The sequence below is a fragment of the Streptosporangium sp. NPDC004379 genome, from assembly GCF_042873875.1.
Lineage (GTDB): Bacteria > Actinomycetota > Actinomycetes > Streptosporangiales > Streptosporangiaceae > Streptosporangium.
In genome coordinates this window covers 610,633-692,509 of record NZ_JBIAMC010000002.1, presented here as the reverse complement: position 1 = coordinate 692,509, position 81,877 = coordinate 610,633, and the positions used below count along the sequence as shown (strand labels likewise).

63 protein-coding genes, 1 rRNA gene, 1 pseudogene and 1 riboswitch (1 of these 66 cut by a window edge) are annotated in these 81,877 nt (G+C 72.6%); of the genes and pseudogenes, 40 read left to right on the top strand and 25 right to left on the bottom strand.

What is annotated here, in order from left to right:
- Positions 1-150: 150 nt before the first annotated feature.
- Positions 151-267, top strand: a 5S ribosomal RNA gene (gene rrf, locus ACFYSC_RS07240).
- Between the two features lie 376 nt (positions 268-643).
- Here the strand turns inward: rrf and ACFYSC_RS07235 are convergent.
- Positions 644-1,432, bottom strand: a complete 789-nt coding sequence (locus ACFYSC_RS07235; protein ID WP_389957914.1) for a PhzF family phenazine biosynthesis protein — start codon at positions 1,430-1,432, stop codon at positions 644-646.
- Between the two features lie 191 nt (positions 1,433-1,623).
- On the opposite strand from ACFYSC_RS07235, the gene ACFYSC_RS07230 reads away from it, so the two are divergent.
- Positions 1,624-2,016 carry a cell division protein SepF gene (locus ACFYSC_RS07230; RefSeq protein WP_362947485.1) on the top strand — a complete coding sequence of 131 codons (393 nt, stop codon included), beginning with the start codon at positions 1,624-1,626 and terminating at the stop codon, positions 2,014-2,016.
- A 141-nt stretch (positions 2,017-2,157) separates the two neighbouring features.
- Here the strand turns inward: ACFYSC_RS07230 and ACFYSC_RS07225 are convergent, their stop codons facing one another.
- The 4 genes from ACFYSC_RS07225 to ACFYSC_RS07210 all read right to left on the bottom strand — a co-directional run bounded on the left by ACFYSC_RS07225 (position 2,158) and on the right by ACFYSC_RS07210 (position 7,628).
- Positions 2,158-3,486, bottom strand: a complete 1,329-nt coding sequence (locus ACFYSC_RS07225; RefSeq protein ID WP_389957911.1) for a hypothetical protein — start codon at positions 3,484-3,486, stop codon at positions 2,158-2,160.
- Positions 3,487-3,631: 145 nt separating this feature from the next.
- Complete coding sequence (gene argS / locus ACFYSC_RS07220; protein ID WP_389957909.1) at positions 3,632-5,380, bottom strand: arginine--tRNA ligase; 1,749 nt, start codon at positions 5,378-5,380, stop codon at positions 3,632-3,634.
- 217 nt (positions 5,381-5,597) lie between these two features.
- The gene (gene plsX / locus ACFYSC_RS07215; protein ID WP_389957907.1) at positions 5,598-6,707 is read right to left on the bottom strand and encodes a phosphate acyltransferase PlsX; all 1,110 of its coding nucleotides are present in this window, start codon (positions 6,705-6,707) and stop codon (positions 5,598-5,600) included.
- 306 nt (positions 6,708-7,013) lie between these two features.
- Positions 7,014-7,628, bottom strand: a complete 615-nt coding sequence (locus ACFYSC_RS07210) for a DUF1707 domain-containing protein (protein ID WP_389957905.1) — start codon at positions 7,626-7,628, stop codon at positions 7,014-7,016.
- A gap of 527 nt (positions 7,629-8,155) precedes the next feature.
- Between ACFYSC_RS07210 and ACFYSC_RS07205 the strand changes: the two genes are divergently transcribed.
- Positions 8,156-8,503 (top strand): hypothetical protein, encoded by a 348-nt coding sequence (locus tag ACFYSC_RS07205; RefSeq protein WP_389957902.1) that lies wholly within the window; start codon positions 8,156-8,158, stop codon positions 8,501-8,503.
- Between the two features lie 365 nt (positions 8,504-8,868).
- Here ACFYSC_RS07205 and ACFYSC_RS07200 read toward each other — a convergent pair whose 3' ends face one another.
- The 4 genes from ACFYSC_RS07200 to ACFYSC_RS07185 form a co-directional block, all read right to left on the bottom strand.
- Positions 8,869-9,072 (bottom strand): hypothetical protein, encoded by a 204-nt coding sequence (locus ACFYSC_RS07200; RefSeq protein ID WP_362931262.1) that lies wholly within the window; start codon positions 9,070-9,072, stop codon positions 8,869-8,871.
- Between the two features lie 192 nt (positions 9,073-9,264).
- Complete coding sequence (locus tag ACFYSC_RS07195; RefSeq protein ID WP_362931264.1) at positions 9,265-9,786, bottom strand: YbhB/YbcL family Raf kinase inhibitor-like protein; 522 nt, start codon at positions 9,784-9,786, stop codon at positions 9,265-9,267.
- Between the two features lie 51 nt (positions 9,787-9,837).
- Positions 9,838-10,689 carry an ABC transporter ATP-binding protein gene (locus tag ACFYSC_RS07190; RefSeq protein WP_362931266.1) on the bottom strand — a complete coding sequence of 284 codons (852 nt, stop codon included), beginning with the start codon at positions 10,687-10,689 and terminating at the stop codon, positions 9,838-9,840.
- A complete protein-coding gene (locus tag ACFYSC_RS07185) occupies positions 10,682-11,617 on the bottom strand; it encodes an ABC transporter permease (RefSeq protein ID WP_362931268.1) in 936 nt (311 codons plus the stop codon). The genes ACFYSC_RS07190 and ACFYSC_RS07185 overlap by 8 nt, the downstream gene beginning before the upstream one ends.
- Positions 11,618-12,125: 508 nt before the next feature.
- Here ACFYSC_RS07185 and ACFYSC_RS07180 point away from each other — a divergent pair.
- The 5 genes from ACFYSC_RS07180 to ACFYSC_RS07160 all read left to right on the top strand — a co-directional run bounded on the left by ACFYSC_RS07180 (position 12,126) and on the right by ACFYSC_RS07160 (position 17,810).
- Positions 12,126-13,760, top strand: coding sequence for an ABC transporter substrate-binding protein (locus ACFYSC_RS07180; RefSeq protein WP_389957896.1), 1,635 nt, complete (start codon positions 12,126-12,128; stop codon positions 13,758-13,760).
- A 133-nt stretch (positions 13,761-13,893) separates the two neighbouring features.
- Positions 13,894-14,832, top strand: a complete 939-nt coding sequence (locus ACFYSC_RS07175; protein WP_389957893.1) for an ABC transporter permease — start codon at positions 13,894-13,896, stop codon at positions 14,830-14,832.
- Positions 14,825-15,763 (top strand): ABC transporter permease, encoded by a 939-nt coding sequence (locus tag ACFYSC_RS07170; protein ID WP_389957891.1) that lies wholly within the window; start codon positions 14,825-14,827, stop codon positions 15,761-15,763. The genes ACFYSC_RS07175 and ACFYSC_RS07170 overlap by 8 nt, the downstream gene beginning before the upstream one ends.
- Before the next feature lie 12 nt (positions 15,764-15,775).
- Positions 15,776-16,813, top strand: a complete 1,038-nt coding sequence (locus tag ACFYSC_RS07165; protein WP_389957889.1) for an ABC transporter ATP-binding protein — start codon at positions 15,776-15,778, stop codon at positions 16,811-16,813.
- Positions 16,797-17,810: an ABC transporter ATP-binding protein gene (locus ACFYSC_RS07160; RefSeq protein WP_389957887.1), complete on the top strand. Its 1,014-nt coding sequence runs from the start codon at positions 16,797-16,799 to the stop codon at positions 17,808-17,810. The genes ACFYSC_RS07165 and ACFYSC_RS07160 overlap by 17 nt, the downstream gene beginning before the upstream one ends.
- 217 nt (positions 17,811-18,027) lie before the next feature.
- Here the strand turns inward: ACFYSC_RS07160 and ACFYSC_RS07155 are convergent, their stop codons facing one another.
- On the bottom strand, positions 18,028-18,477 hold the full coding sequence (locus ACFYSC_RS07155) for a hypothetical protein (protein WP_389957884.1): 450 nt from the start codon (positions 18,475-18,477) through the stop codon (positions 18,028-18,030).
- A gap of 369 nt (positions 18,478-18,846) precedes the next feature.
- Entirely contained in the window at positions 18,847-19,650 is an 804-nt protein-coding gene (locus ACFYSC_RS07150; protein ID WP_389957882.1) for an S-adenosyl-l-methionine hydroxide adenosyltransferase family protein, read from the bottom strand.
- A 115-nt stretch (positions 19,651-19,765) separates the two neighbouring features.
- On the opposite strand from ACFYSC_RS07150, the pseudogene ACFYSC_RS07145 reads away from it, so the two are divergent.
- Positions 19,766-20,062: pseudogene (locus ACFYSC_RS07145) on the top strand (DUF3263 domain-containing protein); the annotation flags it as partial.
- A gap of 259 nt (positions 20,063-20,321) precedes the next feature.
- Positions 20,322-21,113, top strand: coding sequence for a trehalose-phosphatase (gene otsB, locus ACFYSC_RS07140; protein WP_389957879.1), 792 nt, complete (start codon positions 20,322-20,324; stop codon positions 21,111-21,113).
- A 142-nt stretch (positions 21,114-21,255) separates the two neighbouring features.
- Here the strand turns inward: otsB and ACFYSC_RS07135 are convergent, their stop codons facing one another.
- On the bottom strand, positions 21,256-22,683 hold the full coding sequence (locus ACFYSC_RS07135) for a trehalose-6-phosphate synthase (RefSeq protein ID WP_389957876.1): 1,428 nt from the start codon (positions 22,681-22,683) through the stop codon (positions 21,256-21,258).
- A 231-nt stretch (positions 22,684-22,914) separates the two neighbouring features.
- Here ACFYSC_RS07135 and ACFYSC_RS07130 point away from each other — a divergent pair, with 231 nt between their 5' ends.
- The 7 genes from ACFYSC_RS07130 to groL all read left to right on the top strand — a co-directional run bounded on the left by ACFYSC_RS07130 (position 22,915) and on the right by groL (position 32,082).
- Positions 22,915-23,472, top strand: coding sequence for an RNA polymerase sigma factor (locus ACFYSC_RS07130; RefSeq protein WP_362931289.1), 558 nt, complete (start codon positions 22,915-22,917; stop codon positions 23,470-23,472).
- 288 nt (positions 23,473-23,760) lie between these two features.
- Positions 23,761-25,863 (top strand): trypsin-like serine protease, encoded by a 2,103-nt coding sequence (locus ACFYSC_RS07125; RefSeq protein WP_389957873.1) that lies wholly within the window; start codon positions 23,761-23,763, stop codon positions 25,861-25,863.
- A 23-nt stretch (positions 25,864-25,886) separates the two neighbouring features.
- Positions 25,887-27,587: an alpha-lytic protease prodomain-containing protein gene (locus ACFYSC_RS07120; RefSeq protein WP_389957870.1), complete on the top strand. Its 1,701-nt coding sequence runs from the start codon at positions 25,887-25,889 to the stop codon at positions 27,585-27,587.
- 129 nt (positions 27,588-27,716) lie between these two features.
- Positions 27,717-27,856: riboswitch (SAM riboswitch) on the top strand.
- A gap of 14 nt (positions 27,857-27,870) precedes the next feature.
- Positions 27,871-29,163 carry a threonine synthase gene (gene thrC, locus ACFYSC_RS07115; RefSeq protein ID WP_389957868.1) on the top strand — a complete coding sequence of 431 codons (1,293 nt, stop codon included), beginning with the start codon at positions 27,871-27,873 and terminating at the stop codon, positions 29,161-29,163.
- Positions 29,164-29,186: 23 nt separating this feature from the next.
- Positions 29,187-29,462, top strand: a complete 276-nt coding sequence (locus tag ACFYSC_RS07110) for a MoaD/ThiS family protein (RefSeq protein ID WP_362931297.1) — start codon at positions 29,187-29,189, stop codon at positions 29,460-29,462.
- 334 nt (positions 29,463-29,796) lie between these two features.
- The gene (locus ACFYSC_RS07105) at positions 29,797-29,997 is read left to right on the top strand and encodes a cold-shock protein (RefSeq protein WP_012895270.1); all 201 of its coding nucleotides are present in this window, start codon (positions 29,797-29,799) and stop codon (positions 29,995-29,997) included.
- A 459-nt stretch (positions 29,998-30,456) separates the two neighbouring features.
- Entirely contained in the window at positions 30,457-32,082 is a 1,626-nt protein-coding gene (groL, locus tag ACFYSC_RS07100; RefSeq protein WP_362931299.1) for a chaperonin GroEL, read from the top strand.
- A 166-nt stretch (positions 32,083-32,248) separates the two neighbouring features.
- Here groL and ACFYSC_RS07095 read toward each other — a convergent pair whose 3' ends face one another.
- The 6 genes from ACFYSC_RS07095 to ACFYSC_RS07070 form a co-directional block, all read right to left on the bottom strand.
- Positions 32,249-34,354 (bottom strand): HelD family protein, encoded by a 2,106-nt coding sequence (locus tag ACFYSC_RS07095; protein ID WP_389957864.1) that lies wholly within the window; start codon positions 34,352-34,354, stop codon positions 32,249-32,251.
- A gap of 436 nt (positions 34,355-34,790) precedes the next feature.
- A complete protein-coding gene (locus ACFYSC_RS07090) occupies positions 34,791-36,479 on the bottom strand; it encodes a DNA repair helicase XPB (protein WP_389957862.1) in 1,689 nt (562 codons plus the stop codon).
- Between the two features lie 330 nt (positions 36,480-36,809).
- Entirely contained in the window at positions 36,810-37,418 is a 609-nt protein-coding gene (locus ACFYSC_RS07085) for an MgtC/SapB family protein (protein WP_389957860.1), read from the bottom strand.
- Between the two features lie 91 nt (positions 37,419-37,509).
- Complete coding sequence (locus tag ACFYSC_RS07080) at positions 37,510-39,978, bottom strand: helicase-associated domain-containing protein (protein ID WP_389957857.1); 2,469 nt, start codon at positions 39,976-39,978, stop codon at positions 37,510-37,512.
- 191 nt (positions 39,979-40,169) lie between these two features.
- The gene (locus tag ACFYSC_RS07075; RefSeq protein ID WP_389957854.1) at positions 40,170-40,391 is read right to left on the bottom strand and encodes a DUF397 domain-containing protein; all 222 of its coding nucleotides are present in this window, start codon (positions 40,389-40,391) and stop codon (positions 40,170-40,172) included.
- Positions 40,388-41,227 carry a helix-turn-helix domain-containing protein gene (locus ACFYSC_RS07070; protein ID WP_389957961.1) on the bottom strand — a complete coding sequence of 280 codons (840 nt, stop codon included), beginning with the start codon at positions 41,225-41,227 and terminating at the stop codon, positions 40,388-40,390. Before ACFYSC_RS07070 ends, ACFYSC_RS07075 begins: the two co-directional genes overlap by 4 nt.
- A 1,018-nt stretch (positions 41,228-42,245) precedes the next feature.
- Between ACFYSC_RS07070 and ACFYSC_RS07065 the strand changes: the two genes are divergently transcribed.
- From ACFYSC_RS07065 to ACFYSC_RS07055, 3 genes are all read left to right on the top strand, one after another.
- Complete coding sequence (locus tag ACFYSC_RS07065) at positions 42,246-42,782, top strand: ATP-binding protein (RefSeq protein WP_389957851.1); 537 nt, start codon at positions 42,246-42,248, stop codon at positions 42,780-42,782.
- 202 nt (positions 42,783-42,984) lie between these two features.
- On the top strand, positions 42,985-43,602 hold the full coding sequence (locus tag ACFYSC_RS07060) for an HAD family hydrolase (protein WP_362931316.1): 618 nt from the start codon (positions 42,985-42,987) through the stop codon (positions 43,600-43,602).
- Between the two features lie 89 nt (positions 43,603-43,691).
- Positions 43,692-44,090 (top strand): cold-shock protein, encoded by a 399-nt coding sequence (locus ACFYSC_RS07055; RefSeq protein ID WP_389957848.1) that lies wholly within the window; start codon positions 43,692-43,694, stop codon positions 44,088-44,090.
- A gap of 116 nt (positions 44,091-44,206) precedes the next feature.
- Here the strand turns inward: ACFYSC_RS07055 and ACFYSC_RS07050 are convergent, their stop codons facing one another.
- Complete coding sequence (locus tag ACFYSC_RS07050; RefSeq protein WP_389957846.1) at positions 44,207-46,009, bottom strand: MFS transporter; 1,803 nt, start codon at positions 46,007-46,009, stop codon at positions 44,207-44,209.
- Between the two features lie 288 nt (positions 46,010-46,297).
- Between ACFYSC_RS07050 and ACFYSC_RS07045 the strand changes: the two genes are divergently transcribed.
- Together ACFYSC_RS07045 and ACFYSC_RS07040 are read left to right on the top strand one after the other, a co-directional pair.
- Positions 46,298-47,125, top strand: a complete 828-nt coding sequence (locus ACFYSC_RS07045; RefSeq protein WP_389957844.1) for a DUF3027 domain-containing protein — start codon at positions 46,298-46,300, stop codon at positions 47,123-47,125.
- A gap of 123 nt (positions 47,126-47,248) precedes the next feature.
- Complete coding sequence (locus ACFYSC_RS07040; protein ID WP_389957841.1) at positions 47,249-50,362, top strand: sacsin N-terminal ATP-binding-like domain-containing protein; 3,114 nt, start codon at positions 47,249-47,251, stop codon at positions 50,360-50,362.
- A gap of 165 nt (positions 50,363-50,527) precedes the next feature.
- Here the strand turns inward: ACFYSC_RS07040 and ACFYSC_RS07035 are convergent, their stop codons facing one another.
- Complete coding sequence (locus ACFYSC_RS07035; protein WP_389957839.1) at positions 50,528-50,830, bottom strand: DUF2530 domain-containing protein; 303 nt, start codon at positions 50,828-50,830, stop codon at positions 50,528-50,530.
- 129 nt (positions 50,831-50,959) lie between these two features.
- Here ACFYSC_RS07035 and ACFYSC_RS07030 point away from each other — a divergent pair, with 129 nt between their 5' ends.
- On the top strand, positions 50,960-52,423 hold the full coding sequence (locus tag ACFYSC_RS07030; protein WP_362931326.1) for an NCS2 family permease: 1,464 nt from the start codon (positions 50,960-50,962) through the stop codon (positions 52,421-52,423).
- Between the two features lie 126 nt (positions 52,424-52,549).
- On the opposite strand, the gene ACFYSC_RS07025 is transcribed toward ACFYSC_RS07030, so the two are convergent.
- Both ACFYSC_RS07025 and ACFYSC_RS07020 read right to left on the bottom strand, forming a co-directional pair.
- Complete coding sequence (locus tag ACFYSC_RS07025; protein WP_389957837.1) at positions 52,550-54,055, bottom strand: ATP-binding protein; 1,506 nt, start codon at positions 54,053-54,055, stop codon at positions 52,550-52,552.
- Between the two features lie 182 nt (positions 54,056-54,237).
- Positions 54,238-55,542 (bottom strand): alpha/beta hydrolase family protein, encoded by a 1,305-nt coding sequence (locus ACFYSC_RS07020; RefSeq protein ID WP_389957835.1) that lies wholly within the window; start codon positions 55,540-55,542, stop codon positions 54,238-54,240.
- Positions 55,543-55,781: 239 nt separating this feature from the next.
- Here ACFYSC_RS07020 and ACFYSC_RS07015 point away from each other — a divergent pair, with 239 nt between their 5' ends.
- From ACFYSC_RS07015 to thpR, 5 genes are all read left to right on the top strand, one after another.
- On the top strand, positions 55,782-57,104 hold the full coding sequence (locus tag ACFYSC_RS07015) for a sensor histidine kinase (RefSeq protein ID WP_389957832.1): 1,323 nt from the start codon (positions 55,782-55,784) through the stop codon (positions 57,102-57,104).
- A complete protein-coding gene (locus tag ACFYSC_RS07010) occupies positions 57,101-57,805 on the top strand; it encodes a response regulator (RefSeq protein ID WP_389957831.1) in 705 nt (234 codons plus the stop codon). Before ACFYSC_RS07015 ends, ACFYSC_RS07010 begins: the two co-directional genes overlap by 4 nt.
- Positions 57,806-58,099: 294 nt before the next feature.
- The gene (locus tag ACFYSC_RS07005) at positions 58,100-58,552 is read left to right on the top strand and encodes a MarR family winged helix-turn-helix transcriptional regulator (protein WP_389957830.1); all 453 of its coding nucleotides are present in this window, start codon (positions 58,100-58,102) and stop codon (positions 58,550-58,552) included.
- Positions 58,553-58,836: 284 nt separating this feature from the next.
- Positions 58,837-60,081 carry an MFS transporter gene (locus tag ACFYSC_RS07000; RefSeq protein ID WP_389957958.1) on the top strand — a complete coding sequence of 415 codons (1,245 nt, stop codon included), beginning with the start codon at positions 58,837-58,839 and terminating at the stop codon, positions 60,079-60,081.
- On the top strand, positions 60,038-60,610 hold the full coding sequence (thpR, locus tag ACFYSC_RS06995; RefSeq protein ID WP_389957828.1) for an RNA 2',3'-cyclic phosphodiesterase: 573 nt from the start codon (positions 60,038-60,040) through the stop codon (positions 60,608-60,610). The genes ACFYSC_RS07000 and thpR overlap by 44 nt, the downstream gene beginning before the upstream one ends.
- Before the next feature lie 295 nt (positions 60,611-60,905).
- On the opposite strand, the gene ACFYSC_RS06990 is transcribed toward thpR, so the two are convergent.
- Positions 60,906-61,874, bottom strand: a complete 969-nt coding sequence (locus tag ACFYSC_RS06990) for an aldo/keto reductase (protein WP_389957825.1) — start codon at positions 61,872-61,874, stop codon at positions 60,906-60,908.
- 61 nt (positions 61,875-61,935) lie between these two features.
- Positions 61,936-63,405: an ATP-binding protein gene (locus tag ACFYSC_RS06985; protein ID WP_389957822.1), complete on the bottom strand. Its 1,470-nt coding sequence runs from the start codon at positions 63,403-63,405 to the stop codon at positions 61,936-61,938.
- A gap of 187 nt (positions 63,406-63,592) precedes the next feature.
- Between ACFYSC_RS06985 and ACFYSC_RS06980 the strand changes: the two genes are divergently transcribed.
- The 6 genes from ACFYSC_RS06980 to ACFYSC_RS06955 all read left to right on the top strand — a co-directional run bounded on the left by ACFYSC_RS06980 (position 63,593) and on the right by ACFYSC_RS06955 (position 72,996).
- The gene (locus ACFYSC_RS06980) at positions 63,593-64,900 is read left to right on the top strand and encodes an MATE family efflux transporter (RefSeq protein ID WP_389957819.1); all 1,308 of its coding nucleotides are present in this window, start codon (positions 63,593-63,595) and stop codon (positions 64,898-64,900) included.
- A 73-nt stretch (positions 64,901-64,973) separates the two neighbouring features.
- Positions 64,974-66,200, top strand: coding sequence for a hypothetical protein (locus ACFYSC_RS06975; protein WP_389957816.1), 1,227 nt, complete (start codon positions 64,974-64,976; stop codon positions 66,198-66,200).
- A 189-nt stretch (positions 66,201-66,389) separates the two neighbouring features.
- On the top strand, positions 66,390-69,335 hold the full coding sequence (locus ACFYSC_RS06970; RefSeq protein WP_389957814.1) for an SCO7613 C-terminal domain-containing membrane protein: 2,946 nt from the start codon (positions 66,390-66,392) through the stop codon (positions 69,333-69,335).
- Positions 69,336-69,575: 240 nt separating this feature from the next.
- On the top strand, positions 69,576-70,811 hold the full coding sequence (lhgO, locus tag ACFYSC_RS06965) for an L-2-hydroxyglutarate oxidase (RefSeq protein WP_389957811.1): 1,236 nt from the start codon (positions 69,576-69,578) through the stop codon (positions 70,809-70,811).
- A gap of 35 nt (positions 70,812-70,846) precedes the next feature.
- Positions 70,847-71,554: a response regulator transcription factor gene (locus ACFYSC_RS06960; protein ID WP_389957808.1), complete on the top strand. Its 708-nt coding sequence runs from the start codon at positions 70,847-70,849 to the stop codon at positions 71,552-71,554.
- Entirely contained in the window at positions 71,551-72,996 is a 1,446-nt protein-coding gene (locus ACFYSC_RS06955; RefSeq protein WP_389957805.1) for a sensor histidine kinase, read from the top strand. The genes ACFYSC_RS06960 and ACFYSC_RS06955 overlap by 4 nt, the downstream gene beginning before the upstream one ends.
- 135 nt (positions 72,997-73,131) lie before the next feature.
- Here ACFYSC_RS06955 and ACFYSC_RS06950 read toward each other — a convergent pair whose 3' ends face one another.
- Positions 73,132-74,874 (bottom strand): efflux RND transporter periplasmic adaptor subunit, encoded by a 1,743-nt coding sequence (locus tag ACFYSC_RS06950; RefSeq protein ID WP_389957802.1) that lies wholly within the window; start codon positions 74,872-74,874, stop codon positions 73,132-73,134.
- A gap of 150 nt (positions 74,875-75,024) precedes the next feature.
- Between ACFYSC_RS06950 and ACFYSC_RS06945 the strand changes: the two genes are divergently transcribed.
- From ACFYSC_RS06945 to ACFYSC_RS06920, 6 genes are all read left to right on the top strand, one after another.
- Positions 75,025-76,266, top strand: a complete 1,242-nt coding sequence (locus ACFYSC_RS06945) for an efflux RND transporter periplasmic adaptor subunit (RefSeq protein WP_389957799.1) — start codon at positions 75,025-75,027, stop codon at positions 76,264-76,266.
- Positions 76,263-77,000 (top strand): ABC transporter ATP-binding protein, encoded by a 738-nt coding sequence (locus tag ACFYSC_RS06940; protein WP_389957796.1) that lies wholly within the window; start codon positions 76,263-76,265, stop codon positions 76,998-77,000. Before ACFYSC_RS06945 ends, ACFYSC_RS06940 begins: the two co-directional genes overlap by 4 nt.
- Complete coding sequence (locus ACFYSC_RS06935; RefSeq protein ID WP_389957793.1) at positions 76,997-78,247, top strand: ABC transporter permease; 1,251 nt, start codon at positions 76,997-76,999, stop codon at positions 78,245-78,247. Before ACFYSC_RS06940 ends, ACFYSC_RS06935 begins: the two co-directional genes overlap by 4 nt.
- A 46-nt stretch (positions 78,248-78,293) precedes the next feature.
- Positions 78,294-78,971 carry a hypothetical protein gene (locus ACFYSC_RS06930; RefSeq protein WP_389957791.1) on the top strand — a complete coding sequence of 226 codons (678 nt, stop codon included), beginning with the start codon at positions 78,294-78,296 and terminating at the stop codon, positions 78,969-78,971.
- Positions 78,972-79,155: 184 nt separating this feature from the next.
- On the top strand, positions 79,156-79,860 hold the full coding sequence (locus ACFYSC_RS06925) for a response regulator transcription factor (RefSeq protein WP_389957788.1): 705 nt from the start codon (positions 79,156-79,158) through the stop codon (positions 79,858-79,860).
- Positions 79,861-80,170: 310 nt separating this feature from the next.
- Positions 80,171-81,877, top strand: partial view of an ABC transporter gene (locus ACFYSC_RS06920; RefSeq protein ID WP_389957785.1) — the 5' portion only. The gene runs 141 nt beyond the window's last position; only the first 1,707 of its 1,848 coding nucleotides appear in the window; its start codon is at positions 80,171-80,173; its stop codon lies beyond the right edge, outside the window.

Here is an 81,877-nt window from a genome sequence, read left to right as displayed (position 1 = left end):
CTCTGTATCCTTCGCCGGGTCCGGAGCAGCGCGTGGTCTTGTTGGGTTGTGCTCGCGTCCACTGTGTGATTCTGAGGCAGCAGGCACCGCTTGCATCCCCAGGCTCGTGAGGGTTTGGGTTGGTGCGCGTGTTTGTGTGTTTCATAGTGTTACGGCGGTTATGGCGAAGGGGAAACACCCGGTTACATTCCGAACCCGGAAGTTAAGCTCTTCAGCGCCGATGGTACTGCACCGGGGACGGTGTGGGAGAGTAGGTCGCCGCCGGACAATCTTTCATGGGAAGGGCTGTTCTCTGACTTCGTCAGAGAACAGCCCTTTCTGTATTTCTCGACTCTTTTTCTTGCATTCCATATGCGCTTTTTCGCCCTTCGGGCGAAGCGCGTTTTCCGTGCATGTGGTTCTTCGTCACTTTTAATCGTGATTCCCGGACTTCGAGTGTCCGTGTGCGGCGCACATTCGGATGGGTTCGGTACGAGCCGTGGGGGCCATTACTCCATCCGGGTGGGGGCGGCATGGCCGGGAGTCCAAGCCGGCGCCTCGGAGCCTTCGGGAAGTGCCGCGACCTCAGTCGACACACCGGGACATCCGGGAAGCATCCGAGGCCTCAAGCGCTGAAGGGATCCCGGGTGACGCGCTCGGGCTCTCAGACGTGGAGTTCGCCCGAGAGGACGGTCACCGCCCGGCCGGACAGTTCGACGCGGTCCCCGCATACGGTCGTGCGCATCACCCCACCCCTCTCGGAGAGCTGCTCCCCGACGAGGGTCGCCGGGCCCAGCTTGGCCGTCCAGTACGGCGCCAGGGCGCAGTGGGCCGAGCCGGTGACCGGATCCTCGGGGACGCCGACCCTGGGGGCGAAGAACCGCGAGACGTAGTCGACGCCGGGACGAGCCGCCGGGGCGGTCACGATGACCCCTCGTGCGTCGACGGCCGCCAGCGCGGGGAAGTCGGGGGAGGCGGCGCGTACGGCGTCCTCGGACTCCACCTCCACGAGGTAGTCCCAGACGTTCCGGCCGACCCACAGGGGATTCACCCCCAGCGCCTCCGTCAGCCCTTCCGGCGGGTCGGCCTCCTCCAGGGGCTTGGCGGGGAAGTCCATGGTGATCAGACCGGTTTCGTCCCTGGTCACGGCGAGGATTCCGCTCTTCGTGGCGAACTTCAGGGTTTCCGGCGCTGTTCCGGTGGAATACAGGACATGCGCCGTCGCCAAGGTCGCGTGTCCGCACAGGGCCACCTCGGTCGTCGGGGTGAACCAGCGGAGCGAGTACGGCTCGCCGGCCTCTCCTCCGAGGAGGAAGGCGGTCTCGGAGTGCCGCATCTCCGCGGCGAGGGCCTGCATCCAGGCGTCCGGTGCCGGATTGTCGAGTAGGCAGACCCCTGCCGGGTTACCCTTGAAAAGCTGGTCGGTAAATGAATCGACCGTGTAGATGCGCATGTCCATAATGCTAGTCGTGAGGCAATATCCGCCCAGAAGTGGGTATGTGGGTCGGGTGGACCAGTGCGCTAGCCGTACAAAGTGGGAATAAGCCCTGGGCGTGTCGCGCGGCGAACTCCAATTCGTCGGTTACCGTCCAAGGTGGAGGGACAAGCCGGCTGCGGCGTGGTCCTGTAGGAAAGGACGAGCCGATGGGGGCAGTGCGCAAGGTGGCGACATACCTTGGCCTGGGCGATGTTGAGGACTACGACGAGTCCTACGAGTACGTGGACGACGTCGAAGGCGAGGGCGAGGACTGGCAGTCCGCGTCGGAGCGCGCGGCGAGGCGCTGGCGCTCGACGAGCGAGCCCTCACAGATCGTGATGCTGACGCCGCGCAAGTACAACGACGCGCCGCTCATCGGGCGGCATTTCCGTGACGGCCAGACGGTCATCATGGACGTCAACTGCATGAGCACCGCCGAGGCCACCCGGATGGTCGACTTCGCGGCGGGCCTGGCCTACGGCTGCGAGGGCCGCATCGAGCGCATCGCCGAGAAGGTCTTCCTGCTGGCGCCCGCCGACGTGGAGATCACCACCGGCTGATCCGGTCTTTGGAACGTGCCCGGAGGCGTCACGCCGCCTCCGGGCACGTTCGTGTCCCGCGGCGTGCGCAACCCGGCGGCCGAGTACGGCGAGGGGCCGCCTGGCCGACCGCAGTAGGCGAAAAGATCCACAAAACAGAACCTAGCGGGCGCGTGGTCCCCTGCGGAGCAGGCGGATCAGTTCGGCGAGGTCCGCCGCCGCGTCATGGACGCGCTTCTCGTTCTCCCGGGCGTACTCGTGCAGCGCCCATACGGCGCCTTCCGCCAGCTCCCTCAGCTCGGAGAGCTGCGCGGTGACGTACTCGGCGTCGGCCCGCTCGCGCCTGCGCCGGTGCCAGAGCCCATAGCCTCCCGCCGCGAACAGGGCCAGCGCCAGGCCCGCGAGGGGGAGCGTCGCCGAGGTGGCGAACGCCGCCGCCAGTACGGCGACGCCGAAGACGAGGAGCGCGTAACCCATCCAGGGGCGGCCGCGGTTCGGCACACCCTCGACGGAGATCCGCTCCTCGGCCGCGGCCAGCGACTCGGGGTCCGGGCCCTCCGGCCGGAGGACCACGTGGTGTCCCAGGATCGGCATGGTGACCGATTCCGGCGGCTCGGCCTGGGTGGCCGTGACGAGGGTCTCCGCGGCGGACCGCACGATGGGCGCGGCCACGTGCAGGGCGATGCCCGCGAGGTGCAGGTCGGAGCCGGGCCGCAGGTCGGTGAGGAGGTGGTCGGTGAGCCGGCCGGGCGGTGTCTCGGGTTCGGCGGAGCCGATGAGGTGGCGTAGGGCGCCGAGGAGCTCTTTCTCGGCCTCCGTGGGCCTCGTCTCGGGGACGGCCGGTGTGCGGCCGGAGCCGTTCTGCCGGGCGGAGGTGATCTCGGTGCACCGGCCACGGAGGCGGGCGAGCTGGGCGGCGGCCTGCACCGGTTCGGCCAGCTCTGGAAGCTCGGCGAGCTGGGGGAAGTCGACCAGCGAGGGCGGTACCACCATCGCGGGCTCGTGCGGGGTCAGCGCGCTCAGCCAGCGTTCGGGCTCGGCGTGCGCGGGGATGGCCACCGCGTCGAGTCTGCGGAGCACGAAGATCTTGCCGGCGGGGCCGTACGCGCCGCGGGCGGCTGCGAGCCAGAGCGCGCGCTGGCCGTGGGTGACCGGCCGGTCCAGCGACAGTTCACCGAAGGCGATGCCGAGCCAGGAGGCGTGGATCTGCTCGCCCTGCCCGGCGACGGCCAGGGCGAGGCAGAGGAAGAGCGCGGTCTGTCGGCCGTCGAGCTGGGCGGCGCGGCCGAGAGGTTCGAGGGCGTCCTCGCCCCGCAGGATCATGTCGAGAGCCTGGACGGCGGGCCCCAGCCAGTGCTCGGGCGCGTCCGCGGTCTCCGGTGGCATCGGGAGGCCGGCGCCGTCACCGGCGGTCAGGCCCGAAAGGAGCGCCTCGGCGTAGCGGTGCGGCTCCGTTCCGATGCGGGGGCTCGCGGTCAGGTCCGTGCTCAAGGCAGAGAACTCCCCGAAATCGTGACCGACTGACCGCGCCAGCGTAGTGCGATCCGGTCATCCCCGTCGGGAGGCGCGCCGAATCCAACTTTGCCGGATGATCGCCTCGATTTGCTGAATCAAGGCGATCATTCGGTCGATGATCTCACATGCGCTCGGGCACCGGGATGCCGAGCAGGCCCAGGCCGGTCTCCAGGACGCGCAGGGTCAGCGCGAGCAGGGCCAGGCGCGAGGCGCGGGTGGCAGGCTCGACGCCCTCCTTGAGTACGGGGCAGTGCTCGTAGAACGTGGTGAGGGCGCTCGCGGTCTCGAAGAGGTAGGCGGCGAGCTTGTGCGGGACCGACCCCTCGGCCATCTCCAGCACGGCCGGGCCGAACCCGAGGAGCTGGAGGGCGAGGGCTCGCTCGGCCGGGTGGCCGAGGACGATCGGGCCGGTCGCCTCCGCCGGATCGACCTCGCCCCTGCGGAAGATGGAGCGGATCCGGGCGGTGGCGTACTGCAGGTAGGGGCCGGTGTTGCCGGTAAGGGCGAGCATGCGGTCGAAGTCGAAGACGTACTCGCTGTCGTGGCTGACCGACAGGTCCGCGTACTTGACCGCGCCCATGCCGACGGCGCGCGCGATCTCCGCGCGGGTCGCCTCGTCGTAGTCGCGTTCGGCGATCACCGCGGCGGCCCTGGTCTCGGCCTCGGTGAGCAGGTCGAGCAGCTTGATGGACTCGCCGCTGCGGGTCTTGAACATCTTGCCGTCGCTGCCCAGCACGCTGCCGATCTGGACGTGCTCGGCGTCGACGTGGTCGGGCAGCCAGCCGGCCATCCGGGCGGAGGCGAACAGCATCGACATGTGCAGGGCCTGGGTCGCGCCGATCACATAGAGGATGCGGTCGACCTTGAGGTCCTGGACGCGGTAGCGGATCGTCGCCATGTCGGTGGTGGCGTAGCCGTACCCGCCGTCGCTCTTGCGGATCATGAACGGGAGAGGCTGGCCCTCGCGGCCGGTGAAGCCGGGCGGGAAGACGCAGAGCGCGCCGTCGCTGATCACGGCGATGCCGCGTTCCTGCAGCTCGTCGCAGACCTGGGCGAGCATGGGGTTGTACATGCTCTCGCCGGCGATGTCGGCGTCGGTCAGCGTCACGCCGAGCTGGGTGTAGACCTTGTTGAAGTAGCGGACCGTGGCGTCCATGAAGATGCGCCACAGGCGCATGGTCTCCGGCTCCTCGGCCTGGAGGGTGACCACGCGGGCGCGGGCGCGCCGGTTGAACTCGGGGTCGCCGTCGAACTTCGCGCGGGCGGTCTGGTAGTAGGCGTTGCCCTCTCCGGCCTCCAGCTGCGCCACGGCGGCGTCCTCGCCGATGTCGAGGAGGTGCTCGATGAGCATGCCGAACGGGGTGCCCCAGTCGCCCAGGTGGTTCTGCCGGACGACCCGGTTGCCGAGGTGCTCGTGGACGCGGACGAGCGCGTCGCCGACGATGGTGGTGCGCAGGTGGCCGACGTGCATCTCCTTGGCCGCGTTGGGCGCGGAGTAGTCGACCACGACGGTCTGCGGCGACGCGGTCTCGGGGACGCCGGCCCGCGGGTCGGCCAGCAGGCCGGTGACCTGACCGGTGATCCAGTCGTCGGAGAGGGTGATGTTCAGGAAGCCGGGGCCGCTGACCTCGACGGTGCCGGGGAAGGGCTCGCCCTCCCCGCTCGCGCCGGAGAGGCGGTCGGCGATCTCCTGGGCGACCTCGCGCGGGGCCCGTCGCAGTCGCTTGCTCAGGCTCATCGCGACGTTCGCCTGGTAGTCGGCGAACTGCGAAGGACGGATCAGCGGGTCTGCGGTGGCGTACTCAGCGCCGAAGGCGGCGGCCAGCGCCTGCTGGACGCGCTCGGTGAGCACGAGCTGCGGGTCGGTCATACATCAAGGGTATCGGTTGGCCTGCGTTGAACCCGCTATATATCGACCGATGACATGATCTTGAAAACGGTGGCGGGCAGGGGTGCGAGAGGGCCGCGCGGCCTCGTTCCGGGGTCGCGCCGGACGCGGGCCCTGCCCGTGCGGGGTCTCGCCGGGCGTGGCGGTCCTGCCCGTACGACGGTCTCACCGACGTGGCCGTCCCGCCCATGCGGCGGTCTCATTCCGGGGGGCCGTCGCCGGGGTCCGGCGGAGGCGGCGGCGGGGTCGCGGCCGGGGAGGCCGGCGGGGACGATCGTCCCCAGAGGCGGTGCGACCGGGAGTGGGCCAGGCGTTCTCCCACCCGCGCCACCACGCCCCGCCGGGCCAGCTCGGCCGCCAGGACGCACGCGGCGCTGACGCCGCCGGCCCGGGAAGCCCCGTGTGCGATGACCACGGTGCCGTTCAGGCCGAGCAGTACGGCCCCGCCGTGGACCTCCGGGTCGAGCCGCCGGTGAAGCTCCCTGAGGCGTCTGCGCTGCAGCAGGCCACCCAGCCGGGCCGCGTGGCTCTCCCGCAGTGTGGCCCCCAGCTCCGAGAAGGCGTAACGGACGCTGCCCTCCATGGTCTTGAGAGCCACGTTGCCGGTGAAGCCGTCGGCGACGATGACGTCGACGGCTCCGGTGAGCAGGTCGTGTCCCTCGATGTTGCCGGCGAAGTTGAGGCCCGGCACGGCGGACAGCAGTTCGTGGGCCCGCCGGACGAGCTTGTTGCCCTTCTCCGGCTCGCTGCCGATGGTGAGCAGGCCGATCGTGGGGTCGGGGATGTCGAGGCATGCCTGCGCGTAGGCGGCTCCGAGATGAGCGAACTGCACCAGCATCTCGGGTTTGACCTCGGCGTTCGCCCCGGCGTCCAGCAGGATGGTGGGGACGGGCCTGGTCGGCAGGGCGACCGCGATGGCCGGACGGAGCACTCCGGGCTGGCTGCGGAGCCGTAGCTTGCCGGTGGCGACCACCCCGGCGGTGGATCCGGCGGAGACCACGGCGCAGGCGTCGCCCCGCCGTACGAGGTGGCAGGCGACGGCGATGCTGGAGCGCGGGCGGCGAAGGCTCGCCAGGGCGCCCTCGTCCATGGCGAGGGCCTCCTCGGCCCGCACGATGGGGATCTCGGTGAGCGCGTCGTGCCGGGCGAGCGCCTCGTGGAGAGGGCGGGGCGCGCCCACGAGGAGGACGGGCACCCCGTGTTCCCGTACGGCCCGCACGGCTCCCGCGACGATCTCGTCGGGAGCGTGGTCGCCGCCCATGGCGTCCAGGGCGATGGGCGGGACGCCGGAGGCGTCGGTGTCAGGCAAGCGGTCACCTCGTGCGGGAAAGTGGATGTCCGCATCGTAGGCGGGGTGGCCGCGGGCTCGGTCTCCCGGGGGGCCGGAGCCCCCGGATGCGGTCCTTTCCACCCGGTGCCCGAAAGCGTCCAGGGCCCGAAAGCGTCCGAGGCTCGAAAGCGTCCGGAGTTCGAAAGCGTCCGGGGAAGCGGCCGGGGTTCGAAAGCCTCCCGGGACGCAGATGCCTCCCGGGGACGCAGAGGTTCGGGGCTCGAAAGCGTTCCGGGGTCCGGAGGAAGGCTCCCGGGGGCGGGAGGGCTTCGGGAGGGGCGGGTCTCAGTGCCTGGAGGGAAGGTTCCAGTCGGTCGTCTCCCGCGAGACGATGATCTTCCCGAAGGTGACGTTGCCGACGACCCTGATGACGGGTCCGTCCTCGGCGCCGACGCCGCCGGAGATGCTGCGCTTGGAGAACAGCGCGCCGACCTCGTCGATGACGTGGGAGTTCTCGGGGACCCTGACGATCATCTTGCTGAAGCGGCAGTCGACCTCAAGGGTGATCTCCCGGCCGGGGAGGACGGCGTCGGACAGGTCGACGATCAGGGCGCCGAAGGTGGCGTTCAGCGCCGTGTGGCGCCCGGCGATCCAGCGCCCGCCGCGGATCACCTTGCTGAAGACCGCGCCGACCTCCTGCCGGACGGGAGCGGCGCCGGTGCCGGCCGAGGTGATGTCGGGCAGGTCGCGGGTGATCGGGACGAGTTCGCCCACGGTCACGGCGTTGTAGGTCGCCTCCAGGCGGTCGGCGTGTTCGACGCTGGTGAGCCTGCCGGAGGCGAGGGCTTCGCTCAGCACGCTCGCCACATGGTCGCGGTCGGCGTCGGAGGCGCGCAGCGCGGGGTCGGACCCGTGCGGGACGAGACCGGCCACGCGGGTGGCGGGGTCGAGGGAGGTCATACGCCGATTGTATGCGGACAAGATATATCGCGATAGGTGAATCCGGTGTTTTCCGGAGGAGGACGTCAAGTCGTACGGAGCGTAGGGAACGGCGAGCCGCGTGGGGGCGCGGTCCGGAGCCGGGACGCCGGGGAAGGGGCCGTGCGGTCCGGAGCGGGAGAGGTGCCGGGGGAGGGGCCGTGCTGTCCGGAGCCGGAAGGACGCCGGGGAAGGCGGGCCGCATCCGGTTCGGGGTTCCGGTGCGCCGTCCGGCGGGAGTGAAGGTCGTGGCGTGGAGGCCCCGTATCCGCCGTGGCCGGTCAAGTGTGCACCCGGGGACGGGACGGCACGGGCCAGGAGGGTAATCAGCTGGCCAAAGGCCGATCTCGCGCCGTCCGGCCTGGGATACAAATGCCGAGCGGTTCCCGGCCGGCGCGTTCTCCGCGCACCCTTCACCTCGCGCCCGCCGGCGACACAGGGTCCGAAAGCCCGCTTCCCGAAAAGAGTCCGGGAGTCAAGCGGGCCGAAGAGAAGCTGGGAAGGCAACCATGAAGAAGGTCATCAAGACGGCCGTGGCCGTCGCGGCGTTCGGTATCGCGGCGACGGTGTGCGCCCCCGCCCAGGCGGCGACCAACAGCGGTATCGGCGGGAACGACAACCTGCTGGGCATCCTCGGTCTGCAGCTCGACAACCTCAACCTGCTCGGCCAGCCGATCGGGTCGCTCGGTCTCAACGGCGGCACCGAGACGGGCATGCCGTCCATGGGCATGCCGATGGGCGGAATGCCCATGGGCGGAATGCCGATGGGTGGCATGCCCATGGGCGGCATCCCGATGGGCGCGCAGATGGGCGGGATGCCGATGGGCGGCATGCCGCTGGTGGTCATGGGCCGCTGACGGCGGCCAGGTGGCGCTCCCGCGAACGGGCGGGGCGCCACCGGACGGACCGGGTCTCCGCCCCGCGGATCGCTTCGCGGGACGGGGTCCGGGACGGGGCTCGGAGCGGCCCCCGGCCCCCGGCACCCGCCGGGGGCCGGGGGCCGGGGGCCGTGACGAGGAGAGGGGGCGGCCGATGTGCATCGGCCGCCCCCTCTCCGTCGTGCCGCGCGCCGTGACCGGCCGCCGAAGTCCGGCCACGTGCGCCCTCCCGGTGGGCGTGAGGCGCCCCGGGGCGCCGCCCTTCCCGGTGCCGGGGACCTCGCGCTGGTCTCCCGGGTGCTTCGGGCCCGCGGATCGCCCGGGTGTGCGCGGACCCGCTCCGCTCAGGCCCCCGGCGCCCGTACGGCGGTGCGGCGGGCGATCTGGGCCTGGAGCCGCGCCATCTGCCAGTGCAGCTCGATGAGCTGCTCGGTCAGCTGGAGGCGGGGAATCTCGGATGGGTCCTCGACGGCCAGGTGGTCGATCGCGGTCGACAGCTCTCGCAACGCGCTCCCCCACTCCATGACGGCTTCCAATGATCGAACCAACGTTCGAATCATAGCGGACCACTGATCCTCGTGTCAGCGGATCGGGACGGGCGCGCCGGAGACGCGGCGGCCCGCCCGGCGCGCCGGACGCGGCGGGGCCGGGGAACCCGGTGCGCCGGGACGCGTCCGGGTGGGCGGCCGTCCTGCGGGCGCCGGTCCGCCCGGGGCAGGACCGGGGCGGCGGCGCGGTGGTCAGCTCTCGTAGACCGGCGCGATGTAGCCGCGGGCCAGGGTGTGGGCGGTGATGTTGAACCCGACCACGGCCGGCGGGGTGTCGGGGCCCAGGTCGAGCTTGTCCACGTCGAGGGCGTGCACCGCGAGGACGTAGCGGTGCGGCCAGCCGGGCGGCGGGGCGGCGCCGCCGTAGGCGTTGGCGCTGTAGTCGTTGCGGCCGTGGGTGCCGAATCCGCCGTCGGCGCTCCCGGCGCCCCTCGGAAGCTCCGTCACGTCGGCGGGGATGTCGAACAGCAGCCAGTGCCAGAACCCGCTGCCGGTGGGGGCGTCGGGGTCGTAGCAGGTGACGGCGTAGCTCAGCGTGCCCTCGGGGGCGCCGGACCAGCGCAGGTGCGGGGAGAGGTTCTCTCCGGTGAAGCCCCAGTCGTCGAACACATGGGTCCGGGACATGGTCTCGCCGTCGCGGACGTCGTCGCTCTCGACGGTCAGCGCGGGGACCTGGGGCAGGAAGTCGTAGGGGATCGGTGGCCGCGAGGACACAGGTTCACCTCCGGTGGGACGGTCTTTCTGACCTCCCCATCCTGCCCGGGGTCAGGCGTTGTAGGCGGCGAGGACCGCCTTCGGGTCGCCGTCCATCTTGATCTTTCCCTTGTGCAGCCAGATGACCCTGTTGCAGGTCTCCTCGATCACATCGAGGTTGTGGGCGACGAGGAAGACCGTGCCGGCCTCGTCGCGCATCTTCTTGATGCGCTCCTGGCTCTTGCGCTTGAAGTCGCGGTCGCCGGTGGCCAGGGCCTCGTCGATGAGCAGCACGTCGTGGGACTTGGCCGAGGCGATGGCGAAACGCAGGCGGGCGCCCATGCCCGAGGAGTAGGTGGACATGGGGAACTGCACGAACTCCCCGATGCCGGAGAAGTCGACGATGTCGTCGTACTTCTCCTTGACCTGCGCGGGGTTCATCCCCATGGCGTAGCAGCCGAGCACGATGTTGCGCTCGCCGGTGAGCTCGCGCATCAGCGCGGCGTTGACGCCGAGCAGGGACGGCTGGCCGTCGGTGTAGACGGCGCCGGAGTGCGGCGGCAGCAGGCCGGCGATGGCGCGCAGCAGCGTGGACTTGCCGGAGCCGTTGCGGCCGACGATGCCGATGGCGTCGCCGTGGTGGGCCACGAAGGACACGCCGCGTACGGCGTGCACCTCCTTCATCTGGGGCCGTCCCTGGCGCTTGACGAGGCGCATGAGGGCGTTGGCGGCGTTGCCCTTCTCGTTGTCGGTGGCCGCGCCGTACACGCGGTAGATGATGTGCAGATCGTCCACGATGACCGTGGGGACGGGCTCCTCGCCCTTGCCCGCGGGTTCGGGGTCAGGGTGCACCCTGACGTCCGTGCTGGGGACGCCGGGCTCCTCGGCCTTCACGTGCGACAGCTCCTCGGTCAACTCAGCCACGGCCGTACTTCTCCTCGGCTCGCCAGAAGTACCAGAAGCCACCGATCAGGGCGAACACTCCCCAGAATACGCAGACCTGCCAGATGTAGGGGCGAAGCTCGTGCGTTTGCATGAGCAGGTCGCGCATGAGCTCCATGTAGGCGGCGGCCGGGTTGAAGTACATGACGTCGGCGACCCACTGGGGCAGGTGCGCGGCGTTCACGACCCGGTCCTGGATGGAGAAGAACACCCCGGAGGCGTACAGCCAGGTGCGCATGATGAAGGGCAGCAGCTGGTTCAGGTCGCGGGCCGAGGCGCCGACGCGGGCCAGGACCAGGCTCGCGCCGATGTTGAACATGGTCTGCAGCGCCAGGGCGACCGGGACGAGGAGCCAGAGCCACGTGGGCATCTCGCCGAGGACGAACATCAGCGCGACCAGCACGCCCATGGAGATCAGGAGCTGCTGGAACTCCTGGATGGTGTAGGCGAGCGGGAGCGCGGCGCGGGGGAAGTGCAGGGCGCGGATCAGCGACAGGTTGCCGGAGATCGCCTTGGCGCCGCTGCTCACCGAGCGCTGGGTGTAGGTGAAGACGAACATCCCGGTGATGAGGAACGCCGGGTAGTTCACGATGCCGCCCTTGGCCCCGAGGATGAGGCCGAACATCACGTAGTAGATCGCGGCGTTGAGCAGCGGCGTGAGGACCTGCCACAGCTGGCCCAGGGCTGAGTTGCTGTACTTCGAGACGTTCCGCGCGGTGGCGTACGTCATGACGAAGTGCCGTCGTTCCCACAACTGGCGCAGGTAGACGGGCAGACTGGGGCGTGCGATGGCACGCCGAAGTCCGTAACGCTCGGCGAGCTTGGCCAGCGGCTCCTGCCCCGTGGCGGAGGTGCCGTTCTTCGGGCCGCCCGCCTGGGCGTCCGCGATCGCGGATTCCGGCTGGCTCATGGCAAGGACTCTATTGGATGCGAGTGGTTGAAGTGCCTGCGGCGGGGGTCCCGCCGCACACATTGGACGGGATCTCCGGGAAAGAGGTTCCACGGCGATTCGTGTGGTTTGCCGATGGACCCCGGGTCCCCCTCGCCCCGCCCAACGTTAGCCCAGCTCAAGGTCAGCAGAGGGGCAACGGGTGCGAGCACTGCCGGTGCGCCGGTATTTTAGCCTGGTCGTTCACGTACCACATGTGCCTCTATGTCGGGTTAATACCTCGATGGGAGGTTGTGGGGACGGTGCTGGCAGACTTATGGCGTTGAACCGGCATAAGCGTGACCCAACTGCAACATCACAGGGGCGACCCGGTGTGGAGCGGTACGGGATAGTCGCGTCTGACTGGTGGGGCGTCAGCACGTTGCCCAGGGTGACGGGGATCCGAGGACCACAAGATCCTCTTCCGTTGTGCCCCGGTCTTCGGCAGTTAATCGGCGACGTCCGCCTGTAAAGGGAGGAAAAACCTACAATGCGCGTTACTAACGGCGCACGGATCATCGCTGGCACCGCGCTGCTCGCGCTCGGGCTCGCCGCGTGCGGCAGCCAGTCCTCCACCGGCGGGGGATCGGCCGCCGGCGGCGACCAGCCCGTGCGCATGGAGCTGGGTGAGCCGCAGAAGCTCTTCTACCCCGGCGACACCACCGAGTCCGAGGGCTCGGAGGTCCTGGCCGCGATCTTCGCCCCGCTCGTCGACTACGACGACAACAAGCAGGTCGTCAACGACGTCGCCGAGTCGATCGAGTCCACCGACAACAAGGTCTGGACGATCAAGCTCAAGCCGGGCTACACCTGGCACAACGGTGAGCCGCTGATCGCCCAGAACTACGTGGACGCCTGGAACTACGCGGCGAACCAGGACAACGCGCAGGGCGCCAACGGCTTCTTCAGCCGCGTCGAGGGCTGGGCCGACCTGAACCCGGGCGAGGGCAAGACCGTCTCCGCCAAGGGGATGAAGGGCCTCAAGGCCGTCGACGAGAGCACCTTCAAGGTGACGCTCTCCAAGCCGTTCTCGCAGTTCAAGACGATGCTCGGCTACACCGCGTTCTACCCGCTGCCCAAGGCGGCCTTCGGCTCCGACGGCAAGATCACCGACGCGTACGCCAAGCAGCCGATCGGCCAGGGCTACTTCAAGCTCGACAAGCCCTACAACAAGGGCACCGACCAGACGATCGACCTCACCCGCTACGACAAGTTCCCGGGTGAGAAGCCGAAGTTCGACAAGCTCCAGTTCAAGCTCTACACGAGCCCGGAGACCGCGTTCAACGACCTGGTCGCCGGAAACCTGGACGTCCACGACTCGCTGCCCCCGTCGGCCATCTCCCGGGCCAAGACCGAGCTGGGCGAGCGCTACATCGACACCGCCGACGCCGGCGTCGGCTACATCGGCTTCCCGCTGCAGTACAACAAGATCTACTCGAACATCAAGGTGCGCGAGGCCATCTCCATGGCCATCGACCGCAAGACGATCGCCGAGACCGTCTTCTCCGGCACCCGCGCCCCCGCCGACGACTTCATCAACCCGCTGCTGGAGGGCTACCGCCAGGGCGCCTGCGCGGCCTGCACCTACGACCCGGCCAAGGCCAAGGAGCAGTACGCGGCCGCGGGCGGTCCGAAGACGCTGGAGCTGGGCTACAACACCGACGGCCCGCACAAGGAGTGGATCGAGGCTGTCGCCAACAGCCTCCGCGCCAACCTCGGCGTGCAGGTCACGGTCAAGCCGTTCGAGAAGTTCGCCTCGATCCTCGACGACCTGGACAAGAAGAGCTACACCGGCATGTTCCGCATGGGCTGGGCGATCGACTACCCGTCCGCGGAGAACTACCTGACCCCGGTCTTCTCCACCGTCGCGATCAAGACCGGCTCCAACTACGCCGGCTGGTCCAACAAGCAGTTCGACGAGCTGCTGGCCAAGGGCGACGCCGCCGCGACCCAGGAGGAGGGCCTGAAGTACTACCAGCAGGCCGACGACATCCTGATCAAGGATCTGCCGTACATCCCGGTGTACTTCTACCGGACCAACGCGGCCTTCTCCCAGCACGTCAAGGGCGTCAAGACCAACCTCCTCAACCAGGTCGTCTGGACCGAGGTCGAGAAGGTCGCCTGACCGACGCCCCACGGGCCGGGCGCCGCGCCCGGCCGCACGAACCGCCTCACGGCCGCGGACCCTCCTCTTCCGGCACCGACCACCCCCGGGTGCCGGCCGGGGAGGGCCGCGGCGGGGCACAAGGGAGGCTTGAATGGGCCGCTACATCCTCAGGCGCCTGATCCAGGCGATACCCGTCCTGCTGGGCGCCACCCTGCTCATCTACGCCATCGTCTTCGCGCTGCCCGGCGACCCCATCGCGGCGCTGGCGGGCGAGAAGCGGATGGACCCCAACATCGTCGCCATCCTGCGCGAGCAGTACCACCTGAACGACCCGTTCATCGTGCAGTACTGGTACTACCTCACGGGACTGTTCAGCGGCGACTTCGGCAAGACCTTCGCCGGCGTGCCGGTGACGGACCTCATGGCCGGGAAGTTCCAGGTGACCATCAACCTGGCGGTGACCGCGCTGGTCCTGGAGGCGGTCATCGGCATCGGCCTCGGCCTGCTCGCGGCGCTGCGCCGCGGCCGGCCCGCCGACTCGGCGATCCTCGCCGCGACGCTGGTGCTGATCTCCGTCCCCACGCTGGTCACCGGCTTCGTCCTGCAGCTGCTGCTGGGCGTGAAGCTCAAGACGGCCGGGATCGACCTGTTCCCCATCGCGGGCGTGACGGAGGGCTGGCGCAGCTATCTGCTGCCCGGCTTCGTGCTCGCCGGGGTGTCGATCGCCTACCTCACCCGGCTCACCAGGACCAGCCTGGCCGAGACACTGCGCGCCGACTACATCCGCACCGCGGTGGCCAAGGGTCTGCCCCGCCGCCGGGTCGTCGGCCGGCACGCGCTGCGCAACGCCCTGATCCCGCTGATCACCTTCCTCGGCGCCGACCTCGGCACGCTGATGGGCGGCGCGGTGATCACCGAGACGATCTTCAATCTGCCCGGCATCGGCCAGCAGCTGTTCAGCTCCGTCTACCTGCGCGAGCAGTCCGTGGTCGTCGGGATCGTGACCGTGCTGGTGCTGGTCTACATCCTGGCCAACCTGGTCGTCGACCTGCTGTACGCCGTGCTCGACCCGAGGATCCGCTATGAGTGACACGATCGCGCCGGACACCCGGCGCCGCAAGCACGGAGGCGGGACCGCCAGGCACGGCGGGGCCGCCAAGCCGCCCAAGGCGGCGAGCCTGTGGAGCGACGCCTGGCACGACCTGCGCCGCCGCCCCCTCTTCATCGGCTCGGCCGTCCTCATCGCGGTCATCCTGCTCATCGCGGCGTTCCCCGGGCTCTTCACCTCGGTGAACCCGTTCGACGCCGCCAGCTGCGACCTCGGCAAGGCGCGGCAGCCGATGAGCGGCGCCCACTTCTTCGGCACCGACAACCTCGGTTGCGACGTCTACGCGCGCACCCTCTACGGCGCCCGCAACTCGGTCGTGGTCGGTCTGAGCACCACGGTCGTCACCGCGGTCGTCGGCGGCCTGCTCGGTCTGTTCGCCGGGTTCAAGGGCGGCGCGGTGGACACCCTGTTCTCCCGGATCACCGAGATCTTCTTCGCGATCCCGTCGATCCTCGGCGCGCTGCTCATCCTCGCGGTCTTCCGTACCGGCAACGTCTGGACCGTCATGCTGGCGCTGGCCGTGCTGACGTGGCCGATGACGTTCCGCATCATGCGGGCCGCGGTGATCACCGCCAAGAGCCAGGACTACGTCGTCGCCGCGCGGGCGCTCGGCGCCTCGGCCCCCCGGATCATGTTCCGGCACATCCTGCCGAACGCCGTCGCGCCGGTGATCGTGGTCTCCACGATCAACCTGGGCACGTTCATCGCGGCCGAGGCGGGCCTGTCGTTCCTCGGCGTCGGCCTCCGCTCCCCGGACATCTCCTGGGGTCTGATGATCTCCGACGCCCGGGAGCGGTTCCTGGAGGCTCCGGCTCCGCTGCTGTTCCCGGCGCTGTTCCTGAGCCTGACCGTGCTGGCCTTCATCATGCTGGGCGACGCCGTGCGCGACGCCCTCGACCCGAAGCTGCGGTAAGGGGGACCCGCTGTGAAGAAGACCTCGACGCCGGTGCTGCCGGCGCGGACGGCCCCGGGTGACGAACCGCTGCTCGCCGTCGACGACCTGCACGTGGAGTTCGCCACCCGCCACGGCGTCGTCAAGGCGGTCAACGGGGTCAGCTACTCGCTGAGCCCCGGCGAGACCCTCGCCGTGCTCGGCGAGTCCGGCTCCGGCAAGTCGGTGACCGCGCAGGCCGTCATGGGCATCCTCGACATGCCGCCGGCCCGCATCCCCCGCGGTGAGATCCGCTTCCGCGGCACCGACCTGCTGCGGCTGCCGGAGGACCAGAGGGCGCAGGTCCGCGGCCAGCGCATCTCGATGATCTTCCAGGACGCGCTCTCCGCGCTGAATCCGGTGTTCACCGTGGGCTGGCAGATCAGCGAGATGTTCCGGGTCCACCGCGGCATGTCCCGCCGCGACGCCACGAAGAAGGCGATCGAGCTGATGGACCGGGTCCGCATCCCCGCGGCCCGGCAGCGGGTGAACGACTACCCGCACCAGTTCTCCGGCGGCATGCGCCAGCGCATCATGATCGCGATGTCGATCGCGCTCGACCCGGAGGTGCTGATCGCCGACGAGCCCACCACGGCGCTCGACGTGACGGTGCAGGCCCAGATCATGGAGCTGCTCGCCGAACTCCAGCGCGAGAGCAACATGGGCCTGATCCTCATCACCCACGACCTCGGCGTCGTGGCGGACGTGGCCGACAAGATCGCGGTCATGTACGGCGGGCGGATCGTGGAGAACGCCCTGGTGCACGACATCTACCGCGCGCCCGCCCACCCGTACACCAAGGGCCTGCTGGACTCCATCCCCAGGGTGGACCTCAAGGGCCAGGAGCTGTACGCCATCAAGGGCATGCCGCCGAACCTGCTGGACATGCCGCGGGGCTGCGCCTTCCACCCCCGGTGCCCCTACCGTCAGGACGACTGCGTCACCGACGCGCCACCGCTGTACGAGATCGGGCCGACCCGGGGCAGCGCGTGCCACTACTGGAGGGAGGTCCTCGATGACAGCCGAAGGTGAGCCGATCCTGGAGGTCCGCGACCTGGTCAAGCACTTCCCGCTGCACCAGGGCGTCCTGCTGAGGAAGCAGGTCGGCGCGATCAAGGCCGTCGACGGGGTCTCCTTCGACCTGCGCCGCGGCGAGACGCTCGGCATCGTCGGCGAGTCCGGCTGTGGCAAGTCCACGCTGGCCAAGGTGCTGATGGCGCTGGAGCGGCCGACCTCCGGCTCGGTGAGGATCAACGGCCGGGAGATCGCGAACGCGAAGGGGGCCGAGCTCAAGAGGGTCCGCCGCAACATCCAGATGGTGATGCAGGACCCGTACACCTCGCTGAACCCCCGGATGACCGTGGGCGACATCATCGGCGAGCCGTACGAGATCCACTCCGAGGTCGCGCCCAAGGGCGACCGCCGCCGCAAGGTGCAGGAGCTGCTGGAGGTCGTGGGGCTCAACCCCGAGCACGTCAACCGCTACCCGCACCAGTTCTCCGGCGGGCAGCGCCAGCGCATCGGCATCGCCCGCGGCCTGGCGCTCCAGCCGGAGATCATCGTCTGCGACGAGCCGGTGTCCGCGCTCGACGTGTCGATCCAGGCACAGGTCGTCAACCTGCTGGAGCGGCTGCAGCGGGACTTCGGCCTCGCCTACGTCTTCATCGCCCACGACCTGTCGGTGGTCCGCCACATCTCCGACCGGGTCGGCGTGATGTACCTGGGCAAGATGGTAGAGATCGGCACCGACGTGGAGATCTACGACCGGCCCGCGCACCCGTACACCCAGGCGCTGCTGTCGGCGGTGCCGGTGCCCGACCCCGACGGGCGGGAACGGCGCGAGCGGATCGTGCTGCAGGGCGACCCGCCGTCCCCGGCCAGCCCGCCGTCGGGCTGCCGGTTCCGCACCCGGTGCTGGAAGGCGCAGGACATCTGCGCCCAGCAGGAGCCGCTGCTGCAGATCAGGCCCGGTACCGGGCACGCCAGCGCCTGCCACTTCGCCGAGACCCACGACGTGGTGCACGTGTAGGGGTTCTCTCCGGCCGCACGGCCCGTACGGCCCGTACGGCGGGCCGTCGCGTGACGCGCCGGCCGTACGGTCCGGCGGTCGTGTACGGCCCCATGCCGGAAAACGGCCGAGGGCGGTGCCCCGCACGGTGACGTGCGGGGCACCGCCCCTTTCCGGTACTCGGAGAAGCCGGCCGGCGCCCGCCGCAGTGCGCGGGACCGGCCGGCGGCACCGCTCCTTAGAGGATGCCGATGCCCAGGTTGCCGACGCCGACGAGGCCGCCGATGCCCGTGCCGTTGCCCACGACGCCGGTGCCGGGGCTGAGGGTGTTGATGTTGTTGCCGCCGCCGAGGAAGCCGCCGCCACCGGGGACGAGCCCGCCGCCCCAGCCGGCGCCGCCCCAGCCGCCGCCGGCCCAGCCGCCGCCCCAGCAGCTGCCGCCGACGCCCCAGCCGCCGCCGAAGCAGCTGCCGCCGCCGATGACGCCGCCGCCGAAGCAGTTGGCGCCGCTGGCGATGGCGACCGGGGTCGAGGTGACGACCTGGCCGTAGGTGACGGTGCTGGTCGGGATGAAGGCGCTGCCCCCGCAGCAGTTGGCCGTCTTGGCCGTGGACGCCGAGGCGGCGACGGCCGGGGCGAGGACGGCGAGGCCGACACACGCCGAGGTGACGAGAAGACGACGAATCATTTGTGTTCCCCCCGAAAGGAAATCGCGCCAGTGATTGGCCTTGGAACTCCGCGTATGCGCGTGACCACGCGAAGTAGCGAGAGTGAGACTATCCAGCGGCGCGTCTACGGGCGGTGCCGAGAAGGTCAGGCGGCGGCAATGATCGCAGCACCATAGGCGGGCAGACAGTGAGATAAAGCCCGCCTGGCACCGCGCGGCCGCGACCGCCGCGACCCCCGCGCCCGGGGCCCCCGGCGGCCGGAACCGGAGACGGCCCCGGACCGCGGAGGCGGCGCGGATCAGGGGTGAACCGACACGGCCCCGGGCCGCGGGGGCGGCGCGGATCAGGGGTGAACCGACACGGCCCCGGGCCGCGGGGTGCGGCGCGGGTCAGGTGTGGACCGACAGGCGCACGTGGGCGCCGGGGGGCAGGCCGAGTCGCTGCGAGGCGTCGCCCGCGTGGACCGCCAGCGACAGCAGCCCCGCCGAGTCGGTGAAGGCGACCAGCTCGCCCGGCGCGACGGCGGCGAACGTCTCACGGAACGGCACGGTGACGTGCCGCCTGCCCAGCCAGACCACCAGCGTGCTCCCGGGACGCGCGCCCAGCGTGGCCAGGTCGCCCCCGGTGACCGAGAGCTGGGTGTTGCCGTGGCCGTCCACCGACAGCACCTCGCCCTCCACCGCGCCCTCGTGCAGTCGCGAGGTCGGCGCGGGCAGCGAGACCAGCCGGTCGAGCGGGATCGGCGGCCCCACCTCGGACGGCCTGTGCCCGACCGTCAGGAACGCCGCGACGGGCGCGAAGACGTCGCGGCCGTGGAAGGTCGGTGAGACGGGCCGGTGGAAGAACTCCTCGTTGGTGAGCTCGTAGGCCGCCCGCGCGCCGCCGTTCGCCTGGACCGCCCACGACAGCACCCCGTTGTCCGGCCCCAGGAACACGTGGTCGCCCGCCTCGACCGCCACGGCGCGCCGGGCCCCGCCCCCGGGATCCACCACGGCGATGTGGACGGCGGGCGGCATGTGGGGGACCGTCTGCGCCAGGATCGCCGCCGCACGCCGTACGTCCCCCGTCGGGACCTGGTGGCACACGTCGATGATCCGCGCCTCCGGCGATATGCCGACGATCACGCCGTGGCAGGAGGCGACGTAGCCGTCCTGCAGGCCGTAGTCCGTGAGAATGGTGATGACTGAGGTCACACCTGGTGACTGTACGTCGGGGCCTTCGCCGTGAACAGGCAGAAATTCCGGACTATCCTGACTTCCGGGCGCGCACTCGGCGTGGTCGCCGGGTGCCCGACCGAGGAGGAGGGCGATGGACGGCGCACCGGTCCCCGGCGACGGCGAAGGCGCCGGACGCGAGCCGGACGCCCGTGGACTCACCGGGCGGGAGCGGGAGCTGCTGGCCTTCGAGCGCCGGTGGTGGCGCCGTCCCGGCGCGAAGGAGCAGGCCATCCGGCAGACCTTCGGCGTCTCGGCCACCCGTTACTACCAGCTGCTCGGCGAGCTGGTCGACCGGCCGGAGGCGCTGGCCCAGGACCCGATGCTCGTCAAGCGTCTGCGCCGGCTCCGTGAGACGCGCCGTCGTGACCGGGACGTCCGCCGCTCCGGCCCGTCGGCCCCGCCCGGCACCTCCTCTCCGTCCGACGCCCCACGCGACGCTCCGCCCGGCGAGCCCGGTGATAGCCCCCATTTCGGATAAATCATCAAATGGAGGGGTACGGCACAGCGAGCGGGCACCCCGGCGGACGCCGGTGAGCCGGGAGACGACGGCGAGCCGGTGATCCGCACGAGACGCGGTGATCCACATGAGACGCGGTGAGACACGGTGATCCGGCGAGACGGCCGGGCCGACGACGGAGCGAGCGAGCATGACCACTGACCTCCCTGACGGACTGCGCGCGATCACGGCCGACCCCGCCGGGGCGGTGATCGGGGTCGACTTCGACGGCACGCTCGCCCCGATCGTGCCCGACCCCGCCGACGCCAGGATCCACCCGGACGGCGTCGCCGTACTGACCAGGCTCGGCCGTCTGGTCGGCGCCGTGGCGATCGTCACCGGGCGCCCGGCGGCCACCGCCGTGGAGTACGGCTCCCTGGCCGGGATACCCGGGGTCGTCGTGCTCGGCCACTACGGCCTCGAACGCTGGGAGGCGGGAACGGTCACCTCGCCGCCGCCGCACCCCGGCCTGGACCGGGCGCGGGCGGGCCTGCCCCGGCTGGTCGAGCCGTTCGACGGGGTCGTGGTCGAGGACAAGGAGCGGGCGCTGGCCGTGCACACCCGGCGGGCCCACGACCCCCAGGGCGTTCTCGCCGCGCTGCGCGACCCGGTCGCCGAGCTGGCCGTCGAGACCGGGCTGGCGGTGGAGCCCGGCAAGTTCGTGCTGGAGCTGCGGCCGCCGGGAATGGACAAGGGGATGGCGCTCGGCGCGTTCCTGCGCGAGCGCGGCGCGCGCTCGGTGCTGTTCGCCGGCGACGACCTCGGCGACATCGCGGCGTTCGAGGCCGTACGGACGTCGGGCCTGCCCGGCGTGACGGTGTTCAGCGGGTCGGCCGAGCTGGAGGTGGAGGCCGACATCGTGGTGGACGGGCCCGACGGGGTGATGAAGCTGTTCGCCTCGATCGCCGACACGATCGAATCCGGGGACGCGGACCGGGCCTGAACCGGGCACGGGCGGGCCCGCGGCGCGGCGCCGGTCGAGGGACGGCGGAGGTCGAGGGACGGCGGAGGTCGAGGGACGGCGGAGCGGCGGAGCACGGCGCGCCGGCCGCGGCGGGCAGGTCGCCAGGCGCGGGGCCCGGCGGTCAGCCCAGGGAAGCGAGCTGGTCGGTGAACCAGCGGCGCGGGGGCAGCGCCGTGGCCGCCGCCGTCAGCCGCGCGCCCCTGCGGACGCGGTCGGCCTCCGGCATGACCAGGCTCCGGTGGATGGCGGTCGCCGTGGCCGACACGTCGAAGGGGTTGACCAGCAGCGCGTTCTCGCCCAGCTCGGAGGCGGCGCCCGCCTCACGCGACAGGATCAGCGCGCTGCCCGGCGACAGCAGCGGCCCCTCCTTGGCCACCAGGTTCATGCCGTCGCGGATCGGGTTGACCAGCATCACGTCGGCCAGCCGGTAGGCGGCCAGCGAACGCGGGTAGTCGTCGTTGACGTTGAGGATCAGCGGGCTCCAGTCCTCGGTGGCGTACTCGTCCTCGATCTCCTGGGCGCAGCGCTGCACCGCGGCGGTGTACTCGCGGTACTCGGGCAGGTCGTGGCGGGAGGGGTAGGCGAACGCCAGGTGCACCACCCTGCCGTGCCACTCCGGATGATCCGCCAGGAACTCCCGGTAGGCCGACAGGCCCCGCACGATGTTCTTGGACAGCTCCGTCCGGTCGATCCGCACGATCAGCTTGCGGTCGCCCACCTGGTCGCGGAGGGCCGCCATGTGCGACTCGACGTCGGGCTCCGAGGCCCGCGCCCACAGCGCCTCGCCGTCCACCCCCAGCGGGTGCACGCCGATCCGGGTGGTCCGGCCGCCGTGGGTGACGGTGCGGTGCACGCGGTCCACCCGGGCGTCGAGCACCGCCTCGCAGCAGTCCATGAAGGCCCCGGCCCACCGGCTGGTGAGGAAACCGGCCCGGTCGGCGCCGAGGATGCCTTCGAGCAGCTCGACCCGAAGGTCGTCGGGGAGCAGGGAGAAGTACTCCGGCGGGGCCCAGGGGGTGTGCGAGAAGTGCGCCACCCGCAGGTCGGGCCGCTCGCCGCGCAGCATGGCCGGGACCAGGGACAGGTGGTAGTCCTGGACCATCACCCGCGCCTCGTGCGGCGCCTCCTCGCCCAGCGCCGTCGCGAACGCCTCGTTGTACGCCTGGTAGGACTCCCAGTCGCGGCGGAACCTCGCGTCGAACTGCGGCCGGTTGGGCGTGTCGTAGAGCAGGTGGTGGACGAACCACAGTGTGGAGTTCGCCACCGTGTTGTAGGCGCGGTGGAAGGTCGCCGGGGGGATGTCGAGCATCCGCACCGCCCCGGTGTCGAAACCCGTGTGGTCGAGCCGGCCGCCGGGCGCCAGCCGTACGGCGCCGCGGTCGCCGTCGGACAGCGCGGCGCAGATCCACAGCAGGTCGATGTCCCGCGACACCTCCGACAGGCCCGACACCAGGCCCCCTCCGCCCCGGCGCATGGTGAGGGAGCCGTCGTCGGCGAGGGTGAAGGAGACGGGGCCGCGGTTGGAGGCCAGCAGGATGGGGCCGCTCATCGGGATCCCTTCGGCTGAGGGACGCGCTTGCCTGGACTGAAAAGGTTAGCCGGACCTGGGGCAGAATGCCCTGGTCTTCCACCTGTACGGGTTACCGGGGGGATCGCTCCCGCCTCATCCGCCGGGGCGCCGGAGGCCGCCGGATGAGGGTGAACGGTCAAGGCGACGCCAAGGGAAGGGCGGCCGGAGCTTAGGATGGATCGACCGTGACCGCCGATCAGGAGCTTCGTGATGGCGCTGGACGAGACGACCGAGGAACTGGCCCGGCTGGCCGCCCGAGGTGATCACCGCGCGCTCGGCGAGCTGCTGAAACGGATCGAGCCCGACATCCTCCGGCACTGCGGACGGATCCTCCCCTACCGGCAGGACGCCGAGGAGGCGTGCCAGGACACCCTGCTGGCGGTGGCGCGGAACATCGGCCGGTTCGAGGGACGCGCCCGGTTCAGCACGTGGCTGCACATCATCACCGCCAACTGCGCCCGCACCACCTACCGCTCGCTGAAGCGGCGCTCGGCCGAGCAGAGCTCCGACGAACTGCCGATGCAGCGGCCCGACGTCGCCCGGGTGAGTGTGATCGCCGGCTCACGGCTCGACCTGCTGGACGCGATGGAGGCGCTGGAGGCGGAGAAGCCCGACCTCGCCCAGGCGCTGGTGCTGCGCGACATCTGTCAGCTCGACTACAGCGAGGTGGCCGAGCAGCTCGGCATCCCGCTCGGCACCGCCAAATCGCGCATCCACCAGGCGCGCAAGTACGTCCAGGGAGCCCTGGGCGACGCCTACGGCTTCTGAGGCCCCGCTCCGGGACACACCCGCCGCCCGGTCACCCGAAACCCGGCGGCCCCGGGAACGCTCCCGCGCTCACGTCTCGCCCGGCTTCTGAGGCGTCGTTCCGCGGATGCGACCGCGTGCCGTCCGGCTTCCGGGTCTCCGCTCGGAGGCGTCCCCGCGTGTCGTCCGGCTTTCCCGGCCTTTCGCCTGATGGGCGGATTAGAGTGGTGCCGCCCGTACCCGGTGATCGGCCGTGGTGCGCGCCGGTCTCCCCTCGCGCCGTGTCCGTCAGCGCCAGGGGAGAGATCCATGCTTCGCAGACGTCCAGTCGCCGTGGGGTGCGTCCTCGCGGCCGTCGCCCTCGTCGTGACGACCCCCGTGGCTCCGGCGTTCTCCGCGGCCCAGGATGTCGGTAAGGCGCAGGAACTCCGGAACCCCCTGAGCTCCGGGGGCGCTTCGAGCGCCCGGAGCGTCCGGAAACCGCCGCACGGCATGATCGAGGCGCTCCAGCGCGACCTCGGCCTCACGGCACAGGAGGCCCAGGCCCGGCTGGACAACGAGATCCGGTACGCGCCGATCGAGGCCCGGCTCCGCCGGGAGCTCGGGGCGGGTTTCGGCGGCTCCTGGCTGGAGGGGAGGGTCGCGCAGGTGCTGATCGTGGCCACCACCGACCTCGCCGCGGCTCCCCTGATCACCACCGCGGGCGCCCAGCCCAAGATCGTCGCCCGGTCGCTGGCCCGGCTCACCGCGGTCAAGGACGAGCTCGACAAGGATCTGGCCGCCGCGGGAGAGGCGGGCGGTTTCGCCAGGTACGTCGATGTCCGCACCAACCAGGTGGTCATCCGTACGACCGTGCCGGAGCAGACCCGCAACCTCGTCGGGCTCACCGGCGTGAGCCAGGAGGCGGTGCGGGTGGAGGCCTCGGCCAGGCGGTTCCGGCCCCTGTACGACCTCCGGGGCGGCGACGCCTACCGCATCGACAGCGCGTGGCGCTGCTCGGTCGGCTTCTCCGCCACGAAGGGCGCCCAGAACGGCTTCGTCAGCGCGGGACACTGCGGCGACGCGGGCAGCGTCACCACCGGGTACAACAACGTCGCCCAGGGCGTCTTCGAGTGCTCCAGCTTCCCCGGCGACGACCACTCCTGGATCACGGTGAACACGAACTGGCGGCCCACCCCGGACGTGGTCAGCACCGGCGGCACGATCGGCGTCACCGGCTCCCGGGAGGCGATCGAGGGCGCGTCGGTCTGCCGGTCCGGCTCGACGACCGGCTGGCACTGCGGCACCGTACGGCAGCGCGACGTCACCGTCGTCTACGACGAGACCCAGACGGTCTCGCAGCTCACCCTCACCGACGCCTGCGCCGAGCCGGGCGACTCCGGTGGGCCGTTCGTCTCCGTCGACCAGGCCCAGGGGGTCCTGTCGGGCGGCAACGGCAACTGCACCGCGGGAGGCGAGACGGTCTTCCAGCCGGTCACCGAGATCCTCTCCGCCTACGGCGTGAGCCTGGTGGTCGACGAGCCCGTCCCGCCGGAGACCGGCTGCGCCTGCCCCTGCTACCCGCGGCGGGTGGCCGGGACGCTCAGCGTGGGCGGTCTCGCCTACCAGCCGAGCGGAAGCTACTACCGGACCACGGCCTACAGGCTGCACACCGGCTGCCTGGAGGGCCCGGCGGGCAGCGACTTCGACCTCTACCTGCAGAGGTGGAACGGCCGGAGCTGGGTCGTCGTGGCGAGCGACACCGGTCCGGCCGCCGACAAGTCGATCTCCTATCTCGGCGCGGCCGGCCGCTACCGCTACCGGGTGAACGCCCGCACCGGTTCCGGCCCCTACACGCTGGGCTACACGAACACCGCCCCGCTTCCGCCGGCGGTCCCGGTGACGCCGGGAACCCCGGACACCCCGGGCGCCCCGGCTCCCGGAACCCCGGCTCCGGGCGTCACGGCAGCTCCGGAGACCCCGACCGCTTCGGGAACCCCGAGCGCCCCGGAGACCGCTGAGGCCGTACGCGGCTGTCACGGAGGCGCCGCGCCGTCCACGCGGTCCGGCGGGGAGCCGGCGGCCGGCGGGCTCGCCCAGCCGGAACCGGAGTGCGCCTGCCCGTGCTACCGGACCACGACCCCGGGGACGCTCGCCCTGGGCCGCTCCGCCTACCTGCCGAGCGGCGGCTACTACCGGACGACGGCGACCGAGGTCCATCTGGCGTGCCTGGACGGCCCCGACGGCAGCGACTTCGACCTCTACCTGCAGAGGTGGAACGGCCGGAGCTGGGTCACCGTGGCGAGTGAGACCGGTCCGAACCCCGACGAGACGCTCCGCTACCAGGGACCGGCCGGCCGCTACCGCTACCGGGTGACCGCCGCGAGCGGCTCCGGCGGCTACACGCTGGGCTACCAGCACGACCTGCCCTGAAGGACGGACCCCCGGGAGGTCGTATGTTCCACGGTCGCGCCGTAGCCGCCGGATGTGCCCTCTTCTCCGCCGCCGTGCTCGCCGCCGTCACGCCCTCGGCGGTCCGGGCGGAGCCCGAGCCCCTGGCCGCCGTCCGGGACGCCCCGGTCGTACGGTTCCCGGCGGCGCGGCCCGAGCGCGGAGCCCTCGCGGGTCTCCCCGCGGCGCGGCCCGGCCGCGGAGCCCGCGTGCGCCCCGCCGCGGTCCGGTCTCGGCACGACTCCACGGAGCGCGGAGGGCGGGCGCGGCAGGCCGGGCGGGCGGGCCTGCCGTACAACGCGCCGCCGCCGGGCATGCTCCAGGCCCTCCAGCGCGACCTCGGCCTCAGCGCCGAGCAGGCCCAGGCCCGGCTGCTCAACGAGATCCGCCTGGCTCCGGTCGAGGCGAGACTGCGGGTGGCGCTCGGCGACCGCTTCGGCGGCTCGTGGTTCCAGGGAACCGTCGCGCAGAACCTCGTGGTGGCCACCACCGACCCCGACGACATCCCCAAAATCGTCGCCCAGGGCGCTCATGCCGAGGTCGTCGAGCACTCGCTGGTCGAACTCGGCGCGGTCAAGGACAAGCTCGACGCCGCGCTGCCCGCCCGCCCGACGGGCGGGGGGAGCGTGCGCTACGTCGACGTGCGGAACAACAAGGTCGTCGTGCTGTCCGAGGAGCCGGTGCAGACCGAGGCCGTCATCAGGGACATCGGCGTGGACGGCAGGACGATCGTGGTGGTGCCGTCCACCGAGCGTCCCCGGCCGCTCTACGACCTGGTGGGGGGCAGCCCCTTCTACGTCGGGGTCTCTCTGCGCTGCACGGTCGGCTTCTCCGTGCTCCACGGCGGCGCGGGCGGCTTCGTCAGCGCCGGCCACTGCGGCAAGGTGGGAGAGAAGACCAACGGCTACAACCGGGTGCCCCAGGGCGTCTTCCGGGGGTCGGTGTTCCCGTCGAGCGACTTCTCCTGGATCCAGGTCAACGACGACTGGACGCCCAAGCCTACGGTGGGCAACGCCGACGGCGGCGTCCTGCCCATCGCCGGGGACCGGCCGGCCATCGAGGGGGCGTCGGTGTGCCGGTCCGGCTCCACCTCCGACTGGTACTGCGGTCTCATCCTGCAGCGCGACGTCAGCGTCTCCTATCCGCAGGGGAACGTCTTCGGGCTGACCCGCACCAGCGTCTGCGCCGACCGGGGCGACTCCGGCGGCCCGTTCGTCTCGGTGGACCAGGCCCAGGGGGTGCTCTCCGGCGGCTCCGGCTCCTGTTTCCCGGGCTCCGGGTTCAGCTACTTCCAGCCGGTCGCAAAGATCCTCTCGACGTACGGCCTGACCCTGCTGACCGTCGACGGCACCCTGCGGCCGACCACGGGCACCTGCACCGGCTACCCCGACTCCGCCCAGAGCGTCCTTCCGGCGGGGCAGGCCGCCTACCGGCCCGTGAACCCCCGGAACCGGGCGAGGAGCGGCTACTACCGGTCGAGGACCGCCGGGACCCACTACGGCTGCGTGAACTCCAACGACGGCACCGACGTCGACCTGTACCTGGAGAAGTGGGCGGCCGGCTCCGGCTGGCGGACCGTCGCCTCCTCGGTCAGCCCGTACCCCTTCGAGACGATCACCTATGAGGGCACGCCCGGCTACTACCGCTACCGGGTGGTCGCCGTGGCGGGCGGCGGGCCCTTCCTCCTGGGGTACCGTCACCCGTGACGGGCCTTTTCACCGTCCGTCGTCCGGGGAATGACACGCGTCGTCTCGCACAGTGAGACATCTGGTCAGAACGCCCGGCGGCCGGGGTAAAGTGCGAGAGACCCGTTCATCGGGTCCACAACTTCATATTGCTCATCCAGAGGGGTGGAGGGACCGGCCCTGCGAAGCCCCGGCAACCCTCCCGGTTCAAACTCGCGACATGGCGGGGTCGGCCGGGACAGGTGCCAATTCCGGTCCGTGGCCAGGGTGGTCGCGGACGAAGATGAGGGAAAGGCCTCGCTTCATGGCGCTCGCAGAAACACGGATCCCCACCTCCGCCCCCGTCTCCGCCGGCACCGCGCCCGACGGCCGCTTCGGCCCCGCCGTGGCCCTCTCCTGCCGGGAGTGCGGCACCCGCTACGACCTCGGCCCGAGCTTCGCCTGTATCGAGTGTTTCGGCCCCCTGGAGATCGCCTACGACTTCGGGCGCGTCACGCGCGAGCAGATCGCCGCCGGTCCGGCGAACATCTGGCGCTACCGCGCGCTGCTGCCCGTCCCGGAGAACGTCGCCGCCCGGCCCAACACGGAGCCCGGCTGGACCAGGCTGGTCGACGCGGGCAACCTCGCCCGCGAGCTGGGCCTGCGCTCGCTGCACGTGAAGGACGACTCGGGCAACCCGACGCACTCGTTCAAGGACCGCGTGGTGGCCATCGCCGTCGAGGCGGCCCGCAACTTCGGCTTCCACACCCTGTCGTGCTCCTCCACCGGCAACCTCGCCGGCGCGGTGACCTCGGCCGCCGCCCGCGCCGGGTTGGACGCCTGCGTGTTCATCCCCGCCGACCTGGAGCAGGCCAAGATCGTCATGGCCTCGGTGTACGGCGGGAAGCTCGTCGGCATCGAGGGCACCTACGACGACGTCAACCGGTTCTGCTCGGAGCTCATCGGCGACGAGCTGGGTGAGCGGTGGGGCTTCGTCAACGTCAACCTGCGCCCGTACTACGCCGAGGGCTCCAAGACCCTGGCGTACGAGATCGCCGAGCAGCTCGGCTGGCGACTCCCCGACCAGATCGTCGTCCCGGTGGCGTCCGGCTCCCAGCTCACGAAGATCGACAAGGGGTTCAAGGAGCTGATCGCGCTCGGGCTCGTCGAGGAGAAGCCCTACCGGATCTTCGCCGCGCAGGCCGAGGGCTGCTCGCCGGTCTCGGCCGCCTACAAGGCGGGTCACGATGTGATCCGCCCGGTACGGCCGGACACGATCGCCAAGTCGCTGGCCATCGGCAACCCGGCCGACGGCCCCTACGTGCTGGACATCGCCCGGCGCACCGGCGGCGCGGTGGAGGACGTCACGGACGCCGAGATCGTCGCCGCGATCAGGCTGCTGGCCAGGACCGAGGGCATCTTCGCCGAGACCGCGGGCGGCGTCACGGTCGGCGTGCTGCGCAAGCTGGCCGCCGAGGGGCGGCTCGACCCCGACGCCGAGACCGTGGTGCTCAACACCGGTGACGGCCTGAAGACCCTCGACGCGGTGGCGGGCGAGGCCCGTCCCACCGCGGTCATCCGCCCCTCGCTTGACGAATTCCGCTCGGTCATCGCCTGAAATCACCGGAAAGGTGCTTAATAATGAGTGTCTCTGTACGGATTCCGACAATTCTCCGGACGTACACCGGTGGTGCGGCCGAGGTGAACGCCGAGGGTGAGACCCTCCGCGAGGTGCTGCGGAAACTCGACGCCGACTTCCCCGGGATCGGCGCCCGGATTCTCGACGACTCCGGCAAGATTCGCAGGTTCGTCAACGTCTATGTCGGCGATGAGGACGTCCGCTTCGCCGACAACCTGGACACCGCGACGCCGTCCGGCGTCCAGATCTCCATCATCCCGGCGGTCGCCGGGGGCTGACCCCGTCGTCCCCGCGCTCCGGGCCGCCGTCCCGTACGGCGCCCGCCGACGCCCGCTCCGGCCTGGCCGGGGCGGGTGTCGCGCTTTCGGGAGGATGTCCATATCGGCGCTTGTTGAAATAATGCAATATTTGATCAGCGGGCCCGATGGCAAAACTATGTTCTCGTGCTGCATTCGTACGTAAAGCGGCAGTTTGCTGGTTGACTCTGTTGCCCTACGGCGTACCACAGGTATGGTCGAGAACGATCGACGCAGGCGATGTGTCCGCCTCGGAGATTGAGGACGTCGCGAGAGGAATGGGCGATGTCCTCAAGTCCAGTAAGAGGAGTCGGAAGTGGCGCAAGGCACCGTCAAATGGTTCAACGCGGACAAGGGCTACGGCTTCATCGCGGTAGACGGTGGTAAGGATGTGTTCGTCCATTACTCCGCGATCATGATGGACGGCTATCGCGCACTCGAACAGGGCCAGCGGGTCGAGTTCGAGATCACCCAGGGGCAGAAAGGCCCGCAGGCGGAGTCCGTGAGGGCCGTCTGAGGCAGCCGTCCCCCCGGACGCGCAAAAGGGGCGCGCCGGACGGACCCCCGTGGCAGCGCAGTCCACGCGGGCCCTCGGCGCGCCGGCCCGGTCCACCGTGTCCCCTCGGAGGGCCGGGCCCTCGCCGTACCGGGGTCTCTCCGTGCCGGAGGCCCGAATCCGCCGGGACACGGCGGCCGGGATCCGGTCGCGCGGGGCGGTGGCCGGGGGCGAGACCGTGCGGGGCGTCCGCCGTAACGGGTCGTCGCGGGAGGCCGTCACCTCCCGGGCAGGTCAACGCGACGTCGCTTGCACTCGACAGGGTAGAGTGCTAAATAGTTTGTTGGCACTCACCGAGGGCGAGTGCCAACCCTGGATCGGGACGATGGGATCCGCCGAACGGAGTCGCGGATCCGAATGCCGTCGCGGGCGTCGGCTCGATCCGGTGCAAGCCACCCTGTGTTCGGGAGGTCTAGCCGTATGGCAGCCAAGATGATCGCGTTTGACGAGGACGCCCGGCGCGGTCTCGAGCGTGGTATGAACCAGCTCGCGGACGCCGTCAAGGTGACCCTGGGCCCGAAGGGCCGCAACGTCGTCCTGGAGAAGAAGTGGGGCGCCCCCACGATCACCAACGACGGTGTGTCCATCGCCAAGGAGATCGAGCTCGAGGACCCGTGGGAGAAGATCGGGGCCGAGCTCGTCAAGGAAGTCGCCAAGAAGACCGACGACGTCGCCGGTGACGGCACCACCACCGCCACCGTCCTCGCGCAGGCCCTGGTTCGCGAGGGTCTCCGCAACGTGGCCGCCGGCGCCAACCCGATGGGCCTGAAGAAGGGCATCGAGGCCTCCGTCGAGCGTGTCTCCGAGGAACTGCTCAAGCTCGCCAAGGACGTGGAGACGAAGGCGCAGATCGCCTCCACGGCCTCCATCTCCGCGGGCGACCCGCAGATCGGCGAGATGATCGCCGAGGCGATGGACAAGGTCGGCAAGGAAGGCGTCATCACCGTCGAGGAGAGCAACACCTTCGGCCTGGAGCTTGAGCTCACCGAGGGCATGCGCTTCGACAAGGGCTACATCTCGCCCTACTTCGTCACCGACCCGGAGCGTATGGAGGCCGTCCTCGACGACCCGTACATCCTCGTCGTCAACTCGAAGATCTCCGCGAACAAGGACCTCCTTCCCGTCCTCGACAAGGTCGTGCAGTCCGGCAAGCCGCTGCTGCTGATCTCCGAGGACGTCGAGGCCGAGGCCCTGGCGACCCTGGTCGTCAACAAGATCCGCGGTCTGTTCCGCTCGGTGGCCGTCAAGGCCCCCGGCTTCGGCGACCGCCGCAAGGCCATGCTGGGCGACATCGCCATCCTGACCGGCGCCCAGGTCATCAGCGAGGACATCGGCCTCAAGCTGGAGTCCACCACGCTCGACCAGCTCGGCCGGGCCCGCCAGGTCATCGTCACCAAGGACGAGACCACCATCGTCGACGGCGCCGGCGACGCCGAGCAGATCGCCGGCCGGGTCAACCAGATCCGCGCCGAGATCGAGAACACCGACTCCGACTACGACCGCGAGAAGCTCCAGGAGCGTCTCGCCAAGCTGGCCGGCGGCGTGGCCGTCATCAAGGCCGGCGCGGCGACCGAGGTCGAGCTCAAGGAGCGCAAGCACCGCATCGAGGACGCCGTCCGCAACGCGAAGGCGGCCGTCGAGGAGGGCATCGTCCCCGGCGGTGGCGTGGCGCTGCTGCAGGCGGGCGCCAAGGCGTTCGACAAGCTGGAGCTGACCGGCGACGAGGCCACCGGTGCCGCGATCGTCCGCAAGGCCCTGGAGGAGCCGCTGAAGCAGATCGCCGTCAACGCCGGCCTCGAGGGCGGCGTCGTGGTGGAGAAGGTGCGCAACCTCACCCCGGGTGAGGGCCTGAACGCCGCCACCGGCGAGTACGTCAACATGTTCGAGGCGGGCATCCTCGACCCGGCCAAGGTGACGCGTTCCGCGCTGCAGAACGCGGCGTCCATCGCGGCGCTGTTCCTCACCACCGAGGCCGTCATCGCCGAGAAGCCGGAGAAGACCCCGGCCGCTCCCGCGATGCCGGGCGGCGGCGACATGGACTTCTAGTCCATCGCCCCACGCGAACGAGAAAGGCGGCCCCGGATCCCCGGGGCCGCCTTTCCGCTTCTCTGCTTTCCCGCGACCCTTCCGCGCGCCTTCCGCGCGCCTTTCGCGGGCCGTGTCACGGCCGGGCCGACGCCGTACGCCACCCGGTCGCGGAGGGCGGGCGGCGTCAGCGCAGCCGGGCGGGCAGGTCGCGGGCGTGCAGGACGGTCAGAGAGGTGACCGCGCGGGTGAGGACCACGTAGAGACGGGCCAGGCCGCGCGGCTCGGCGTCCACGATGTCGGCCGGCTCGGTCACGATCACGTGGTCGTACTCCAGGCCCTTGGCCAGGGACGCCGGCACCACCAGCAGGCGGTGCTCCTCGACGGAGTCGGGGCCCAGCACCCGGTGGTCCAGGCCGGCCAGTGACGCCGACGCGGCCGCGACCGAGGCGTCCGGGACGATCACGCCGATCGACCCCTCCCGCGCCAGGACCTCCCGCACCGCCTCCGGCAGGGACGCGGCGAGGTCGGGCACCCGCCGTACCGTCAGGGAGCCCGCGCCGGGCCGCAGCGAACGGGGCGCGGCCAGGCCGGGGGCGACGTCGGGCAGCAGCCGGGCGGCGTAGTCGAGGACCTCGCGCGGCACGCGGAAACCGAGGGTCAGCTCGGTGACGGCGCCGCTCTCGAAGCCCAGGTGCGTGAGGACCTCCGTCCACGAGCGGGCCGACCAGGGGGTGGTGCCCTGCGCCAGGTCGCCGAGTACGGTGGCCGACCCGGTACGGCACCGCCGCCCGAGCGCCCGCAGCTGCATCGCCGACAGGTCCTGGGCCTCGTCCACCACCAGGTGCCCCAGGACGGGCGTCCGCTCGATCAGGTCGGCCAGCTCGTCCATCAGCGCGCCGTCGGCCGCCGACCACTTCGCCGACCGGTACGACTTGGCCGGCTTGGCCCACAGCAGCAGGGCCTGCTCGTCGGCGGTGAGATCGTCCTTCGCGGCGGCGGCCAGGAAATCGGGGTCGCTGAACAGCCGGTGGAGCACCTGCTGCGGGGTCAGCTTGGGCCACACGGCGTCCACGAGCTGCTTGACCGGCTTGGAGCGGGCCACGGCGTCCTGCACCCGGTCGTCGGGGGACTCGCCGCGCTGCTCCATCCGGACCAGCACCGTGTGGGCCAGCCGCTGGGCGAGGGCCGCGCGGCCGGGGCCGTAGCGGGTGGTGCCGCGCAGCGAGGCGACGATCTCGCGGACCTCGTGGTCGGCGACCCGGTAGCGGTTGACGCCCTTGGTGAACAGCAGTCCCTCGGCCGGCTTGACGACGTGCGCCCACAGGGCGCGGCGCAGCACCGGCGCCATCCGTGCGTCGCCCTTGATCGTCCCGACGGCCGGGTCCTCCGGTGCGGCGTACTCGCCGAGGATCCCCGCGACGGTGGTCTGGTCGACCTTGACCTCGCCCAGCGCGGGCAGCACCGAGGAGATGTAGGCGAGGAAGGCGCGGTTGGGCCCGACGATCATCACGCCGGACCTGGCGAGCTTCTCCCGGTGGGTGAACAGCAGGTACGCGGCACGGTGCAGGCCGACGGCGGTCTTCCCGGTGCCCGGCGCCCCCTGGACGCACACCGTGCCGCCCAGGTCGGACCGGACGATCTCGTCCTGGTCGGGCTGGATGGTCGCGACGATGTCGCGCATCGGGCCGGAGCGGGGACGCTCGATCTCCTCGGTGAGGATCCTGCTCTCCATGAGCGTGCCGCCCCCGGTGAGCGGCTCGTCCTCGTAGGCGGTCAGGTCACCGCCGTGGTAGCCGAACCGGCGGCGCAGTTCCACGCCCATCGGGTCGGCCGGAGTGGCCTGGTAGAACGCCCGCGAGACCGGAGCCCGCCAGTCGATCACCAGGGGACGGCTGCGCTCGTCGTGGACGTGCCGGCGCCCCACGTAGACGGTGCCGGGGAGGTCGTCGCCGCCGGTGCGGTCGAGGCGGCCGAAGAACAGGGGGGTGCCCGAGTGGTCGGCCAGCGCCGCGACGCGCTGGTCCAGCAGCGCCTGGAGGACCTGCTGGGAGACCCAGTCGCCGGCGGCGTCGGAGGACAGGGACTGGGCGTGCTCGCGCATCGCGCGCAGCGCCGCCCGGGAGACGGCCAGGTGGCGGCGCTCGGCGTCGAGGACCGTCGCGGCGTCCGCGCCGTCGGCGCCGGCTCCGGGGCCGGACTCGTCGGGGTGGCCGGATCGGCCGGATCGGCCGGATCGGCCGGGGTCGTCGGGGCCGTCGGCTATGTCGGGGGCCAACTGGTGCGCGGGCATACGGAAACGCCTCCCATGCGGTCAACGGAGGTGGTCAGGCAGCGAACCGAACAGCTTAGCCCCGGGTTCCGGACGTCTCAAAGCGATTAACGCGCGACTGGGACCCGGCGCGGTGGGTATCGCGACGGTCGTGCCGATCGTCGGAGCCGGAATCCCAGCCTCCGTACGGACCGGCGGGACGGAGGACCGCATGGGGGGTGTCCAGAGGAACGTTCCAATTCCCTCGGTAATCCCTTTTGCACCCTCCGTCACACTACTCGAAAATCGCAAAAAAGGGGAGCAAATCTGGTGACTCCCGCAGATCATGGGGGTATGTCGCCAATGGCCACCGGCGGCCTTGTCGAGGGGGTGGTGTGGTTGCCGAAGACTCGCGGTATCTCGTGGACCTGACCGGTCGATGGACCGGTACATGTGAGGGCGTGCTCGCCTGGCGGTGTCACTCGCCGGCGAGCACGTCGTCAGCGTCGATGATCTGGTAGGCGTATCCCTGCTCGGCCAGGAACCGCTGACGGTGGGCGGCGAAGTCCTGGTCGACGGTGTCCCGGCTGACCACCGAGTAGAAGCGGGCGCCGCCCCCGTCCGACTTGGGACGCAGCACCCGGCCCAGCCGCTGGGCCTCCTCCTGGCGCGAGCCGAAGGTGCCCGACACCTGGATGGCCACCGCGGCCTCCGGGAGGTCGATGGAGAAGTTCGCGACCTTCGACACCACCAGGACCTGGATCTCCCGGTCGCGGAACGCCTGGAAGAGCCGCTCCCGCTCCTTGACCTTCGTCTCACCCTTGATCACCGGGGCGCCCAGGTGCTCGCCCAGCTCGTCGAGCTGGTCGATGTACTGGCCGATGACCAGCACCTGCTCATCCGGATGCCGCCGGACCAGCGCCTCGGAGACCCGCAGCTTCGCCGGCGTGGTCGCGCAGAACCGGTAGCGCTCCTCGGCCTCGGCCATCGCGTACGCGAGCCGCTCCGACTCGCTCAGCGTCACCCGCACCTCGACGCAGTCGGCCGGGGCGATCCATCCCTGGTTCTCCATCTCCTTCCACGGCGCGTCGTAGCGCTTGGGACCGATCAGGGAGAACACGTCGCCCTCCCGGCCGTCCTCCCGCACGAGCGTCGCGGTCAGGCCGACCCGCCGCCGGGCCTGCAGGTCGGCGGTCATCCGGAAGATCGGCGCGGGCAGCAGGTGCACCTCGTCGTAGACGATCAGACCCCAGTCGCGGGCGTCGAACAGCTCCAGGTGGCGGTAGACGCCCTGCCTGCGGGTGGTCATCACCTGGTAGGTGGCGATGGTGACCGGCCGGATCTCCTTCTTCGTGCCGGTGTACTCGCCGATCTCGTCCTCGGTCAGCGAGGTCCGCCGGATCAGCTCCTGCTTCCACTGGTGCGCCGAGACCGTGTTCGTCACCAGGATCAGCGTCGTCGCCTGGGCCTGCGCCATCGCCGCCGCACCCACGATCGTCTTGCCCGCGCCGCAGGGGAGCACCACCACGCCCGACCCGCCGTGCCAGAACGCCTCGGCGGCCTCACGCTGGTAGCCGCGCAGGGTCCAGCCGTCCTCGGCCAGGCTGATCGGGTGACGCTCTCCGTCGACGTACCCGGCGAGGTCCTCGGCCGGCCAGCCCAGCTTGAGGAGATGCTGCTTGATGTTGCCGCGTTCGCTGGGGTGGACCGCCACGACGTCGTCGCCCAGCCGCTCGCCCAGCAGTGGCTGGATCTTCCGGGAGCGCAGTACCTCCTCCAGCACGGCGCGGTCGGTGCTGGTCAGCACCAGCCCGTGGACCGGGTGCTTCTCCAGGCGCAGCCTGCCGTAGCGCGACATGGTCTCGGCCACGTCCACCAGCAGCGCGTGCGGGACGGGGTAGCGGCTGTAGCCGATCAGCGCGTCGATCACCTGCTCGGCGTCGTGCCCGGCGGCCCGCGCGTTCCACAGCGCCAGCGGGGTCACCCGGTAGGTGTGCACGTGCTCGGGGGCGCGTTCGAGCTCGGCGAACGGCGCGATCGCCTTGCGGCACTCGTCGGCCCGCTCGTGCTCGACCTCCAGCAGCAGGGTTTTGTCCGATTGCACGATGAGTGGTCCGTCGGTCAAGGCTTCTCCCTCGTTGCGCGGCCGGCGAACCCATGCTCGCATCGGCGGAAGGGCGGCCGGCGTGTTCCGGGCCCGCGTCGTGGATCCGCCGCGGATCCGTCATGAATCCGCCGCGGCGGGTGTCCGTGTGGCCGGCCCGGATGGCGGTGTCGTCCCGCTCTCCGTGTGCGGCTCCCCGATGTTCAACGGATACGGGCACCCGATAAGTCCCCGACCGGAGCCCGAGTCCCCGACCCGAGCCCTGACCCGAGCCGTGACCCGCGCCCCCGACCCGACCCGAGCCCCCGACCGGGGCCGGCGGCCCGAGCGGAGCCTGAGCCCTGAGCGGGGCCTGGATCCCGAGCGGGGCCTGGGTGCTGACGGGGCCGACGGTCAGTCGAAGGCGCCGTTCATCCCGGCGATGATCACTCCGCCGACGCCCAGGATGAGGAGGCCGACGTTGATGCCGATGCTGATCCAGGTCCACTTGAGGAGGTTCCTGGCGGACTGCGGCTCACGCTCGACCTTGCTCAGCGCGATGCCGGACAGGATGGCTCCGGCGATGCCGCCCAGGCTGACGTAGCAGCTCAGGGCGAGGATGATGCTGATCACCAGCGCGACGATCGCGTGGGTCCGCACGCCGTCGTTGCCGCCCTGCGGCGCGGGGCCGTAGCCGTAACCGCCGTAGCCGCCGTGGCCGTACCCTGGGGCGGACTGCCCGTATGAGGAGGGGTCGCCGTACCCCTGGCCGCCGTACCCCTGCTCGCCGTACCCCTGGCCGTACGGCTGGCCCGGCGGGGGGTACTGGCCGCCGTACCCCTGGCCGCCCGGCGGCGTGCCGTATCCGGGGGCCTGGCCGTAGTCGTGGGACTGACCGTGTCCGGGGGCCTGGCCGTGGTCGCCGGACGGGCCGTATCCGGGGGTCTGGCCGGGACCGGAGCCGTACGGGCTCTTCCAGTCGTCCGGGTTGTGGTTGGGGCCTTCGGGGTGACCGCTGCTCACTGTGGATCTCTCACTTCGGTTGGGCAGACCAGTTTCAACAGATATCACGATATGAGGCCGGGTTCCCGGCCACAGCGGAACGGCGCGCGCGTCATTCGACGCCCGCGATGCCGGTGATGCGGTGCAGGGCGAAGCGGTGCACCGCCGCCCGGGTCTCGTCGTAGGCGGTGAGGTAACCACCCTCCATCCGGGCGGGCTCCAGGATCCGGCTCGTGGCGTTTCCCTGGGAGTCGAGATAACCGATCCAGACCTGGGAGCCCTGCCGGATGGCCTCACGCAGCGCGTCGACGGTGGCGGTCGAGGGGGAGCGGGGCGGCCGGCCCTCCGGCGGGCTCACCGGGGCGCGGCGCGAGCGGTGGGCCGCGTCCCCGGCCCGCACGGCCCGGACCGCCGCCGCGACCACGTCGGCCTCCAGACCGGTGAACGTGACCGGCGGGCGGACGGAGGGCTGGCCCTCGGTCCGCCGGACGTCGAGCCGGGTGATGATGACGTCGCCCTCCAGCGACTCGGCCGCCGGGGCGTACCCCATCGCGCGCAGCGCGTCGAGGAGCGTCTGCCGGGACGCCTTGGAGGCGATCACCGTGGGGGCCAGGCGGCGCAGCCGCAGCGGCAGCGAGCGCCGGTCGGCCATCACCTCGTCCAGCAGCGAGGGGTCGTCGCAGCGGACGTAGGCGCTCGCCGTGCCGACGCGCATCCGGCCGTGGCGGCGGGCCACGTCGGTGACGAGGTAGGTCAGCGGCTGCGGCACCGGCGTGGTCGAGTGGCGCTCCAGCATGGCGAGGATCTCGTCGGCGCCCTGACCGGCGTCCAGCGCCCGCCGGAGCGACCCCTCGCCGAACCGGTAGACGGTCGCGCCGCCGGTGGACTCCACGTCGGCGGCCAGCGCCAGCCACCGCCTCAGCTCGCCGGTGAGCGGGCCGGGGGCGACGGCGGTCAGGTCGGCCTGCAGGAGCACGTGGTCGAGCGGCTCGGGCAGCAGCGGGAGCAGCAGCTCGCCCGCGGTGCCCGTACGGACGCCACCGGGCTCGCCGGACCCGCGGGGATCGTCGGAGCCGCCGGGCTCCGCGGGATCCCGGTGGTCGAGGACGCCGGGGAGCAGCGCCCGGCCGTGGCCGGCGAGCACGCCGAGACCGGTGACCCCGAGCTGCTCGGCCTCGCGGAGGGTGAACTCCACCAGCCGGTCGCGCCGCTCGCCGCGGCGACGGGGCTGCTCCCAGGTCAGGCGCTCACGCACCGACGCGAGCGTCGGCGCCACCCCGGGACCAGCGACGGCCAGCACGCCCAGCGTGGTGGTGCGGACCTCGGAGGCCACGGAGGTGCGCAGGTCGGGATGGAGGGCGTTGAGCAGCCGGTCACGCTCGTCGCGGTCGCCGATCATGCCCGGCACCCGGTCCATGGTCAGCCACATCGTGGCCAGCGCCACCCAGCGGTCCTCGGTGCCCTTCACCCGCCAGGCGTCGTAGGCGGGGGTGGGCAGCCACTCGCCGTCGACCGAGCCGCTCGCGGCCACCAGCCCGGCGGCGTGCGTCACCTCGATGACCAGGCCCGCCGCCCACTCGGGCAGGTCGAGCAGGGCCGCGCACCGCTTCAGGTCGCGTACGGCGAGGCCGCCCCCGCGCAGCACGCCCGGCGGGTCCGCGCTCCAGTGCTCGCACAGCTCCTCCACCGAGCGGGTGAACGCGAACGCCTGCCCCGCCGCCGTCCGGTCGGCGAGCCCGGGATCGCGCGCGGGACCCTCCAGCGCGGGCGGGAGCGGAGAGAGGTCGCGGTGGATCCGGCCGCCGCGCAGGAACAGACCCACCTCGCGCGGCAGGACGACGGTCTCCTCACCGGTGGCGGCCAGCAGCGCGCGGGAGAGGAGCTGGTCGATCGGCGACCGGGCGGTGGCGGCCCGCACCTCGCGGCGGGCGTTGGGGACCCGGCCGCTGGCCGGACCCCAGGCCAGCTCGTCGAGGGCGGCGCGGGCCTGCCGTGAGACCTCGCCGAGGAGGCGGCCGACGGTCGCGTCGTCACCGAGCAGCGCGGCGAGTGCCTCCCGCGCGCCGGCCCGCTCGCCGACCGCAGCCGGGGTGGCGCCGTTGAGTGCGCCGACGTCGTGGATCAGCTCCGCCAGGCGCTCCGCGGAGTGGTGCCGGAACGCCTCGGCGGCCGGAGGGCCGAGCCCCGCGGGGGCGTCCAGGGCCTCCCGCACGCCGGGCGCCGGGGCCAGGGCGCGGTCGGTGCCGTAGATGAGGGCGAGGGTCCGCAGCCGCTCGACCGTCTCCCGGAGCGCCGCCCGGAACGGCCGCCCGGCGGCCCCGGGCAGCGCCTGGGCCAGCCTGCCGCGCAGGACGTCGTAGCCGACGGGCTCGGGGAGCACGACCAGCGTCTCCAGGACCGCGAGCGCGAACCGGTCGAGCCGGTCGAGCACCCGGGCGACCGCCGACGGGCTGCTCGCCCGCCCGGCCAGCCCCTCGATGTGAGCCGGGACGGGGGTGATGAGCTCGGGACGCGCGGCGACGAGCGCCCGCAACCGGTCGTCGCTCCGGCCGCGCAGCCATTCGGTGAACTCCGTGCTCATTCCGTCCATGGTAGGAGGCGTCCCCGACAAAGGCTCAAGTGCTCATGGGGACGGGACCGGGCGCCGGACCGGTCTCGCCGGCGCGGCCCTGGTGGGAGCACCGTGGAAGCCGCCGACGTTCCCGACGCCGGTGCCGGCGGCCGGCTCGGTCCTCCTCCAGATACGCCGGGGACCGGTGCTGAGGAAGCGATTCAGTGACCTGGACGGTCGAAAGCGCCCGCCCGGACCCCTTCGAGGAAGGCCCGCCATCCGTCTCCGCCGAATCTCAGCACCGGTCCGTCCGGATCCTTGCTGTCCCGTACGGCGTGGCCTCCGCCGGGCAGACGTGCCACTTCCACACAGTTGTCCTGCTGAGCGCTCTGGCTGCTCTTGCGCCAGGCGAGTCCGGGAAGAGCCTGGTCCACGATGCTCACTCCTGCTCCTGTCCTAGGAGATCAACGAGTTCGGCGATGTAACGGACGGACTGCTCAACGGTCAGGGCTGCCGCGATTACACGGTCAAAAGTGAGCGTATACGCCTGAACCTCCTCTGGTCTCTCCAGAAAAAGGTTGTCTGTCGGTGTCTCCAGATAGACGATCGACGGGTCCAGGTCACCCGCGAAGTCCAGGATGACGAACCCGCTTCCCATCGCCGCGTGCGCGCCGGTCGAGTCCGTTATCACCTGGACGGCGATGTTGGACCGCGCCGCCATGTCGGCCAGATGACTGAGCTGTTCGGCCATGACCTTCGGGCCGCCGACCATCTTTCTCAGCGCCGCTTCGTCGATCACCGCCCACAGTTGAGGTGGGTCATCACGGGTGAGGATCGTCTGCCGGGCCAGGCGTGCTTCGACGCGGCGGCGAACGGACTCCTGATCGAGCACCTGGCCGGCCTGGAAGATCGCAGTGGCGTAGTCGGCCGTTTGCAGGAGGCCGGGGATCGTGACCAGCTCGACGGTGCGGATCTGGGTGGCCTCTGCCTCGAAGCCGGGAAGGCTGCCGCCGAACACGTCTTTGTACTTCGTCCACCAACCCCGCTCGCGGGCCTGCCGGGCGAGATCGAGGATCGCTTCGCGCACAGTGACGTCGGTGACGCGGTAGAGGTCCAGCAGCAGACGGATGTTCCCGATGTCGGGCAGCACCCATTTGTTCTGTTCCATATGCGTGAGTCGGCCCCTCGACCATTCCAGGCGTCTGGCGACCTCGTCATGTGTGAGGCCGGCCTGCTCGCGGAGCCGGATGAGTTCGGCGCTGAGGCGTCGCCTTCTCACTGTGGGACTACCGACCACCTATCTTCTCCTTCTACGCAATGAATGAAAGTGGCGGAAGGTGCAGACAAAACAGACCATTGTCGCAATGTAATTTTGGGCTTGAAAATTCTACGGCCAAAGCTCACTATCTGAAGAGCATTGGTTGCCGAGGGTGATGGAGTATGGGTCCTGCGTAACGCACCTTCGGAATTCTCATAGAGCTGGTGAGCCGCCACATGGCCGACATCGGACTCGGCTCATCGGGCATTACCGCTCGGCCATGGACGCCATGAAGACGCTCTGCCAGGCGAGTGACGTCGCCTGGCAGAGCCTTGAATCGCACGTCGGAGGTGCGACCCGTGCACAACCCTAGTAGAGGCATGCGGATCACCCGGGTCCGTTGGCATGCCGAACAACCACCCACCCCGCTCGGATGCCGCTGGTGCGGCCACCCGCCCTACGCCCACGACACCCACGGCCTGCCCCACCGCCCCGGACATCTGTGGGAGCAGCCCACACCCGCCCAGGTTCGCGCCCGCATGGCCGCCCGCAGGCGACTCGGACTGTGCGACCGTCCCTTCCCCGGCACGATCAAGCCCACCACGGCCCGCTCCTCCAGGCTGTTCCACTCGCCCACGGGCTCTCCGGTGAGCAGACCGGCTATGGGCTTCTCTACGGGCCAGGGGCGGCACGCGCGGCCGACGGCGACCGCCGTCACGCCGTACGGACGAGGAGGGCCGCGCCCGCAGGACGCATACGTGCGGGACTCGCCACCGGGACCGCGCCCGCCGTACGGGAACTCATCGCACGGAGGCTCGCCGTACGGGGGCAGGCACGGGGCACGACGCGAGGGAGTGGCGGTATGAGCCCGGAGCGCCGGGCCGACGGACCGAGGGGCCTGACCCCACAGTCCCGGCCGGACGGAGAGGCGGAGAGAGCGGCGCGGTTGCTGTCGAGGCTGCTCCGCGTGCTCGCCCGGCGTCCCGGAACGGCGAACGGCTCCGATGGCGCGCACCCCACTGAGACCGTACGCCCGGGAGTGGAAGCGGCGTGGCCGCCGCGACCCGGGCGGACCGGGACGGGCCTGCCGGTGATCTCCCACCGCTTCCCCGCCAGTCGCGACCAGGTCAGGCACGCCCGCGACTTCGTCGCCGGACTGCTCGGCGACGGCCACCCGCTGCGCGACGACGCCGTACTGCTGACCAGCGAACTGGCGACCAACGCCGTCGAGCACGTATGTGGGCCGAGCGGCGAGACGAGCAGGCCGGGCGGGTCGGCCGGACCGAACGGACCGAACGGACCGAACGGTGAGGTGGGCAGGCAAGGCGGGCCGACCAGTGAAACGAGGCAGGGCGGGCGGCGGGAGTTCCTCGTCACCGTCGCGTTCGTCGGGCGCGGTGTGCTGGTCACCGTCCAGGACCCCGGCTCCTCCCGCATCCCCTGCCCCCGCGACCCCACACCCGACGCCGTCGGCGGACGCGGCCTCGCCCTCGTCGACGCCCTCGCCTCCCGCTGGGGCTTTCACCGCGACTCTCTCGGCACCGTCATCTGGTTCGAACTGCGCTCTCCTGGCTGACGACCCGCCCAGGGATCCGCGGGGATCCACAGGGTGGCCGCCGCCCGGCCCGTTCCCGGGGGCGATCACCCCGCCCTCGGGGGAACGGGACCGTTCACCGGTGGCGATTACCCCCGCCCCCGCGGGATTTGGCACACTGCGGGGAGCGTGCGGGGTGAGCCCTCCGGCGGATGACGAGGAGTGTTGAGCGGATGAGCGTCCGATGACGTCGGTGGGATTCGACCTGGACCTGACGCTCGCCGACACGCGCGCCGGCATCGCCGCCGTCTACGACGAGCTGTCCCTGCGGCTCGGCGTGTTCATCGACAGCGCCGTCGTGGTGGCCAGGCTCGGGCCGCCGCTGGAGTGGGAGCTGGCCAACTGGCTGCCGCCGGAGGAGATCCCGCCGGCCGTGGCCCTCTACCGGGAGCTGTACCCCTCGATCGCCGTGCCCGCCACCGTGACCATGCCCGGCGCGCGCGAGGCCGTCGAGGCCGTACGGCGTGGCGGCGGCCGGGTCATCGTGGTGACCGGGAAGAACACCGTCGACGCGACGCGGACGGTCGAGTTCCTCGGCCTGGAGGTGGACGCGGTCGCCGGGTCGGTCTTCGGAGCCGCCAAGGGCCCGGCCCTCGCCGACTTCGGCGCGACCGCCTACGTGGGGGACCACGTGGCCGACATCGAGGCGGCCAGGGCGGGCGGCGCGGTCAGCGTGGCGGTGGCCACCGGCGGCCACCCGGCGGAGGATCTGCGTGATCACGGGGCCGATGTGGTCCTGGCGGATCTGACCGAGTTCGGGGAGTGGTTCGGCGGTTGGCGAAACGCCGCTGTCGTCGCGTAATTCCGCGGAAATAGACGGTCGCTCCCGGCGTCCTGTGGGCATAACCTACATCCATTCCGTTTCACGACAGTCTGAACGAGGTCACCCCTGTGCCGAGTGGCAAGGTCAAGTGGTACGACGCCGACAAGGGTTTCGGCTTCCTCACCCGCGACGACGGCGGTGAGGTCTTCGTGCATTCCTCCGCGCTTCCCGGTGGCGTGGACATCCTCAAGCCAGGGCAGAAGGTCGAGTTCGGTGTGGCCGAGGGGCGCCGTGGCCAGCAGGCGCTCTCGGTCCGCGTGATCGACCAGCCCCCGACGCTCGCCAGGGCCGCCAAACCGAAGGGCAAGCGCAAGAAGCCCGACGAGATGGTGGTCATCGTGGAAGACCTGATCAAGCTGCTGGACGACGTCTCCACGGCGTACCAGAAGGGCAAGCACCCCGAGCCCGCGCACGGCAGGAAGATCGCCGCGATCCTCCGTACGGTGGCCGACGACCTGGAGGCCTGACCGCGCCGACGGCTGACCGCCGGCCGCGTTCCGGCGGCCCCGGCCTGACCGCACGGCCCCCGCGACCGGCAGGGGACCGTGCCGTCGCGGGGCCCGACGACCGACTGCCGGGTGGCTCAGCCGTGCGGGTTGGTCAGCGGCTTGGTGTGCTTGTCCGTCTTCTTGTCCGCCGGGTGGTCCCCGTGACGCACGATCGCGGTGGCCGGTCCGGCGGGCTTCGGGGCACGCCGCGTCCACCGGAGCCGGCGCGTGCCGGACGCCGCGGAGTCGTCGTACGGCTCGCCCGCCGGACCGCCGGGCGTCGCTCCACCGGGCACCGGGCCGCCCGGCGCGGGACCGCCGGACGGGGGACCCTGCGGATCGCCGCCCGGCGCGGGCGGGGCGGCGGGCCCCTCGGAGTCGGTCGCGTCGTCCCCGGCGGCCGTCGCGGCGGCGGGGACGACGGAAACGGCCGAGGAATCGGGAGCGGTCGAGGCGCCGGGAGCGGATCGCGCGGCCTGGATCCGCTCCTCCACCGCCATCGTCCGTCCCCGGCGCCGAGCCACCAGCCAGCCGAACGAGCCGCCCAGCAGCGCCGCCATCACCGCGAGCCCGGTACGGCCGCCGGCGAACAGCGACAGCAGCAGCCCGAACAGGCCGCCGGCCACCCAGGTGATCTGCAGGATCGCCTCCACCACGCCGAAGGTGGACGAGCGCACCTCCTCGCCGATCTCGCGCTGCACGATGGCGTCGAGCGCCAGCTTGCCCAGTCCCTGGGCGAACGCGGCCACCAGGGCGACGGCCACCGCCGTCCACAGCGTGAACACGACCGCGGGGACGATCGTCGCCACGGTCGCCAGCGCCAGTGTGGCCAGCACGATGACCTGAGGCGAGCGGCGGCGCATCCGGGAGGCCACGGCCGTGCCGGCGAGGCCGCCCGCCCCGGCGGCCACCGCGAGCAGGCCGATGGTCACCGCGGGCGTCTGGCCCGGCAGCTTGCCGTCCTGCACCAGGAACAGCAGGTAGAACAGCAGGAACCCGGACTGGACGCGGATGGCCATGTTGGCCCGCATCGCCTCGGTGACCACCGGGCCGACGTTCAGCAGGGTGCGCCAGCGGTGCGGCCGCTCCTCCCCCTCCTCCCGGAGCTCCTCCAGGTCGGGGGAGTCGACGTGGCGGGGGAGCCGTACGGCCCACACCCCCTGGAGCAGGAAGACCACCGTCGCCCCGCGCAGTATCCAGTCGCCGCCGATCCAGGCGCTGACGCCCGCGCCGACCGGGACCGCCACCCCGGCCGCCACCAGCGCGAACAGCGCGACCCTGGCGTTCGCGGTGACCAGCGGGATGTCGGCCGGCAGCACGTTCGGCATGATCGCGGCGCGGGAGACGCTGTAGGCCTTCGACAGCACCAGCACGGCCAGCGCCGCCGGGAAGATGGTGAACGGGTCGCCGCTGACGAACGCCGCCGCCATCGCGAAGCACAGCAGTCCCCGGCCGAACAGCGTGCCGGCCATCACGAAGCGCCGGCCGGAGCGGAGGCGGTCGAGGACCGGGCCGACGAACGGCGCGACCACCACGAAGGGGATCATCGTGATCAGCAGGTAGAGGGCGACCTGGCCGCGGGCCTCGTTGACCGGGAGCTTGAACAGCGTCCCGGCCAGGGCGGCGGTGACCAGCGCGTCGCCGGCGCTCTGCGCGGCGGTCAGCTCGATGAGCGGCCCCAGCCCGGTACGGCCGGCCCCCTGGGCATGGGTGAGCCGCCGCATGGCCCGGCCGGTCCGGCGCACCCCGCCGGCCGTGCCGCGACCGGCGCGCGCCGCCGCCCGTCCCGCGCCCCGGCCCGCCCGTACGGTGCCCCGCCCTGCCCCGGCCGCCGCCCGGCCGGTCCGGCGGGACGCCTCGCCCACCACCCGCCGCGTCCGGTTCCACCCGTTTCCCACGCATCCAGTCTTACCCGATCGATCTCGCCCTACGATCGGTCCGTTGCTCGGCCCGGCCGTTCCGCGGCGCGCGTCCGGCGTGGCCGGGACGCCTTTTCGCACCCGGGACCGGTTCCTGGAAAAATGGTGATGGCCAGGTCGTCCGATGGCCGCCGCCCGTCCCTCCCGTGCAGGGGAGGACGGTGCCGTCCGCTCCGGACATGGGTGAGAATGAACTGTGAGTCAGCGCAACGAGCGAGCGAGCAAGCACAGCGACCGTCCGGTTGCGGGGCCGACGGGAGCGAGCTCGTGAGCCCCGCCAGGACCCGCACCCCGGTTCTCGACCCCGCCTGCGCCGCCGCCGTGGACCTGGCCCGTTCCGCCGTCGAGGAGAACGTCCCGCCCGGCGAGGTGGGCGGGCACCTCGGAGTGGAGAGCGACGGCGAGCGGGTCGCCACCCATTACTTCGCCTGCCTCGACCGCGCCTACATCGGCTGGCGGTGGGCGGTGACCGTCGCCCGCGCCTCGCGGGCGCGCAACGTCACGGTCAGCGAGGTCGTGCTCGTGCCCGGCGAGGGCGCGCTGCTGCCGCCGCAGTGGGTGCCGTGGAGCGAGCGCCTGCTCCCCGGCGACCTCGGCGTGGGCGACCTGCTGCCCACCGCGGCCGACGACGTCCGCCTCGCGCCCGGCTTCACCGACACGGGTGAGGAGACCGACCGCGAGATGTTCTTCGAGTACGGCCTCGGCAGGGCCCGGGTGCTGTCCCCGGTCGGCCGCGACCGTGCCGTGCGGCGCTGGCACGCGGGCGAGGCCGGGCCGCACACCCCGATCGCGCACGCCGCGCCCGCCCAGTGCTCCACCTGCGGTTTCTACTGGCCGCTGGCCGGCGCGCTGGGCGGCACGTTCGGCGTCTGCACCAACGAGTTCGCCCCGGACGACGGCCGCGTGGTCGCCGCCGACCACGGCTGCGGCGCGCACTCGGAGGCGGCCGTGACGCCGCCCCAGGTCGAGCCGACCGCGCCGATCCTCGACGAACTCGCCTACGACATCACCGAGCACCTCGCGGAGGAGCTGCCGGGGGCGGACCGCGGCGGTTCGGTGGACGACGCCGCGGCCGAGCCGCTGGGCCACTCCTGACGCGGCCCCTCGCGGGGCCGCGTCCCGGTCCCCGCGGGGCCGTCCGGCGCGGGCGGGGCCGTTCACCGGCCCGCCGGCCCGGCGTGCGACGTGACCATTGGAGCCTCTTCGACCCTTGGACTCATGGCTGTGACTGACATTTTCGGCCCCGACACCTTCGGCACCGACCGGATGCGCTCCGCGGTGCTCGCGGCCTGGACGGCCTCGCCCGCGCGGTTCCGTGAGGACGCCAACGCCGAGGAGGACTTCGCGCTCGGCGGCTACCGCGACCGGCTGATCGTCGAGCTCGCCCAGAACGCCGCCGACGCCGCGGTCCGCGCCGGCGTGCCGGGGCGGCTGCGCCTGGCGCTGCGCGAGGGCGTGCTGTCGGCGGCCAACACCGGCGCGGCGGTGGACACCGCCGGGATCGAGAGCCTGTCGACGCTGCGCGCCTCCGCCAAGCGCGGCGAGGAGGACGCCGCGGGCCGCTTCGGCGTCGGCTTCGCCGCCGTGGTCTCGGTCAGCGACGAGCCGGTGATCGGCTCGCTCGGGTCCGGGGTGGTCCGCTGGTCCCGTTCCCAGACCGCCGCGCTGGTGGCCGCCGAGCCGGTGCTCGCCGCGGAGCTGGCCGAGCGCGGCGGGCACGTGCCGCTGCTGCGCCTGCCGTTCCCGGCGGGTCCGGTGGAGGTGCCGCCGGGGTTCGACACGCTCGTCCGGCTGCCGCTGCGCGACGCCGCGTCCGAGGACGCCGTACGGCGGATGCTGCGGGAGGCCGGTCCCGCGCTGCTGCTCGGGCTGCCCGCGCTGGAGTCGATCGAGATCGACCTCGACGGCGAGACGCGCACGATCCTGCCGGGCGGCTGGCGGGTGGTCTCGGTGTCCGGGCGGTTCACCCCGGAGGAGGCCGCCGAGCTGTTCGCCGACCGGCCGACCGAGGAGCGGAGCCGCCCCCACTGGCTGGTCCGCTGGGCCGTACCGGTCGCCGAGGCGTCGGGTGAACCGCGGCCGCTGCCCGAGCTGGTCCGGCCGGTGGTGCACGCGCCGACGCCCAGCGACGAGCCGCTCGACCTGCCCGTCCTGCTCATCGCCTCCTTCCCGATGGCGACCGACCGGCGGCACGTGGCCATGGGGCCGCTGACCGACTTCCTGGTGGAGCGCGCCGCCGACGCCTACCTCGACCTGCTGGCCGGGCTGCCCCGCACGCCCGCCCTCCTCGACCTCGTCCCCGGACTGATGGGCAGGGGCGAGCTCGACGCGCGGATCCGCCGCGCCATCCTGCGCAGGCTTCCGGACCTGCCGCTGCTCCCGGCGCTGTCGCCCCCCGCCGACGCCGCCGCCGGGCCGGGCGAAGCCACCGGGGACAGCGGGGCCGCCGGGGACGCCGGGGAGATCGTCGTCGCGGGACGGCAGGCGTCGGTGGTGGCGGCGCCGGGCGAACTGCTCACGAAGATCGCCGGCATGGTCCCCGGGCTGCTGCCGGCCGGGTGGCCGTCCCGGCACCCCGCGATCTCCGCGCTCGGCGTCCGGCGGGTGCAGCTGTCCGACGTGGTGGACATGCTCTCCGGGGACGCCGTCGCCGACCTCGGCCCCGGGTGGTGGCGGTCGCTGTACGAGGTGCTGCCCGCCGACGACCCCGAGGCGCTCGGCGCGCTGCCGGTGCCGCTGGCCGACGGCCGCCTGGTCCGGGGGCCGCGCGGCACGCTGCTGCTGAGCGACGGCTCGGCGCTGGACCCGGCGGTGCTGGGCCCGCTGGGCCTGCGAGTGGTCCACCCGGAGGCCGCCCACCCGCTGCTGCTGCGCCTGGGCGCCGCCGAGGCGACGCCCAGGACGGTCCTTGAGGACCCGCTGACCCGTTCGGCCGTCGCGGAGTCGCTGGACGGCCCCGACCCCGAGCCGGTGGCGCAGGCGGTGCTCGCGCTGGTGGACGCCGCCGGGCTGGTCCCCGGTGACGCGCCGTGGCTGTCGGAGCTGGCGCTGCGCGGCTCCGACGGCGAGCTGTACCCGGCGGGCGAGCTTCTCCTGGCCGACGGCGCGCTGGCCGGGCTGCTCGACGCCGAGACCCACTTCGGCACGGCCGCGCCCGACCTGGTGGAGCGGTACGGTCCCCGGGTGCTGGCCGCGACCGGCGTGCTCGACGGCTTCGCCGTGGTCAACGACGCCGACGTCATGCTCGACCCGGACGAGTGCGACCACGACCTCGACCGCGAGGAGGAGTGGCTGGAGGCGGTGCTCGACCTGCTGCCCGACCTCGACGTGCCGCCGGTCGCCCGTGAGTTCTCCGCCGTCCGCGACCTGGAGTACGTCGCCGACTGGCCGTCGGCCCTGGCCCTGCTGTCACGCCCGCCGCTGCGCTCGGTCCTGCACCCGCTGCGGATCCTGGCGGCCGGCGAGGTCGTGGAGGTGCCGTCCTACACCGCGTGGTGGCTGTCCACCCGCCCGGTCCTGGACGGCCGGCGTCCCACGCAGCTGCGGCTGCCGGCCGCCGACCCGCTGCTGTTCGGCCTGTACGGCGACGCGTCCCCGGCGGTGGACGAGGCCGCGCTCGCCATGATCGGCGTGCGGACCACCCTGGCCGACCTGCTCGCCTCGCACGGCGGCCCCGACGAGCTGCTGGACCTGCTGGGCGACCCCTCGGTCGAGGTGGACCGGGCGCAGCTGCGGTCGCTGTGGGTGGCGCTCGCCGGTGTCGAGCCCGCCCGCGTCGCGCCGCCGACGGCGGTGCGGGCGATCCTCGACGGTGAAATCGTCGTCGTGGACGTCGAGAACGGGCGGCTGCTCGCGGGGTCCGACCGCGTCGGGGGCGCCGGGGCCGAGGTGCCCGAGCCGGTGGTGGTGGAGGCCCCGGACCTGCTGCCGCTGGTGGCGGGCCGCCCGCTGGTGCTGGCCCCGTTCGATCTCGCCGAGGCGCTGTCGGAGCTGCTGGACCTGCCGCTGGCGGGGGAGGAGGCGGCCGGTGAGGTGACCTCGTCAGGCGCGGTGCGCGAGGTGCCGCCCGCCGTACGGTCGCTGCTGCCCACCGCGCCCGCCACGTACGTGGAGCACGAGAAGCTGCTGGTGGACGGCGTCCCCGCGGCCTGGCGGTTCTTCGAGGGCGCGGTGCACGCCTCGGGTGCGGAGGGCCTGGCGCGGGGGCTGGCCTGGGCGTCGGGTCAGTGGGGCGACCGGCTGGCCGTGGCGGCGCTGCTGCGCGACCCGGCGGCCGTGCCGCTGCTGCTGGCCGAGGCCGACCTGGACAGCTGGACCGCCTCGACGGACTAGCGCTCCGGACGGGGGCGGTCGCCGGGGCCGCCCCCGTCATGGACGGAGAGGGACCGGACGCTCCTCAGCCGGGGTCGCCCCTTCGTCGTGGACGGGGAGCCGTCGGGCGATCCTCAGCCGGAGACCGTCCTGGCCGGGCCGACCGGCTCCTCGCCGGGCCGCCGGTCAGGGGGTGGGCGGCGAGGTGGGGGAGACCGGCGGGATCGCGGTGGCGGGCTCGACCGGCTCCTCGCCGGGAGCCGGGGCCGAGGCCGGGGGGTGCCGGTCGCGCCGCCGGATGAACCACACGCCGAAGACGCCGCCGCAGATGCCCGAGACGCAGGTCCAGATCCACCAGTGGTGCTCGGCGTCGGTGCCGACGACCAGAAGCACGACGAGGGCGGCCGCCCACAGGCCGATGCCCGTGAGGATCGTGGCCGTGTCGTTGGTCTTCAGCGGCTGGAGATCCGAGGGGCGAGACTGCTTCACGGAGCCAGCGTAGGCGACAGGGACTCACCGCCAGCAACCTGGCCCCGTGAGATCGCGAATCGGTCGCGAAAACATCACCATCCCGGCCTGGCTCTTCCGGCGGCGGACACGCACTGTCACCCTGCGTCCGTGACTGACAGTAAACCCACCCAATTGAGCGGTCTTGACCGTTTCTTTCGCATTTCCGAGCGCAACTCGTCGGTCGGCCGAGAGGTCCGGGGCGGCCTGGCGACCTTCTTCACGATGGCCTACATCGTGGTGCTCAACCCCCTGATCATCGCCACCGCCAAGGACGCCGACGGCCAGTTCATCGCCGACGCGACCTCCGCGCCCACCGGCCTGGTGGCCGCCGGGACCGCCTTCGTCGCCGGCGTGCTGTGCATCCTGATGGGCGTCGTCGGGAAGGTCCCGTTCGCGATGGCCGCCGGGCTCGGCCTGAACGCCTTCGTCACCTACGGCATCGCCTCGCAGATGTCGTGGGAGGCGGCCATGGGCCTGGTCTTCCTCGAAGGCGTGATCATCGCCCTGCTGGTGCTGACCGGGTTCAGGACGGCGGTGTTCAACGCCATCCCGCCCCAGCTGAAGACCGCGATCAGTGTCGGCATCGGCCTGTTCATCGCGCTGATCGGCTTCGTGGACGCCGGTTTCGTCCGCAAGGCGCCGGCCGTTCCGCTGGAGCTGGGCATCGGCGGCAACCTGACGAGCTGGCCGATCTTCGTGTTCGTGGCCGGCCTGCTGCTGCTCGTCATGCTCGTGGCCCGCAAGGTGAAGGGCGCCATCCTCCTCGGCATCGTCGGGACCACCGTTCTGGCGATCATCGTGGAGGCCGTCGCCAAGGTCGGCGGCTCGGGCACGCCCGACCAGCCGAACCCCGGCGGCTGGCGGCTCGTCGTGCCCGCGATGCCGGAGAAGGTCTTCGGGTTCGAGAACCCGCTGGTGCTGTTCCGGGAGTTCGACCCGTTCGGCGCGTTCGGCTCCGTCTCGGTCATCGTGGCGCTGCTGCTCGTCTTCACCCTGCTGATCACCGACTTCTTCGACACCATGGGAACGATCGTCGGCGTCGGAGGGCAGGCGGGCCTGATCGAGGAGGACGGCACGCTGCCCCGGACCAGGGAGATCCTCCTGGTCGACTCGATCGGCGCGGCGGTCGGCGGCGCGGCCTCGGTCTCGTCCAACACCACCTACGTCGAGTCGGCGGCGGGCGTCGGGGAGGGCGCGCGCACCGGTCTGGCCAGCGTCGTCACCGGCGTGCTCTTCCTGCTGGCGATCTTCGTGTCGCCGCTGGTCGCGGTCGTCCCGCACGAGGCCGCCGCCCCGGCGCTGGTCGTCGTGGGCTTCCTGATGATGACGGCGATCCGCGAGATCGACTTCACCGACTACGAGATCGCCATCCCGGCGTTCCTCACCATCGTGCTCATGCCGTTCAGCTACTCCATCGCCAACGGCATCGGCGCGGGCTTCGTCAGCTTCGTGCTGATCAAGCTGGCGAAGGGCAAGGCGCGCGAGGTCCACACCCTGATGTGGGTGGTCGCGGCGCTGTTCGTCCTCTACTTCGCCCTCGGCCCGATCAAGTCCCTCCTCGGCGTCGGCTGAGGAACGACACCGGCCGGGGAGCACGCCGGAGAGGCCGCTGCGGCGACGGCGCAGGTCGCCACGGCGGCCTCTCCGGCTTTCGCCCGGATCCGGGTCGTCCGGCCCGCGGTCCCGGGTGGTCCCGGGTCATCCGGGTACGAGAGGCGGAGCCGTCCTCCCGAAGAGGGAGGGCAGGTCGACCAGGAGCACATCGCCACGACGGCCGGCGGCCTCCACGAGGCCGGGATGGAACCCCTCCAGCGAGAAGATCGCCAGCAGGGCCGAGGTGACGTCGTGCCCCTCGCCGCGGAGGACCTCCTTCAGTCGTTCGAGTCGTTCCAGGTCGGCGGGGCCTCGCCGTACGAGGGTGGCCTTGGCCTCCCCGATGAGGCCCACCACGGCACGGCCGGCCCTTCTGTCCAGGGCGATGACGTCGATCTCGTGCTTGGCCCTGCCGCCCCTGTCGTTGACCACCGTCGAGGTGACCAGGCCGGTTCCTCCACGGAACGAGGGGTCGGTGTGGCGGCGGAGCCAGTCGCGGGCGCACTCCTCGAAGTGCGGGCCCAGAACGCGGGAGACGAAGGTGGCCTGTGAGTCGTGCCACGCCCGCGCCGAACCGCCCGTTTCGACGAGATCCCGTTTCGGGACGGTGATCAGGTTGTGGAAGCGGATGATGGGGTCCGCGACGGTGATCACCGGACGCCGCTCCCAGAGCGGGTCCGTCGAATGGTTGAGGTAGCCCGAACTCGTCAGCATCTCCAGCGGACGGCCGAGGGAGGTGCGATCCCGCTCCAGCATGCCGCCGATCTTCGCCGGGCTGGTCGCTCCGGAGGCGACCGCGTTGATGATCGCGTAGTGGAGCGAGTTGCCGGTGAACCGCGGGTCCTCCCGCAGGAGGTACTCGGCCTCGCTGCGGGAGAAGAGAGCCTGACCCGGGTCGAGGACCGTGGCGGGAATCCACGCGTCGAACTCCTGGAGGTTCCGGGGGGCGGGCCCGGGAGAGAGGTTGCGGTAGCCGGGCGACCCGCCGAGTACGGCGTGCAGGCGCAGGGCGGTCGCGGGATCGTCGATCCCCCAGTGCCGTGCGGTGGTGGTCAGGTCGAACGGCTGGAGGCGGAGGTCGACGGCGGCCCGCCCGCGCAGCGCCTTCGTGCCGGACATGAGCTCGTTCATCACGGAGATGGCCGATCCGCACAGGATCACCCTCCCGCCCTCGTGGCCGTGGCCGGTCTGCGAGCGGTCGTAGAGAAGCTGGAGCAGGCCGGGGATCTCCGGTGAGTGCGCCATCCAGTAGGGCAGTTCGTCGATGACCAGGAGCCCGGACACGCCGCTCCGGCGCGCGGTCAGGCTGATCGCCGAATCGAGGAGGGACTCCCAGCTTGCGTCGGCGCCCAGGAGATCCGGCCCGATGCCCGCGTACCGCGCGATGTCCTCCGCGAAGCGCCGCCGCGCGGCCGGCGCGCCCTCTTCGGCGACCGCGGAGACGTAGAGCCCGCCCACCGCGTCGGCCAGCGCGCGCAGGAGGTAACTCTTGCCGACCCGGCGGCGTCCCGAGACCACTCCCAGGCGCAGGTGCGGGTCGGGATGCCTGACGAACTCCGTGAGCGTCGACCATTCGGAGTCGCGAGAGAGCAGGCGAGAGGGCTTCTCCATTGCAGCCTCCTATTTTGTATGCTTGCAAGCATACAAAATAGGAGTCGGATTTATATACAACTTGTGTTCGCCCGGCGCACAAGAGCATGTCGCGGGTGCGGGTGCGGGGTGATGTCGTGTCCCGCGCCGCGGAGGATCTCCCTCGGCCGTTCGAGCCGTTCCAGGTCATCGGGGCCGGTGGTCTAGGCGCAGGTCTTCCGTTCGACGTCGCACCGTTCGACCTCGGGGTGGCGTTTCGACGGCCTGTCGAACAGCGACTGGGGCCTGTGGCGCAGGTGCAGGTCGAAGAAGGCCCGGACGTGGTCGCGGGTGATCTCGACGGCCCGCTCTCCAGGCAGGTCCGGATTGCGGTGGATGCCGAGTCGCTCCACCAGCAGCCCGGTGTCGGTGAAGGAGGAGTGCTCCGCCCCCTTCACCACGAGCCAGCGCTTCCACCCGGTCAGACGCGCCCAGTCACGTTCCCACGTGGTGTCCCCGCCTCCCGGGCTGTGCCCCGCCTTCGTGCCCAGGAAGAGGAACGGCCGCGGCAGCCCGCCGTCCGGGATCGGGGCGAAGGTCGTGCCGTCCATGTCGATCCCGGCGCGCACGCGGGTGTCCTTCAGCATGGCGGCGATGACGCCCGCGCCGCCCGCCGAGTGCCCGGCCATCCCGATCCGGGACGGGGCGATCAGTGAGGCGCCCTTCCACGCGGGGCGCGCGCCGGTCAGCTCGTCCAGCACGAAGGAGACGTCGGCCGCCCGGCCCCGGGCCACCTTGTTCCAGAAGTCCTGGCCCTTGGTCGCCTCGCACGCGACACACGTGGTGATCCGGCCGTCGGGGAAGGACGTGGCCAGGCTCTCGTAGGTGTGTTCGACGCCGGCCACCACGTAACCCCTGCTCGCGAGTTCCTCGGCCAGGGCGGTGAGCGAGCTGCGGGGTTCGGTGAAGCCCGGGGAGAGCACCACCAGGGGCAGGCCGTGTTCACGCCCGGCCGGTTCGGCGCCGCTGAAGGCGTTGGTCCGCGTCCTGCTCAACGCGTCGTACGGCACGCCGGTGACCTCTTCGCCCTTCAGGATGAGCTCCGACTCCTTCGCCGTCATGTAAGGCGCTCGCTTCCCTCCACGGGACTTCGCCGGATACCACAGGGAGACCATGAGCTCCCTGGCCTTCACTCCGGGGACCCAGGGGTCGGCGCGGGAGGCGTCCCTGAGGTGCAGGGACGTGGTGCCGACCGGGTGGGGTCCGGTCGGTTCGGGGAGGCGGAGCGCGCCGGTCCGGGCGGCCGGCGCGCCGGTGGAGCCGGACGACGTCTCCTGTGAGGCGGCGGGCACGACCGGACCGGGTCCGGCCGGAGTGGACGCGAAGGCGCAGGAGGGGACGGCCACGAAGGCGAGCAGGGCCGCGACGGTGGTGGCGCCCCGACGGATCCGGCGGGGCGGCCCAGGCTCGCCGCCACCGTGTCCCGCGGCGCGGGCGATCGTGCGCTTCCTGTTCATCACATGGCTCATGAAGTGTCCTTCCTGACGGGATCGCCTCGACGGGACCCCTGATGGCGGCCGGTGGCGACTGGTGGCGGCAAAAACCTAGGCTTCGGCGGGGCCCGTCCGCGTCGGCTGCCATGGCGATATCGCGCCCCTCCCGGGGAGGACCCCTCCGCCGTGTCATCCCCGCGATGTACTCCTGGCGGCGGCGGAAACGGTCACCGGGACGGACGCGGGGCGCGCCGTACAACCGGGACAATTCACCGGTGATACGGAGTGAACGATGGAGGCGGCGGCGGTTCGGGCTGGATGTGCCGCGTCCCGCGTGGAAACCCGCCCGGCCCTCGCGCCGGTCGCTCCTCGCCGACCTGCTGCTCGCGATCGTCCTGACCGTCGCCGCGGTGGCCGCGACGGCGGGCTCCGTGGACGACGCCCACCGCGTCGGAGAGCGGCCGCCCTCCCTGCTGGAGCCCCTGCGACTGCGGCCCCCTCCTCCTCCGCCGCCGAGCGGCGAGGTCCCGCCTGACCGCCCGGAGCGGCCCGCCGTCCCCGCGGAGGACCGGAAGGACCGGGGCCCGCTCCCGCTCCTGGTGGTCCTGACGGCCCTGCCGCTGGCGGTGCGGAGGCTCTACCCCCTGGTCGCCTTCTGGACGGTGCTGGCCGCGGCGCTGGCCACCCACGACGACGCGACGTGGATCACCGTGCTGACGTTCGCCGTCGCCGCCTACGGCGCCGTGGCCCACAGCCCCCACCGGATGCCGGCCATCGGGGGCCTCGTCCTCGCCGCCGTGCTGGCGGGCGTCGCCTTCCGGGACTCCCTCCCGGCGCTGCCGGGTTGGCTGGGGCCGTTCGTGGTGCTGATGAGCGCCGGAGTCGCCGCCGGTCTCACCCGATCCTGGCGGCGGCGGCTCACCGAACTGCGGTACGCGCAGGAGGAGGCGATGCGCGAGGCCGTCCAGGAAGAGCGCTCCCGGATCGCCGGCGAACTACATGACGTCGTCACCCACAATGTGAACGTGATGGTGATCCAGGCCGGAGCGGCACGCAAGGTGATGGACACGGCTCCGGAACGGTCGAAGGAGGCCATGCTGGCGGTCGAAGCCGGTGGCCGGGCCGCCATGGCCGAGCTGCGCCACGTCATGGGACTGCTCGCCGGGCCCGGGAGCGAGCGGGCGGACGGCGCCGACGGGCTCGAACCGCAACCGGGACTCGACCGGCTCGACTCGTTGATCGAACGGGTCCGCGCGGCCGGGGTGCCGATCGGGGCCGAGATCTCTCCGCCGCCCGGCCCGTTGCCGCCCGGGGTGGACCTCGCCGTCTACCGGGTCGTCCAGGAGGCGCTGACCAACACGATCAAGCACGCGGCCGGTGCGACGGCGTACGTCACCGTCGGCCACCGCGGCGACTGGCTGGAGATCGAGGTCACCGACACCGGGGGCGGGCGGACGGCACGCGCCGGAGACGGCCGGGGCCGGGGCCTGATCGGGTTGCGGGAGCGGCTCGCCCTCTACGGCGGCACCCTGCAGGCCGGGCCGCGAGACGACGGCGGCTACCGGACCAGGGCGCGGGTTCCGTGGACCACCACGTGAGCGGGCCCGTGCGCGTGGTCATCGCCGACGACCAGGCGCTGGTGCGCAGCGGGTTCGGGATGATCCTCACCGCCGACGGCATCGAGGTGACGGCCGAGGCGGCCGACGGGGCGGAGGCGGTCGCCGCCGTCCGGCGCACCCGGCCCGACGTCGTGCTCATGGACATCCGGATGCCGCGGATGGACGGCATCGAAGCCACCCGGCGGATCATGGCGGAAGGCGCGGACGGGACCCGCGTCCTCATCCTGACCACCTACGACCTCGATCACTACGTCTACGCCGCACTCGCCGCGGGGGCCAGCGGCTTCCTGCTCAAGGACGTCACCCCCGAGCACCTGGCGGCCGCGGTGCGCCTGGTGCGCGCGGGGGACGCCCTGCTCGCGCCGGCGATCACCCGCCGCCTGGTCGAGCGGTTCGCCCGCCGCGACGAGGCCGGGACGGCCGTGCACCGGGACCTGTCGGAGCTGACGCCCCGGGAGCTGGAGGTGCTGCGCCTGCTGGCCACCGGGCTGAGCAACGCCGAACTCGCCGACCGGCTGAGTCTCAGCCCGGCGACGGTGAAGACCCATGTCGCGCGCATCCTGTCCAAGCTCGGCCTCAGGGACAGGGTTCAGGCGGTCGTGCTGGCCTACGAGACCGGGTTGATCGCCCCCGGCTCGTCCGGCGACGGTCCGCCGGAGGACACTCCCGGCCGGCGGTGACCGCCCGGGTCGTTCCCCGCCGCGCCGTCCGGCCGCCGGCCCGACGGCGGCGGAACCCGGACGGCTCCGCCCCTGTCCGTACCCGCATGTCAGAAGCGGGCCGGTACACCCGTTCCGCGGGGTCCGGCGGAGGGGAGGAGGGTGCTCGCCGTACCCTGCGAACATGCGGCGGGCGTCGCTCGCGGAAGGCGATGACACCGTCCCTCCCGGGAAGCGGTGACACGCGGGAGAACCCCGTCTCGCCGGGAATGCCGGAGCGCCGTGTATAGTTAGCAAAGGTAATGAGTCTTGATAATGAACCCAAGCAAGGACCAACGCGCGAGTCTGCGCAGCGACGCCGGTCTGGCCTCGGCGCTGCGCGTGTCGCTGGCGCGACTGAACAGGCGCCTGCGCAGGCAGGCCGCGGGGCACTCACTGACCCCCACCCAGCTCGCGACGCTCGCCGCGGTGGAACGGCATTCCGGGATAACCCCCGGCGAATTGGCCGAGCTCGAGAAGGTGCAACCGCCCTCGATGACCCGCGTGACCGCCGTGCTGGACGAGCGAGGGCTGGTGTCGCGCACACCGCACCCGACCGACCGGCGCCAGGTGACGCTGAGCGTGACCGAGGCGGGCTCGGCGCTGCTGAAGGAGGAGCGCCGCCGCAAGGAGGCGTGGCTGACACGGCAGCTGAAGGAGCTGACACCCGAGGAGAGGGCCGTGCTGAGGCAGGCGGCTCCGATTCTGGAGAAGCTCAGCCGGATCTAGCCGAACCCGAGGAACCCCGCGCCTCGGCGGCCCCGCAGGACGCCGAGGCGCACGCCCTACCGGACAACGCTGAAACGCACGCCGTACCGGAGGGCGCCGGGAGCGCCGTACCGCAGGAGGGGCCGGTACGGCGGGCCACGCGACGGGTGACGCGCGCGATGCCCGGCCGGCGGGCGGCCGCGCGCCGCCGCCGGACCGCGCGGGCGGCGGCCGCCGATGAGCTGCAGGCCGTCGAGACCAGGACCGTCCAGGCCGTTCCCGGCGCCTCCGACGCGCGGGGCGGGATGTTCCGGTCGCTGCGCGTCCACAACTACCGGCTGTTCGCCATCGGCGGCGTGATCTCCAACGTCGGCGGGTGGATGCAGCGCACCGCGCAGGACCTGCTGGTGCTGGACCTGGCGCACGGCAGCGCCTTCGCCCTGGGCCTGACCACCGCGCTGCAGTTCCTGCCGCTGCTGCTGTTCGGGCTGTGGGGCGGCATGCTCGCCGACCGCTACCCCAAGCGGCCGCTGCTGATCACCGCCCAGTCGCTCATGGGCCTGCTGGCGCTGACCATGGGCGTGCTCGTGGTGACCGGCAGCGCGCAGGTCTGGCACGTCTACGTGATGGCCTTCATGCTGGGCCTCATCTCCTGCGTCGAGGTGCCGACCCGGCAGTCGTTCGTCGTGGAGATGGTGGGCCGCAAGGACCTGTCCAACGCCGTCGCGCTGAACGCCTCCAGCTTCAACCTGGCCCGCGTGGTCGGCCCGGCCGTCGCGGGCGTGCTGATCTCCGCGCTCGGCGGCACCGGCCCGATGTTCCTGGTCAACGCGGTGTCGTTCGGCGCGGTCCTCGCCGGGCTGGCGATGATGCGGACCTCGGAGCTGACCGCTCCCCACCCGGTTCCCAGGGCCAAGGGCCAGCTCCGCGAGGGCCTGCGGTACGTGCTGGCGCGCCCCGAGCTGCTGCTGCCGATACTGCTGGTCGCCTTCGTGTCACTGTTCACCCAGTCGTTCTCGATGTCGATCGCGCTGATGGCCCGGCAGGTCTTCGGCGCGGGCGCGTCCTCCTTCGGCCTGGCCTCCAGCATGTTCGCGGTCGGCGCGCTGGGCGGCGCGCTGCTCGCGGCCCGGCGGGTACGGCCCAGCCGCAAGCTGCTGATCGGTGGCGCCCTGTCCTTCGGCGTGGCGCAGATCATCAGCGGCCTGGCCCTCTGGTACCCGCTCTACCTGCTCTTCCTCATCCCCGCCGGGGTCGCGCTGATCACGGTCAACACCGCCGCCAACACCAGCGTCCAGCTCGCCGCCTCGCCGGAGATGCGCGGCCGGGTGATGGGCATCTACGTGCTGGTCTTCACCGGCGGCGCCCCGATCGGCGCGCCGCTGCTCGGCTGGGTCGCGGAGATCGGCGGCCCCCGTACGGGCGTCGTCATCGGAGGGGTGCTCACGATGCTCGGGGTCGGCGCGGCGATAATGCTGACCAGGGCGATCGGCAGGAGGACGACGCATGCGGCTGTTCGTCGGGCTACTGCCGCCGCGGCGGGTGCTTGACGAGCTCGCCCGCGCCCTGGAGCCCCACCGGGCGGCCTGGCCCGAGCTGCGCTGGCTGGACACCGCGAACTGGCACGTCACGCTGTCGTTCCTGGGTGAGGTCCCCGAGGCGGCCCTGCCCGGCCTGCACGTCCGGCTGGCGCGCGCCGCGTCACGCCACGAGCCGATGACGCTGTCGTTCGCGGGCGGGGGCGCCTTCCCCTCCGCCCGCCGGGCGCGGGTCTTCTGGACCGGTCTGCGCGGCCCCGAGCTCCGGCTCGTCCGCCTGGCGGACTCGCTCGGGGCGGGGGCGCGGCGGGCCGGGGCCGAACAGACCGACCGGCGGCGGCTCCGGCCGCATCTGTCGCTGGCCAGGGCCAGGTCCGGCGTCGACGTCCAGGACCTGGTGGACGCGTTCGCCGCGTTCGCCGGGTCCTCCTGGGAGGCGGACACCGTGCACCTGGTGCGGAGCCACCTGGGGGCGACGGTCCGCTACGAGAAGGTCGGGGACTACCCCCTCACGGCGCCCGCATCCGATGGGCGGGACTAAGCTCCAGAGCGTGGATCGTCCCCGTCGCTGGCTGCTGCCCACGGTGCTCGCACTGCTCGTGCTGCTCGTGGTGATCGGCGCCCTCGTCTCCTAAACCTCCCGGGCCCCGCCGTACGGCTTCCCGGGCCCCCGTCTCCTGGACTCCCCGGGCCCTCTTCGTCCGGTCGCGCGAGGCTCGCACCGGCTCTCCCGAGCTTCCGCCGTACGGCTCCGCCGCGTCGTCCCCGCGCCCCGCCGTACGGCGTGCGGCCCCCCACCGGAGCGGGAAGCCGCGAGCCGTTTCGCCGATCGCCCGTTACCAGGCGTACTCCTCGGGGGCCGTCCTGAACCCGGGGAAGATCTCGTCCAGGCGGGCCAGCGCCTTGTCGTCCAGCGTGATCTCCAGGGCCTTGACGGTCCCGTCGAGCTGCTCGGTCGTGCGGGGGCCGATGATCGGCGCGGTGACGGCCCGCTGGTGCAGCAGCCAGGCCAGGCCGACGTTGGCCGGGTCCTCGCCGAGCTCGTCGCAGAACGCCTCGTACCGCTCGATCTTGTCGCGGTGCTTCTCCAGCTCCTTGGCGATCTGCTCGGAGGCCGAACGACCCTTGTCGATCTTCCGCAGGATGCCGCCGAGCAGGCCGCCCGCCAGCGGGCTCCACGGGATCAGGCCCAGGCCGTAGTCCTCACACGCCGGGATGACCTCCAGCTCGGCGGCGCGGACGATGAGGTTGTAGTGCGACTGCTCGGAGACCAGTCCGAGGCCGCCCCGGCGGCGGGCGGTCTCCTGCGCCTTGGCGATGTGCCAGCCGGCGAAGTTGGACGACCCCACGTACAGGATCTTGCCCTGCTGCTTGAGGATGTCCATGGCCTCCCAGAACTCGTCGAACGGGGTGTTCCGGTCGACGTGGTGGGCCTGGTAGAGGTCGATGTGGTCGGTCTGCATGCGCTTCAGCGACGCCTCTGCGGCCCGGCGGATGTTGAGCGCCGACAGGCGGCCCTCGTTGGGCCAGTCGCCCATGTCGCCGTAGAGCTTCGTGGCGATGACGGTCTTCTCGCGGCGGCCGCCGCCCTTGGCGAACCATCGCCCGAGGATGTTCTCGGTGATGCCCTCGCCCTTCTTCCACCCGTAGACGTTGGCGGTGTCGAAGAAGTTGATCCCCAGCTCGTGGGCGCGGTCCATGATCGCGAAGGAGTCGTCCTCCGAGGTCACGGGGCCGAAGTTCATCGTGCCGAGACAGAGGCGGCTGACCTTCAGGCCGGTACGGCCAAGCTGTGTGTAATCCATGACCTTCACCCTAAATACCTGGAGCGCACTCCAGGCGAGCCCGCCGCGCGGAACTCCTGCCTTACCCGGCCGTCCCGCCGTACAGGCGGGGGAGATCGACGAGAACGATACGGCCGTCGCGGGCGGCCGCCGCGCTCAGGTCGGTGTCGAATCCTGCTCCGCCGTAGCAGAGCAGGGACGTGCCCTCGGTGTCGTACCCCTTGACGGCCAGCAGCTCCCCGGCCCTGCGCAGCCGTTCGAGGTGGCGCAGCCCCATGACCTTCCCCCATTTCGCCTCACCCAGGGCGATGACGCGTGGGCGGGCACCCGCTTCGCCCGGCGCGACCGCGGCGACGTCGACCTGGATCGACCTCTTGTTTGAGGGATCCGGGACGACCCCCGGGGACACCCGCCCCGGCAGCTCGCCGAACAGGTTCAGGCTGTCGGCGATGGTGAACTCCCGGCACAGCTCCTCGAAGTGCGGACCGACGACCTGCGAGAGGAAGCCGCTCCTGGACACCTCCCACGCCTGCCTGGCCAGCCCGCGCTCAAGGAAGCTCCAGGTGCGGCGCATCACGCTCTCGTAGAAGGTGATCAGCGGTTCGGTGATCCGGTAGGTGAACTTCCCCGAGCTGAAGGCGTCCTGCTCCCGATGGATCAGGCGGCTGTCCTCCAGCACCGTCAGGGGATGGCCGATGTGGGTTGAGGGGCGCCCGAGATATCCCGCGATGCCGCCGCGCGTGGTGTGCCCGGCGGCGATGGCCCCCAGAACGGCGTGGTAGAGGGCCGGATCACGGATCTCGGTCTCCTCCGCGAGGAGGTAGCGGGCCTCACGGAAGAGAGGGACCGCGGGATTGAGCACGGTCCTGACCACCCAGTCGTCGAACTCCGCGAGCGACGAGGGCGCGTCGGAGTAGATGAACTCGTGCCGGTACGCGGGGGTTCCGCCGACGACGGAGTGGAGAAGCACCGCCAGCTCATGGTCGGAGCCGCATCCCCAGAAGCGCGCGGCGGTGAGGTAGTCCATCGGGCTGACGACGAGTTCGAGGCTGGCCCGTCCCCTGAGCGGGGCGTCACCGGCGAGAAGGCCGCCCATCACCGACATCGCGGATCCGCAGAGCAGGATCTTCGTCCTCGCCCGGCGTGCGATGCCACCCGGGTCGAGGGCCCGCTGGATCAGCGAGGGAAGGACCGGGCTGGCCTTGGTCAGGTAGGGGAACTCGTCGATGACGACGAGGCCGTCGGGGACCGTCGCGTACAGGCGGTCGATGGCCTGGTCCCAGTTGTCGAACTGGTATCGCCCTCCGCCGCCCGCGTGGAAGGCCAGGGCTTCGCCGAACCGGCGGAGTGCCTCCGTCTCGGTGTCCTCGCTGGCCACGAAATAGAACCCGCCGACGGCCTCGACGAGGGCATTGAGGAGGAAGGTCTTGCCCTGCCTGCGCCGCCCGCTCACCACGCCCAGCCGGGCGCTCGGCGCCTCGCTCTCCACGAAACGGCTCAGCGCGGCCCATTCGGTGTCCCGGGCGAAGATGTACTCGGGCTTCTCGATCACTGGCGCGCTCCTTAGAGGTATACCTCTTAGAACTATAACTCTAAGGGGCATGCCTCTAAGATCATTTGTCGGTTCAGGGGCCGGTGAGCGAGAGCGGTGGATTCCCGGGCGTCCAGTGATCTTCCGCGATAGGATGGGCACCGATCCCGGGTGGAGCGTGACGACGCTCCCCGGGATTCTCCGTCTCATGACCCCCTGCCGCACGATCCTCGGCGCCGCCGTCCCCCTCTACCTCGCCTCGGTCGCCTCCATGGCGGGCGCCCTGGTGACCGTCTCGGTCCTCGGCCGGCACGCGACCGCGACGCTGGCCGCCGCCGCACTGGTCGGCGCGGTCGCCAACCCGGCGATCGCCGCGGTGACCGGGGTCATGCGGGGCCTGATGCCGTTCCTCGCGCCGGTCCGCGACGACGCGGACGCGGCGGTTCCCATCATGCGCGACGCCCGGTGGCTGGCCATCGCCGTCGGGGTGACGGGCGCGCTCGCCGTGGCGTGCGTACCCGTGATCGCCCGGATCGGCGGCGTTCCCGGCGAGGTCGTCGGCGAACTCGGGCTCTACCCGGCTCTGACCGCGCTGCAGATCCTCGTCACGGCCCTGGCGGGCGGCGCGAACTCGGCGCTCGTCGCCCTCGGCCGGAGCCGGATGGTGCTCTGGTCGGGGCTGTCGGCGACGGCCGTCGCCGTCACACTGACCGCCGCACTGGTCCCGCCGCTCGGCCTGACAGGGGCGGGGATCGCCGAGGTCGCCTCCGCCTGCGTCGGCGCGGCCGTCGCCGGCGTCTGCCTGCGCCGCCTGCCGATGCTCCGGGGACACTCCACGCGCCCGGGGCGGCCCCGGCCGAAGGAGATCCTCGACATGGCCCGGGTCGGCCTCCCGCTGGCGGGCACCGTACTGGTCAAGTTCGCGGTGCTGGGCGTGGTGGCGTTCGCGGCGGCCCGGCTCGGCGCGGACGACGGGGCGGTCCACGCGGTCCTCAACTCCCTGATCGGACTCGTCATGGTCGCCTCCATCTCGGTGGCGCAGGCGTCGGTCCCGGTGGTCGCCCGCGCCGCAGACCCGCGCGAGGCGCGCCGCGCCGTCCGGGCGGCCCTGATGATCGCGCTCGCCGGGGCGTCGGCGGGCGCGGCGGTCCCCGCGGTGGCCGGGGACGGGCTGGTCGGGCTGTTCACCGGCGACGCCGCGGTGGCGGACCGGGTGCTCGGGCTGCTGCCGCTGATGATCCTGGCGGCGATGGCGGACGCCTGCCAGGCGGTGACCGGGTTCGGACTCACCGCGCTCAGACGGTCCTCGGCCAGCCTGACCTACTTCGCGATCCTGTACGGCCTGCTCGCCCTGGCCGCCTTTCCCGTGGCGGCGACGGCGGGCCTGACCGGCCTCTGGGCGGCCAGGATCGCGGCGAACCTGCTGCTCGTGGCCGCGCAGGGGACGGGCTTCCTCCGCTACAGCGCGCTGGTGGGACAACCGGCCGTACCGGGGCGGGCGGCGGCGCGGGGCTGACCCGCCGGCTCGCGGTCCGCCCCGGCGAGGGGACGGCCGCTTTCGCGGGCCGATCGCAGGGCATTATGGCGGGATGGGGAGTAAGGCGGGGGAGATCGTGATCCGTGCGCTCGCGCCGGTCGGGGCGGTCGCGCTGGCCGGGGCGGTGGCGTTCACCGGGCCGCGTGCCGAAGCGCAGGTCCGTGGGGCGGAGCCGGAGCGGTCCGGGGCGGTGGCGTCCCAGACGCGGGCGCAGGTCCGCGAGGGGACGGCGAAGCGGTCCCAGACGGTGGTGTCCCAGGTGCGGGTCCAAGCCCAGGCGCGGGTGCGGACGGCGGCGCGAGACGACGACGAGGGGAGGCCGCTGTTCACCTTCAAGGACCGGCGGATCACCGAGTCGAGCGGGCTGGCGGTCTCGCCGACGCATCCGGACGTCTACTACACCCACAACGACAGCTCGGCCGGTCCGGTCTTCTACGCCGTCGGGCCCGCCGGCCGTACCCGCGCGACGTTCACCCTCCGGGGGGCGTCGGCCCGCGACTGGGAGGGGATGGCGGCGTCCAAGGATCCGGGGACCGGGCGTGGGGTGCTCTGGTTCGCCGACATCGGCGACAACTTCGACGGGGCGTGGCCGGACGTCTCCGTCTACCGGGTGGACGAGCCCGCCGCGATGCGTGACGCCACCCTGCCCGCCGTGCGCTACCGGTTCCGCTACGAGGACGGCAAGCACAACGCCGAGGGCGTCATGGTCCACCCCCGGACCGGGCGGCTCTACGTCGTGACCAAGCAGTTCGCCGGCGGCGTCTACGCGGCGCCGAAGCGGCTGCGCACCGACCGGATCAACGTGCTCCGCAGGGTCGGCTCCGCCCCCATCATGGCCACCGACGCCGCCTACGCCCCTGACGGGTCGAGCTTCGTCATCCGCACCTACTTCTCCGCCACCGTCTACCGGGCGCCGGGCGAGGAGATCTCCCGAGTGTCGATGCCGCCGCTGGAGCAGGCGGAGTCCATCGCCTACACGCCCGACGGCAGGGCGCTGCTGACCGGGAGCGAGGGGGTCGGCAGCCCCGTCTACCGCGTCCCGCTGCCCGAACGGGTCCTCCGTGAGATCGACGCGGCGCGGGCGAAGGCCACGCCGACCCCGACGGGGAAGGCGGACGGCCGGGCCACGACGGCCGCCGACGCGGGGCGGGACGCCCGGGGTGAGGCACGGGCCGCCGACGCCGACGCGGGGGTGCCGACCCGGGCGGTGGCGCTCTGGCTGGCCGTCGCGGCGGGGGCCACCGGCGTCATCACCTTCATCGCCCGCCGCGCCAGGTAGGGCGGACCGGGGACCCGGCCCGGGATCCGGCGCTCATCGGGGGCGAGTCGTCTCGTCCGGCGGTGGCGCCGGCCGTCGGACCGGGCTGCCGGGTGGGTCATCGGGGGTGAGGCGTCCCGTCCGGGGACGGGACGGGGATGAGCGCCTTCCGCAACCGAACGGCAATCGGCGCCTGCCATCCTCGACGCCATGCCAGACCGAACTCCGCCCCCAGGTGCGCGGCTCCCGCTGGGAATGGGCTGCCCGGAGTGCGACGCGCCCATCGACGCGACGTACGACCGCTGTCCCCGTTGCGCGTTGCCGTTGCGAGGGCCGGTGGCGACCCGGCTGTGGCACGTGGACCGGGCCCTCGCGGACCTGCGGGGCAAGGAGGCCGAGCTGCTGGAACGGCGCGGCAGACTGCTCGCCCGGCTCAGGGCCGAACGCGCCCCGTCCGCCGGGCCGGGAACGGCGGGTGCACGGCGAGCGACCGGCGACTCCGGGGACGGCGGTGACCCGCGGGGTGACGAGGCCCGACGGGACGGAGACGGCCCGTGGGACGGCGGTGGCGTCCCGGATGCCGGAGAGGGCGCCGGGAACGCCCGGGGTCCGCGATGGGCGGCGGGGGCCGGTTCCGGGCCCCTGCCCGCGGGGGCGCCCGGCGGTCCCGCCGTACCGCGCCGGGACCTCTCGCCCCGGGCCGTGCAGAATCTCCTCCTCACGCTCGGCGGCCTGCTCCTCGTCGTCGCGGCCGTCGTCTTCACCGCGGTGAACTGGGGACGCATCGGCATCGGCGGGCGGGCGGCGATCCTCGCCGGGGTCACCGTGCTGGCCCTCGCCACGCCGAGGCTCCTGGTGCGGAGGTCGCTCGCCACGACGGCGGAGACCGTCGCGATGCTGGGCGCCGCACTTCTCCTCCTGGACGGCTACGCGGCCCGGCGGGTCGGTCTGGCGGGAGCCGGAGACCTCGACGGCCGCCACTACGCGGCCCTGGTGTCCGCGGTGGTCGCGTTCGCCATGGCGGGGTACTCGCGGCTGCTGCCGCTGAGGCTGCCGCTGCCGGTGGCGATCGTTCTCGCCCAGCTTCCGCTCCCGCTGCTGTTCGCCCGCGGGGTGGACGTCCACAGCACGGCGGCCCTCGCGGCCACGGTCGCCCTCGACGCGGCCCTCATCGGGCTCCTCACCCGCCGGGCACGCGGATCCGAGCGGGACGCGGGCGGGCGGTGGGCGTGGGTGACCGCGTCCGTCTGCTTCGGCCTGGCCTGGATATCGGCCGTGCTCTGCGGGGTTCTCCACGCCGCCTTCGCGGCTCCGGCCACCGGCGCGGTTCCGGGCGCCGTGGCCGCCGGCCTCGTCGACGGGGCGCTGCTGGTCGCGCTGGCCGTGATCGGGGTGGCCGTCGCCGTACGGCCGGGGGCTCCGGCGCGTACGGCCCTCGCGGCCGCGTCGGCGCTCGCGGCGTCCGCCGGCCTGGCCGCGCCCCTCTGGACGCTGCTCCCGGGGGAGTGGCAGGCCGTCTCCCAGGTGGCCGCGGCGCTGGTCGTCGCGGCTGTCGCGCTGTACACGCCGGGCCCGGTGGCCGCCCGGATCCGCGGAGCGGCGGGTGCGCCGGGTCCGGTGGCCGCGTGGATCCATGGCACGGCGAGCGGGCCGGGCCCGGTGAGCGCGCGGATCCGCGGCGCGACGGACGCGCCGGTCCGCGGGGGTGTGCGGATCCGCTCGGCCGCCGCGGTCTCCGCCGGGCTCCTGGCCGGGCTCGTCGCGGTCCCCGCGCTCGCCGCCGGGATCCACGGGCTCTACCACCCGCTCGCCCGGCCGTGGGCGCCGCCGGTGGAGCACGTCCGGCAGCACCCGCCCCTCGTCGTCCTGGCGGTCCTCACGGTGATCGCCCTGGCGGTGCTCGGCGGCCGGGCCGCGGGGCGCGCCGGGGCGATCGCGGCGGCCTCGGCCGCCGGGCCGGTGGTGCCGGCGGCGCTGGCGGCGTCGGCCGTACCGCCGTACGGGGCGGAGGTGGCGCTGCTGGTCGCGGGCGTCGTCCCGGCGGCGTGGGCGGTCGCGCGCGGCCGTGCCGGCGGGACGGCCTCCACCACCGGAGCGGCCCGTGCCGCAGGGACGGCCGATGCAGCCGATGCGGCTGGAACGACCGGTGCCGCCGAAGCGGCCGGTGTGGCCGGGGCGTTGTGGGCGGGGTCGACGGCGGTCTCCTGGGCACTCGCGACGAGACCCGCCACGCTCATCGTGCTTCCGGTGCTGGCGGTGATCGGGGCGGCGGTCGCGGCGGGCGGCCGGACGCCGGCCGTACGGGCCGGTGCGGCGGGTGCGGCGGCGCTGCTTCTGGGCGGCGAGGCGCTGGCCGCCGGCCTGGCGGCGGAGTGGCCGGTACGGTACGCGGCGTTCGGTGTGCAGGCCGTCGCCTGTGTGGCGGCGGTCGTGGCGGGACGTCTGCGGCGGTCGGCGTTCGCGATCGGGGCGGAGACGGCGGGGTACGTCCTCGCCGCCGCGGGCCTGCTCCTCGCCGTCGCGGGTTCGGTCCCCGGCGTGGCCGCGGACGCCGGGGCCGGCGGTTCCGGCGCCGACCTGCCGGTGATGGCGCTGGCCTGCGCGGTCGCCGGCGTGCTGATGGCCGGTACGGCGCTGCGCCCCGATCGGCGTCAGGCCGGGTACGCGGGGACCGGCCTCCTGCTCGCGGCCTCCTGGCTGCGGCTGCTCGCCTGGGACGTGTCGGTGATCGAGGCGTACACGGTCCCGTTCGCGCTGGTGCTGGTGATCTTCGGCCGGTGGCGGGCGCGCGGGGCGAGGACCTCCTCGTGGAGCGCCTACGGGGCCGGGCTCGCCACCGGCCTGCTGCCCAGCGCGTTCGCGGTGCTCCAGGGCGGGGGCTGGGTCCGGCCGCTGCTGCTCGGTCTGGTCTCGATGGCCGTGCTGCTGGCCGGGGCCCGGTGGCGGCTCCAGGCGCCGGCCCTGCTCGGCGGCCTCACGCTGGCCGTCGTCGTCCTGCACGAGCTGGCCCCGTGGATCGCGCTGGCCGTCGTGGCCGTGCCGCGGTGGGTGCCGATGGCGGCGGGCGGGTCGCTGCTGGTCGCGCTCGGCGCGACCTACGAGGCACGGCTGAGGGACGTGCGCCGCCTGCGGGCGGCCGTCGGCAGGATGCGCTGACACTCGCTGACGAGGCCGAGCGCGGGCGGCGCGCGGCCTCCGCGGGCGGGGGTTCCCGAGTGGTCCGGCGCGGCCCCTGAGGGTGGGATCCTCCGGGTCGTCCCGGCGCGAGGTCTCGGCGGGGGCTTCGACGGGGTGGTTCCGGCGGGTGGTCCCGGCTTTCACCTGACATGTGGGCAAAAGGTGACGATCGTTGGAAGGGGCTTCACCGCGGCGGAGTGTTGCCGTTAGCGTGCGGGCATGCGCTTTCTGGAGGCCGGTGCGTCCGGCGGCACCCGCCCGCGCGGGAACGTCGGGGTCGTCGGCGCGGGGATCGTCGGCCTGGCGGTGGCCCGGCAGGTGGCCCTGGCCGGTGACGCCACGGTCACCGTCCTCGACAAGGAGGACCGCGTCGCGGCCCACCAGACCGGGCACAACAGCGGCGTCGTGCACGCGGGGATCTACTACCGGCCCGGCTCGCTCAAGGCGCGGCTGTGCCGCGAGGGCGCGGCCATGCTCAGGGAGTACTGCGCCGAGCACCGCATCCCCTACGACGAGGTCGGCAAGCTCGTCATCGCCTCCACCGCCGCCGAGCGTCCGGGGCTGCGGGACATCGCCGAGCGCGCCCGCGCCAACGGCGTGCCCGGCATCGCCGAACTGGACGCCCTGGCGCTGCGCGAGGTCGAGCCGGACGCCGTCGGGGTGGCCGCCGTGCACTCCCCGCACACCGCGATCGCCGACTTCCCCGCCGTGGCCCGTCGCCTGGCCCGCGACGTCGAGGAGCTGGGCGGCTCGGTGCTCCTGTCGCACCCGGTCCGCGCGCTGCGGCAGACCTCGGGCGGGGTGGACGTGCTGGCCGGTGAGCGGAGGCTCCGCTTCGACCGGCTGATCGTCTGCGCCGGGCTCGGCACCGACGCCGTCGCCCGGATGGCCGGAGCACCCGGCGACGTACGGATCGTCCCCTTCCGCGGGGAGTACTACGCGCTGGCCGGCGCGGCGAAGGACCTGGTCCGAGGGTTGATCTATCCGGTCCCCGACCCCCGCTACCCGTTTCTCGGCGTCCATCTGACCCGCCGGATCGACGGCGAGGTCCTGGTCGGCCCCAACGCGGTCATGGCCCTGGCACTGGAGGGCTACTCCTGGCGCGACGTCGATCCGGGCGACCTGCGCCGGATCCTGGCCTGGCGGGGCACCCGGCGGCTGGCCGTACGGCACTGGCGTACCGGGGTGCGGGAGGTGCTGGGCTCGCTGTCCAGGGGGGCCTTCCTGGCCGCCGCCCGCCGCTACGTGCCCGCCATCGGCGCCGGCGACCTCGTCCGGGTCGAGGGCGGCGTCCGGGCGCAGGCCGTGGGCAGGGACGGCGCCCTTCTGGACGACTTCTCCGTCGACGTCCACGACCGGGTGGCGCTGGTCAGGAACGCCCCTTCACCTGCGGCGACGTCCAGTCTGGCAATCGCCGGGCATATTGTGGGGCTAATCTCGACGTCGTCCTTTTAACCGCGCTTTCATCTGGGGGAGTGAAGATAACCGCCGTGACCGACTCCCCCGAGGCTCGACTCCTGGTCGTCGAGGACGAGCCCAACATCCTCGAACTGCTGGCCGCCAGCCTGCGGTTCGCCGGGTTCGGCGTGAACACCGCGGGCAACGGGACCGACGCCGTCGCCTCGGCGCAGCGCCACCGCCCGGACCTCATCGTGCTCGACGTGATGCTGCCGGACATGGACGGATTCGACGTCGTGCGGCGGCTGCGCGGCGGCGGCACCGACACCCCCGTGCTCTTCCTCACGGCGCGCGACGCCGTGGAGGACAAGATCAAGGGGCTGACGCTGGGCGGCGACGACTACGTGACGAAGCCGTTCAGCCTGGAGGAGGTCGTGGCCCGGATCCGGGCCGTGCTCCGCCGTACCGGGTCCGGAGACGTGCTCGCCCGGCCGCCCCGGCTGACCTTCGCCGACATCGAGCTCGACGAGGAGAGCCACGAGGTGTGGCGCGACGGCAGGGCGGTGGCGCTGTCGCCGACGGAGTTCAAGCTCCTGCGCTACTTCATGGCCAACGCAGGGCGGGTGCTGTCGAAGGCGCAGATCCTCGACCACGTGTGGGACTACGACTTCCGGGGCGACGTCGGGATCGTCGAGTCCTACGTCTCCGTGCTCCGCCGCAAGATCGACAACATCGATCCCCGGCTGATCCACACCCTGCGCGGCGTCGGTTACGTGCTGCGCCTCCCGCCCGGCACATGACCGGCCAGGGCGTGCCGTCGCGGGCCGGGGCCCTCAGGGGCGCCCCGCGGGTCGTGATCTTCAAGGGCACCCCGCTGCGGGTGAGGCTGATCGCGATCATCCTGGTCCTGCTGGTCATCGCGCTCACCCTCATCGGGATCGGCAGCGTCTCGATCATGCACGGCTACCTGATCGACCGGGTGGACAACCAGATCGCCCTGACCACCGAGACCGCCCTGCGCCGCGTGCAGCGGGGCAACACGCTGCTGGCCGGCAAGCCGCTCTCGGCCGACACCAGGGTGGAGATCCGCGACCGGAACGGTGCGGTCCTCCTGCCGTTCACCGGCTCCGAGGTGGAGGACAAACCCGGCCCCCACGTGCCGGTGTGGCACCGGCCGGGGTCGTTCACCAGCGGGGAGTGGCGGGTCAGGCAGACCCCCCTGCCGGACGGCGGGAGCCTGGTCGTGGCCGTGGACATGTCCGAGGTCCGCCAGATCGTCGGCCAGCTCGCGCTGGTGGAGGTGCTGGGCGGCGGCGGGCTGATGCTGGTGCTCGCCGGGGCGGGCGTGATGGTCATCCGGCGGAGCCTGCGCCCGCTGGAGGAGATCGAGGCCACCGCCCAGGCCATCGCCGCCGGAGACCTGAGCCGCCGCGTCGCCGACGCCGACCCCCGTACCGAGGTCGGGCGTCTCGGCCAGTCGCTGAACGGCATGCTCACCCAGATCGAGACCGCCTTCCGGGCCAGGTCGGAGTCGGAGGCCGCGGCCCGCAGCTCCGAGGAGCGCATGCGCCGGTTCGTCGCGGACGCCTCGCACGAGCTGCGCACCCCGCTGACCTCGATCCGGGGGTTCGCCGAGTTCTACCGGCAGGCCCCGGACGTCGACGTCGCGCCGCTGATGCGCCGGATGGAGTCCGAGGCGGTCCGGATGGGCCTGCTCGTGGACGACCTGCTGATGCTCGCCCGGATGGACCAGCAGCGCCCGATGGCGACGCGCCCGGTGGACCTGCTCGCCATCGCGGCCGACGCCGTCCACGACGCCCGGATCCTGGCCCCCAGCCGCTCCGTCACGCTCACCGTGGACGGCTCCGCGCTCATCGTCTCGGGCGACGAGGTACGGCTCCGCCAGGTCGTGGGCAACCTGATGACGAACGCGCTCACCCACACGCCCGACGGCACCCCGATCGAGGTGAGGCTGCGCGCCGACGACGGCGCGGCCGTCATCGAGGTGGCCGACAAGGGGCCGGGGCTCAACGCCGAGCAGCGCGAACGCGTCTTCGAGCGGTTCTACCGCGTCGACTCGGCCCGAGGCCGCCGCACGCCCGAGGGCGGCGGCAGCGGGCTGGGCCTGGCGATCGTGGCCGCCATGGTCGAGGCTCACGGCGGCCGGGTCGCGGTGGAGTCCGCCCCGGACGAGGGGGCGACCTTCCGGGTCGTCCTCCCGCTCGCCGCCGAGACCGACTGACCCGTCCCGGAGCCAGGGAATCGCGTGGTCCGCGTGGTTCACGTCGGGGGTTCCACGACCCGGGTCACGGAACCGGCCTCCCGAGGCGGGCCGTGCGGTCGCGGGGTCCGGCGCAGACCCCGCGAGCGCACGGGCTCACATCCCCTCGGGCCAGCCGCTGTCGGGGAAACCGCCGGTGGCCGTGCCGCCGGGGAGCACCACCCGGTCGTTCTCCGCCAGGCCCGAGACGATCTCGACGTACCGGTCGCCGCGGACCCCGGTCTCGACGACGCGCTCGACGCCGCCCTGGACGGTGACCACCGAGACGCCGCCCGGCCGGGACCGTACGGCCTGGGCCGGGAGGTAGAGCGTCTGCTCGGCCTCGGCGACCGTCACCCGGACGGTGGCGGTCTGGCCGACCAGGAGCCCGGCCGGGGGCTCGTCGAACGCCACCGTGACCCCGTACCGCACGAGCTGCCCGCTGGCGGTGGCCGTGGGGTCGATGCGGGTCACCGTACCGGTGTGCTCCTCGCCCTCCCGGGTGGCGAGGGCGACCCTGGCCCGCTGCCCGAGCTTCAGCCGGCCGATGTCGGACTCGGTGAACAGCGCCTCCACCTGGAGCTCGTCGAGGTCGCCGAGGGTGACGAACGCATCGGCGTCCGCGTCGTCGCCGACGGAGCCGGCCACGGCCAGGACGGTCCCGTCCGCGGGGGCGACGATCCGCACGCCGTCCAGCTCCTCGCGGGCCTCGGTGAGGCCGGCCTCCGCCCGCTTCACCTCGGCCTGGGCCTGCTCCACGCTGAGCGCCTGCCGCCCGCCGCCGTCCCCGGTCGTGGCGCCGGTGTCGCTTCCGGTGCCGTTCCGGGCGCCGGTTTCGGCTCCGGTACGGGTCGCGGTGCCGGTGCCGTCTCCGGTGCCGGTGGCCGTCCGGTCGTGGCCGGAGCCCTGATCCCGGCAGGCCGGGGCGGTGCGCGTCCCGGGGGTACGGTCGACGGTCGGGGTGGGGCTCGCCCCGCGGCGCGCGGTCGAGGTGGGGGCGGCGCTGGGATGCCTGCTCGGTCCGGCGGTCGGGTGCCCGCTCGGCCCGGCGGTGGGCTCCGTCCCGGGACGCGTGGGCCCGGTGGTGGCCGGCGGGTGGTCCCCGCCCGGCGCGGCGGTGACCGTGGCCGTGGCGGTCACCGTGGCGGTCACGGTGACCGTCGGGGCCGCCGTCACCGTGACCGTCACCGTCGGTGCGGGCTCCGGGCCGACGGTGCCGCCGGTGGGCGACGGCGTCGGGACGGCCGTCGGGGTGACCGTGGGCGTGGGTGTGGGGGCGGGCGTCCGCTCCGGGCCCCGGGCGGACGAGGGGACTCGCGCGGGCGCGAGGAAGTACGCGGCCGGCGCGATTCCACCGGCCGGAGAGGTGGGGGTGCAGGTGGGGCCGGAGGTCGCGGGGACCTGTTCCCGGCCCCGCTGCCGCGGTTGCTGCGGCTGCGCGGCCTGCCGGGTGGCCCTCGGCGAAGCGGTCGGGGCGGCCGACGCGGTCTCGGCGTCGTCCAGCGTCTCCTGGGCCGCCGCGAGCTGCGCCTTCGCCGCGTCGTAGTGCTCGCGGGCGGCCGCCGAGTCGATCCGGGCGAGGACGTCGCCCCTGTCCACCTTGTCGCCGGCCTTGACGTAGACCTTCGTGACCCTGCCGGACGCGCCGAAGGCCAGCTCGCGGGTGTGGCCGTCCGTCGTCCGGCCCGCCGCGGACACCTCGGCCGTCACCGTCCCCCGCCGGGCGGCGGCGAGTTCCACCCGGGGAGCCGGGGCGGAGCCGTCGTCGAGCGCGTAGAGCACGCCCGCGCCCGCCAGGACGAGGGCGGCCAGGGCGAGTCCCCCCGTCCGTACCGGTTTCGGGAGATCAGTCGGTCTCATGGCGGACCATTGTGGCGTGCCCGATCCGCTCTCTCCTCAGGAACACCTGAGGGTTTCCTGCGTATCTCCGCCGGAATCCCGCGGGTCCCCAGGAAACCTTCAGCGATCTTGGGGGCTACGCCTCAGGAAGGTACGTCAGGGTACCGCCCTGTGAAGCTGTCGACCAAGCGCCGAGCGCTGATCGTCAACGGGACGCTCGCCGTCCTGTTGCTGGGCGGCGCGGGGATCGCCTACTCCTCCCTGAGCGGGGAGCCCTCCTCCGCGGAGGCCGCCGGAGCCGACGGGGCCGACGGGGCCGACGGGGCCGACGGGGCCGACGGGGCCGCGGTGCGGACCGTGGCGGTGACCCGGGCCACGGTCGTCGCCTCCGTGACGGCCTCGGGAGCGGTGACGAGTGCCCGGTCGCGCTCCCTGGGGTTCGGCACGGGCGGCACGGTGGAGAAGATCTACGTCGCCCCCGGCGACAAGGTGCGTGCGGGGCGGATCCTCGCCCGCCTGGACGACACCGCCGCCCGGGAGAGCCTTGACGCGGCGGCCGCCGCGCTCGACTCCGCCGACGACGACACCTCCACCGCCGCCTCCTACGCCCGGTACGTCACCGCGAGGAACGCCTACCGGGAAGCGCAGCGGACCGTGGCGGGCACGGTCATCAAGGCCCCGTTCGCGGGCACGGTCACCGCGGTCAACGGCACCGTCGGCGGCTCGGCCTCCGGCTCGGGATCGGCCTCGGCCTCCGGGTCGGGTTCGGGGTCCGGCTCGGGCGCGTCGGGGAACGGCGCGTCGGGGAACGGCGCGTCGGGGAACGGCGCGTCGAACGGCTCCGCCGCCAGGTCGGGCGGGTTCATCGAGCTCGCCGACACCGGGAGACTCCAGCTCGTCGGGAACTTCACCGAGTCCGATGTCACCAGGCTCAAGGTCGGGCAGCGGGCCGCGATCCGGTTCGACGCGCTGCCCGGCGTCACCGCGAGCGGCGAGGTCACCCAGATCCAGCCGACCGCCACGACCAGCGACAACGTGGTGCAGTACCCGGTGACGATCTCCTTCTCCAAGGCGCCGGAAGAGGTACGGCTCGGCCAGACGGCGACCGTCGAGGTGACCGTCGGCCGGGCCGAGGACGTCCTCGCGGTCCCCTCCTCGGTCGTCTCCACGGCCGGCGGCCGCAGCACGGTGACGGTCCTGCGGGACGGCCGGCGGGTGACGACCCCGGTCGAGGTCGGTGTCAAGGGCCTCACGCTCACCGAGATCACCTCCGGTCTCGCCGCGGGAGACCAGGTCGTCCGCCCGGCCGCCACCGGCACCTCCCAGCAGGGCGGCCTCCCCGGCCTCGGCGGCGGAGGCGGCAACGGCCGCCTGGGCCGGATCGGCGGCGGCGGCGGGGGCGGTGGCCGGTGAGCGTCCCCGTCCTGTCGGTCCGCGACCTGTCGAAGGTGTACGGCGAGGGCGACGCCCGGGTCCACGCCCTGCGCGGGGTGTCCCTCACCGTCGAACGCGGCGACTACGTGGCCATCATGGGCGCGTCCGGTTCCGGCAAGTCCACGCTGATGAACATCCTGGGCTGCCTGGACGTGCCGTCCTCGGGCCGTTACCTCATCGAGGGCACCGACGTCGGATCGCTGGACGAGCGCCGCCTCGCCGTGCTGCGCAACCGGAGGATCGGCTTCGTCTTCCAGTCGTTCAACCTGATCCCCCGGATGAGCGCGCTCGCCAACGTCGAGCTGCCCATGGCGTACGGCGGGGTCGGCGCGGCCGAGCGGCGGGCCCGCGCCCTGGCGGCCCTTGAGCGGGTCGGCCTGGCCGACCGCGTCCGGCACGAGCCGAACGAGCTGTCCGGTGGCCAGCAGCAGCGCGTCGCCGTCGCGCGGGCGCTGGTCACCGCGCCGTCCCTGCTGCTCGCCGACGAGCCGACGGGCAACCTCGACACCGCCTCCACCCGCGACGTCCTGGAGATCTTCGACGAGCTGAACGACTCCGGCCGGACGATCGTGATCATCACCCACGAGGACGACGTGGCCGGGCACGCCAAACGGGTGGTCCGCCTGGTGGACGGCCGGATCGTCGACGACCGCCGGCAGGCGCCCGTCGAGGGCGCCCCGCCCCGGGCCCGCACGCCGGAGGTACCCGCGTGAGCCGGTTCGAGATCCTCCGGTTCGCGCTGCGCGGGCTGGCGGCCAACAAGCTGCGCAGCTTCCTGACCACACTCGGCATCCTCATCGGGGTCGCCGCGGTGATCCTGCTGGTCGCCTTCGGCGAGGGCGCCTCCCGGTCCGTCCAGCAGAACATCCAGCGGCTGGGGTCGAACACGCTCACCGTCTCCGCGTCCTTCGCGGGCGGCGGGCCCGGCGGGTTCGCCGGCGGGCGCGGGGGCGGGGGCGGCGGGCCGCGCACCCAGGCCAGGCAGCTCACGCTGGACGACGCGCGGGCGCTGACCGACCGCGCGCAGGTCCCGTCGGTCCGGAGCGTGTCGCCTGTGGTGACCGCGAACGGGACCGCCGCAGTGTACGGGGGGACGAGCCACACGATCTCCCAGCTCGTGGGCACCTACCCCAGCTACTTCGAGGCGACCGACAAGGTGGTCGAGAAGGGGTCGTACTTCGTCAACGACGACGTGCTGGCCGCCCGGAAGGTCATGGTGGTCGGGCGGACCGTGGCCGGCGAGCTGTTCGGCGACGCCGACCCGGTCGGGCGGCAGGTCACCGTCTCCGGGGTGCCGTTCACGGTGGTCGGGGTGCTCAGGGAGCTGGGCTCGTCGGGGATGCAGGACGCCGACGACGTCGCGATCGTGCCGCTGCCGGCCGTACAGCAGAGCCTGACCGGGTTCGGCCCGCTCGGGTCGATCATCGTGCAGGCCACCGGCGCCGAGACGACGGACGCGGCCCAGGACGAGGTGACGGCCGTCCTCGACCAGCGGCACGGCATCGCCCCCGGCGGCGTCGCCGACTACCGCATCCTGAACCAGGCCGCCCTGCAGGAGACGGTCAGCTCGACCATCGGCGTCTTCACCGCGCTGCTCGGCGCGGTCGCCGCGATCTCCCTGCTGGTCGGCGGCATCGGCATCACCAACATCATGCTGGTCACCGTGACCGAGCGGACGAGGGAGATCGGCATCAGGAAGGCCATCGGGGCGCCCAGGAGCGCGATCCTCGGCCAGTTCCTGATGGAGGCGACGGTGCTGAGCCTGGCGGGCGGCCTGGCGGGCGTGCTGGTCGCGCTGGCCGGCAGCCGATTCGCGGTCGCGGGCATCCAGCCCGTGGTCGTGCCGTCCTCGATCGCGCTGGCCCTCGGCGTCTCGGTGGGCATCGGGCTGTTCTTCGGCGGCTACCCGGCCAACCGGGCGGCCAAGCTCCGCCCCATCCAGGCCCTGCGCCACGAGTGACCCGGTACGGCGCGCGCCGCGCGCATCGAAGGCTGAGGAGAGACAGATGGGGCCCAGGGGAAGACACGAGGGCGCGGGACCGGACGACGCGCCGGACGGCGCCGCCCACGCGGGGGAGGTGCTCGACACCTCTCCCTTCGGGGACGACCCGGAGACGGAGCCGGCGGGTCCGCCGCGGCACGGCCCGTCCAGGCTCACGCTCGTGCTGGGCGCGGGGGTGGTGCTCGTCGCCGGGGTCATCCTGGGCATCCAGGCGCACAAGGCGTTCGGCGGTCCCGCCGCGTCGAGCTCCGCCGTACGGCAGGGCCCCGGCGGTTCCGGCGGCGGCTTCGGGAACGGCCAGGGCTTCGGGAACGGCCGGAACGGTCAGGGCGGCCAGGAGGGCCAGGGCGCTCAGGGTACTCAGGACGGTCAGGGCGATCAGAACGGGCAGGGCGCGCGGAACGGCCGGACCGGACCGGGCGGCGACTTCGGCGGCCGGGGCGGGTTCGGCGGGGCGGCCGTCGGCACCGTGCAGCGGGTGGAGGGCACGAAGGTCTACGTCCGGACCAGGGACGGCTCCGTCATCACGGTCAACACAGGCGACGACACGACCGTGCGGGTCTCGAAGAAGGGGAAGGTCGCCGACCTGGAACCCGGCGGCACGGTGGTCGTCCAGGGGGAGAAGGCCGGGGACGGCTCGATCACCGCCACCGCGATCAGCGAGGGCGGCGGCCGGGGCTGACGGGCGGCGGGTCCATGCCACCCCCGCGAGAGCGGTGCCCCATGACCGGGTCCGCTCCCGGTACGGGCCGTCCGCCGGAAGCGGATCCGGTCTCCGGCGGGGACGGCGTCCGTATGCTGAAATCGTTTTCTCAGCAAATGTTCAGCCTGGGCTGAGCTGCGTTCCAGGGCGGTGAGCGAGCCTCGTGACCGTGCTGGACAGAGCCGAGGCCAGATTGCTCGTCGTGGACGACGAGCCGAACATCCGTGAGCTGCTCTCGGCCAGCCTGCGCAGATCCGGGTTCGAGGTGATCACCGCCGCGGACGGGCGGGAGGCGGTGCACTTCGCCGAGCGGACCCGGCCCGATCTCGTCGTGCTGGACGTGATGCTGCCCGACATGGACGGCTTCTCGGTCGCGGGGCGGCTGCGGGACGTGAGCGGCCAGACGCCGGTGCTCTTCCTGACCGCCCGGGACGCGACCGACGACAAGGTCGCGGGCCTGCGGGTGGCCGACGACTACGTGACGAAGCCGTTCAGCCTGGAGGAGGTCGTGGCGCGGATCCGGGCCGTGCTGCGCCGTACCCGGGGAGACCTCGACATCCCCGCCCGGCTGCGGGTCGGCACGCTGGAGCTGGACGAGGAGGCCCACCAGGTCTGGGTGTCCGGCGAGCCCGTACGGCTGTCGCCCACCGAGTTCAAGCTGCTGCACTACTTCATGGTCAACACCGGGCGGGTGCTGTCGAAGGCGCAGATCCTCGACCACGTCTGGAACTACGACTTCGGCGGCGACGCCGGGGTCGTGGAGTCCTACGTCTCCTACCTCCGCCGGAAGGTGGACGTGAACGAGCCCCGGCTCATCCACACCCTGAGGGGCGTCGGCTACGTCCTGCGCCCTCCCCGCGATGATTGAACTTTAAGCGAACACTCAGGTTCGCCTCATCTGTCCTTGAGGTTCGGCTGCTCCAATGGTCACCGCGTCACCCCAGATCCCCCCGTGACCACGGCGGATCAGGGCTCGCCTCCAGCTGCGGGGGAGGCGAGGCCGTTCCGGTCCGCCCTCGGGCACCGGGGACCGGGCCCCGTCGCCTACCGGATTCGCCCCCGTGATCCGGTCGGACGGCGGGGCCCTTTTTCATGCGCGGGGTCCGTGCGCGAGATCCCCGCGCGGAACCGATCACGTCGGACGTCTAGGCCGTTCCCTTTCGGGAAGGACCGCTCCTATGAACGGGAACGGCGGTCTGCTGGAGGCGCTGCGGGAGCTGCGGGGGCGCCTCGATCCTGACCCGCTCCCCCTGGAGACCGGCGGCGTCGAGGCGGACCGCAGGGCGCTGCGGGAGCTGGCCGGCCAGCTCGACGACTATCTGATCCCGCGCCTGAGCGCGATCGACGCCCCGCTGCTGGCCGTCGTCGGGGGCTCCACCGGAGCGGGCAAGTCGACCCTGGTGAACTCGATCGTCGGCGCCGACGTCACGACGCCCGGGGTCCTGCGCCCCACCACGCTGGCGCCCACCCTGGTCACCAGCCCCGCCGACGAGGCGTGGTTCACCGAGCAGCACGTCCTGCCGGGCCTGCCCCGCGTCACCGGCGGCGGCTCCGGGGAGCCCGGCACGCTGCGGGTGGTCACCGTCGCCGGCCTGCCGCCCGGACTGGCCCTGCTCGACGCGCCGGACATCGACTCGGTCGTCGCCGCCAACCGCGAGCTGGCCGCCCAGCTCCTCGCCGCCGCCGACCTGTGGCTGTTCACCACCACGGCCTCCCGCTACGCCGACGAGGTGCCGTGGGGGTTCCTGCGGTCGGCCCGGGAGCGGAGCACGGCCCTGGCCGTCATCCTGTCGCGGGTCCCGTCCGAGGCGATCGGCGTGGTCGAGCGTGACCTCGGGCGGCTGCTGGAGGCCAACGGCCTGGGCGGGACACGCCTGTTCGAGGTGCCGGAGCTGGTCCTGCCCGAGGACAACGCGCGCCTGCCGCGTCAGGCGGTCCAGCCGATCGCCGACTGGCTGACCGGCATCGCCGCCGACTCCAAGGCCCGCGCGGACGTGGTCCGCCAGACGCTGTCCGGCGCCCTGGACAGCCTCGCCGTACGGGTTCCCGCCCTCGCCGACGCGGTGGACCGCCAGCGCGCCGCGGCCGAGGACCTCCGCTCGATGACGGGCGCCGCCTACGCCGGCGGGCTGGCCGCCTTCGACCAGGGCATGCTGGACGGCTCCCTGCTGCGCGGGGAGGTGCTGGCCCGCTGGCAGGACTTCGTCGGCACCGGCGACCTGATGCGCTCCCTGGAGAGCCGGGTGGGCCGGTTCCGCGACCGCCTGGTGGCGCTGTTCACCGGGCGGCCCGCGACCGACAGCGAGCTGCGCGTCGCCCTGGAGAGCGGGGTGGAGGCGCTGATCAGGGCGGCGGCCGACGACGCCGCCGAACGCGCGCTGGACTCGTGGTCGTCGCACCCGTCGGGGCGCGCCCTGCTGGAGGAGACCGGGGTCGTGGCGGCCGGGCGTCTGGGCCGGGCCTCCGCCGACCTGTCCGCCCGCTCCGAGGCGGCCGTCCGGGGCTGGCAGGAGTACGTCCTCGGCCTGGTCCGCGAGGAGGGCGCCGACCGGCGGACCGCCGCCCGCGTCACCTCCTACGGCCTCAACGGCGCGGGCCTGCTACTGATGCTCGCGGTGTTCGCCTCCACCGGTGGCCTGACCGGGATCGAGGTCGGCATCGCCGGGGGGACCAGTGTGCTGAGCCAGAAACTGCTGGAGGCGGTCTTCGGTGACCAGGCGGTGCGGACCCTCACCGTCAAGGCCCGGTCCGACCTGCGGGCCCGCGTCGCCTCCCTGCTCGGCGCCGAGGCCACCCGGTTCACCGAGCTCCTCGACGCCGTGCGGCCGCCGGAGGACACCGCCGGGGCGTTGCGGGCCGCGGCACGGGCCGTACGGGAGCACCGG

Excerpts from the sequence above, each read along its gene's own strand:
- ACFYSC_RS06980 (WP_389957819.1), top strand. The coding sequence starts at position 63,593 with ATGACCCCCTGCCGCACGATCCTCGGCGCCGCCGTCCCCCTCTACCTC.
- lhgO (WP_389957811.1), top strand. The coding sequence starts at position 69,576 with ATGCGCTTTCTGGAGGCCGGTGCGTCCGGCGGCACCCGCCCGCGCGGG.
- otsB (WP_389957879.1), top strand. The coding sequence starts at position 20,322 with ATGACCACTGACCTCCCTGACGGACTGCGCGCGATCACGGCCGACCCC.
- ACFYSC_RS07020 (WP_389957835.1), bottom strand. The coding sequence starts at position 55,542 with ATGAGCCATGTGATGAACAGGAAGCGCACGATCGCCCGCGCCGCGGGA.
- ACFYSC_RS07235 (WP_389957914.1), bottom strand. The coding sequence starts at position 1,432 with ATGCGCATCTACACGGTCGATTCATTTACCGACCAGCTTTTCAAGGGT.
- ACFYSC_RS06990 (WP_389957825.1), bottom strand. The coding sequence starts at position 61,874 with ATGGATTACACACAGCTTGGCCGTACCGGCCTGAAGGTCAGCCGCCTC.
- ACFYSC_RS06955 (WP_389957805.1), top strand. The coding sequence starts at position 71,551 with ATGACCGGCCAGGGCGTGCCGTCGCGGGCCGGGGCCCTCAGGGGCGCC.
- ACFYSC_RS07005 (WP_389957830.1), top strand. The coding sequence starts at position 58,100 with ATGAACCCAAGCAAGGACCAACGCGCGAGTCTGCGCAGCGACGCCGGT.
- ACFYSC_RS07000 (WP_389957958.1), top strand. The coding sequence starts at position 58,837 with ATGTTCCGGTCGCTGCGCGTCCACAACTACCGGCTGTTCGCCATCGGC.
- thpR (WP_389957828.1), top strand. The coding sequence starts at position 60,038 with ATGCGGCTGTTCGTCGGGCTACTGCCGCCGCGGCGGGTGCTTGACGAG.
- ACFYSC_RS06930 (WP_389957791.1), top strand. The coding sequence starts at position 78,294 with ATGGGGCCCAGGGGAAGACACGAGGGCGCGGGACCGGACGACGCGCCG.
- thrC (WP_389957868.1), top strand. The coding sequence starts at position 27,871 with ATGGCGCTCGCAGAAACACGGATCCCCACCTCCGCCCCCGTCTCCGCC.
- ACFYSC_RS07135 (WP_389957876.1), bottom strand. The coding sequence starts at position 22,683 with ATGAGCGGCCCCATCCTGCTGGCCTCCAACCGCGGCCCCGTCTCCTTC.
- ACFYSC_RS07060 (WP_362931316.1), top strand. The coding sequence starts at position 42,985 with ATGACGTCGGTGGGATTCGACCTGGACCTGACGCTCGCCGACACGCGC.
- ACFYSC_RS06950 (WP_389957802.1), bottom strand. The coding sequence starts at position 74,874 with ATGAGACCGACTGATCTCCCGAAACCGGTACGGACGGGGGGACTCGCC.
- ACFYSC_RS07025 (WP_389957837.1), bottom strand. The coding sequence starts at position 54,055 with ATGGAGAAGCCCTCTCGCCTGCTCTCTCGCGACTCCGAATGGTCGACG.
- ACFYSC_RS07210 (WP_389957905.1), bottom strand. The coding sequence starts at position 7,628 with ATGACCTCCCTCGACCCCGCCACCCGCGTGGCCGGTCTCGTCCCGCAC.
- ACFYSC_RS07160 (WP_389957887.1), top strand. The coding sequence starts at position 16,797 with ATGACAGCCGAAGGTGAGCCGATCCTGGAGGTCCGCGACCTGGTCAAG.
- ACFYSC_RS07185 (WP_362931268.1), bottom strand. The coding sequence starts at position 11,617 with ATGAGCCAGCCGGAATCCGCGATCGCGGACGCCCAGGCGGGCGGCCCG.
- ACFYSC_RS07180 (WP_389957896.1), top strand. The coding sequence starts at position 12,126 with ATGCGCGTTACTAACGGCGCACGGATCATCGCTGGCACCGCGCTGCTC.
- ACFYSC_RS07125 (WP_389957873.1), top strand. The coding sequence starts at position 23,761 with ATGCTTCGCAGACGTCCAGTCGCCGTGGGGTGCGTCCTCGCGGCCGTC.
- ACFYSC_RS07170 (WP_389957891.1), top strand. The coding sequence starts at position 14,825 with ATGAGTGACACGATCGCGCCGGACACCCGGCGCCGCAAGCACGGAGGC.
- ACFYSC_RS07110 (WP_362931297.1), top strand. The coding sequence starts at position 29,187 with ATGAGTGTCTCTGTACGGATTCCGACAATTCTCCGGACGTACACCGGT.
- ACFYSC_RS07230 (WP_362947485.1), top strand. The coding sequence starts at position 1,624 with ATGGGGGCAGTGCGCAAGGTGGCGACATACCTTGGCCTGGGCGATGTT.
- ACFYSC_RS07130 (WP_362931289.1), top strand. The coding sequence starts at position 22,915 with ATGGCGCTGGACGAGACGACCGAGGAACTGGCCCGGCTGGCCGCCCGA.
- ACFYSC_RS07205 (WP_389957902.1), top strand. The coding sequence starts at position 8,156 with ATGAAGAAGGTCATCAAGACGGCCGTGGCCGTCGCGGCGTTCGGTATC.
- ACFYSC_RS06970 (WP_389957814.1), top strand. The coding sequence starts at position 66,390 with ATGCCAGACCGAACTCCGCCCCCAGGTGCGCGGCTCCCGCTGGGAATG.
- ACFYSC_RS07080 (WP_389957857.1), bottom strand. The coding sequence starts at position 39,978 with ATGAGCACGGAGTTCACCGAATGGCTGCGCGGCCGGAGCGACGACCGG.
- ACFYSC_RS07155 (WP_389957884.1), bottom strand. The coding sequence starts at position 18,477 with ATGATTCGTCGTCTTCTCGTCACCTCGGCGTGTGTCGGCCTCGCCGTC.
- ACFYSC_RS06975 (WP_389957816.1), top strand. The coding sequence starts at position 64,974 with ATGGGGAGTAAGGCGGGGGAGATCGTGATCCGTGCGCTCGCGCCGGTC.
- ACFYSC_RS07095 (WP_389957864.1), bottom strand. The coding sequence starts at position 34,354 with ATGCCCGCGCACCAGTTGGCCCCCGACATAGCCGACGGCCCCGACGAC.
- ACFYSC_RS07175 (WP_389957893.1), top strand. The coding sequence starts at position 13,894 with ATGGGCCGCTACATCCTCAGGCGCCTGATCCAGGCGATACCCGTCCTG.
- ACFYSC_RS07040 (WP_389957841.1), top strand. The coding sequence starts at position 47,249 with ATGGCTGTGACTGACATTTTCGGCCCCGACACCTTCGGCACCGACCGG.
- groL (WP_362931299.1), top strand. The coding sequence starts at position 30,457 with ATGGCAGCCAAGATGATCGCGTTTGACGAGGACGCCCGGCGCGGTCTC.
- ACFYSC_RS07090 (WP_389957862.1), bottom strand. The coding sequence starts at position 36,479 with ATGCGAGCATGGGTTCGCCGGCCGCGCAACGAGGGAGAAGCCTTGACC.
- ACFYSC_RS07120 (WP_389957870.1), top strand. The coding sequence starts at position 25,887 with ATGTTCCACGGTCGCGCCGTAGCCGCCGGATGTGCCCTCTTCTCCGCC.
- argS (WP_389957909.1), bottom strand. The coding sequence starts at position 5,380 with ATGACCGACCCGCAGCTCGTGCTCACCGAGCGCGTCCAGCAGGCGCTG.